Origin of the sequence: Photorhabdus akhurstii, assembly GCF_019090985.1 — a bacterium.
Classification (GTDB): Bacteria; Pseudomonadota; Gammaproteobacteria; order Enterobacterales; family Enterobacteriaceae; genus Photorhabdus; species Photorhabdus akhurstii.
Genome location: NZ_CP020335.1, coordinates 3,686,197 through 3,801,539, shown reverse-complemented (window position 1 = coordinate 3,801,539; position 115,343 = coordinate 3,686,197). Strand labels below are relative to the sequence as shown.

The following is a 115,343-nucleotide window of genomic DNA, read 5'->3' as shown; positions in this document are numbered from 1 at the left end:
ATGATGATAGAACCACTTATATTACTTCCAAATTTTTCTCCACCTTCAGATTCAGTAGGAGAAACAGCTACATCAGTTAAACGATGGCAATACATGGAAATGAGGAAGAACTCAGAAAGAGCATCCGATAGCTTAATTACTCTTGAAACAATCATATCACCATATAACATTACCCCAAAAAGTGCACCTGTTGATAATCCAGAGTCGAAATAGATTGCGCCAGTGGTTAATATAAAAACCCCTGATAACCCTTGAAGAAGAATTCCTAGTGTATTGGTAAATAAGTCCATTTTGAATGTTCTATTTGCTGAGCGAGTGGAATTAACAACATAATTAACCCACTCCCGACGGCGTAACACATCGAGATTCAACATTTTTATTGCTGTTATTGCACGGATAGACTCAATAAAATGTGATTGTTGAATGGATTCATGGATAATTGTTTCATTTTTTAATGTCTTGAATTTGTTGAATAAACCAATCCTTATCGCTGCGTAAAATAATGAAAAAAAAACAGGAGGGATTGCTAAAATTGGAGAGTAGTTAATGATAACAACTATAGATATAAATACAACAATAGCGTCTAGAGCTGATGATATCATATTTGAATCAAAGGATTCCTGGATTGCACAAAGAGCTTGAAATCTTGATGAAATATCACCAATATGTCTTTTTATAAAAAAAGGGAGCTTAAGACTAACGACTCTATTGAAAAACATTTCCGCCCACTTAACCCCTAACGAATATCTAAGATTCATTAGTGTTATAGCTCTAATCACTGAAAAAAATGATTTAGCTAGCAATGCCGAGATAACAACAATCGATAAAGAATATATACCTTGAATATCATTTGAACGAATTAATGTATCGATGGTAAATTGCGTCGCTGCTGGAACTGAGATAGATAGGAGTTCAATGATAATGGAAATGGCGAGCACGCTAGAAAGGATTTTCCCTAATCCACTTATACCTTTGAATAAGTCTTTCACATTGACGTTAATTTCCAGAGGTTCTTTATTAAACGTTTCTATAGGCCATGCTTCCAATATAACTCCGGTAAATTTATCTGAAAGTTCCCTAAGAGATATAAAACGTTGACCTATAGCTGGATCGTGAATTACGGCACCCTTACGATTGACTCTAATCAAAACAACATAATGATTAAAAGACCAGTGAAGGATGACAGGTCGTGTTATAGTATGTAAATCCTCTATTTCAACACGAGAGGCACGGGAAGTCATCCCTACTTGTTCAAATGCATTGACGAGATTGCGAAGCGTCATTCCATCCATAGTGACTTCATGAATCGAACGGGCTGCTGCCAGATCGATTCGTTTCCCAAAATACCCTGCGAGCATAACCAAACAGGCTAACCCACATTCGCTAATTTCGGATTGTAAAATTACCGGTATTTTTTTTCGCCTAAAAAACATATCTATCCCTCAGATCCGACTCTTATAATACTTCGTTTGATTGGAGAGAAAATCCATTCCCAAAGCGGTCGCCGGGTGGTTAAAATGTCGGCTTCAACTTCTACTCCTGTTGGTAATTTTCGTCCGTTTGCATCAGGGATAACTACAACTCGAAAACGTCTGTTTTTACCCGATAGGGAATCAGGACTGCTACTAATTGATGTAATTTTTCCGGGTACTTTACCGAACCACTCCCAAGGTAAAGAGGCAACACGCATCATAACTGTTTGCCCCACTTTTACATCAGGTAAAGCATTAGGCGGTATTAATATTTCAACGAAAGGTTTAGCTCCGCTAGGAACAATTACAGCTGCAATTCCTCCGGTGTTAACCCGCTCTCCTTCAAATATTTTCATTGAAGATATAATACCCTCTATTGGTGCTATGATTCGCGATTCAACTATCGCAGAAGAATTAATTACTTGCTGTTCTAATCTCATTATTTCTTGTTGAATAGATATAATCTCCTCTTTCTCTATGGTTTGTGAACGTGCAAGTTCGTCAACTAATTGAAGTTCTTCACCTATTGTGCGCTCTATGTTAATATTAAGTGTATTTATCTGAGAAATGGAGTTATGGTAATCGTTTTCTCTTTCTATTTTTTCAGACTCTACGGCTATCCCTTGATTACGTAAATCTTGATAGAAAACTAACCTTTTTTTTAGGTTTTCATTCCTTTTTATTTCAGAGGAAAGAGCTTTTTTAATTGCCGATAGTTCCTGTTTCTTTATACTAATTCTATCCATCAAACGTAATCTTTCATTATCATATTCTTTTCCTTTTTCTTCCTTACGTTTTTTTAGTGATTTTATCTGTTTTTCTGCATTTTCTTGTAATGTTATATTAACGCCCCCGCCTTCGTACACCACATCATGATATACCGTCGCAATCAGCTCCCCTTTTTTAACAAAATCTCCTTGTTGTACTTTTATCTTTGAAATAACTCCATCTTGATTAAAAACAGATTCAGCAGCAGCCGGAAAGTATAAAACTTGTCCAATGGCAGGGACTCTCTGAGAATAATTGGTTAATAAAATTACAATTGTAATAACCAGAACTCCCATCGAGATCCATAGTGCTACTGGAAGTATTGAAGGAACTGAAATGGAAAAATCCCCTAACCACGAATTTTCTTTATAGCTGAGGGCTTCTTCACGAAAAATTGATTCTTTCTCGCTCATTTCTTATCTACTTAAATAAAGTTTTTCATTAGGCATATCTAAAATAACCTTATGGCCTCGTAAAAAATCCATTCCTAATAATCCATCAAAATCGATATCTTTTGGCATATTCTGATTGATGACTATAGATATAATACTTTTTTTATCTCGTTTGGAATCATTTAAATCAACGGAAACAGTATTACAATCTAGATTTGACGCTGTTTTATCGATCAACTTGCAGCTTCTGAATTTAGTACCATCTGGAATGCGATTATAAAATATAATTGAATGTGTTGCAGCAGTATCAAGAATAATATTTAACGGAATTTCGTTTATTTCCGCACGTAAAGAAATTCCTGATGGCGTTAAATTAAAGTGATAAGAATACCATGAAGTTATGTCATAATGTTGATTTGTAAGAATCTGCAATTTATTATCTTTAAAATCTAAGAGTACCATTTGTTCTTTGAAAGCACCTAGTCCGATTACTTCGGACTCAGGATCTTTTCTTGTATCACCTAGTGATAGCCCCCACGGGATAAGGTTAACTAACTCTATGTTCTTAAATAGAATGTTTGAAATTAATAATTCTGAAATCATCCATCTTGAAACAGTAAAAGTCCTTCCAGATAGATCACCTAGTTTTATATTGGCTTGTTTTTTCATTGATTTTAAATCAGATTCAGAAAGTAATTTTTCTATTTCATAACTATATAAATGCAATCCTTTGCTACTTCCTGTATCCAACATTAACGTATGATAACGGTTTGAGATTGTTGCATCAACAATTGGAAGCCCATTATCATCATATCGGATATTTAATATCGGTAATTTCTCATATGCATAAGAGAATGATGAAAAAAACAAAACAACAAAAATAGCCTTTATCATTAGTTAACACCCCAGGTTTTTAGCAATGAAATCTTCATTTATGCCAGATGAAATTAAATGTGATGCGATTCTGCTTAATATTTTTTTAACGGATGGGCAGAATACAGTACGTCTATTAAAACCATCCTTTTTAGAATATCTTTGGATATGATTCCCTCCTCCGCAAATGTTTTTCCAAACGCATTCATTACACTCCTCAGGTAAATCATTACCAATTTCAAAGTATTTTTGCATCTGCCACGATGAAATTACGTTATTTAGACTTAATTCATTGACGTTTCCAATTGCCGTAAATATATCATCGTTAGATGACCGTAAAATATCATCTACATGAATATTGCCTTCAGATCCCATTGTAAAAGCGACAATATCATTATTCATTTTTCCCATTCCTGCAACATGGAATATTCCTGGATTTAACATCCCTTGAATGGTTGCATAGAAATATCTTACAATGATTTTTTTATCTGCATCAGAAAAAAATTCATCCACGGCTGAGCAAAAGAAATCAGATATACCATAAGGATTTTTGCAATTATCATGACTTTCATCAGGGATAAGAAAATCAAAACTCTTGCAATTTAAAACATCTACAAAATGGCGATAAACTTCTGCTCCATTGGAGTTTGGGTTAGCTACGCATAAAACACCTGGAGCGCTGGGTAATTTTCCATCCTTCCATGCCGACTGTAGCTTAAAAAGCCCAGAAACAGTTGCATCATAGGTACCTTTTCCTTTATTATCAATACGATTCTTATCGTTAATGTGTTTTGGGCCATCAATGGATACGCTGACACTGATATTATATTTTGAAAAAATATCTATCCATTCATCGTCAATTAACGTTGCATTAGTTTGGCATGCAATTGAAAATTTAGCACCTTTGTAATCCCCTGACATTAATTCTTCACACATACGTGAAAATCTTTCTCTATTTAACATTAGTGGTTCACCGCCATGTAAATCCACCTGAATGCTTTCTATATTATACTCAGTTAAAGAACGCTCTAAAAAACGTTTTAGATTTGAAACGGTTTTAAGAGAAATTACAGGTTTGGAATTGATCGCAAGGTCATTACCCATATTAAAAACATAACAATATGTGCAATTTATATTGCACCTTTCACTAACCTTTGCAATTATTTCCAAGTGTTTTATTTTTTTCATAAGATAACCGGATGTTTTAATCTAAATAAGAAACTGGATTATATAATCTATTTGTGAATATATTACGCAATACTACTAAAATCGAGCTATTTTGTTTAAGAAAATCATTTCTCAAAAAATCTTTTTGCGGATATCCTTGCCCTCTGTTCCACATAGTAGGAACAGAGGGCAAGGCTTCAAAAAACTTAATCAGCTTCACGTTTATCAGGAACTGACTGAAAGTTGCTTACTTTAGTGATTCTTAATCCATTTCAACCAACGATCGCCACCACCACAAACATTGTCGAGCAGTGATTGTGCCATTGCCTTCTGATCAGCACTCTTTTTTGTTTTTTGTGGTTACAGTAGCTTTATTTTCTTTGATTTCTTTAGCTAACTTAGACATGTATTTGAATCCTTCTTTTCGCTGTATCGGAATTGATACCTTAATAAAGGTCACACGAAGAATAAACATTTGCAAATATTTTTTTACAAAAAAATACAAATTGAGCAATTTATAAGTAGTGAACGCCATCATTGCTGCGCAGATCTACAATACATGAGCGCAGTTTTTCCGATGTAAGCACCTTATTGTAGGGCATTCCTAATGGGATAATTTTTTAGAGCATCATATCAGAAATAGCTAAATCTAAGCAGTTCCCCTCGCAGGCAGAGTAATAGGTATCTACACAATTTTCGTCAAAAGTGGTATTAATATCCAGTATACATTCAACTTTTCTATCGCCGGGCTCGATGCCCGGCTCAACCGTCGATATCAATCTTTGGGTAAACAACATATGACTCCTGCCATTCCCCTTGCGCTGGTGATTTAAAGATATCACCAGTACCCAGGACCACCTTTGCTACCACTCAGGTCGTCTGGCATTTTCTTAACAATGACCGTATTTCATTTAGCCAGCTTAATCAGACGATGATTGAACTGGCCCGATATAGCATCATTCACAGTTTCCATGCTTATGCGTTGTTGGTTGTTCGTAATAGGTCTCGTTTACAGTTTGTCTCACATCCGCATAAAGCCCATTGGCTTCAGATGACGTATGCCCGGGATATCGGTTATGAACTGCAAACCCAGCCTGTTGGTTGATGTTACTTCCGGTCTGCCAATCGTCCGTTAGTGCAGTCACTGACGGACAAGGGGGACAATTTACGGCCTTTCAGTAGTTTTCTGATCCAAAAACGGTTTGGATGAAGAGCTGCCAATGTTTCATTATCCAGTGGTAATGGCTCATCAAAGATCTGCCCGGCAAGAATTTCTGCACTGAGTGGCGCAGAGCATAATCCACGAGAACCTAATGCCCCGATAACAAACAGATTGGAATAGCAGGGTGCATCTGTAATGAGGCTCCCTGTGCGGATTTTTTCTGGCAAATCTTGATAATCTGTCATTATTTTATTGAGATCCGGCACATTTCCCACCATTGGCATATGATCACGGATAACGCAGCGAATACCTTGACGGGATTGTTTAGCAGAAACATCAACCTGATTTACCCATTCGGCATTAGGTAAACATTTCAGCAATCGATCACGGTTTTCCTGCTGTTCTGTTTCAGAATATTCATTATCAAACCGATGACGCTGATAACTGGCGCCGATACAGTGGTGTTGATTGGCTGGATTAGCCGGTGTCATATAACCATCGTAGCAAAGCACATTTTGCAATTGGCTCAGATCAGTTGTGGTTGGGATGTGACTGACTTGACCACGCACAGCAGTTACCGGCAGTTTCTCGGTTTGTTCAAATTTGGGGAGATGATGACCGTTGGCAATCACCACCGTTTTATGCTGTGCGTTTAATGGTTGTCCTTGATGCATGAGATGCAGTTGCCAGCCATGCTGGTTGTAATTGAGCGCGGTAACTTGATGATTGAAGCGACAGAGCATTCCTTGCTGTTGTGCCAATTCTGTTGCTGCTTTAGTGAGTTCAGCCGGGCATAGCCATCCGCCCTGTGGATAGTGAATGCCGTGGTGATGAATATCCAGCCCACATTTTTCACTCAACTGGTGACAATTCATGCCGATGGCGAGTTCATTCGGCCATTTTGTCGCCAGCATTTTCTCAATTTTCTTACTACTTTTTTCATCATAGGCAAGCTGGCTGACGCCACACCATTGATGGTTGAAATCAACTCCTTGCGCTGATAACTGTTCATATTGGCGGCGAGCGAAGGTAAATGCAGAGATAAAGAATTTTTCGAGTCCGTTATTACTACCGTTCAGTAGCGGATAAAGCGCTCCCTGGCGATTACCGGACGCACCTTGTGCTGGGGCTGCATCCTGACAATAAAGAGTCACCTGTGCTCCACGGCGCAGTAGAGCAAGTGCGGTGAGAATACCGGCAATCCCTCCGCCGATAATCGCGATATCATCGGTGTGGCTTGCTGTCGGCCGGGCAAACCAAGGTGCTGGTAATGGCTGATACTTCTGAGTTGCCAGAACCCCGGTCAGCATTTCTCTTTTTCGACCGAATCCTTTGATTTTACTGACATTAAAACCAGCCTGTTGTAAACCGCGACGGACGATGCCCGCGGAAGTAAAGGTTGCAAAGGTGCCTTCTGGATGGGCAAATTGTGCCATTGCGGCAAACAACTGTTCACTCCACATTTGCGGGTTTTTGGCAGGAGCAAAGCCGTCTAAAAACCAGGCATCTATTTTACCGTGAAGAGTGGAATCCATTGTGGGCAACAGATCATTGACGTCACCGAACCATAAATCCAATGTGACAGCGCCATTTGCCATAATCAGTCGGTGGCAGCCTGCCAGAGGTTGAGGCCATTGCTGGCAAAGTTGCTGTGAAAAAATTCCAAGTTCAGGCCAGCGTTGATGAGCGGCTTTTAAGTCATTGGTTTTCAGCGGATACTTCTCAAAACTGATGAAATGTAGACGTTTCAATGGCGCATCAGGATTCTGCTGTCGAAATGCATCAAATGATTGCCAGAGCGTCAGAAAATTTAATCCTGTTCCGAAGCCGGTTTCCGCGATTACACAATTAGAACGGGAATGAGTGCTGAATCGTTGGGGAAAGCGGTTACCATTAAGAAATACATAACGGGTTTCTTCCAGCCCATCCTGATTTGAGAAGTAAACATCATCAAACTGTGTTGAAACCGGGGTACCTTGATCATTCCAACTTAGGGTTGCGGTACAGATAGCAGAATTTTTCACGGTAATGCCTGCAATATTACTGATAATAATGCGATTTTAGCGAGGTTGAGATTGATGTACCACCTGACAGAAGAAAAGAGTGAAAAAGTGCTGATTTGAACAGCAGCCAGCGCCTGTATTTGGACAAGTGCTGGACATTATTGGGCATTATATCAACAATCATTCTGTTCAGCTCTTCGCCAGGTACCCGGCGGCCAAACACAAAAGCCCTGCGGCAATGCCTTCAACCCAGCGACGGCGACGATCGCTGAATGAACCTTTTTGCCCCATGCTAGCTATGGTGACACCGATTAATCCGTAAATGAGAGCGCAGGTAGTGATGAAAATTGCTGAGAGAATAATGGATTGGAGCGTATAGTTGCTGTCCGCAGTGATGAAGTTTGGCAGAATAGCAAAGTAAACCAGCAACCCCTTAGGGTTCAGAAAGCTGGTTAGGAAACCTTTGGTCAGCGAGGTCTTGGCTGATGAGGACGAGAAAATAATTTTGCCGGGACGCATGGCTGAACGGAACATCTGAACCGCTAAATAGGCTAAGTAGACAACGCCAACCCAACGCATCACCTCGAACAGAATTGGTGAGGTTGCCACAATAGCAGTAACACCCAGAGCGCCAAGAATGCTATGTAGACAATAACCGGAGATGACTCCTGCATTGGCGCGTAGGGCTGCGCTTTTTCCTGCTGACAGACCTTGAGATGCTACAAACATGATATCGGGTCCGGGAGTACAGATTAACGGCAGTACAGTTGCAGCGAAAATTAAAAAGTTCTCTAACTGCATGATTTTTCCTCCATAAATGTTTAAGAGTAAGTTGGCAGGCTAGACGCTATAATCAATCTATAAAAGATAATTTTTGGTATTTTAAGCTAATTATTATGATATTTTGTGTCTATTTTTTCATTTTTTATATTAATATTGCAATCAGATTAATTTATTTTTAGTTTTAATGGAATCGAATGCTAATGAAATTAGATAATATTGATAAACGTATTCTTCGTGCCTTACAACGTAACGGCCGACTCCAGAATATCGAATTAGCTAAAGAGGTTGGTTTATCACCATCGCCTTGCTTGCGGCGTGTACGGTTATTGGAAGAAGCAGGGGTCATCAAGCGTTATGTTGCCGTTCTTGATGGTTCGAAGATCGGCGCTAATCTTTCATTGTTTGCCCGAATTTGGCTCAAGGCTCAGGATGCAGAGACGATCCAGCGTTTCACTGATGCTATCCAAGAAATGCCTGAAATTGTGGAATGTCACTTAATGGCAGGAGAATGTGATGCGCTTCTGAGAATCGTTACTGAGGATCTCCATTCTTATCGTCGTTTCCATGCCGAACATCTAACTCGGATCGACAGTATTCAAAGCGTGAAGACGGAGGTACCGATGGAAACGGCGAAACTTACCCATATGTTACCAATATGAATAAGTTCTCCTTATAATAAAGCCGGGATGCCCAAGGAAATAATGCCCCGCCAGCGAAGCGGGGTTTATATTTATAAATCAATGTGAAATTCACATAATTTTTTAAATTCTTTTGATTGCCTCTCTTTTAAATGTGAGGAAATAGTATTAATCATTGATATCACTTTACGCTTGGCCGCTTCCTATTAGCTCGTTTTAAGTAATCTGAGTTTTGCATAGGTGTAGGTATGAATACATCTTTTGAATTGAATTCGGCAATCTCCTTAATATTACTTCTGTATATAGACTCTAATAATCTCTGATTCCTACTGGATATAATCATAATTAGCCCATAAAGTGTAATGAATGCGCCAATTAGGATATGATTTTGTTGTAAAATAATTGGCTCCATATTGTTAAATTTGTTGCCATATTGTGATAATATGTTTATATCCATATTAAAAGCCACTAAAATCCATATGATACCAACGCTTAGCAGAAGGTAACCAAGTCCTCTCATTATTAACCCCCATTAGGATTATTGGGTAAAGTTATTTAGGTCTTACAATGAACCGACCATTTGCATATGACATAGCATAATTACCATCACTTTTTGTGTGAATAATGGCTTTATCGGTTGATAAAGTCGGAAAATTTTCTGTTCTAAAACATTTGTTGCTGTAAGTTTAAGTATTTTACCTAATTCAGTCAGTAATATAACATAGGGATTGATTCATTTCATAAAAATTTTATTCACCCTTATTATTCCCAGTTATTAAATTTATTTCCAATTAGCAATAAACTTAATAAAAATAACAAGTATATCAACTTATATATAAATATAAGCCTGCTAATCATTATTCGAATGCTTGATAAATTTATATATATTTCATTGATATTATTATCCTTAGTCTAAATTTTTGATGGAAATTAAAAGTATTTTATGATTTTATTGTTCACCAAAATAATTCCTATCTGAAATTTATTTTTGTCTATTAAAGCCCGAATGTTTTTTACTGTATTCTATGAAAATTAACAGTTATTTTAACGAGAAAACATATTGGGGTTTTTAGAGAGATGAATTTTTCTTCGTAATTTTATCCTGATCGGACTTGTTCAGCGTACAAGTGTACGCTAAAGTGCTACATAGCATAGATAGAAATCCCGCGGATAAACACATTTAATGAGGTATTTGATGAAGCGTGTAGTGATCACTGGCTTGGGTATTGTTTCCAGCATTGGTAATAATCAGAAAGAAGTACTGGCATCTCTGAAAGAAGGTCGCTCCGGGATAACTTTTTCTGAGAAATTCAAAGAGATAGGAATGAGAAGCCATGTCTGGGGGAATGTAAAACTGGATACCACCGGGTTAATAGACCGAAAAATTCAGCGTTTCATGAGCGATGCCTCTGTTTATGCTTATCTGGCGATGGATGAAGCAATTAAAGATTCTGGCCTGACTGATGATCAGGTTTCCAATATTCGTAGCGGATTGGTAGTGGGTTCTGGTGGTGGTTCTCCATATAACCAGGTTGCGAGTGCTGATGGTATGCGCGCTCGTGGTTTACGCGGTGTGGGGCCTTATATGGTAACCCGCGCAATGGCTTCCGGTGTGTCAGCTTGCCTTGCAACTCCTTTTAAAATCAAAGGGGTAAATTATTCTATCAGTTCTGCCTGTTCTACTTCTGCTCATTGCATTGGTCATGCGGCTGAACTTATTCAGTTAGGAAAACAGGATATTGTTTTTGCCGGTGGTGGTGAAGAGCTGTGCTGGGAAATGAGCTGTGAATTTGATGCAATGGGCGCACTTTCAACCAAATACAACGAAACGCCAGAAAAATCGTCCCGCACTTATGATAAAAACCGTGATGGTTTTGTTATTGCTGGCGGCGGCGGTATTGTTGTTGTGGAAGAATTAGAGCATGCACTGGCACGTGGCGCACACATATACGCTGAAATTGTTGGTTATGGTGCAACATCGGATGGCGCAGATATGGTTGTTCCATCTGGCGAAGGTGCGGTTCGTTGTATGAATATGGCATTGCAAGGTATGAAAGGTTCCATCGATTATGTGAATACGCACGGTACTTCTACTCCTGCGGGTGATTTGAAAGAGTTGGAAGCGATCAGGAAAGTCTTTGGTGATACAACACCGGCAATTTCTGCAACAAAAGCGATGACTGGTCATTCACTGGGTGCTGCCGGTGTACACGAAGCGATTTATAGCCTACTGATGTTAGAGCATGATTTTATTGCACCGAGTATTAACATTGAAGATCTTGATGATAAAGCGGCGGGCATGAATATCATCACTAAACCTACTGAGCAAAAGTTGAATACGGTGATGTCCAATAGTTTTGGTTTCGGTGGCACTAATGCTTCTTTGGTGATGAGCAAGTATTTAGGTTGATATCCCCCATCACAGATTATTTCGGACCAAAAATGGTTATTATTTGATACATCTTAGGTGACCGCGTATAGCGGGTCACCTTTGTGTATAGTCCCGTTTCTGCGTGTTGTTTGTATCTTGTTTATACCCGTCATCTTTCAAGTTGCCTCTTTGTTGGCTGCGCTCGCTCACCCCGGTAACATAGTTTGCTATGCTCCCGGGGATTCACTCCCTTGCCGTCGCGATGCACCTTGAAATCCATAAGGTATATTCGTTTATATAAAGTAAATTCAAACCTATTTTGCTTAGTGTTGATTTTGTCTGAAATATAATGTGAATACGGAAATATATTCTTGTTGTGATAGAAAAGCCCATAATATCTTTATGATAATTATGATTTTTTAATATTATGGGCTTTTTATTAATTATGATTTATTTTCAGTAGCTACTTGCTGAATACGGCGCTTACGGACAATTCGTAATATTGGTGGAATAACCAAAACCAGAGTTGCCAGTATCAATAAACTCTGAGCAATTGCACTACTCCACAGAATGCCAAATTCTCCGTTGCTAATAGAAAGTGCGCGACGTAAGTTTTGTTCCAGCATTTCTCCTAATACAAAACCGAGGATTAATGGCGACATCGGGAAATTCATTTTCCTCAGAATATAACCGAAAACGCCCAACCCTACCATCAATAGAAGATCAAACGTCGTGCTATGTATGGCATATACACCAACCGCTGAAACAGTAGCAATAGCTGGAACAAGAAACCAGAGTGGAATAGTGAGCATCCGTGTAAACAGACCTATCATTGGGATATTCATAATCAGCAGAATAACATTGGCAATTAATAAAGCCGCAATTAACCCCCAGACAATATCCGGTTGCTCAGTAAACATTCCCGGCCCAGGCGTAATGTTATAGAGCGTTAATGCCCCCATCATGACGGCAGTGGTACCTGAACCTGGCACTCCTAATGTTAGCATTGGAATAAAGGAGCCGCAGGCCGAGGCATTATTAGCTGCTTCTGGTGCTGCTACGCCGCGAATATCACCTTTACCAAATGAATCGCTATTCCCACTGAGCTTCTTTTCAGTCATATAGGTAATTGCGCTGGCAATTGTCGCTCCTGCGCCAGGCAAAATACCGACAAAGAAACCGATAAAGGATGATCTAAGCGTTGGTATGGCGCATTCAGCCGCTTCCTTGCGATTGAACAGCAGGCGGCCTGTTTTGCGAATAATGGTTTTGCCGGTTGAGGTGTTCTCTAACATCAGCAGAATTTCGCTGACAGAAAACAGACCTATTACCACAACAATAAACTGTATACCATCTGATAGATGAACACTGTCGAAAGTAAAACGATAAACCCCGGTGTTGGCGTCTACTCCGACAGTTGCCAGACTCAATCCTATTAATGCTGCTAATAGTGATTTCAGCGGATTCTGGCTCATCATGCTACCCAGACAAGCAATAGCAAAAACCATAAGTGCAAAATATTCAGCAGGGCCGAAAGCTAGTGACCACTGCGCCAGTAATGGAGCAAATAAAATAATGCCGAAAATTGCCAGCAAAGAACCACAAAAAGAACTCACCGCGGAAATAGACAGCGCCACACCCGCACGACCCTGTTTGGCCATCGGATAACCGTCTAGTGCGGTCATAATGGCAGCGGCGTCACCAGGAACATTCAGCAGAATCGATGATATACGCCCACCATACTCACAACCGATATAAACGGTTGCCAATAAAATCAGGGCAGATTCAGCAGGCAGCTTTAAAGCGAAAGCCAGTGGCAGTAGAATCGCAACACCATTAATCGGCCCAAGCCCCGGCAACAACCCAACAATCGTGCCGACAAAACAGCCAATTAAAGCAATAATCAGGTTTTGCGGCACCATTGCAACTTCAAAACCTTGGCTAAGATACATCCACGTTTCCATAAGTTCTCCGTCAGTTGAGCCAGCTACCGAGAGGCAGGGTTACGTCAAGTAAGCGGTCAAAGGCGAAATAGAGCGTGACGCCAAGGAACACCCCGGAAATGATTGCGGCAGGCAATGTTGCGTTAAACAACAGTGCGACACTGAATGTCAGCAGCGCTGTAGCGAGAGGGAACCCCAGCCACTCAAATGCCCAGCCATAGATAACCAAAGAGATAATCAACAACATTAGGCGACGGATAACGGGGGCGCTAGGCCAATTGCTCTGTTCTGGTTTTTTGAAAAGCAGTAGTAAGGCACAGAGCGCCATCAGAGACAGAATGATCATTGGGAAAGGTCTAGGTCCCAAAGGTTCATAAGTGTATTCGCTCTGAATGCCCCAACCAATAACCATCCCAATGGCACAGAGCACTAGCCAGATAGCAGCAAAGATACGATCGCTCATAATGATGACTCTGTTATTTGGCTAAGCCAAAAGCTCTGGCTTGTTCACGATATTGTTCAACCTGTTTTTTCACATAGTTGTCCAACTCTTTGCCGGTCATGTTGAATTCGAACAACCCACGGATATCACGCTGTTTTTTAAAAGCATCTGTTTGTTGTAGTTTATTAAAAGTATCAACCCACCATTGGTACTCTTCGTCAGAAACTTTTGGGCCCATGTAAAATCCGCGAATAATCGGCCATACCAAGTCATAGCCTTGCTCTTTGGCCGTAGGAATATTGGCTAAATCGCCATCTAGTCGTTTATCTGCATAAACAGCTAAGACCCGGATTTTGTCTCCATTCAGGTAAGGGACCATCTCGCTCAGATCACCAGAAACCGCCTGAATATGATTACCCAGCAGAGCGGTGACAGGTTCACCACCCCCTTCAAAGGCGACATAACGCATCTTGTGAGGATCAATACCAACTTCTTTTGCCAGCAGTGCGGTTTTCATCCAGTCCTGACTGCCAATGGAGGCTCCGGCGCCAAATACAATGTTATTAGGATTATCCTTGAAAGCATTCATCAGATCGTTCAGGGTACGGTAAGGTGAATCGGCACGGACAGCGATCATTCCATAATCAGTACCAACACTTGCCAGCCAACGCACATCATTAACGTTATAGCGACCAAATTTCCCCTGAGATAAATTGAGCAGAGAGCCGCCGGAGAAGGCGACAATGGTTCCCGCTTCAGCAGGTCGTTGTGCGACGATAGCATTGTAAGCGACAGCGCCAACACCACCGGGCATAAAGGTGACGCGCATAGGTTTGCTGATCTCTTTCGTATCCAGTAATGAAACTTGGATCAGTTTGCAGGTCAGGTCAAACCCGCCACCCGGTTTTGCAGGGGCAATGCATTCGGTCCTGCCAGGCGCACTGGCGGCAAAAACACTGCTTGTGCCAAATAGTAAAGCGGTTGCCGCTAATATCTTGATCGTTATAGCTTTCATTTGTTTACTCTCATCAATACCCGTGTAAGATATACCACTACAACCAAACTTGGTTGACCCAATTAGTAATAACAAAACCTTTCATTTACCTTTCATTAACAAGAAAAGTTGTTGATATGTGATTTTAATCTCTTAAATTTGCGTAGTGTTTCGCATTAATGAGCTAACAAATAGCTACAGGCTTTCTTTTTTGTTTTGGTTTGTTGTAAGTTTCTCGTAGTTTTGAGGTTGTACTGTTTTGTTTGCGAGAATTTTACATTCGTCTAAGAGGGGATCATGTAAACGGTAATTCTTTATTTGTGCAATCTGTTAAATTAAACGGAGAATTTATTGAATATAATCAGGCTTTATCTTGCGGAAATCTGAATTGAGGAAATGATGAAAAAATTGATTCTTTGTAGTGTTATGGCTAGTGTTATGGCTCTTGCTTTGACAGGATGTAAAACAGAACTTGACACCTCGGTATCCGTTAACCAGCTATTATCTGAACAGGTTAAAATGGTAACATCTGACTTGTTGGTTGAAGTCAGTGCATGTGGTGATTATAAAGATTCCAGACAGCCATCAAAATCTCTGTTAGAGGCTCAGGAAAAAGTACCGGCTATTTTTGCCGGCGTGGAATATGTGGAATGTTTTAGAAAAAATATGGATTCACTTGCTCACTTTAAAGTTCCCATCACTGTAGGGAATTCAAGTGTGGCTGGTTCTACTCAGGGTATTCACCTTTACGGTAATGGCGCAGATATCTTAGCGATAAGCATACCAAAAGAGATGAAGAAGAAAATTAACCAGCTAAATAATTCAATAGCATCAAAAATCAAAATCTCAATTAATATTAAGAATGACACAGATAAGATTTTAAAAATGAAGGGTTTATCTGTGTTTCTTAATGATAAGGAGCCGATTGTGATATCGAATTTTAGTTTAAAAGTAGGCAGTGAAATAAAACTCACTTTGTCTAATGTCTCTGTGGCGTCTGCATTGGATGAACGTTTTGATTTTACCCCTGTGCTTATGGCAATATCTGAGTAAATGGAAGCGGTAATAGAAATCTATTACTTGATTCGGTATGACAGAATATCCTGTTATTGATAGCGCGATATTTTGGCGCTCAAATGGAGTTGAGTCAGTGTCTGACTATTTTTCAGAAAGATAGGTGTGGCGATATAAACTGAAAATATAGTTATGCTTGTAATTATATTTATATTGGTCGATTAGATATTTAAAATATGCGCTTACTTTTGGTGGAAGACCACCCTGAATTATTGCACTGGCTGCAAAAAGCCCTGAGTAGTGCGGGGTTTGCTGTAGATGTTGCGAGTGATGGCATCATCGCTGATCAATTATTGCAGACAGAAAACTATGCGTTGTTGATTTTAGATGTTTCTTTGCCGAGGCTGGATGGCCTTTCATTATTGGTTCGTTTGCGTAAACGTGGACAAAATTTGCCGGTATTATTATTAACGGCAAAGGCTGATGTTTCTGAGCGAGTGAAAGGGCTTAATTCTGGTGCTGATGATTATCTAACGAAACCTTTTGATTTACAGGAATTGGAGGCACGTATCCGGGCATTACTTCGGCGTAGTGCAAATGTGCTACAGGAGACGCTGACATTCGGTTCCCTTGTTTATCAGGATGATGGTTACTTTATTCTGAACGATGAGCCATTGGCTTTGACGCCACGGGAACTTTCGGTTTTGACAACATTGTTCCATCGTCGAGGGAGACCTGTTTCTAAACAACAGCTGTTTGAACAGGTATTTGCACTGTTAGATGAAGCAAACCCACAAAGTATTGAACTTTATGTACACCGGATTCGGAAAAAATTGTCAGGCAGTAATGTGGGAATAAGTACATTACGGGGATTAGGTTATCGTCTGGAGTGCCAGAAAGATGAGATGGTTTAAAGTACCGAACTCATTGTTTCACCAATTACTCTTGTTTTTTGGCGTTCCGCTATTTTTGTTGGGTTGTTTATCGGTTTGCACCCATTATTGTAGCGCAGAGAATGCGGCTACGTTGGCTTATGACCGGACCTTATTGGCATCTGCTCGAACTGTCGCAGAACGGCTGGCTGTTCAGAATAATCAATTGATTGTCGATGTACCTTATGTCGTTTTGGATAGTTTTGAGCGAAATATGAATGATAGATTGTTCTATCAAGTATTATCTCCTGAAGGGAAAACCATTTCTGGTTATGATGATTTGCCTTTAATACCTAAAGATACGCTTCGCTCCAATTTATACACCGCTTTGGTTTATTTCTATGATGCTGAATATCACGGCCATCCTATTAGGGTTGCCGCCCTTTATCAGCCGATTAATGAAGGAGGGATGATGGGAATGGCGTTGATACTGGTTGCCGAAACAGTGGCTTCCCGCCATTATCTTGCGCAACAATTATTAATATCATCTTTGATGAGTCAAGGAACAGTGGTTGGGTTGACTCTGATTCTGGCTTACTTTCTGTTGAAACAGTTACTTAAACCATTGCATAAACTTTCTGGCGTCATGGTCCGTCGTCCCGCTAATGATCTCACTCCATTACCGGATATGTTGCCTTGGTCAGAACTTTCCCTGTTATTATATGCATTTAATCGTTATATAGAGCGACTGAAACTGATGGTGAACCGACAGGAGAGGTTCAGCGCGGATGCTTCTCATCAACTTAGAACACCATTAACGGTATTAAAAACTCAAGTAGCGGTAGCGCTTGCCAGCGAAGATCCCATGCAATGGAAAGAAAGCTTACAGGCCATTAATAGTACATTGGATAACACTATCTCTCTGACGGATCGTTTATTACAGCTCTCTCGTTTGAAAGCGCATGAAAAGGAAGCTGTTCGGGATTATAGGCCGGTCAATTTAGTTGAATTGTTGCAACAGGCGTGTTTTTCTCGTTTGCAACAGGCTGAAAGTAAGCATATTGATTTGGGTTATGAAGGAGAAAATGCTCAATGGATTAAGGGGGAACCTGTATTACTGACAGAAATGTGTGCGAACTTATTGGACAATGCGATTAAATATACGCCGGAAGGTGGCATTGTTACGGCTAGAGTGATTCTCAGCGCTTGTAAGGCATACTGTTATTTGGAAGTGGATGATAGTGGGCCGGGGATTGCTAAAGAAGAAGTTAATTTGTCTCTAATGGCTTTTAATCGTCTTGATAATGCAGCGGGGCATGAAGGGGCAGGGCTGGGATTAGCCCTGGTCAAAGACATCAGTATTTATCATGGCGCTCACCCCCAATTATTGCCTAGCGAAATGCTAGGAGGCTTATTGGTAAGAATCCCTTTTAAGCTTTCTGATGATTAACATCCTGAGATTTTCCTGTCTTACGTCCAATAAGAGGAGTACGTAGTTGCTGTGCCAGCATAACGCCCAATAACGTTATACCGCCGCCAATCAAATGGTAACTGTGCATCTCTTCATGTAGAACCAGAATAGCGATAATTGCGGTAAATACCGGGGCCAGATTCATAAATATGGAAGCAGTATTAGCGCCAAGCTTTATAACACCTTGTATCCATAAGTAGGGAGCGAGAATTGAGGCCGGAATGCCAGCGAATAGGACTAACGAAATATTGTTGGTGTTTAGTTGAACATCTTTTGTTAACAAAAAATTGGGCAGTAATAACAGGACGCCAAAAGCGATTTGTACATACAGGGATTGCCAGTTGGGTAATGGAATAGACCAACGTTTGGTTAATACGCCATAGAGTGCATAGGAGATGGAAGCAATCAACATCATCAATTCTCCGTGACCTAAACCGTGTTGCAGCAATGACATAGGATCACCGGCGCTAACCAACCAGATTAAACCAAACAGGGATAAAACAGTACCGAGAGCAATACCGACAGTGGGGATAACACGTAAAACAAATATACTGATAACGACAGTTAAAAGAGGAATAAGTGAATTAAGAATTCCCATAAATGTTGCGCTGACGCTGTGTGCCGCGTAATAAGCCAGGCTTTGATAAAGCACCATACCAAGTGAGCTAAGTATTAAAAGTTTCCACCAGTGTTGGCAGATTGTTTTCCATTGGCGAATGACAGGTAATACAACAAAGGGGGTTAATGTGAGAAAAGCAAGGAACCAGCGGTAAAAAGAGATTGCCGCCGGATCAATAACGGTGGCAGAGGCTTTACTCACAACAGCATTAATTGACCAAATCAAGACTGCCAGAAGTGGAAAAATCATATTCATATAAGTAAATCGCATTGAGATAAAAATGAAGGTTCAGTCTAAAGGTGTCTGGTTTATTATATATAACGATAATCAGACAATAGATAAGGCAATTAAGACAATATGACAGAAAAGCTGAATGAACCTGTAGATGTCATGGCTATTCCTGCGAGTATCTCTTTTCGTAACGAATTATTCAGTGCGAATACAGAATGTTTACGTCATGTCCATTCATTTGGGCAGCTTATTTATGTCGTTTGTGGCGTAATGGCAATGAATGTTGGGGAACAACATTTTTTGGCTCCACCACAATTTTGTGTCTGGATACCGGAAGGAATAGAACATTCGGGTTATAGCAAAAAGGCCATGCGATTTAGGGCAATAGATATCTCTCCTCAGTGGGGAAAATTATTACCAGAGCAACCTTGTATTATCCGGCTGAGTCCGATATCCAATATCATTATGGCTGATTGTTTTGAACGTGGCTTGAAGGTACCGGAAACAGAGCAGGATTTGCGGTTAGCTCAGGTGCTGATTGATCAATTGGTCCAATCTCCTGTGCAATATACCTATCTGCCTTCATCTAAAGATAAACTTTTGGCGCCGATATTACAGGAACTTGAACATAATCCGGCTGATAATAGATCATTAGCACAATGGGCAAAACGGTGTTATACCTCGGAACGTACGTTGTCACGGCGTTGCCAACAAGAATTGGGAATGTCATTTCGTGAGTGGCGGCAACGGTTACGGTTTTTGCATGCTATTTCCTTATTGGAACAAGGGAAAACAGTGAATGAAGTCGCTTTTGATGTGGGTTATAGCTCATCTTCTGCTTTTATCGCGGTGTTTCAGCAATTGGCGGGTACGACACCGGACCGTTTCAGGAAAAGTTAATAATAAAAGAAACCGTTATTATGGGTTTTGTTATGATTAAATGGCAGAATAGTTAGCTACGTCCGTTTTACGCCACAGGATGGAATTAAGTGAAGATTCTGGTTGATGAAAATATGCCTTATGCTGAACAACTATTTCAGCCATTGGGGGATGTGCAAGCTATTCCGGGGCGTCCGGTGCCGAAAGGTATACTAGATAATGCGGACGCATTTATGGTTCGCTCGGTGACTAAGATTGATGAAGAACTGCTGAAAGGCAGCACGATAAAATTTATCGGTACGGCTACCGCAGGGACTGACCATGTGGATCAGTCGTGGTTATCGCAGGCAGGAATTGGGTTTTCAGCGGCGCCGGGATGTAATGCCATTGCTGTGGTTGAATACGTTTTCTCTGCATTAATGTTGCTGGCTGAACGTGATAGTTTTGAGCTTAAAGATAAAGTTGTCGGAATTATTGGTGTCGGTAATGTCGGCAGTAGACTGGCGGAACGGTTAGCTGTTCTTGGTGTGCGGACACTTTTATGTGATCCACCAAGAGCTGCCAGAGGGGATGTTGGTGGCTTTTGGCCGTTGGAGAAACTGGTTAAAGAGGCAGATATTCTGACATTCCACACGCCATTGAATACATCGGGTCCATATAAAACCCACCATTTAGTGGATGCTGAATTATTGTCAGCTTTGCCAGATAATCGCATATTGATTAACGCCAGCCGCGGTGAGGTTGTTGATAATCAGGCTCTGCTTGGCGTGTTGGAACATGGCAAGAAACTTCGTGTTGTTCTGGATGTTTGGGAGCCGGAGCCTGACTTATCCCTGCCATTATTGGAATTAGTTGATATTGGTACACCACATATCGCAGGTTATACCCTCGAAGGTAAAGCGCGTGGTACTACACAGGTATTTGAAGCTTACTGCGGATTCCTCGGCCACCCTCGCAAAGTGGCTTTATCTGATCTATTGCCGGAACCGGATTTCAGCCGGGTTACCCTGCATGGCAATGTGACTCAAAGCACACTGAAGCGGTTGATGCATTTAGTGTATGATGTGCGCCGCGATGATATGCCATTACGGCAAGTGGCCGGTCAAAAAGGGCAATTTGATTATCTGCGCAAAAACTATTTAGAACGCCGGGAATGGTCATCCCTGACTGTATGTTGTGATAACAGAGAGAGTGCTGAATTGTTAGCCGCTCTTGGTTTCAGCACAGAACTGATTTAATTCGTGCAGAAATATATCTGCATGTCAGAAATATAGATGGAGAAAACCAACATGTCAGAAGGTTGGAATATTGCCCTGTTGGGTGCGACAGGGGCAGTAGGTGAAGCGATATTGGCGTTATTACAAGAGCGTCAGTTTCCCGTTGGTGAATTGTATCCTCTCGCCAGTGAGCGCAGTGCCGGTGAAAGCCTGCGTTTTAATGGTAAAAATTTTGTTGTTGGTGATGCTGCTGATTTTGACTGGTCACAGGTACAACTCGCTTTTTTCGTTGCTGGATTAGAAGCCACAGCACGATATGTTGAAAAAGCGACAGAAGAAGGTTGTCTGGTGATTGATAGCAGTGGGTTGTTTGCTATGGAACCGGATGTACCTTTAGTTGTTCCGGGTGTTAACCCTCATGCATTGGCGGATTATCGCAACCGTAATATTATCGCTTTGGCGGATAATATGACCAGTCAGGTACTGACAGCTATTAAACCGCTGGTGGATGCTGCTGGAATTGCACGTTTGCATTTGACTAATCTGTTCTCTGTTTCTGTTCATGGCAAAGCGGCGGTTGATGAATTAGCCGGGCAGAGCGCACGTTTACTTAACGGCATCCCACCGGAGCCAGGCCGTTTCAGTAAACAACTGGCATTTAATCTTTTACCGTTGCCAACAGATGTTGAGGGTTCTGTGAGTGAAGAGCGTCGTCTTGTGGATCAAATACGCAAAGTTTTACAGGATGAGGGATTACCCATTTCAGTGAGTTGCGTTCAGTCTTCTGTTTTTTATGGTAATGCTCAGGTCGTTCATTTGGAAACCTTGCGTCCGGTCGGAGTGGAAGAAGCTCGAGAAGAATTGGAGCGGATGGTTGATATTAACGTTGCAGATGAAGGCGATTATCCGACGCCGGTGACAGAAGCATCAGGTAATGATGCGCTGAGTATTGGTTGTCTGCGCCATGATTATGGTATGCCGGAAGTATTACAATTCTGGTCTGTGGCCGACAACATCCGATTTGGTGGTGCATTAATGGCTGTTGAGACAGCGGAAAAACTGATTCAGGAGCAATTTTACTGATGTTTGGTACAGAACAAACAGAATCTGTGCCAGGTTCAAAAATGAAAATTGCATTGGGCATTGAGTACGATGGCAGCCGATATTATGGTTGGCAACGTCAGCAAGAAGTGAAAAGTGTTCAAGGATGCCTTGAAGAAGCATTATCAAAAGTCGCCGATGAACCTGTATCGGTATTTTGTGCTGGTCGGACCGATGCTGGGGTACATGCAACAGGGCAAGTTGTGCATTTTGAAACGGCTGTTCAGCGCAAGGATGCCGCATGGACAATGGGTGTCAACGTACACTTACCGCCGGATATTGCTGTTCGTTGGGTAAAAACCGTGGATGAGAGTTTCCATGCCCGTTTTAGCGCAACTGCCCGGCGATATCGTTACATTATTTTTAATCATCGTTATCGCCCGGCAGTGTTGGCTAATGGCGTGACTCATTTTCACTATTCATTGGATGAAAAGCGAATGCATCAGGCAGCGCAATGTTTGTTAGGGGAAAATGATTTTACCTCTTTCCGTGCAGTGCAATGCCAATCTAAAACACCTTGGCGTAATGTGATGCATATTAATGTCAGCCGTTATGGGCATTATGTCGTTATAGATATTAAAGCCAATGCTTTTGTACATCATATGGTGCGTAATATTGCCGGTAGCCTGATGGAAATTGGTTGTGGGAATCAGGATATTAACTGGATGGCCCAGTTGCTTGTTTTAAAAGACCGGACGAAAGCCGCTGCGACGGCAAAAGCGGCAGGGTTGTATTTGGTTGCTGTTGATTATCCGGCGCAATTTGATTTGCCTGGCGCTGCTATGGGGCCTCTGTTTTTGGCAGATGATCTGATTTAACATTTGTTAGTTGCCGACACGGATGTTTTGGCATAGCGGGGAATATGATGGAATTTCTGACTCATTTTGTTGATTTTGCTAAATTTATTATTGATTTCATTCTCCATATTGACATTCATTTAGCCGAACTGGTCGCACGATATGGTCATTGGGTGTATGGCATTCTGTTTCTGATTTTATTTTGTGAAACAGGATTAGTGATTACGCCGTTTCTGCCGGGAGATTCACTGTTATTTGTCGCCGGTGCTTTAGCGGCTTTGGACTCAAATGATCTGAATGTACATCTCATGGTGGTATTGATGATTATTGCGGCTGTTATTGGCGATGCTGTGAACTATGCTATTGGTCGCATTTTTGGCGAAAGGTTATTTATTAATCCAAATTCAAAAATTTTCCGCCGCAGTTATTTAGATAAAACACATGAGTTTTATGAAAAACATGGTGGGAAGGCAATTATTTTGGCGCGATTTGTGCCGATTATCAGAACATTTGCACCATTTGTTGCAGGTATGGGGAAAATGTCTTATCGTCGTTTTGCTGCTTATAACGTGATTGGCGCACTAGTTTGGGTACTGTTATTCACCTATTCTGGTTATATATTCGGTGATATGCCAATGGTACAACAGAATTTGAAACTGTTGATTGTCGCTATCATCTTTATCTCAATCCTGCCCGGAGTGATTGAAATTTGGCGTCATCGTCGTGCGGTGATGAAGCAGAATAGTGATAACCGGTAACAGGTTTGAGCAGTTTTTTATCCACACTGTAATAGCATTGTGGTTTAATGGCACACAAATAACAAAACTGGCATAAGCCAGATTCAGACGGAAAGATCATTCAATGAGCTGGATTGAAAAAATTCTTAATAAAAGCAACATTACCCAAACTCGTAAAGCGAACATCCCAGAAGGGGTTTGGACTAAATGTGATAGTTGCAGTCAGGTGCTCTACCGTGCTGAGTTAGAGCGCAATCTTGAGGTTTGCCCTAAATGTGATCATCACATGCGTATTTCGGCGCGTACCCGATTGGCTACATTCCTTGATGAAGGAGCAACGACGGAATTAGGGGGGGAATTAGAGCCAAAAGATATTCTTAAATTCCGCGATTCCAAAAAGTATAAAGATCGTATATCAGCGGCGCAGAAACAAACCCAAGAGAAAGATGCCCTGATCGTGATGAAAGGCACTCTGAGTGGTATGCCGGTTGTTGCTGCTGCTTTTGAATTTGCATTTATGGGTGGTTCTATGGCTTCGGTTGTTGGAGCCCGTTTTGTCCGTGCCGTAGAACAAGCGTTGGCAGACAATTGTCCTCTGATTTGTTTTTCTGCCAGTGGCGGCGCTCGTATGCAAGAGGCATTGATGTCATTGATGCAGATGGCGAAAACTAGTGCTGCTTTAGCAAAAATGCAAGAACGTGGTTTGCCTTATATTTCTGTCATGACCGATCCGACAATGGGCGGTGTTTCAGCAAGTCTGGCGATGTTGGGTGATATCAATATTGCTGAACCAAAGGCATTGATTGGTTTTGCCGGGCCACGAGTTATTGAGCAGACGGTTCGTGAAAAATTACCGTCTGGTTTCCAGCGTAGTGAGTTTTTGCTGGAAAAGGGGGCGATTGACATGATTGTTCGTCGTCCTGAAATGCGTGACACACTTGCCAGTTTACTTTCTAAACTCACTCATCAGTCGCAGCCAGGTACTAAGCCAATTGTTGCTGAATTTGTGGCAGAACCCGCTGATGTCGAGGCGGATATTCAAATAAACACCAATAAAGAAGATGTCTGACACTTTACAAATTCCTCAAGCCACGTCGCCATTGATGACGTGGCTTTCCTATCTTGGGAACCTGCACGCTAAGGCCATTGATATGGGGCTTGAGCGTGTGGGGAAGCTTGCCCAAACGTTAGAATTGGTTAATCCTGCGCCTAAGGTGATAACTGTATCCGGGACTAATGGCAAAGGAACCACCTGTTGCACGATAGAATCTATTTTGTTGGCGTCCGGGCTGAGAGTGGGTGTTTACAGCTCTCCGCATCTTGTACGTTATACCGAAAGAGTGCGTATTCAGGGGAAAGAGTTACCTGAACAGGAATTCTGCCGTGTATTTGCGGATATTGAATCTCGTCGCGGCGATATTTCACTAACTTATTTTGAATATGGCACATTGGCGGCTTTGCAACTGTTTAAACAAGCTTGTCTGGATGTGGTCATCTTAGAAGTAGGCTTAGGTGGGCGGTTGGATGCGACAAATATTGTAGATGCCGATATTGCCGCTATTACCAGCATTGCAATTGATCATATTGATTGGTTGGGGTCGGACCGCGAGCATATTGGTCGTGAAAAAGCGGGGATTTTCCGTAAAGATCATTTTGCCGTAGTGGGTGAGCCGGATATGCCATCTTCTGTTGCGGAAGTTGCGGACGAATTAGGCGCCAAGTTGTTCCGCTGTGGCGTTGATTGGCGTTTCTCTCAACAGGATAAAAACTGGCGCTGGCAATCTGATGATAAGCTATTTAGCAATCTACCTTTGCCAAATATTCCTCTGATGAATGCCGCAACGGCAATGGGAGTTATTTGTTGCCTGTTACGACAAGATGATAAAGTCAGCCGGGCTATTAATGAGAGCGCCATCCATCAAGGGTTGCAAAATGCACAGTTGCCGGGGCGTTTTCAGGTAGTTCGTGAAAATCCACTGTTGATCTTGGACGTGGCGCATAATCCCCATGCGGCGGCTTATCTGGTACAGAAACTGGCTCAATTGCCTCGTCAACCGGGTAGCAAAATCCTTGGTGTCGTGGGTATGTTAGGTGATAAAGACATTGCTGGTACACTGACTTGCCTGTCACAGCAAATAAATGAGTGGTATTGCGCTCCGTTGACTGAATTTCGTGGTGCCGATGCACAGACATTGGCGCAGTATCTTGAACAGCCACGGCTATTTACTGATGTGGAAAGTGCCTGGCATCAGGCGATGGCTGATGCTGATGAGCAAGATATTGTTGTCGTTTGTGGTTCATTCCACACAGTAGCGCATGTCATGGAGGCTCTGGACAGGGAGAAGGGAAGTGGCAAGTAGATTTCAGAATCGTTTGGTTGGAACAATTGTCTTGGTAGCATTGGGTGTCATTGTGCTGCCTGCGTTGCTAGACGGCAACAAGAAATATAACGAAGATAAATTTGCATCAATTCCCCTGGTTCCAAAGCCAGGGGACGAGCAGGAAATTGAATCTATACCTCCTCTTAATCCACCAATATTATCAGTGCCTCTGGAAGATGAGACAGAGGCATTGCAGCCAGAAACACTGGAGCAGCCGGAAATCCCATCGGTTACTATTCCTCAACCCACGCCGATAGTCCCTCCTGCTGTTCAGCCAGAAGTGAAGCCTCAACCACAGATTAAGTTTGAACCAAAACCAGAGACTAAGCCGCCAGCCCCGGCGCTTAAACCTAAACCAGACATTAAGCCAGAGCCGAAACCTGAAGTTAAACCGGTTGAAACCGCCCCGCAAGGGCAGGCTTATATCGTACAACTGGGTGCTTTAAAAAATGCCGGAAAGGTAGATGAAATTGTTGCCAGACTACGTTTGTCTGGTTATCAGGTTTATACGGTTCCTTCATCTCCGGTTCAGGGTCAATTAACCAGAATATATGTTGGTCCGAATGCCTCTAAGCAACAACTTGACTCGGCATTATCAGAATTGAAAAGTTTGACTGGATTACAAGGGCAGGTAAGGAGTTACCGGCCGTAATGGTTATAGATTGTAATAGTTGCAAACTGTAATAAAAGTGAGTGATGCCTATGTGAAGAATAGGGCAACTATCATGAAGAAGTAAGTGTTCATGAAGAAGTAAATCTTAAGTGATTGCGGTGATGATTATTCAAATTCGCCGCCCAATTATTTTCAGTGGGATAGGAAATCTTGCTACGCAAACGTTTTCGTTTTCTGTTAGAATGCACTTGAAACGGATGCCGAGGTGTCTATTTTGGAATTAAAACATGGTTTGGATTGATTACGTTATTATCGCCATTATTGGCTTCTCGGCATTAGTTAGCCTGATTCGTGGGTTTATTCGTGAGGCATTATCGCTGGTTACTTGGGGATGTGCTTTCTTTGTGGCAAGCCATTTTTATACTTACTTAGCGGTCTATTTCACCCGTTTTGAAGATGAATTGGTGCGTAACGGGATCGCTATTGCGCTGCTGTTTATTGCTACTTTGATTGTCGGTTCTATGGTGAACTATGTGATAGGTTCTCTTGTGCAACGGACTGGATTGTCAGGTACTGATCGAGTACTGGGGGTCTGCTTTGGGGCATTGCGTGGTGTACTGATTGTCGCGGCTATTCTGTTTTTTCTGGATACATTTACACCATTGGCTCGAAGTGAAGATTGGAAACAGTCACAATTGATCCCACAGTTCAGTCATATCATTAGGTGGTTCTTTGACTACCTGCAAAATGCGTCAAGTTTCTTGCCGGAGAAATATACCTCTCCGTTTGGCTGATGAGGAAAAACTACATGTGCGGTATTGTTGGTATCGTCGGTTTTACACCGGTTAACCAGTCGATTTATGATGCGTTGACGGTGCTTCAGCACCGTGGGCAAGATGCTGCGGGCATTGCCACTATTGATGGTAACAATGGGTTTCGTTTACGCAAGGCCAATGGCTTAGTGAGAGACGTGTTTGAAGCCCGGCATATGCTGCGTTTACAGGGAACAATTGGGATTGGTCATGTTCGCTACCCGACAGCGGGCAGTTCCAGTGCATCGGAAGCTCAACCGTTTTATGTGAACTCTCCATTTGGTATTACACTGACACACAATGGTAATTTGACAAATGCTCATGAGTTGAAGAAAAAGCTGTTTGAGAATGCCCGTCGTCATGTGAATACCACGTCAGATTCTGAGATTTTGCTTAATGTTTTTGCTAGTGAACTGGATTGCTTCCAGCATTATCCATTGGAGCCTGATAATATTTTTGCGGCGGTAGCGGCACTGCATAAACAGGTGAGTGGCGCTTATGCCTGCATTGCGATGATTATTGGTCATGGATTAGTGGCTTTCCGTGATCCGCATGGTATTCGTCCGTTGGTTTTAGGCAAGCGTACCTTGGATGATGGCCGTAATGAATATATGGTTGCTTCTGAAAGCGTTGCATTGGATACGCTAGGCTTTGAATTCCTGCGGGATGTCGCATCAGGTGAAGCAGTTTATATTACTGAACAAGGTCAGCTATTTACTCGTCAATGTGCTGAAAATCCTTCTCTGACTCCTTGTTTATTCGAATTTGTCTATTTAGCTCGCCCAGATTCTTTTATTGATAAAATTTCGGTTTATAACTCCCGCATACGGATGGGACATAAACTGGGGGCGAAAATTGCCCGTGAATGGGAAGATTTGCATATTGATGTGGTGATTCCAATCCCCGAAACATCTTGTGATGTCGCGCTAGAAATTGCCCGCATACTCGGTAAGCCCTATCGTCAGGGATTTGTGAAAAACCGTTATGTTGGCCGAACATTTATCATGCCTGGGCAACAGGAACGCCGGAAATCAGTCCGCCGTAAACTGAATGCCAATCGCGCGGAATTCCGTGATAAGAATGTGCTATTGGTGGATGATTCTATCGTACGTGGTACAACGTCAGAACAGATTGTTGATATGGCTCGTGAAGCGGGCGCGAAGAGAGTTTATCTTGCTTCGGCAGCACCGGAAGTGCGTTTCCCGAATGTCTATGGCATTGATATGCCCAATGCAAATGAACTGATTGCTCATGGGCGTGAAGTGGATGAAATTCGTCAGCTTATTGGTGCAGATGCATTGATATTTCAGGATTTAACCGATCTGATCGACGCTGTTCGTGAAGAAAACCCGGATGTTGATGGGTTTGAGTGTTCAGTATTCAATGGTGTTTATGTTACCAAAGACGTTGATCAGACTTATCTCTATTATCTGGAGAATTTGCGTAAAGATGATGAAGTAAAGCTGAATAATCAGAATGAAATCGAAAACCTGGATATCTATAATGAAGGTTGATGGCCTTCGGGTTTAAATAGCTGTTCGGTGTTTGATGAGGAAAAAATGAAAAGATTGATAGTAGGGCTTACAGGAGCAAGCGGGGCTATTTATGGCGTAAGGCTACTGCAAGTTTTACAACCAGTTGAAGGAATAGAGACACATCTGGTTATCAGTCGTTCCGCCCGCCAGACACTGGCGCTTGAAACAGATTATAGTTTACGAGATGTGCAGGCGCTGGCTGATGTTGTGTATGACAACAGAGATATTGCCGCTGCCATCTCTTCAGGTTCATTCAAAACTTCGGGCATGGTCATTCTGCCATGCTCAATAAAAACCCTTTCAGGTATTGTTCACAGCTATACTGATGGATTAGTGACCAGAGCGGCAGATGTTGTATTAAAAGAAAGTCGTAAGTTAGTGCTTGGGGTGAGAGAAACGCCGTTACATTTGGGGCATCTCAGGCTGATGACTCAAGCGGCGGAAATTGGCGCGGTGATTATGCCGCCTGTGCCTGCATTTTATCATCAGCCTCAACAGATTCAGGATATTATTGACCAGACAGTTAACCGAGTGCTTGATCAGTTTGATATCGAGTTGCCTCATGATCTATTTACCCGCTGGCAAGGGGCTAAAAGCGTTGAGATTTAGCATTTAGTAAGTCTTCAAATGCCTCTTTTAGCTGAAAATAGCGGAAGCCAAAACCTGCTTGTTCCAAGTTATGCGGTATGGCCTGTTGCCCGCCTAGTACCAGCGCTGAAGCTTCTCCCATCAGTAATTTCAGCACAAAAGCAGGTGTTCGAATAATGGCAGGGCGGTGCAATACTTCTCCCAGTGTTGCAGCAAATTGATCATTATGTACTGGATAAGGGGCGGTCATATTAAAAGGACCGCTCAAATCAGGCGTCATTAACAGGTAATAGATGCCATTCACCATATCGTCAATATGAATCCAGGGCAGATACTGTTTCCCGCTCCCCATAGGGCCGCCAAGCCCAAGACGGAACAGGGGAAGCATTTTTTTCAGTGCTCCGCCGTTTTTTGCCAGTACAACACCAGTACGTAAAAGACAAACCCGAGTTTTATCACTGGCTGCCTGTAATGCAAGTTGTTCCCACTGCTTACATAGCTGATGAGTAAATTCATCATGAGGCGGCTCATGCTCTGTGACAACTGTTTGATTCTGATCCCCGTAATAGCCTACCGCAGAGCCGGAAATAAAGACTTCCGGTGGTGTCTGGCTGGCATTAATCAGCTTGCTGAGTTGCTCTGTTAATGTCCAGCGACTCTGGCACAGCTTCTCTTTTTGCGTTGAAGTCCATAGCTTGTTTGCTATGGGTTCGCCAGCAAGATTGATTACGGCATCAAAATCGTTGAGATCGGTTTTATCTTTCAGGCTGGTCCAGCATTCAGCTTGATTGCTGAATAGAGAATAAACTTTTTGAGGTGAGCGGCTTAGAATAGTAATGGAATGGGATAGAGAAAGAAGTTGGCAAACCAGACGGCTACCAATCAAACCTGTTCCGCCAGTGATTAAAATACGCATAACCACTCCTATAACCTAAATTGTTGATATAAGAACTGTTGTTGATATAAAAACTATAGCATATAGCAGAGATATAAGGGCTGGTGGTTAAAGATATAGCTATCTGTCAGCCGGATCAAGTTTTGCGGGGAAATAGTTACCCCGCAGACAGGTATTAGGCTTTGCTATAGGCAATTTGAGTGGCGGGGCGTTGGCTGATAACGTCAAACCATTTTTTCACTGCCGGATAATCGTTCAGATCAATATTCTGACGTTCATAGGCACGAACCCACGGATAAGTTGAGATATCAGCAATACTGTATTCCTGACCGCCCAGATAGAGTGTTTTTTCCAATTGAGTATTTAGGACTTGATACAAGCGCTTTGTCTCTTCCTGATAACGATTAATCGCGTAAGGGACTTTCTCCGGCGCGAAGTGACTAAAATGGTGATTTTGTCCTAGCATTGGGCCAAAGCCGCCGACCTGCCAAAACAGCCATTGCAGGCTTTGAATACGCTCACGCATATCTTTGCTGAGTAACTTACCCGTTTTTTCTGCCAGATAAGTAAGAATGGCGCCAGATTCGAAAATGGCGATAGGTTTACCCCCATCGACGGGTTGCTGATCAACGATGGCGGGAATCTTATTATTCGGCGAAATGGCAAGAAATTCAGGTTTGAATTGATCCCCGGCGCCAATATCAATTCGGTGAATATGATAGGGAAGACCAGCTTCTTCCAGGAAGAGGGTGATTTTATGGCCGTTTGGCGTTGGAGCATAATACAGATCGATCATGGAACCTCCAGTGGAACACGTAATTGCGTCACACATTACCATTAATTTATGCAGCGTGTAAGGTATGTTGATATCCTTCCTAGCGTGACTGCTGGGCGAGGCTTCCCACTTCCTAGGCCGCAACCGTCTGTATGACGGATTTACGCTGGCCTCCATGGGCAGATTGCACGACGAGTCCCGCCGCACATAATTCCAGTATGCCCTTGCGTTCGATGTTGATTGCCGCGTTGATATCGCGGTCATGTTCAACTCCGCATTCTGGACATTGCCAGATTCGCTTATTTAACGGCATTTCCGGCATTTTGTGACCACAACAGTGACAGGTTTTTGAACTGGCAAACCATTGATCCAGTTTCACCAGATGCACACCTTTCTCTGCGGCCTTGTATTCCAGTTTTGTGATGAACCCAGACCATCCGGCATCGCCGATAGCACGTGCCAGATGGTGATTTTTCATCATATTTGCTGCTTTCAGTGTCTCCACAATTACCGCTTGGCTTTCGTCAATAATTTTGCGGGAGAGTTTATGCTGGAAATCAGCACGGGTATTGGCTACCCGTTCATGCACACCCGCAAGCTGTATACGGGCTTTACGACGGTTCGCACTACCCTTTTTCTTACGGGACAACGCTTTCTGTTTACGTCGCAGGTTGCGGCTGGCATTGATGAGATGGCGGGGATTCGGGGTTTTGTCACCATTCGATTTAATGGCGTAGTGCGATAGTCCCATATCAAGACCCGTAACATTTGATATCAATGTTGGTTTCGCTGGCGCTTCTGTCCCGTCATCGCAGAGTATTGAAGCATAATATTTCCCCGTTGCGCTGCGGCTCAGCGTGATACTTTTCAATGTGCCCGTAATTTCACGATGTAAACGCGCTTCAATCGGTGAAACTTTCGGGATCTTGATCGCGCTATCAAGCACTTTAACCCCAACGCAATGATAGCTTGATTGCTTTCCATGCTTACTTTTAAATGCCGGAAAACGCGCTTTCAGTTTCGGATTAAAAAAATTGGAAAAAGCCACATCAAGATTAATGACCGCCTGCTGTAATGCGATGGAATCATACTCTTTGAGCCATGCATATTTACGGGATTTTTTCGCGACTGCCAACAGCGGTTTCAGATCTTTACGGGGGCTTAAACTGACACCGTGGCGCTGGTAAGCTTGTTTTTTGATGTGCAGAGCTTTGTTGTACGCAAAACGAACTGCACCGAACTGGGCATTGAGAAACTCAGCCTGTTCCGGTGTCGGATAAATGCGTACTTTCGTGGCTCTTAACATAGTCAGCGCTCATTGATATAATACTTTTATTTTAACAGGTTAGTGGAATATATCAATTGAGTAATCACGATGATTTACTGGAGGGGTTTCTCCGTAAACGGCATAGTGTCAGCAAACTTGTTGTGCATCTGATTTTTACGACAAAATACCGCCGTAGACTGTTTGATGGACGCATGATAGAACAGTTGCGGCATGCTTTTGCTTCTGCTGCCGCAAAACTCGAATGTGAAATTATTGAGATGGACGGAGAACCAGACCATGTGCATCTGCTGGTTGCCTATCCGCCAAAACTTGCTGTCAGTGTGATGGTCAACAATCTGAAATCCGTGTCGTCGCGTCTGCTGCGCCAGCAAAACACGCATTTACGGATGCAGAGTAAAACGGGGCTTTTATGGTCAAGATCATACTTTGTCTGTAGCACCGGAGGAGCAACGATTGAAACGCTCAGAGCCTATGTTCAAAGCCAGACAACGCCTGATTGATCTTTAAAGCCCTACGGGCTTTTCGCCTTATATCCCCGCCCGCATTGAGGGTGTCGCAAAAGGCCGGCATTGACAATAAACCCACAGAGATTTATTGCCTGTTATTGGGACTGACAACCCGTGACAGGCTAAAAATAACCCATAATATCAGGGCAACGGCCCTTGATAAGTTATACGCTATGGCGTGCAAGGTAAATTCCACTCTGACTGCCGATAAACCTCTGCGCCGAAAACGCTCCAACCCCGGGATACCTCGTAAGGCAGAAAATACCGGTTCTACCATGACCTTTCGTTGACTCAATATCCGTTTTGACTCCGGTTTGGTCATACGTGAACGCAGTTTATCCCGCGCGTTATCTTCCGGGTAACGTTTAATTTTTCTGCCCTTTTTCGCCTGCGTACATTTTTCTTTTTTCAGGCAATTGGCACAATTTGCTCCCGTATAAACCCGATGCCCACGGCTCTTTTCAGACGGTTTTACTGTACTCACAAGACGTAACTTGTCATTGGCCGGGCAGAGATAAAGGTCTTTCTCTGCATGATAAATAAACCGCGATTTTGGGTAGATTTTTCTTTGGCTCTGGCGCTCATTGCCGTCAGGACAGAACAACAGAATTTGATGTTTTTGAGTCTCAGCAATCACCTCGTCATGAAAATAACCCGCATCCAGTAAGAGGGTTTTGGGGTGACACCCAGATAGCTGATAATGTTGAGCCAATAAATCCGCGATAACCCGTGTTTCACTGGCAGGATCGACTGTCTGAGCAACAATGATACGGGCCTCATTGACCAAAACGGAAGGTTTATACGCACTGGAAAATCCCCGTCTCCGCTTGAGCCGCTGGATCATCGCTTCTGGCTCTATCGGGTTGATACGTCACTGGCTGGCGTCTTTACCGTTTTTTTCACGATTTTCTTGTCGGATTTGTAAGACGGCGGCAGACTGTTCCAGTCGCCTGATTTTATCTGCTTTTTGGGGATTGGCGGGGGCGGTAGTTAACGCTTTTTTTTCTCGCAAAATCGCTTCCTGAGTCAGGAGATGATAGTGAGAACACGCCGCTTCTATCACGGTTCCATCCCCCGCCAGACATGAAACACCGGATTGACTGTGATGTAATACGGATGAAGCTCCCCCGTCAAAAAACGAGCCCGTCAGCGTGGATTGATGTTGATAGATGAAACGTCCAAGGCTGGCGTGATCAGGAGTAATGCCATGACTCACAAAGAGACATCCCAAATCCAGACGTGCCAGCCGTTCAAGTCCTCTGAGATAACTGATCCCTTTCATGATCCCATAAAGCAGAATGCCCATCATGGAACGTGGGGAATACGGCGCTCTACCGGATGAGGCGTAATCGCGTTCGAAAGGGGCCCAATCCTGCTCATCAAGGATATCGGAGACAATAAATGCCGTGCGTTCCCCCACTTGCTTCAAATAGTCATGGAGGGAAAGAGTTCCTTCCAGTACAGTTAGGTGCTGAGCGGTGACAAACTGACGCCCGGTATGAACGGAAGGTGTCAGTTGCCGTAGGAATTGAGTCATAGAAGGTCTCGTTTGGAATATTAACCCAGAGCTTAACTGATAAGGGTTAACTTTTGCGACACCCTCGCATTGGGCGAGGGTTTACGGCGGATTTTGCTAAGACCAACGTGATCTTCCTGAGCAGTACGACAGGAAGATCATGAATAAAGAAATGATCAGTTTTTCTTCTGGAGAAAAGCGTACTTATTTGGAGCTTGTTTTTATGCTGCCATCCGCGTTAACTGTTGCCCGACTTCCGCCGTACAGATCTTTCCTGAAAGTAGAGTAATCTGTGTGGACATCATCACGGCCTTCTAATTCTGCCAATACTTCCTGGCTGGATACGCTAAACCCTTTGGCATGGATAGGAGAAGAAAAGGGTTCTGTATAGAGATTCAATCCCCACTGAGGCGCTAAACCGTGGTTAGCCGCGCCTAAATTAACTTCAATCATAGAGTGATGATTATCATCAACCAGATAACCCGTTGCCAGCCATCGAGTCAGTTCTTTCATTTCCCGATCCCCACGTTGAATGGATTGCTCTGGTGATTCGCCGTTAGTAGGCGTACCTAAAGCAAGATCATTTTTCAGACCGGCGCCCAACAACCTGGCCGCAGTAATAAAGCGATCCGTAGTACCCGAAGGCGCAGCGACAGTTGGCAAATTGTGCAAAGCGGCATCCTGAGAAAAGCCTGTATTTTCTTTCACATTCCAGACAGAAAAACCGTTACCACGTTGTACGATAATGTTTTCCTTAGCTAACTCTTGATGTGCTTTGATAGGTTCTGAACGACCAAATTGATAGTCAGTTCTGTCCAGCCGGTTGCGAGGATTTAAACTGGCAAACGCCAGCTCTCGGTTGGTCAGACGATTATCGGCCTCAAGTGAAGCGGCGGTTGCCCAGACACTATCCTTATCAGGCGCTGCTGTTCTGAAATCTCTCTGGACTTCTGTAAGGCTATTGCCGGCCAGAGCCGGGTTACTGATAACTTCTTTCCCGTCTTTCTGTTTAGTCACCTGATATAATTCGGGATTTTCAGAGGCATTAAGTTTATTTTCATTTTTAAAAGTGTAGAGATTCAATTGATCAGGTAAGGGCTTTTCCTTAGTGGAACCGCGGGCAGGTGCAAAGTTTTTACTTTCCAAGTAACCAATATCAATTATATCCTTGAATTCTGATTTCAATTCAGGTGATGAATAAATTTTCTCCAGAGTGTCCCGGAAATAAGCTGAGTTAGTGAGATCATAATAAGCTGTGGCTTTCTCCCTTAATGTTAGCGGTTCTGTATTTGCCCTATCAGGTCTCACACCATTTTGCCGTGCTTCGCTAATGATTCGAGTAAATCCACCTGCGCCAAGTTGACCGACAATACTAAAACCGGGCTTATCTCCGGTATAGGCATTAAGCATTTTAGTAACTGCTGTTAACTCATTACCCTCCGCCCGAACAAAAAGTTTGACCAGATTGGACAAGAGAGAATCAACTGTTTTATGGGCGGCAGTGCTTTCGCTGGCTAAACGAGAAATATTAGTTTCAATTTGCTTGTTAGTTACGACGGATTTTTCATTCCAACGTGTGATAACCGAGGTTGGCGCTGTCAGTGGGTTATCAATGGTATTATTTAGCAATGGTTCGCAGCAATGGCTAGTTTTATCTGTTGCAGTTGGTTGATGCAATTCAGTTTGATGAATATCGATTCTGGTGTTAGCTCTCTGTATTGAAAAATCTGGCATATTTTTTCTCCATTATTTTATTTTCTGCTGTGAACCATTTAGCCTGAGAAAACAGGTCAAACAAAAATATCGTGGGCTGAAGCGGAAGTGGTGAGTTTAGTTTCTGGAAAAGGAAGTTCGGCTCTTATTTTTTGCAGGTTTCCCAGAATATTAGCCAAGTCAGTAGCATCGATTCGTTCTATATCTTGTAATAAACAGAGACGAATAGTTTGCGTTGGCTGATGTAATGCAAGCCATGCTCCTCCAAGCATATTTATATTACTGTTTAATGAGAGCCAAAATTCTGCATCACTATTCACAAACGAGGCCACCGTATGATGAAAAGTCAGTGTTGTTCTTGTTGAATCCACTTCTAACCACCAGGGGCCATAATCACCAATGTTCAATTGCACTGCGCCGGTGGAAAGATTCAACATAATGTTGGTCTGAGCGGCAAAATCTGCGCATAATTTTTCTAATTTGGACATCAATAAATCTCATCAAAAAAATTAACAGTAAAATATTGCCACAAATTATGTGGCAGGAGCGTGGGATCGTCTATCAAAAACAGGCAATAATATTGTAAGAATTAATCAGATGAATGGATTCTTGGGGGGTAACGAAATAATATCGTCAACGTATAGTGACGGTTGGTTTCTATGAAGAATTTGGTGCTAAATCTAGTGGGATAAGGTGAATAGCCAATTTCAATACTATTTTCAATACTAACTCTTCGGTGATGGTTTCTGAGTCCTTGTAGACTGAGGGGAATAGGCTGAACATGTTGCGTGATGACTAATGAAAATGTGCTATCAATGATAAATTATTAATTAATTTCTTATTTCTGTTTTGATTGAGCATAGAGGGAATTTTTTCATTATTTAATTCATTGAAAATAAAATTTAATGATTAATCATGACAATTAGTATGGGTAATTTTTTTTCCTATGTAAATCAAAATATTATTTTTCAATTTTGTGGTGATAATAACTCCATATCAGGATAATAAGTTTTTGGTTTTTATTTTTTGTGGATTTAGTATTTGTGAAATTAAATAAATCAATGATCTGCATTGTTATTTGGCTGCCATTTTTTACCTTATGTTTTTCATAATGATATTCGTTTTGCATTTATTGAATTTTATTACAATTACAGACTTGAGTGAATGAATTTTCTCTCCCACTATTATTGATGTATCGACCTAATAATAAGTGTCGAATTAATATTCCAGAATAAAAAGAGGGAGATAATAATTATGAGCGAATTATGCCCAGGTGACATTATTGATAGCCAAAAAACTACAGAAAATTGGGTGGAGTTCCAATTAGTTGATGAACAAGGTAATCCATTAGTGAATATGCCTTATCGTCTGATAAGTAGCGGGAGGTTCCGAGATGAACGCAAAGGTGTGACTAATAATCAAGGATTGATTAGGGAAGAAAACTTATCACCTGATGCGGTGACGTTATATATCAGCGCTCAACCATTAGCTGATGAAATGGAACAACGTCCATTACGGGAAAAACGCAGTATTAGGGCATCAGTTGTCAAACCCAAAGCAGAAACGGAAGGTCATCAACACCATTATGTGACGATTGGACAGATAAGTGATGGCTTGCCTGTCATTGATAAATGGATAGAAGAGAAACCGCCACGCTATCATTTCCCGGATTCGGTACCGAAAGGTTTTCGTGTTCTCTCAACAAACTGCCGGTATGTTTTGGAAGTATGTCCGTTTCGTGCGTGGGTACTATTGTTACATCATCAGAAAGATTATTCCCTGGTGAATGCTTATAATTTGGCACTAATGGGATTACTGTCATATTTTGATGATAATGTCGATATAGCTGGTTCTATTACTCATTTTTTTAACCGACAGATGCTGGATATATCTCAATTGCCTGGTAAGGTGGAAAAAATAGCGCGTACTCCCATTGTTTATGATGTGCCATTTAGTGAACGTTACACTGATGTTGTATTTATTGATTCAAAAGCAGGTGAAAGCGGGATAGGAGATACGGAATTATTTTATGCAGCTAACCAACAGGATATTATTATCAGTTGGAGGGGGACGGCGAGTGTTGATGACGCCATTACTGATATTATGTATCAACCATTGAAATTGGGGTGTGAACCAGATGGGGTATGCAGTGGTTTTATTAATAATGGTAAAGTTCATAGGGGATTTTGGGAGGCATTTAATCTTATTGGTCAGTTAAAAGTTCCCGGTTCTGATGAAAATATGTTTGATAAAATTATTAATTTAGCTAAAAACCGAAACGTATTTGTTTGTGGACATAGTTTAGGTGGTGCTTTAGGGTTATTGCATAGCGCCCAACTGAAAGAATATCATCCTTGCTTATATAGCTATGGGATGCCTCGGACATTAACCCGCAGCGCGGTACAAGAATTGGAAAATATGACACATTACCGTCATGTGAATGAAAATGATTTGGTTCCCTCTATGCCCCCGGAAAAAGATTTGGATAACTGGCTTTATAATTATTGGGGACCATTGGGTTATCTATTTAGTGCTATTGAATTGTTGGGTTTGACGAAAGGTCAGGAGGTTTTTTTACATCATGGAGAAATAGTTCATTTTTATAAGGCTGATCTTATTATTGAGACTTTAAAACAGGATGATTCAAACAACTTTATACGGCTTACAGAGGTATTGCCTGTCATGGCAAAATTGTATTTGATTCCGTCACTGAATCATGAAACTGAAGATAATATGAAGATGGCATCGGAGATTCAAAAGGAATTTTTTAAACATATAAGTAGTGCTGATAGGGATAAGTGGTTCCCACGTAATGCAAATCCGACCTTAAAATATGCTTTAGGTGTCCCTGATCACCGTATGCTAAACTATATTCATTACATTGGTGATAGAATTGCAGAATTGTTTTCTCCCGATAAATATTATTTTTATCAAGAACAGAAACAATTATTTGAAAAAACAATGAATGAAAGGAATGATATTATTCCTGATATTCGGCAACGCAATACGCTGTTTTTGAATATGGATAACCAATTAGAGCTAGCACTTATTGATACTCTGCAAGATAAACGCGATATTTTGGCCTTAACACGTTATACCAATATTGCTACGCGGATTGAGAAAGAATTATGATGAAACAGAGGTCAATAAATTAAATATTAAGATTAATGAATTGAAATTTATAACCAAATAAATAGAACGCCAGAAAATAATGCCGCCATAATGAGGAATATGGACGGACGACGGTTTGAATTTCTCTTTTCTAATTTTCAGGGTTGATAAGATGAAGCTGTCAACCCTGTTATCATTACCAGTAAAAACCTTATCAGACTACAGTTTCTTTACAGTTCTATTTCAAGTTTAGCGAAAAGGTTGCATGAGCCGTCTGAAACGAATAACTTCGTAGGGTCCCTATCGATTTGGTTGTTTTGAGTAGAATAAACATTTTGTAGATTTACAAGTTCTTGCTAATAAAAAAGGTTTTTGAAGATGGAACAAGAGAATGTAGTGAGTGTTGAGTGGATCGATATCGTTAATGAAAATAATGAAGTCATTGCTCAGGCTACGCGTCGACAAATGCGTGCCCAACGTTTACGACACCGTGCGACTTATATCGTTGTTCACAACGGCATGGGAAAGATTTTGGTTCAACATCGTACAATAACTAAAGATTTTTATCCGGGAAAGCTGGACGCGACCGCAGGCGGTGTTGTGATGGCGGGTGAAAATATGTTGGATTCTGCCCGGCGTGAAGCAGAAGAAGAGTTAGGTATTGCCGGTGTACCTTTTGCAGAACATGGTAGTTTTTATTATGAAGCAGAAGATTGCCGTATTTGTGGCGCATTATTCAGTTGCATCAGTCATGGTCCGTTTGCTTTACAGGAAGCGGAAATTGATGATGTGTGCTGGTTGACGCCGGAGGAGATAACCGCTCGCTGTGATGAATTCACCCCTGATTCGCTGAAAGCGCTTTCTCTGTGGCTGACACGTAATAATGATTTTGATGCAATTATTGTCAATAGAAAAAAATGAGAATAGCCTAAAAAGAATTATCTAATTAATCTGAGTAAAAATTAATGAGGTTGTACGTTCTTATTGATGAAATGCGGGAGGATGGCTGGCGGCCATCCTCCAATACGACCGTACCGTTCTTTCGAGATTTTGGGCAAACTGTTAATAACGTGCTGTAAAATATGTGCCTGCAACACAAGCGCCACTCTATTTAAGCGGTAAGTAAATATCCGTCAGTAATTCATGTGTAGCGACTTCATGCACAAAATTAAAATAATGAAAGTACAGTGGGAAATCGCGTAGCTCTTCTCCGCTGGCAGGTAGCCAGTCGCGATACAAATATCGCGCACTCTCTGATAAAGAATCATGTGAGCCATAATGGCGAGCTACGGCGCAACGTCCACCGGGTATGACGCCGTTAGCCACTCCGAACAGATTATCCTCTTGGATTGGCGCCTCGACTGTGCCGCAAATATCAAAGCGGAAATCTTCTCCTTTTATCGTTGCCGGATCGTGTGGAGCGATACCGTAGGTTTGACTGCTGGTAACAGGTGACAGTCCTGTGGTTTTGCGCCATTCGATAAAACGTGCGGCGGTTGCATTGACCAACTCGGGTTGACCGTGATGGGACAATATAGCAACGAGTGTTTCTGGAAAATTAACAATTTTTACATTCATGGTTTGTCTCCTGATATGTTTTTGTTCAGGCATACGCTGGTGCCAATTTATCCAAGCCGGTTGTTTACGGAACTGGCTTGGTGTCAGACCAAATGACTGTTTGAAGGCCCTGCTGAACGATTCTGGATTCTGAAAACCTGCGTCCAACGCAATATCGATGATTTTTTCTAACGGATTGAATGCCAGACGGTAAGAAGCACGCTTTAACCTCATTAATTGGATATAGCGTCCTACAGGTATACCGCAGTAATTGGCAAACTGCCTATGAAAGTGATGACGCGAAAAATTCGCTACCTCACTCAGTTGTTCCAATGTGAGCGGCTCATCCAAATGGCGCTCAATATAATTAAATACCTGATTGAATCGTTTGACGTAGGCGTCAGTTTTATCATTGTGCATTGAATCCTCCAATTAGAGAGCACTATGCCTGAACATAAGAGACATTGCCTGACTGATATTGCTGACTTTTGCGTTAAGCCGGTGTGGAAAACGTTATTTCAAATGAAATTCTAATCGTGTAAGTAAGGAAATAACAGCACATAGCAGGGCAATGAATTTAAAGCGTATTAGGTAGTAAAAGAGTATGAAGATTTTAAGCCTCTTGATTTTGTTAATGAAAATAACCGGGTTCTTTAGGGATGAGAAACTCTATGGGGATATAATTGTTATTATTGAAGAATAGATAGCGTTTAAAAATTAGGTTTGAATAATGGTTAGTATTTAGAAGATAGGATATCTGGGGAAGAAAAGACTATTTATTGTTCTATTATTGTGATTTAATGGATTTGGTTTCATAGAAGTAGTGAAAGATATTGTATGACCCAGATAATCTGGGTATCCGCTATGGAAAAGAAAAGCATTTCTAGATATTGGAGTGCCTTAATAGGTATTGTCAGGAATTAGGATCATGTGGGACCAAATCATAGCTATCTGATTCAGCCGTGGATGAGGACCTTTTTATATAACGGTTATCCATTGGAGTTTAGAATCAGCATTCTAAGGTTAAGGGCTTACAATGTTCTTTTGGACAGGATCATGGAATGGTTATCACATTGTTTGGGGATCGCATGAGTCAAAATTAACGAGTTATAGAGGTTTAACATGGCGTTTTCATCAAGACAGAGTTTGCATTATTTAGAGCTCAAAATTAAAGAATTACATGAGATATCATCCAAGCTTAATTTTAGATATCTTTCTGATGCTAGAAGCGGGTGTCGTTTCCTTTTTGAAATAAATGAACTCATCAGAACGGTTAATCATGAGATAGGTACAAATTGCTTATCTGTTGATGGTGGTATTGCAATCCTGCAAGATGAAATAGATAACCTAAAGAGACAGGAATTTGACCTGTTAATGAATGATAGCCAGATATATATGATTGTTCAAAAAGAAAAAAAAGAAGAAGAGGATGAAGAAACCAATTTAACTTTGAAACAGATTGGTTTTGTTAGCGGTGGTTCTCAAATCTTTGCTGGTCTTGGCGTATGCGTGGCCTCTCTTGGCGCCGCTTGTGCGGGTTTTGGTGTACCTCTACTGATACAGGGAGGAAATAATGTTTATGAGAATGGGTATTACCTGTTATTAAGAAAAGAGGTTTCAGGTCCGGTAAGAGATGTTTATCGTGATGCAGCTAAAACCCTTGGTTATAGTGGAGCTGATGGTGATAGAATTTACGGCTATGTAGATCTGGCGTTGTCTGGGTACGGAATGGCAAGATCTGTTGTGAGGCCCGGAACGTTTCGTTTATTTCGGTATATAAAAACTGATTACATCAGAGGATGGCAGGTGATGGGGAGGATACCTTTGCTTGCTGAGATTACTGGTGATCTTGTGACTAGTTTCGGTATTTATTCGATTTCTAAAGGTGAGAAAAATGAATGATGATGTGACGTTATCCTATTACAATGTTTTTTTTGTAATTATTTATTACGCAATGTCTATTCTCGTGCTTATTGTACTTTTTAAGTTGAGGGGGTACGTAAAAATTTATATTCAAGCGGTTATTTTTACTGTTATTCTTTTGGTTTTTACTGTTATTCAATATAATATTTTATTAAATGGCGGTGTTCTGATATATATATATCCACATTATTTTAGTATTTATGATTATAGCTCAATTCGGTTTGGTGCTCTGTTTTTCTTTATTGTATATTGCTGTCTGATGCCTGTGAGCAAATTTGATCGTGAGGAAAAAGAAAAGCAAAGTGGAAATAATGGTGAAAAAAATGAATGATGATGTGACATTATCCTATTACAATGTCTTTTTTGTAATTATTTATTACGTAATGTCTATTTTGGTGCTTATTGTACTGTTTAAGCTGAGTGAATATGTCAGGGGCTATATTAGAGAGGTGATTTTTACTGTTATTATTGTGGTTATTGGTGCTATTCAATATGGTATTTTTGTAAATGGTGGTGTGCTGGTATATATATTCCCACATTATTTTAGCATTGACGATTATGATTCAATTAGATATGGTGCGAATTTTCTTTTATTTTATATCCTTGTCTTCTTATTATGGATAGACCCTATAGTAAAGAAAAGGAAAGCAGAGATAATGGTGAAAAAGATGAGTGATGGTATAACGTTATCCAATGATAATATCTTTTTTGTAATTATTTATTACGCAATGTCTATTTTGGTGCTTATTGTACTGTTTAAGTTGAGGGAATATGTAAGGGGTCATATTCGAACGGTGCTTTTTACTGTTATCTTTGTGATTGTTAATACTGTACAGCATAACATTGCTGTAAATGGCGGTGTGCTGGTATATATATTTCCACATTATTTTAGTATTTATGATTATAGATCAATCCGGTTTGGTGCTTTGTTTTTTGCAATTGCATATTCTTGTCTTCTTACTATGAATAAACCTGATAGTGAAGAAAAAGAAAAAGAAAAAGAAAAAGAAAAGAATTGATATTTATTCAATGGATTACAGAGTGAAGTTTATTTTGAAGTTTATCTAAATACCTCCCGTTTGGGAGGTGGTATTTTATTGAGAGTTAATATACCGTATCTTCCCATATACTATAACCGCCGGTTCCTGCGATAATATGGTTCCACGTTATACTTTTATATATTAACGATAGTGTTTCTTGAGGTTGCTGGTCATTATTTTCTAAAGAGTTGGGATGGAGTACACTGTATTCCAATATTTGAGCTCCGATTAGCTTTAAATTAAAATATAATTCTAATCCTCCATTTAAACTTGTCCTATAATGGTTAATAAAACAATCCATTACTTCATTATTGGAAATTGCAACACCTAACAGAGGCGTTGATTTATCAACGGGTTTTCTAATTATCACCGGTTGATGTTTAACGTTTTTCTTACGTAACATTGAGTGGCTCAAACCGTAAACCAGAATTTCATCTTGATGGTTAACTTGGTATTTATTACCAATCGAGTCAATTGATGAACAACCTGCGGAGATGAGTCCCTGATCTTGCCCTTTTATCGTTAAATAAATTAACGGCCTATCCCAATAAGGCTATTTTATTTGCCCTTCTTTACCATAAAGAGCGAACCTGGGCAGTGCTCAAAATCCTCACGTACTACGTGTACGCTCCGGTTTTTCCGCGCTGTCCGTGTTCAAACTGCCTGCAACAATTACGCCTATTGGGATTGGCACTAAGTCAGCCAAAATATATTTACTCCTATGTCATTGGTATGAATGATGTAGATAAGAAAGTAGTTTGGTTTTCAGACTCATCTCTCTTTCTTCTAACTTTCGTCATGCTGCCAAGAAGGTAAAACATAAGTATGCTTGCCTGTTTAGAAAGCATATTTAAAAATATTCCAAGTTAGTATCAAAGAGGAGAATGCTAATCAAGGTTCTTTCCATATCCTCAAAAATAGCGCAATTCGATCAAAAGTCAACCTTTTTGGTTGGTTTTAAAACAATTGTTTGTTGGCGATATCGGTATTATTAACACGACATTCAGTAATGCAGATTGTGACTTTGAGAGATTCTGTTGGGAATTATTGTTGGTTGATTTTATTAATAGACAGGAAGAATGCAGCGTTATTCTTGGAAGATAAAGTTTGTTGTAAGCATTCTGTAAGTCAATAAATTCATTTTGCAAACGGCAATATATGGCTGCTTTATAATGATTCATCAGGACTAATAACTGCACTATAGGCGAGTGTTTAATTAATATGTATGTATATTCAGAGTAAACGGTAACTAAAAAGTGTAGGAGCGGATTGCTCGCTAGACGCTGATAGGTTGTTGTCTACAACCAACAAAATGTTGGTTGTCTCCAAATATAGATCTATACTTAGAGCTGAATTTGGAACTATATATGGCAGTGTTAAGTGGAGGTATTTTATATGTTACAGAAGGTTATGTGTGGTTACACCATACCGATAAGCAAGTTCAAAGCCAATCCTAGCGCAGCTTTGGCGGAAGCCCAAGGAGATGCTGTTGCTGTCTCATCAAACAATCAGATCCAGTTTTATGCTGTGCCTGCACATATGTATGAAGAGATTATTAATTTTGTTGAGTTTGCTCAACGGGGGACAACTGAGTTAAAAAACATTCCTGCTAATTTTACTGGTGAAGGTTTGGATATGAATCAGGTTGCTACTGAGATGGCAACGAAACTCAAACATGGTTCCACTGGAGACTACGAAGAATGATTGTAATTCTCTGAAAGCACTTTTTCTGTGGTTGACACGTAATAATGATTTTGATGAAGCCATTTTTAATAAAAAAATTGATTAATTTTGCTCTCTGTTTTAGTTGAATAGCTAACTTCAAAAAGGTAGAGCTTATTGTTTTTGTTCTTAAATTTTTTTCTTATAACAGCAGTGAATATTCCTCTTTTGAATAAAAATCTTGTCAGTACACAAGGGTTACAATGTAACAACAATATTTATTATTGGCGCTATGGTGACTAGCCATGATATATCCTATATATTGAATATATCCATATGCTGCTATGATGAGAAGGTATACTATGACAACTAGAATGCATTCGTCCACTAAGGTGAAGAAATCAGTGGAAATAGAAACATTGAGTGGATCTGAGCTCATCGAACGTAAAATTGATAAAAATGCTGAATATTTAATTATCAAACTGGATCGTAACATAGCTAGTACTACTGAATACTGTAAAGCCTTATATGTTGCAGTAAGCACCGCAGTTGCAACGGTGAATTCTATTGCTACTTATGATAATGATGCTCATCCAACTTCATGCTTTGTTAGTTCAAAAACAGATGATGTTCCCTCTGTACTTAAGACCAGTAAGAAAGTGAGGCAGAAAGCAGAACCTGAGATTCAACCCAAAAAGAAAGAGTTCAATAAGATAAAGGCAGATAATTCTGTCACGAAACTATCATCTGAACATAAGCAAGATCGTGATGCTCGCTTTTCAGCACGTCGAAAGGCTTTAAAGGAATCAATCCTATCAGATTCAATCTGGTTAACCTCAATGGCTGTTTCAGAGGGGTACGGGTTTAAATCCAGTAATAAGAGCGCAGGGCCAAACAGATGGAAAAACAGTAATAAGATTTTTGCGATTACGATTGATGGTAAAGATTATTTTCCTCAATATGCTTTGAATGAAGATTTCAAACCTATTGATATTGTTAAGAAAATAATCACGTTATTTGGTAATAAAAAGACCTCTTGGGGATTGGCTGTTTGGTTTGGTTCGCATAATAGTTGGTTAGGTAATAAAAAACCCAAAGAAGTCTTGAGAGCAATGCCAGAGCAAGTACTTATTGCTGCTAGGGAAGAACTGGAAAGGGGTGTTCATGGTTAAGAAAAAAGACCAAGAATTACAAGGAGATTCGGAATTCCCAGAAAGGCTGAATATAAGTAATTATTATATTTGGAAAGCAGGAAAGCCTATTTATCGTCTTCACCATGAGGCATTTTCTGCTATTCAATTTAATCCTGGTTATGGTTCAGGGCGGTTTAATCCGATAAAAGCGACGGGAACATTGTATGGTGCAGAAAATTTTAGCACAGTTGCGCTGGAAACACTTTTTCACGATGTTGGATCGCCTTCAGAGGGGCTGCCATTTGATTGTGGGAGCCTTAATCAAAAAGTATACTCAGTTATTGAACCAGTCACAGATTTAGTGTTAGTTGAATTAAATGCCAGAACATTAAGACGATGGGGAGTTACCAAATCACAGGTGATTAATTCAACAGCAGATAAATACCCTTTTACGCAACGGTTAGCAGCTAAAATCCATAACCAACATTTAGAGGCTCAGGGTTTACAGTGGTCTTCTAAGCAGGGTGATGGAATGGCTATCATGTTGTTCGAGGATCGTGTAAACAAAAATAGCTTATCCGTTATTGTCGAGTCAAAATCTGTTTCTGCATCAGAAACTGCTATGGAAGACATTGAAACTATTATCGATGATCTCGGTATGGTACCAATGAGTATAGGTGGTGGTGATCCTGATGATTAGTTAACTCGTTGTATTAGTGCTAAATGTTAGGTTTAAGTCATCTTCTCATATCGAATAAAACTATCTGATATATATACCCTATGGATTTCAAGATGGATCGCGACGGCAAGGGAGCGAATCCCCGGGAGCATAGATAACTATGTGACCGGGGTGAGTGAGTGCAGCCAACAAAGAGACAGCTTGAAAGATGACGGGTATATTTATTTTATTTCCGGCATCACACCAACAAACGATCTCTTCTTCCTGGGTTCAGACATCAGAGATTCGAGTTGTTCAACACATTTCAGATAATGAGGGGTTTGCTTGTGTATGTTAGCCGCTTTTTCATCAACATAGGCTTCATAAATATAAAAGCGGGTAGGGATATTTTCATCCCGTAATACATCAAAACGTAAATTGCCTGCTTCTTTAATTGACCCCAGATGATTAAGGCGAAAAACTTCAATAAATTCGTCTAATTTGTCCTGCTTAACATTAATTTCAACCAAAGTTACGTGCATCTTATATTCTCCTTATTGTTTTTCACTTAAAAATAACTCGTAAGCTTTGCTGGCATTCTCATTCTGGTGTACGACTGCTTGAACCGCTTTTAACATGGCAACCGGTGCTTCGGATTGGAATATATTACGGCCCATATCAACACCGGCAGCCCCTTGATCAATGGCCTGGTAACACATCTCCAGAGCCTCTTTTTCTGGTAACTTTTTACCACCGGCAATGACAATAGGAACTGGGCATCCGCTGGCAATACGCTCAAAGCCTGTATCGACATAGTAAGTTTTAATGATTTGTGCGCCCATTTCGGCGGCAATACGCGTCGCCAGAGAAAAATAACGCTGATCCCGAACCATATCTTTACCAACGCCGGTGACTGCCATTGTTGGCATACCGTAACGCATTCCCTGATCGACTAATTTGATAATGTTCTTAATTGATTGATGCTCATATTCAGAGCCGATATAGACCTGAGCGGCTACGGCACAGACATTCAGGCGTAAAGCATCTTCCATCGCAACCGCGACCGCTTCATTGGACAGCTCCGTCAGAATCGAGTTGGCGCCGGAGGCACGCAAGACCACGGGTTTGTTGGTCGCGGGTGGAACCTGACTACGCAGAATACCGCGGGTACACATTAAGACATCGGTGTGGGGAAACAGCGGAGCAATATTGATATCGATGCGTTCAAGCCCGGTTGTTGGCCCTTGAAAATAACCGTGGTCGAAAGCCAACATAACTGTTCGGTTGGTTTTGGGATTAAAAATGCGTGAAAGTCGTGATTGCATTCCCCAATCCAGTGCGCCACAGCCTTTCAGTTCAAACAGGCTGTTCTTCTGCGGGATATCAATACCAAAATCTTTACCATCTTTAATATCATCTAAATCTGCCATTTTTCTTCTCCTAACTCACTTACATTGGACCAGCAACCATGCATGGCAGAGATTGCTGGACAGTAGCATTAGAAATCGTATTGATTGATATTGTCTTTGGTGAAAATGACTCGTTCAGGCAGAACAACAATACCGTTTCCTTTGGCCTCATAGCGATAACCCTGAACGCGGTTTGGTACAATTTCAACAATGCCAATATCGGGAATATCTAGTTTATCGCCGACATTTAAATCACCCTTCTTGAGTAATTCATTGGCGACATGAATTGATATTTTGCCTTGATTGACCACATCCCAAAGCCCGAATTGCTTGACGGTTCCGCGTTCGACATAAGGACGCATGACATTGGGGGTGCTGAAACCGACGATCGCAACATCTTGTCGTTTCAGATTTTCTGCCGCTTGTGCCGCAGCAGGCAGGGCGTTGGCATCCGGGGCAATAATGGCGTCCAGATCACTCCAGGCTTTTAAGATCCCTTCTGCGGTTTGTAAGGATTTGGTTGCATCGTTATAACCAAATTGGGTGGTGACAATTTCCCAACCTGGGTGTTCTGCGGCAATTTTATCTTTGGCTTCTTTTACCCATTGGTTTTGATCAGTTACCGTTGGGCTGGAGTAGAAAAACGCGACTTTGGCTTGCTTTTTTTGCACCTGATTGGCAGCCATGTCCACCAGCATTCCGCCCAGTTGGTTTGGCGTTCCCTGATTGATATAGATAGAACGGCATTCCGGCGAGGTGTCTGAATCCCAGGTTAGAATTTTCACCCCCCGTTGCATGGCTCGTTTCAACGCGGGGCATAGGCCATCCGGTGAAACTGCCGAGACCACAATAGCGTCATAGCCTTGGTTCACGAAGTTGTTGATAAGCTGAACTTGCCCGGCAACACTGGGTTCTGTCGGTCCATCATAGGTAACATTGACACCCAGGGCTTTCCCGGCGGCTACCGCGCCTTGGCCGCCACTGGTAAAAAAGCCGACACCGACCAGTTTAGGGATGAAAGCGATTCTTTCGACGGCGTGTACCCAAGAGGCGCAAGCCAGACTTAATAGGCTAATTAGAGCCAGTTTTTTCAGGATTAATGTTTTCATTACTCTCTCCATATTGTTGGGTTTCAGAGGGACTGTAATGTCATAAAATTCAACCTGTCGATTTAGGAAGACAACCTCTGATTTCGCCATCGCTGTATCCAGTCACGAATTTGGTGGTGGTGCAGGCTGATGGAACGTCCTACCACGGCAATGATCAACAGGGCGCCGGCGAGGGCGCTGGATACCTGATTGGGAACGCCTGCCATCTGTAATCCCTGTTGTAAATAACCAATTAATAATATAGCCAGCGCAGTGCCGATGATTGAACCTGAACCACCGTAAATATTGGCTCCGCCCAATACTACCGCGGTGATTGCCGGCATCAGAAAGGATGCGCCAAGGTCAGAGCGCGCTGATCCAAAATAGGAAACTAATACAATGGCGGCGATAGCGGAAGCGATGCCGGTCAGGGTATAGAGAAGATATAGTGTTTGGGCAATGGGAATTGCCGCGTAACGGGCAACTTTACTGCTTTGCCCAATTAGAAAAATATTGCGTCCACTGTGGGTACGATGCATGAATAGCCAAAAAATAAGGAGACAGAGTAAAAACAGCACTAATGGCATGGGTAGGCCAAGCACCGTCAAATTAGCGAAGTCAGTCAATGCTGGTGGGAAGCCGCCAATGCCTTCATAACCGGTTGCGCCGGAGATGCCGGAAAGCAGCAGAGCGCTGCCGCCGAACAGATATAGGGTACCGAGTGTGATAACCAGCGGGTTAATGCCGGTATATAAAATCAGCGCGGCATTGATTATTCCACATATTGCACCGACCAGTAGCGTCAAAGGAATGGCGGCGGCCATTGGAATACCGACCTGATTCATCACTCCGAGCGATATCGCGCACAAACCAATAGTTGAACCGAATGAAATATCGATACCGCCACTCACAATGACCATAGTCAGCGGCAAGGCCACAATACCGATGCAAATAAAATCACTGGTACTCAGCAACAATATATTAATATCCAGCATGCGTGAATTTGCTATGCCAAACAGCAGAATTTCAATAATCAGTAATGCGGCTAGGGCGAATTCCCAACCATAACGTTGACCGATACTCATTATGTCACCTGATTACTTTTGTCATTTTTGAGGAAACGGGCATATTTTTGTTGGCGGATATTTTTTTCGATGGCACAACGAAGGCGTCCATCAAAAATTAATACCGCCAGCAGAACAAATCCGGCAATAAAATCATTCCACCAGGCAGGGAGTTTTAGCAGTACTAATCCGCTGTTTATCTGCGTCAGGAAAAATGCGCCTAAAATAGCGCCGATTACTGTACCGGTGCCGCCAAGCAGACTGATGCCGCCTAGCACACAAGCTGCGATAGCTCTCATTTCCAACCCATTACCGGTCTGATTTGGGATAAAGCCAATCTGGGAGGCAAAAATAATCCCGGCCAGTGCGGCCATCACGCCATTCACGGCGAAAGCGATAATTTGAATGCTATCTGTACGAACGCCCAATTGACGAGCGCCTTGCAGGTTGTCTCCGGTGGCGTAAAAGCTCCGGCCAAATGGGGTTTTTGCTAGTATCCACGCCATTGCTAATATCAAGATCATTAACAGCCAGCCGATAGGTGAGATATTGAGCCATAAAGGTGCGGAAAGGCGCTTTAATTCGTCCGGTAAGCCTTCAATCCATTTGCCGTCAGTCAGCAATAACATCAGGCCACGGTAAAGCCCCAGCGTGCCGAGAGTGGCAACAATCGCGGGAATTTTCAGCCAGGCGACCAGTACGCCATTAATGAACCCAGCACCCATACCGAGTAGAAGAGTCAACAGGCAGGAAACGGGCAGGCTAAAACCGGCATTCAATGACATTCCCATCATGACCGCGCATAAGCCGACAATGGAGCCGACAGAGACATCAATATTGCGAGTCAGCATGACCAATGTCGCCCCCATTGCAAGCAAGATAAGGATCTGCGCACTACTGAAAACGAGGGTGACAGTTTGTAAGTTAAAGTACTGGTGGTCGATGAGACTAAGTAAGCCAAATAGACAGAGAATGGCAATTAATGCGGTAATTTCGCGGTTATTCTGGATAAGTTTCAACATGATGCCGCCTGTTGTGATTTATGTTCGCCGAAAGCGATATGCATAATGGTATCAATATCCATTTGTTGCTTAGTTAATTCGCCATTGATTTTCCCTTGATGCATGACTAACACCCGATCAGCCATCTGAACCACCTCATCCAGATCCGATGAAATAAAAATAATCGCCACTTGTTGTTGGGCGATATGGCGAATCAGTTGGTAAATATCATTGCGTGCCGTGACATCCACACCACGTGTAGGTTCATCAATAATAAGGACAGCGGGGTGAGCTTCCAGACATTTAGCAATCAGCACTTTCTGTTGATTACCGCCGGACAGCGTTTTGATCGGCTGGTTGATATGGCTGAATTTGATATTCAGGATTTGGCAATAGCGCTCAAGTACTGCGGTGTCATAGGCGGGGCGTATCCAGAATGTATCGCGATTGTGGGTTAGTGAACAGATATTCCAGCCGAGTGATGAATCCAGAAATAGTCCTGATGACTGCCGATCTTCCGGCAAATAAACCAAACCCTGAGCCAGACGTTGAGCGGTTGTTAGCTTATTAATAGCGTGTTGTTTTAACTTGATTTCACCGGATATCGCAGGGCGCAGGCCATAAAGGGTTTCAGCCAGTTCGGTACGACCTGCGCCGACAACGCCGGCCAAGCCAAGAATCTCGCCAGGTTTCACTGAGAATGTGATATTGCTGAAACCCTCGCCACTCAGTTTTGTGACTGTCAGTATTGGTCGATCTGGCGCTGTCTGGTGCCGGTTATTGTTGAGATCCAGGCTCAATTTTGGGGCGCCGTTTAATGTCTGATTTTTCGCGGCCGGTGTAATGGCCTGAATAATATCATCTGTTGTGTAATCGCGGATTTTGCCACTTAAAGCAATACTACCGTCACGCATGACACTGACCTGATCCGCTAATTGGTAAATTTCAGGGATTTTGTGAGAAATAAAAATGATGCCGACGCCTTGCTGTTGTAACTCGCGGAGCTGGGCAAATAGGCGTTCGGTTTCTGCTGGCGTCAGGGAGGCGGTAGGTTCATCAAGGATTAAGATTTTCGAATTACGCATCAGGCCGCGCATAATTTCTACCAATTGCTGATCGGCGACATTAAGGCTGCTAGCGCTGACATGCAGATCTAATTGACAGCCAAGTAATGCCAGTCGCTGTTTCATTTTAGACTTATCTACCTGATGCTTTGGCAAACGAAACAGAATGTTTTCTTGTACAGACAAATTCGGAAATAGCAATGGTTCTTGTGGTATCAGATAAATACCGAGTTGATGGGCTTTAGTGGGATTAAGGTGGCTAACATGATCACCGCTAATCTTGAGAGTGCCTTTATCTGGCTGTTCGATACCGGCAATAATCTTCATCAGTGTTGATTTGCCTGCGCCATTACCCCCTAACAGAGCATGTATCTGCCCTGGAAGCAGAGTAAAATCAATATGTTTCAGTACCATTACGCCGGAAAACTGCTTACTGATGCTACTGACTTCTAATAGTGGTGGTACTGCGGTGTTGTTATGTAACATCGCGGCATCCTCTTAACATACAGGTGCGGAGGCAGACAAAATGAACATTTATATATTTAAAAAACAATTGTTCAACATGGTAGCTGTTAAATTATGATATTGGCAATATTTAGATCACATTTTGTGAAAAATTTGCATATTAATTGAATTATGTTCAAATTTTGCAGTAAGACTCTGGCGTGTTATACGTTTTAATGGTTATCTGTTGAGTGCGGATAAAAAGAAAGTGGTTATGTCGATAAAATCAGTGAAAGAAAAGTCAGCTAAAGAGAAAAATGAGGACACCTATCCGGGTAATAGCATGAGTGAAGAAGAGCTGCTTGCGCGTATTGCATGGTTTTACTATCACGATGGCCTGACACAAGGCGACATCGGCGATTTGCTTGGTTTGAGCCGGTTAAAAGTCTCCAGATTACTGGAGAAAGGGCGGCAATCAGGTGTCATTCGGGTACAAATTAACTCTCGTTATGAGGGGTGTTTGGAGCTGGAAGATACCCTGCAAAAACATTTCTCTTTGAAACAGGTGCGCGTTTTACCTGCGCTGGCGAATATGAATCTTAATGCCAGATTGGGGGTCGGCGCGGCACATTTGCTGATGGCATTGATTGAACCGCAGCAATTATTAGCAGTGGGATTTGGTGAAACCACCATGTGCACATTGCAACATTTAAGTGGCTTTATCTCATCACAACAAATCAGGTTAGTCACACTATCCGGTGGCGTCGGTCCTTATATGACCGGTATTGGTCAACTGGATGCAGCTTGTTCAATCAGTATTATCCCCGCCCCATTGCGTGCTTCCACGGCTCAGGTTGCTGAAACATTCCGTCAGGAAAGCAGTGTCCGAGATGTATTGCTGGCGGCTTGCGCGGCTGATATTGCTATCGTTGGCATTGGCGCAGTTAATCAGAAACAGCAGGCGACAATTATGCGTTCTGGTTATATCAGTGGCGGTGAACAACTAATGTTTGGCCGGAAAGGCGCTGTGGGCGATATCCTTGGCTATTTTATGCGTGCTGATGGTGAACTGGTGGAGGATATGCAGATTCATCAGGAACTGATAGGTATCTCCATGCCAGAACTAAAAACCATCCCGACAGTGATTGGCGTCGCGGGAGGGGAAGAGAAAGCGGAAGCCATTATTGCTGCGTTGCATGGTTAATATATCAATGGACTGGTGACGGAAGAACAGACTGCCAAAGCAATGCTGAATTTGCTGCGTTGAACCCTGTATTGACTCTATCCGTGAAATAAGCAGAAAAAATTTGAGGTAAAGCTATAAGTTTAAAAAGTAATAGTTCAAAAAGTAATTAAACTGAGGATAGCATCATGAATCAACGCCGTAGTGCTAATCCATCGGGAAAATATCTGATGGCGCTTGATGCAGGAACAGGGAGTGTTCGTGCAGTGATATTTGATCTTGAAGGGAATCAGATCGCCGCAGGACAGGCTGAATGGATACATCAGCCTGTACCTGATGTACCGGGTTCAATGGAGTTTGATTTAGCGACGAACTGGCGACTTGCATGCCAATGTATTCGTCAGGCGCTGAAAACCGCGGAATTGCCCGCCAGTGCTATTCAGGGGGTGGCATCCTGTTCCATGCGGGAAGGCATTGTGCTTTATAACCGCAATGGCGAGCCGATTTGGGCTTGCGCGAATGTGGACGCGCGTTCCAGCCATGAAGTGAGTGAATTGAAGGCGCTGTATGACAGCACTTTTGAATATGATGTTTATCAGTGTTCAGGGCAAACATTAGCCTTGGGTGCAATGCCTCGTCTGTTATGGTTGGCTCATCATCGTCCTGATATCTATCGTCAGGCAGCGGCTTTAACCATGATTAGCGACTGGCTGGCAAATATGCTCAGTGGCGAGTTGGCTGTCGATCCCTCCAATGCCGGTACGACAGGCATGCTGGATCTGGCAAGCCGTGACTGGCGGCCCGATCTGCTTGAGATGGCAGGATTGCGCTCTGATATTCTTTCGCCGGTAAAAGAGACCGGAACCTTGTTAGGTTACGTCACTGAGAAAGCCGCTGTTCAATGTGGATTGAATGTTGGCACACCGGTCATTATGGGCGGTGGCGATGTACAGCTCGGCTGTCTTGGCTTAGGTGTTGTCAAACCTGCCCAGACCGCCGTTATCGGTGGCACTTTCTGGCAGCAGGTTGTCAATCTGCCGGCGCCGGTCACTGACCCGAATATGAATACACGGATAAATCCTCATGTTATACCTGGCATGGTTCAGGCGGAGTCCATTAGTTTCTTTACTGGCTTAACCATGCGTTGGTTTAGGGACGCATTTTGCGCGGAAGAAAAGCTGTTGGCGGAGCGTCTTGGTGTTGATACTTATAGCTTACTGGAAGATATGGCGGCCAGAGTCCCGGCAGGCGCTTACGGTATCATGCCAATTTTCTCTGATGTGATGCGATTTAAAGCCTGGTATCACGCCGCGCCTTCCTTTATTAACCTTTCCATTGATCCTGAGAAATGCAATAAAGCGACCCTATTTCGTGCGTTGGAAGAGAACGCGGCGATTGTCTCGGCCTGTAACTTGGATCTGATTTCTGCTTTTTCCGCAGTGAAACCGGATTCACTGGTATTCGCTGGTGGTGGTTCAAAAGGAAAATTATGGAGCCAGATTTTATCTGATGTGACAGGATTGCCGGTTCGGGTGCCGATGGTTAAAGAATCAACCGCTTTGGGATGTGCCATTGCCGCCGGAGTGGGAGTGGGGCTTTATGATGCAATGGGGACGACAGGGGAAAAACTGGTGCGTTGGCAACATGAATATCAGCCAAATCCTGAACATTATGAAGTGTATCAAAAGGCTAAACAGGACTGGCAGGCGATATATGCTGATCAATTAACGTTAGTCGATCATGGTTTGACAACTTCATTATGGAAAGCGCCGGGATTATAGCTTGCAATGGATTGATCCACCGTATTGCTAGGTGCGCTTGTGCTGATAGGCGACTTGTGCACCAAGTATTTTCTTAATGCCTGAAAATATATAATGTCGTAGTAATGGATTGAGATAACCGTTAATTTACCGGTATTCATGGTCTGTCTCGCCTCAATAATACTGTAATGTTGGTCTGGAATTGAAAGGCACCGACTGTATTTCTTAATATGGGAGTAAATTTAAAAAGAAGAACTTCCGAAAATCTTGGAATAAGCATATCATTCTTAATGGACCGTTTTTGATTAAGATTCTTGTTGCTTACGACTATAACTTATTAAAACATGTAGCTTGATTCGATGCATGATTTATGGACTTGATATACTTATAGAGTAAATTTATATGGACGCAAGAACTGACTATTTTATTCAGTCCGCATTAGAAGTTTTTGGAGAGAATCTCCTTGGTATTGTGGAAACTGATTCATATCTCCGCCAACCCGATTATTCTTCTCGGTGTGTGAGGCATTTCTACGTGATTTTACCTGATAATTTCGTCACAGGTTGCATTACATCACTAAGATACCTTCAGGCGGAGTTTTTTGAGTTTACCCTAAATTATCTTACGATTAGTGAGTTGTCATATTATCCGCCTCATTGTATGTGGCAATTTACTAAGAATCCTTGGCTCTTACGGTCGGAAAAAATAAGTGATGTGGTACTCCCTAGTATCAAAGGAAATCTTGATATATATAGACAAGCAGTTTTTAGCGTTGCTCATATTGCACGTCTTTACTACCTCAGAAACTTGACGCCAAAGACTCACGTTTGGGGAGTACGCCAGCTTGGTTGGGCAATGCGTTACGCCGAATTGGGGCTATATCGTTTGCTCGAATCGGAGGGACTATCCTGTATTCACAAAGATAGTGCGTATGTTTTGAAAGCACCAACAGAAGACCTTAATTGGCTGATCACTTGCAATATATCTTGGCAAAAATTCGAAGAAGAGCTTTTGTCCGATATTAATGTTTTCCGTGATGCAGCGGCACGGTTAAGTAAAATTGCGGAGTACTATTCGACATTATTACAGCACTTGTACCCGGAGACACGAATTGTTCCAGCACAGGGTAAAGTAGATGATCTTCTTTCATTACAACCGCTTATTGATCAAGTGATTATTCTTTTAAAGCAATTTATTGGAGATAGATTATTAGCCTTTTATCTCCACGGTAGTGCTGCCCGGGGTGATATGCGAAGTGGTTCAGATATAGACTCTATTGTTATCGTGGATAAAGTCGATACAGTTATCCTTGAAGCAATTCGCTCAACACAATCCAAGTTCAAGGATTTATCCATCTCCGTATATAGTGAATCGAATGTTCACCAGTATCCTAGTTTCAGAGCATATGCGCTCATTAATGGAACTAAGCGTGTCTATGGTAATCTTGCTTTAGAAATGAAACCGTCATTGAAAAACGATATATATGGCATTATTAATAACTTATTTACTATAAGGCAAATAGCTCGTTCTTATCTGATTTCTGGTACATATGGACATCGGGCACATTATATGCTTGGACTGATGATGAAACTCACCGATCATGGTTGCTTACGTCCTTTGCAAATCCTAAAGAGTGGTTTCTACCCAACAAAGAAAACTCAGGTTTTGGAATACTACAGAGACAACGAAATTCTCACCAACATTATTAAATATACGCAAAACCTAAAGGAATGTGAGAATACGCTAAAGCAGAAATTGCTTATTGGAAGTCGAGCGGAATTAGAAAACTTATTCTATTCATTACTTGACGCATGTGAAATAGTGGCAGAGAAATTAAATATGGTACAGGTCGAGAAGTCAATTTTATAGACGGAATGACGCTAGTTCTTTTAGCTAAACATATTACGATGAGTAAGGTATTGATTCGTATCTAAACATCGTCATTAGCTAGTGCAATAATTTAATTATTGTATACCCTATGGATTTCAAAATGGATCGCGGTGGCAAGGGAGTGAATCCCCGGGAGCATAGCAAACTATGTGACCGGGGTGAGCGAGTGCAGCCAACAAAGAGGCAACTTGAAAGATGACGGGTATAATCCTATTTAAATCAATGTGTCAGTTTAATGCACATAATATTATTAAGAGGAATAAAGTATGACGTCCAAAATCTTACAAAAATCAATTAACGAATTTTTTGAAGTGCAACAATTATCAGACCAAACTATTCTCAAGCCAAATCGAAAAGTAAAGATGAAGATCCTCGATGAGGGTTTAATGCAAACAGCCATCTGTAGAAGTAATGTAGGACGAATCGATGAAAAAGAGTTGAAGCTTGAATACCGAGGCCATAATGTCAGAGATCTGGCAAATAACTATTATTTTAGTGATGTTGTGTATCTTCTGATTACAGGAAAACTAAATTCAGAAGGAAGTGAAGAGTTTTTGGATATGCTCCATAACAATTACCTGTCAGCACTCAAGCATATTGAAAAATTATCACCAGTAATATTCGATACTACTCCCACTGATTTCCTTGCAATTGCAGTTCTATCTTCGCAGAATAAATGGCTTTCTGACCATTCTATAAAAACAAAGGACGAACGTTTGATAATTACTGCATCTATTTTGGCAACAATAGCTGCCGCAATTGCTATATATGTTCAGAAATATGCTACATCCGAACCTATATTTAAAACTTTTTTCGATACTAAACATCGATTCTTTGCAAGCTTTTTAGCAACATGTTTTGGCCAACAATGTGACGATGTAGCAGAAGAAATGTTAAACAAGTTTTTAATTCTTCATGCAGAACATGGACTGAATTGCTCAACTGCAACCGTTAGAGCTGTAGCAAGTTCCGGTGCAGATCCATTTAATGCTGTAGCTGCGGGTATTTGTGCATTCAGCGGCCCTCTTCATGGCGGAGCGAGTGAGGAAGTTGGTTTAATGATCGATGATATACATGACAATTCTAAAAATATTAGTACTTTTATTGATGAACTAGTAGAAAGAAAGCAACGTCTTATGGGATTTGGTCATCGAATTTATAAACAACCAGACCCTCGAGCTTCTTACATGAGCGATATTCTTGTCAAACAGAAGGCAAAATTCGATGTTATTTCTTCCTATGTAAATATTTCGCAAGAACTTGCATCAGAAGTATCGAAAAGGCAGCATTTTTCGCAACGGGGATTATATCCAAATCCGGATTTATTTAATGGGGTGCTACTTCGTAGGGCTGGTTTCAAGTCGCACATGAATACTGCTCTCCTTTGCTTTAGCCGTGCTGCTGGTTGGTTGGCCCATTACTATGACAGTATTGACAGTAAAGCGCCAATTCTGCGACCACAGGAGCTATATTTATGAAAACAAAGCATAAACTAGTACGGAAACTAATCGTATTTGGATGTGGTCCTCATTTTTTAAATAGATATTTAGATGTTATATTGGAGTACCGCGATACCATTGAGGTTATGCTTATAGTTGACTTGAAATGCCGAGAAATGAAAATTCGTTGTGCATTAAATGAGAAAGGATTAAAACCCAGAGCATACTTGTTTCTTGATGAACAATACAGAAATTATCCGGATTCAGATGAAATCTCTAGGTTACTTTCTGCAATTCCAGAAGCTCATCAAGCTGATGCTGTTATAGTGAGTACTGAACCAAAAGCTCATAAAGTATATGCTCTATGGGCAGCCGAAAATGGATTGAATGTGTTCATGGATAAACCAATAACCGCCCCTTATTCATCAAACGCAGAAAATTTAATGATAGATTTCACAGAACTATTGACTGCTTCGAAAAAAACCGACAGTAGATTTGTAGTCAGTTGTGAACGTCGAATGCAATTTGGATATAGATATGTGGAAAAGTTTCTAACTGAATTCATGGGCTTATTCCAAATACCTATCACATCAATGCATGTTCATTTTGGTGGTGGATGGTGGGTTATTCCATCGGAAATGCTTAATTTGGAAAACCATCCACTTAAATACGGTTATGGAGTATTATTTTATTCTGGGTATCATTATTTAGATCTGGTCGCTCGCTTTGCATTCTACAATAAAAAAATACAGGATATAGACCTCCTGAAACCACATGTCAAAACAATGGTAGTACGCCCAAATGCGTTGGCGGAAGCTCTACCATTTACGACTTATTCACATATCCTTAAGAAAGAGGATAAAAGCCAAGATCAAATTGCACATCAATTATCGGACTATGGTGAATTAGACTTCTCAGTAATAGGGAATTATGCCAAAGGTATTCAACATCGAATGTTCTTTAGCATGGATCTGATAGAAACAACCTTAACCGGCAGGATAATGCCGAATAGTATTCCAAGCGATGGACGAATACGACAGGAAATCGTAAATATTCATCTAGGGCACTTCTGCTCAATTAGCATCGTATCGAATTCTTTCCGGAAACTGACGGAAGGTAACACGATACCGGAAGATTTCAACATAACTATTGCTACCCATCCAATGTTTACCCGGAAAGGGGAACAAACTGTGTTACGAATCAACCGCAAAGATCTATCGCAGTTAAATCCAAGCCTCCCTCTATGCGCGGGCTTGAATGTCCATGCAAGAAAAGAGCAGCTTCGCGATTTTTTAAATGGTGGAGATGCGAACTCAGAGTTATCAACTCACGAAAATTCGGTTGCATTGCTTGCTGCGGTTTATGAACAGGTTTCTAAGACAAACACAGTTCCTCAATCGCTCAAGTAGAGTAGAGGCCGAATTATGAATGGAAAATTAGATCTGCTACCTTTTACTACATTTGTTCGAGGTTTCCTTTTTTGGGCCGCAGCTACTGCGGCCGTGGGTTATATACCTTTGCTTGTAGAAACGACGGGTTTTTCCACAACACAAGCAGCCGTCTTCCTATCGGGAACTGCTATTGGAAGAATGGTATTCCAGCCTATCATGGGGCAATTTATCTCGCCTAAAAACTGTTTACAGGTATATACCGGTGCATTAATTGGACTTATGTTTTGTAGCTTCTGTCTATTCCTTTTTAGCAACCCTGTTAGTTTACTATTGTGTTCCAAGCTGCTGGAAGGGGCTTTTTTTTCAGGATTCATTATCTCTTGGCGAACACAGCTTAATAGATTTTCCCAATCTCCGAATTTTGAGTCGGTGAATGATAGCTATGTTATTTCCCAAAATGCCGGGCGTTTAGCAGGTCCAATGGCAGGTGGGATTATCGTTGCGAAATTTGACCTTTATAGTGTTTTCTTATTCTCAGCAATTCTGTATTCCTTGTGTCTGATAATATTGCCCCAAAAAACTGCAATTACATCTACTGACAATCATAGTCGTGAACATATTCGGATAACGTACGCTCAGCTCTTTAGTCGTAATTGGAGACTACTTCTAGTTCACCATCTGGAATTTGTGTGTCTTGGTTTATGGTTAGCCTCATGGCCTATCTTTGCTGTATACGCTAGTGGATTCAATCCAACAGAGGTTGGTTATTCGTTTGCTGTTGCGGCTGCGGGAGGTTTTTTGGTTTTACCACTGCGTAAGTTGTTACGAAAAACAGCTTTAAAGGCACGATTCGTCATCTCTCTTATGCTTTTGTTTTTACAACCGAGCGGCGCTCTTTTGGTATCAGCTCACTTAGGTCTTTGGATAATGTTACTATTGGGTGGTCTTGGTAGTACCATTTATTTCACTGCCTTTCATCAGTTTATATCGAAGATTTATCCTGTTGAGCAAATACCTGCAATTTATGGATTCTTAGGCACAAGTACTTTTTTAGCTCAAGCGGTCGGCCAAGCTGTAACACCATATGCTCAGCAATTTGGTGGAGTCGATGCACCAATTATTATCGACGCTATATTGCTTCTTATCATGATATCAATCGCTTTTAGCATATATAAAAAAGGGAGTGAGAAATATGACTGATTCTAATTTCTTCTTAAGTGAATATGATGGTGTCGCACTTTCGCCTATTTCATTTCTAAGACGAGCAGTATTGAGTAACGGAGATGATATTGCGGTAATAGATGGAGAATGTCATTGGACTTGGAGCCAATATGCATCTCGGTGCGAAAGGCTTGCAATAGCTCTGAAAAAAATTGGCGTTTGTAAAGAAACAGTTGTGTCCGCGCTTCTACCCAATATACACGAACTTCTTGAATTACATTTTGCGGTTCCAATGGCAGGCGGTATATTGAATGCGCTCAGTACCCGAACAGACTCAAATACTTTAAATTTTATATTTAAAAAACTTAATCCTAAGGTATTGTTCATTGATAGAACCTTTATTTCACTGTTGGATGATGTTTCCCTAGACAAACAAGTAAAGATCATCGTTGTTGATGTGGATGGTGTAGTCATTTCAGAATCAATTTCTGACCGAGAATTTATTCAATATGAATCGCTGATAACTACGTATAAATCGGGGGAGTTGTCTTTTTCTCTACGAGATGAACAAGAGGCGATCAGCATAAATGTAACTTCAGGAACAAGTGGACAACCTAAACTTATTGTCTATTCTCACCGTGGCGTATTTCTTAATGCCATTTCTAATGTTCTGGATTGGGATATACCAAAACGACCGACATTCCTATGGACGTTACCAATGTTTCACTGTAATGGGTGGTGTTTTCCGTGGGCTATCACTGCTCGGGGAGGTACACACATCTGTATGCGCAAGTTTGACGCAGAAGAAGCGGTACTGCTAATGCAGAAGCATAAGGTAACACACTATTGTGGAGCGCCTATTGTCCATTGCGCATTAGGTACTATTGCGCGGAAACAAGGGCTGCATTTTAAGGAGAAAATTCATGGATTAGTCGCAGGCGCGCCGCCTACAGAGATGATGTTTTCTCTATTAGATTCCATTGGAATAGCAGTAACGCAAGTCTATGGTATGACTGAGACATATGGGCCGGTCGTTGTGTGTGAAGAGAAGAGTGATTGGGAGAAGCTCTCTAAATCCGCAAGAATATCCAAGAGGATGCGTCAAGGCATTGTCTCAAATTTACAAGGTCAAGTTTGTGTTCTTGAGGAAAATACGGGACTACAGGTGCCTTTTGATGGCAAGACTGTTGGTGAACTTGTAATTCGTGGAAATATGGTTGCATCTTATGATCCAGATCGGCATGTGACTTTTGATACAGCAAGTCAATGGCTTTTTACGGGGGATTTGGCTGTCGTTGAAGATGATGGCTATGTCAGAATTATAGATAGAAAGAAAGATATCATTATTTCTGGCGGTGAAAATATTTCTAGTCTGGAATTGGAAAATATACTGTCAAACTATCCCGGTGTTTTAGCTGCCGCCGTTGTAGCAAAGCCAGATTCACATTGGGGTGAAGTACCGTATGCATTTATAGAACTCGAAGAAACTTCATCAGTTACAGAGTATGAACTGAATAATTATGTTTGTACGGTAATAGCACGGTATAAGCGCCCTAAAGGATATACTTTTTTAACTTTGCCCAGAAACGCAAGTGGAAAAATCATAAAAGAGCAATTAAAACAATTGATTAGGAATTCATGAATTCTCAAAAGTGGGATAGGTTATTAGATGTTTTCGTCATTATTAATGTGAATTCAGAGGACAGAGGACAGAGGGCAGAGGGCAGAGGGCAGAGGGCAGAGGGCAGAGGGCAGAGGGCAGAGGGCAGAAATTTTAAATTAGAGATGTGACCATCAGTCAATAAAAATATTTCAGGAAAATGTTATAAATTGAAAATAATAACGTCAATTATGTTTTTCATGATGATAATATGGATGTTAATAAAATTAACGCAGGAAATATTGAAAATAAATTTTCTTTACCTCTATTATTAAACCAGATAATTTATCTTTATAATTAAGAATAATGAGTTTTTTAATATTGGTGATTTAAGATGGATAGCACTAAAACAGTCAGTATTCAACATGTTATTAATAATCAAAGATTCTCTAAAGTTCAATGGCAAGTATTAATTTTATGTTTCTTAATTGTTGTTATTGATGGTTTTGATACGGTATTAATGGGGTATATTGCGCCAGCCGTGGTCAATGATTTTAAAGTAGAAGGCGCCGCTCTTGGGCCGGCTATGAGCGCCGCTCTTGTTGGGTTATCGTTGGGGTCGATTTTTGCCGGTCCACTTGCCGATCGGTTTGGTCGAAGGTCAGTGCTGACAATATCCGTCACGGTTTTTGGCCTATTGAGTCTTGCTACCGCTGTCGCAGATTCAATACAGACATTAACTATTTTGCGTTTTTTGACTGGGTTAGGTCTTGGTGCGGCGATGTCAAATGCAATAACCTTAATATCTGAATATGCACCAGAGAATCGGCGATCTTTGTTAATAAATATCGTTTTTTGTGGTTTTCCTCTCGGTGCTGCGGTAGGTGGGGTAATTTCCGCATGGATTATTCCACATTTTGGCTGGCAGGGAGTTTTGATTTTAGGGGGTATTCTGCCGTTATTTCTATCGCTATTTCTCTTTTTTCTATTACCTGAATCACTTAGATATTTGGCTTTGAAAGGTGGTTCAAAGGATAATAATATAAGACGAATTCTGTCTAAAATGACCGGCGATACTTTAAGTGATATAAACAAATTTACTTTTGATGGAGAAGAAGTTATATATAAGTCGTCAATTAAAACGGTTTTATCTAATCGATTCTTAGTTGGGACGACAATGTTATGGATAACCTATTGCATGGGAGCATTGGTTTTTTATGTTCTGACAAGTTGGATGCCGTTTTTAATGAATGATGTTGGTTTCAGTATTAGCATGGCGGCAACACTGACAGGATTATTTCCTTTGGGAGGTGTAATTAGTACGGTCTTTTCCGGTTGGTTAATGGATCGAATTAATCCTCATAAAGTGGTTGCAACTAATTATGCCCTGGCTGGTGTGTTGGTCTTTTTTATTGGTCAGGAAGAGAATGTATTATTATTGAGTATTTTTATATTTCTTGCCGGGATAACGATGAATGGCGCTCAGGCGTCGATGGGTGCAATCTCTGCACAATTTTATCCTACTCATTGTAGGGCAACAGGTGTTGCCTGGATGTTAGGGTTTGGAAGATTCGGTGGGATTTTCGGTATCTTATTTGGCGCAGAACTGATCAAGCTTGAATTAAGTCATGGCACTATTTTTGCCATTTTATCCATTCCAGCTATTATAGCTGCTTTATCATTAACATTTAAGGATGTGAGTTATAGAAGACATAAATAGATAATTTTATAAAAATAACAATTGATTAATATATTAAAGATAATTGGTGTTAATATCCATGCTATTTTAAAATAGAATTAATCATAAAATTCAAATTAATGTTTAGTTATAAATGTATGTAGTGAAAAAGTTATTTTATTATATTTGAAATTTGAATGAGATATAGAGTGCCTTAAAGTTAAAGTATTTAAATGGGAGAGTGTTTGATTTGTGCGATAGTAAATATTATTGAGTAGTATATAGATTGCGTTGTGTATTATTGTAAAGCAATGAAAAATTAAGTTATTTTAATTTGAAATTGTTTATTATTGGTTGTTGATATAATAACATTTGTGTTTTTTTTATGTTCTAATTATTACGGAATATATGTAATTAAGTTAAATATAATTTTTATTTGTCCATTTGTGGTATTGTCTTATTGTTGAAAAATAATTTTTTATGAATTATTTTTAGCTTGGCGTTATATTTTGATATAGTTGAATGCACAGGATTATTTTATGCCTATTGAATAACTGCATTTGAAATTAGTATATCTTTTTATTATTGTAATTGAGACTGTTTTATAGGTGATTGTCAAAGTAATACTTTGATAATTAAATGTGAGTTGATCTGTTTTGTCTTTAAAAATACTTGGTTTGTTTTTGAAATGGTTTTAATTTGGCATTAATGGAAAACGGATAAAATATAAAGGTTATTGGGTAGTTATGGATAATAAATATAGTTAATGATTAAGTTTTTAATTATGTAATATCAGCGTCCGTCAACGAAAATTACAGTCAATTAATCGATCTGTAGCATCCGGTATCTGAGTCTCTTGGATGGATAGCCGATGTGTTTATTTTTATTTTTGGGCAAGAAGTAGGAGAGAAACATTAGTGATGACTGTCGGGAATGACGGTTTTCAAATTTCTAACAGATTCATTGAGGTAGTAGATGAAAAATAACATTGCTAAAGTGGGAAGTGCGTTTAAAACTCAGACGTCAGAAAATATGACCGACGCAAATGACGTTTCACAACAGACTCGAAATACAAAGAATATCCTTGAGAGACTCACACCCAGTGAATTATTTTGGTATGAGCGTCTTGCTGCTTTGCAACCCCTCCAGTTACCTTTCGAAACCGCCGGAGAACAAACAGAACCCAGATGGACAATGAGCGCTTGGCAGTTCCCTCTACCCAAAAATGGTGAAGAGGAGCCATTGCGAACGTTGTTGCAGACTTTTGTCATTTACCTTGCGCGCCTGACTCAACAGACCTCATTCCAAATCGGTTGGCGTGTGGATGAGGTAAAAGATGAGTCGGCAAATCTGGCGACGGTGGTGCCTATGGCCGTTGAGGTAGCGCTTGATAAGCCTTGGCGTGAGGTAGCTGGCTGGGTTGATGATGAGCTGTCCCGGTTGGAGCAATACGGTACATTTAGTTGTGATCTCTTCTCTTGTTCTCCTTCGTTGCAGGCTATTCCGGCGTTGGCAACCAGTCGGCCGTGGCGAATCACCGTCTCGTTGATAAAGGATGATAAGCCACGTGATCAGAAGATATCTGGCGAATTGTTGACCTTCCAGATAAATGAGCAGGGCGGTTTTCGCTGGATCTATGATGAAAACCGTCTGAGCACGGAAGTTGTTTTACGGATGAGTGAGCACTTACAGGTGCTGGCAGCGTCGAACAGGATGGGGGATGAAGTTCCCGTCGGGCAGCTTAATTTGTTGCCTGAGTCTGAACGTACATTATTGCTGGAAACTTGGAACACGACTGAAATCCCTTATCCTGACCCGTTATGTATTCATCAGTTATTTGAGCAACAGGCAGAACAAGCTCCAGAGGCCACGGCGTTAGAGTATCAAGGGCAAAGACTCAGTTATGCTGAATTAAATGCTGGCGCTAACCGGCTGGCGCACCAGTTGATTGCATTGGGCGTCGTACCGGACCAGCGAGTAGCGATCTGTGTAGCACGCTCCCCGGCGATGGTGGTGGCGCTGTTGGCAGTGCTGAAAGCTGGCGGGGCCTATGTGCCGCTGGATTCAACCTACCCGGCGGAACGTCTGGCGTATATCCTAAATGATACTGCCCCGTCAGTGGTGTTGGCTGATGCGGCTGGTCGGGAAGCGTTGGGTGAAGCCGCGCTGACTGGGTTAACAGTGCTTGATCCGAATATCCTCCCCGACCAACCGGACAGCAATCCATTGGTGACTGCGTTAACGCCACAGCATCTGGCCTATGTGATTTACACCTCCGGTTCAACCGGGCAGCCGAAAGGGGTGATGATAGAACATCAGGCGATTTATCAACGTCTTCTGGGCGTTAATGACACCTATGCCGTCACTGTGCAAGATCGGGTGTTGCAATTTGCCGCGTTTGCGTTTGATGTTTCAGTAGAAGAATTTTTCTCGACATTATGCAATGGGGCCGCACTGGTGATCCGGGATGATAGCTGGCTGGCTTCGGTACAGGAATTTATTGCTTTAACCCGGCAACATCGTATTACGATTGTTTCTCTGCCGACTCTATTCTGGTCTGAACTGGCGGCTAGAGAGCCTGGGTTATCGTTACCGGATTGCCTTCGACTCGTCATGATTGGTGGTGAGGCGGTAAAAAAGAACGCCGTTCAGGATTGGTTTAAGCAGGAAGGCCACCGGCCCCGGTTGTTGAACGGTTATGGTCCGACGGAAAATACCGTGACGGTGACTTATAAGGAGCTATTATCCCCGGAAGATGCCCGTTCTATCGGTCGGCCAACTAAAAATTCCCGCATATATCTGTTGGATAGAGAAGGTCAACCGGTTCCATTGGGTGGCATTGGAGAAATGTACATTGGCGGTGTGGGTGTGGCGCGAGGTTATCTCAACCGACCTGCATTGAGCGCGGAACGTTTTCTGCCGGACCCCTTTAGCCCGGAATCCGACGCGCGGATGTATCGCTCCGGGGATTTGGCCCGCTTTCTGCCGGACGGTGATCTGGAATTCTTGGGCCGTAACGATGAACAAGTTAAAATCCGTGGCTTCCGGGTTGAGTTGGGGGAAATTGAAACCCGTTTGGTGGAACACCCAGCGGTACAAGAGGCGGCGGTGCTGGCACTGGATGATGGGCGGCACAAACGGCTGGTCGCCTATGTGGCGGCGGAAGCACACGAGAAATTGGCTGCTGATTTACGTGAATACTTGAGTACGACTTTACCTGACTATATGGTTCCGGTCGCTTTTGTGCGTCTGGATACCTTCCCGCAAACTCCGAGCGGCAAACTGGATCGTCGGGCATTACCGGCGCCAAGAGAGGAAGATTTTGCCCGTCAGATTTATGAGGCGCCGCAAGGGGAGGCTGAGATCGCCCTGGCAGCTATCTGGCGTGAATTATTGGGCATTGAGCAGATAAGTCGGCATGACAGTTTCTTTGCGTTAGGCGGCCATTCACTGCTTGCTGTACGCATGATTGAACGTCTGCGTCACTTGGGATTGACACTAACGGCGCGTGATCTTTTCCAGTCACCGGCGCTGTCAGCGTTGGCCCAAGCGTTGGGACAGCATCAGACCGTGATAATACCGCCTAACGTCATCACTCCCACTACCACGGCGCTGACGCCGGAGATGTTGCCATTGATTGATCTGACCCAAAATGAGATTGATCACATCGTTGAACTGGCGCCGGGCGGGATGACTAATATTCAGGATATCTATGCGTTGTCGCCGTTGCAGGACGGTATTCTGTTCCACCATCTGTTGGAACAGGAAGGCGACCCGTATCTGTTGCTCTACCCGGTGGTCTTTGCTAACCGAGCTTTGTTGGATCGTTATCTGGCGGCAGTGCAACAGGCGATTGATCGTCATGACACCCTGCGGACAGCTTTTATTTGGCAAGGATTGTCAGCCCCGGCACAAGTGGTCTTGCGCCGGGCTCAGTTGCCTGTGACGGAGCTGACGCTAGACCCGGCTGACGGTTCGGTGATTGACCAGTTAACCCAGCGTTTTGATCCGAGTCAATATCGTCTTGATCTGGGGCAGGCTCCGTTATTGCATTTTGTTATCGCTCAGGAAACGGATGGTCGTTGGTTCTTGCTGGAAGTGCAGCATCACTTGATTGGCGATCATGAAACGATGGAAGTGATGCATCGTGAAGTGCGGGCCTATTTTGCCGGGCAGCAAGAGCGCCTACCTACGCCGGCTCCTTTCCGCAATCTGGTAGCTCAGTCTCGGTTGGGGGTGAGTCAGGCAGCGCATACCCGTTTCTTTACCAACATGTTGGCGGCGGTGGATGAGCCAACATTGCCATTCGGACTGGCGGAGGTGCATCGTGACGGATCTCGCATGACGGAATCCTACCGGATGCTAACCGCCACGTTAAATGATCGCCTACGCAGTCAGGCCCGGCGTTTGGGCATCAGTCTGGCGGCGTTGTGTCATCTGGCCTGGGCGCAAGTGTTGTCGCGTATCAGCGGGCAAGAGAAAGTGGTGTTTGGCACCGTGCTGTTTGGGCGTATGGCGGCGGGGGAAGGGGCAGATAATGGCATGGGGTTGTTTATGAATACCTTGCCGTTGCGATTGGATATCGATGATACCCCGGTACAGGATAGCGTGATGGCGGTTCAGTTACGATTGGCTGAATTACTGGAGCATGAGCATGCTTCACTGGCGCTGGCCCAGCGGTGCAGTGGGGTTCAGGGTGAGAGTCCACTCTTTAGCGCCCTGTTCAACTATCGCCATAATGAGCAACTGCCGGCGCTGGATGAGGCGATGGCCGGGATTGAATTCCTGGGGGAACAGGAACGGACCAACTATCCATTTGGCCTGTCGGTGGAGGATGGTGGTTCTACGTTAGGATTGACCGCTCAGGTGGTACAACCGTTTGAGCCGGATCGACTATGCGGTTATATGCAGCAGGCGTTGGAAAGTCTGGTGGAAGCCCTTGAACAGGCCCCGGAGACGCCGATACGGGTGCTAAATGTCCTGCCCGAAACGGAACGGACACTGTTACTGGAAACCTTGAATGCCACAGAAATCCCTTATCCTGACCCATTATGTATTCACCAACTGTTTGAACAACAGGTAGAGAAAACCCCGGAAGCGATCGCGTTAGTATATGAAGAGCAAACGCTCAGTTATGCCGAATTAAATGCTCGCGCCAACCGCCTTGCCCACCAACTGATTGCATTGGGCGTGATACCGGATCAGCGGGTGGCAATTTGCATGGCACGCTCACCGGCGGTAGTGGCGGCTTTGTTGGCGGTGCTGAAAGCGGGTGGGGCTTATGTGCCGCTGGACCCGACTTATCCGGGAGAACGCTTGGCGTATATCCTGAATGATACGGCTCCGTCAGTGGTATTAGCTGATGAAGCTGGTCGTGCGGCGCTTGGCGAACAGGCACTGGCCGGGATGACGGTATTTGACCCGAATATTCTGCCGGACCAGCTGGACAGTAACCCACAGGTAGCCGAATTGACGCCGCAACATCTGGCTTATGTCATCTATACCTCCGGTTCAACCGGGTTGCCGAAAGGGGTGCTGATAGAACATCAGGCGCTGTATCAACGTCATCAGGGCTTTAATGACACCTATGCCGTCACTGCGCAAGACCGGTTATTACAATTTGCCTCTTTTGCGTTTGATGTTTCAGTAGAGGAGTGCTGCTTGTCATTGTGTAATGGCGCCACGTTAGTGATGCGTGATGAGCGTTGGCTAACTTCTATGCAGGAATTTATTACCTTAGCCCGGCAAAACCGTATCACTGTGATGTCTCTGCCGGCGTTATTTTGGTCCGAATTGGTCGCCAGAGATAATGGATTACCGTTACCGGATTGCCTCAGACTCATCATCATTGGGGGTGAGGCAGTGAAAAAGAGTGCCGTTCAGGATTGGTTTACGCAAGAAATCCATCGACCTCGACTATTGAACGCCTATGGCCCGACGGAAAATACCGTGACGGCGACCTGTAAGGAGATATTATTCCCGACAGACGATCGTTCTATCGGTCGGCCGGTTAAAAATACCCGTATTTACCTGCTGGACAAATACGGTCAGCCCGTCCCATTAGGCTGCGTTGGTGAAATGTATATTGGCGGCGTAGGCGTAGCACGGAGTTATCTTAACCAGCCGGAATTGAGTGCGGAACGTTTTATAGCCGATCCCTTTAGTCCGGTATCCGGTGCGCGAATGTATCGCACCGGCGATTTGGCCCGCTACCTGCCGGATGGCGAGCTGGAGTTCCTGGGGCGTAACGACGAGCAGGTAAAAATTCGGGGCTTCCGGATCGAACTAGGGGAGATTGAAGCCCGGTTGATAGAGCACCCGGCGGTACGAGAGGCGGCGGTGCTGGCATTGGACGACGGGCAACACAAACGGCTGGTCGCCTATGTGGCAGCGGAAGCGCATGAGAGATTAGCTGCTGATTTACGTGAATACTTAAGTGCGATTTTACCTGACTATATGGTTCCGGTGGCCTTTGTACGTATGGATGCTTTCCCGCAGACGCCGAACGGCAAGTTAGATCGCCGGGCATTACCGGCGCCGCGGGAAGAGGATTTTGCCCGTCAGGTCTATGAAGCGCCGCAAGGGGAAGCAGAGATCGCCCTGGCTGCCATCTGGAGTGAGTTATTGGGTATTGAGCAGATTAGCCGACATGACAGCTTCTTTGTGTTGGGCGGCCATTCATTGCTCGCTGTACGCATGATTGAACGCTTGCGTCACTTGGGGTTGACTCTGACGGCGCGGGCTCTGTTCCAATTTCCGGTGTTGTCAGACTTGGCCCAAACATTGGGACAACATCAGGCTGTCGTGGTGCCGCCTAATGTCATCACCCCGGCCACTACGACGCTGACGCCGGCGATGTTGCCGCTGATTGATCTCACTCAGACTGATATTGATCGCATCGTCGGGCAGGTACCGGGTGGAGTGGCTAATATTCAGGATATCTATGCGTTGTCGCCGTTGCAGGACGGTATCCTGTTTCACCACTTGTTGGAACAGAAAGGCGACCCGTATCTGTTGCTCTATCCGGTAATCTTTGAGAATCGCTCGCTATTGGACCGTTATCTGGCGGCGGTACAACAGGCGATTGATCGCCATGACATCTTGCGTACGGCTTTTATCTGGCAAGGATTATCAGTTCCGGCGCAAGTGGTCTGGCGTCAGGCACGGTTGCCTGTGACGGAACTGACGTTAGATCCGGCTGACGGCCCAGTTATTGACCAGTTAACCCGGCGTTTTGATCCGGGGCACTATCGTCTTAATTTGAGTCAGGCGCCGTTACTGCATTTTGTCATCACTCAGGAAACTGATGGCCGCTGGTTCTTACTGGAATTGCAGCATCACTTGATTGGCGACCATGAAACGTTGGAAGTGATGCACCGTGAAGTGCGGGCCTATTTTACCGGGCAGGGGGATAGCTTGCCGGCGCCGGTTCCTTTCCGCAATCTGGTGGCTCAGACTCGGTTGAAGGGGGATCAGGCAGCACATACCCGTTTCTTTACCGACATGTTGGCGGAGGTGGATGAACCAACATTCCCATTCGGGCTGGCGGAAGTACATCGTGACGGCTCTCAAATGAGGGAATTTCATCGGATGCTGGCGCCTGAGCTGAATGACCGTTTGCGTGGCTTGGCTCGGCGTTTCGGTGTCAGTTTGGCGGCGTTGTGTCATCTGGCTTGGGCACAGGTACTGTCGCATACCAGCGGACAAGAGAAAGTGGTGTTTGGCACAGTTCTGTTTGGGCGCATGGAAGCGGGAGAGGGGGCAGACAATGGCATGGGGCTGTTTATGAATACCCTGCCATTGCGATTGGATATTGATGATACCCCGATACAGGATAGCGTGCGTGCGGTACATTTGCGCCTGGCCGGGTTGCTGGAGCATGAGCATGCTTCACTGGCGCTGGCCCAGCGGTGCAGTGGTATTGCCAGCGGCACGCCGCTCTTTAGCGCTCTGTTCAACTATCGACATAATGCTTTATCGGCAATGTCAGATGACATCATCGCAGGCGTTGAATTTCTGGACGGACAGGAGCGGACTAACTACCCATTTGGGCTGTCGGTGGAGGATGGTGGTTCCTCGTTGGGGCTAACCGCTCTGGTGGTGCAGCCGTTTGCGCCAGAGAGACTATGCGATTATATGCAGCAGGCGCTGGAAAGTCTGGTGGAAGCGCTTGAACAGGCGCCAGAGACGCCGGTACGCGCATTGAACATCCTGCCTGAAACGGAACGTGCATTGTTGCTGGAGACCTGGAATACCACGGAAAACCCGTATCCTGACCCATTATGTGTTCACCAACTGTTTGAGCGACAGGTAGAGAAAACCCCGGAGGCGACTGCGTTAGTATATGAAGAGCAAAGTTTCAGCTATGCCGAATTAAATGCTCGCGCCAACCGCCTTGCCCATCAATTGATGACATTAGGCGTCGTCCCAGATCAAAGAGTAGCGATTTGCATGGCACGTTCCCCGGCGATAGTGGAGGCGTTGTTGGCGGTGCTGAAAGCTGGCGGGGCTTATGTACCGCTGGACCCGGCTTATCCGGGAGAACGTCTGGCGTATATTTTGGATGATACGGCCCCGTCAGTGGTACTGATTGATGAAGCTGGCCGGACGGCGCTTGGCGAACAGGTACTAGCCGGGCTGACGGTACTTGATTCGAACACCCTGCCAGACCAGCCGGACAATAACCCACAGGTAATCGGATTGACGCCACAACATCTGGCTTATGTTATCTATACCTCCGGTTCAACCGGGCAGCCGAAAGGGGTGATGATAGAACATCAGGCGGTGTATCAACGTCATCTGGGTTTTAACGAAACCTATGCGGTTACTGCGCAAGACCGGCTGTTACAATTCGCCTCTTTTGCGTTTGACGTTTCAGTAGAAGAGTGCTGCTTGTCATTGTGTAATGGCGCCACATTAGTCATGCGTGATGATCGCTGGCTGACTTCGATGCAGGAGTTTATTGCCTTGGCCTGGCAGAACCGTATCACAGTGATGTCACTGCCGGCGTTATTTTGGTCTGAACTGATTGCCAGAGACAACCCATTACCGCTACCGGATTGCCTCAGATTCATCATTATTGGTGGTGAAGCGGTTAAAAAGAGCGCTATTCAGGACTGGTTTGCGCGGGAAACCCACCGACCTCGACTGCTGAACGCCTATGGTCCGACGGAAAATACCGTAACGGCGACCTGTAAGGAGATATTATCCCTGGCTGATGATAGTTCTATCGGCCGGCCGCTTAAAAATACCTGCGTCTACCTACTGGACAGATATGGTCAACCGGTCCCATTAGGCTGCGTTGGCGAAATGTATATTGGCGGCGTCGGGGTTGCACGGGGTTATCTTAACCAGCCGGAATTAAGTGCGGAACGTTTTATAGCCGATCCTTTTAGTCCGGTATCCGGTGCTCGGATGTATCGCACAGGGGATTTGGCCCGTTACTTACTGGACGGTAATCTAGAATTTCTGGGCCGTAATGACGAGCAGGTAAAAATTCGGGGCTTCCGAATTGAGTTAGGGGAGATTGAAATCCGGTTGTTGGAACACCCGGCGGTGCAAGAGGCGGCGGTGTCGGTGTGGGAGGATGGTCGAGACAAACATTTGGTCGCCTATGTGGTAGCGGGAGCGAATGAAGAGCTAACGTCCAGTTTGCGTGCTCATCTGAGCGCCATTTTGCCAGATTATATGGTGCCGTCAGCGTTTGTGCGTCTGGATACCTTCCCGCAAACCCCGAACGGCAAGCTAGATCGCCGGGCATTACCGGCACCGCAGGAGGAAGATTTTTCCCGTCAGATCTATGAAGCGCCGCAAGGGGAAACTGAGACAACTCTGGCGGCTATTTGGGGTGAGTTACTGGGTATTGAGCGGGTCAGCCGCCATGACAACTTCTTCGCATTGGGCGGCCATTCATTGCTCGCTATGCGAATGATAAATATTGCCGCTGGTCGGGGAATGATTTGCACATTGAATACCTTGTTCCAATTCCCGGTGCTGGCTGAACTGGCCGCAAAAATCACCTCAGATTTACTGTCTCAGCCGCAAAATAGTGCTATATCGGTACGACTTGATGGAACAGAGCTGCCACTGTTCTTTGTGCCCAGCGGCATGGGTGACTACTCCTATGCTTTCGGGCTGGCTCAGCATATTCCGTCGGACTACCCGATTTATGCGCTGCCCTGGTCTTCCATCAGTGAAGAACCGATGTCAACGATGGAAGAGCAGGCTGCCAGAATGATCACCTTGATGAAAGCCGTTCAACCGGCAGGCCCATATCGGATAAGTGGTTACTCTTCTGGCGGAATATTGGCTTATGCCATTGCCCAACAGCTTTTGAGTGCTGGCGAGCGAGTTAATTTCCTGGGGCTGATTGACACGCTTGCTCCTCATTGCTTTTGTGAGCAGATAGAGCAACCAAAACATCAATTCTTTGCTGAATTGGTCAGGCAATTAGGGGAAGAACAGGCCGAAGAGATTGCTGAGTTGCATCAGCGAATCGATGAGTTGAATTTGGTGCAATTTATTGCAGCGGCGCAGGAACTAGCGTTATATCCCGTCAATCTGAGTGCTGACTTAATGGCAAAACGTTGGGAACAGATAGAGCATTATGATCAAATAGTTAAAGGTTATGAGCCGCAAGCATTAGCGGTAACGTTGCATCAGTTTTATGCGATGGAACCTTACCCGTCTATTTCTTTTGTGACGGATAAAAAGTCAGAGCCTTTAAATATCGATCCATCGCTAGGTTGGGCGCAGATAATAGCTGATACTTCGCTTAAACTGATTGCGATACCGGGTGACCATTTTAGTTTATTGGAAGATGATGAGAATAAAATTGCTTTAGCTCAGGCTTTAAATAGGGCGTTGGAAATCAGTTGTGATGAGGAGACATCGTAATACTGATATAGTCAGGCGTTTTAAATAATTTAACCTTGATATGATAATCCGGTATATATTGTTTATACTGGATTATTTTTATTTTAAAACAAAATAAAGTAAGTGATAATTCTTATATGATTTATTGAGTCAATATTCTGTTGTTGTTATTATTTTATTTAAATCTGATGTGGTTTTACATAATAATTTCAACATAATGTACGGCAATCAATATATTGAATACATTAAATGTTATATTAATTCAGTAAATAGTGTTTTGAAGGGCAGTTGAAACAGGTTAATAAGGAAAAGTAGGAAGTATTATTATTTATGATATATTTTATGAATTTCGAGATGCATCGCAACGGCAAGGGAGTGAATCCCCGGGAGCATAAAACTATGTGACCGGAGTGAGCGAGTGCAGCCAATAAAGAGGCAATTTGAAAGATAACAATGGGTGCAAAGGAAAAGTCTTTTATTTTCAATGAGTTTTTTCATGGTTCTGAAAGCCTCTAACGAGGCTTTTTAGTAAATTTTATTATCCTCTTCTTTCATATAAAGCGGCATATTTCCCGCAATATAATTTGAATGAACCTTTAAAATACCATTTAACCCCATTCTTAGTATATATATTGGCAAAATTGTTAATATCTTTAAGAAGATAAATATAATGTATATAAACGTTATCACTATTTCTTCTGTAAATCTTTTCATCCGTCTCACTTTTATCACATCCAGTGGGAGGCTCAGGTATTCCTGCCGATGCAGTCCTAATTCCTCCGATTAATGCTGTTGCTAATGCTCCAACGATTAATAACTTTTTGAACATGAAAACTCTCCTTTGATATTTTTATAATTTGCATGGTTTTATAGCTTGGATATTAATTGTATCGTTTTTATGAAATTTGTCAAAATATTGAAGTTATAAAAATATTTATTTTAATCTTGGTAATATTAGGGTTTGTTTTATGAAGTAGGAAAATATTTTCTGAGGAATATAAATTTATATGTAATAATGCATTCTAAATTATCACATTGATTATATTGCAATTTCAAAATATTTTTGTATTTTAATTTTAGATTAGAATTTTAACTTATTCTTTGCAAGAACTCCTCCGAAAATATTAAGAACTCCTGTCGATTAGACAGCTTCCAAAAGATACAATTAAACAACCTGAATTTCATATTTGTATGAATTCAGATTGTGTACTTTCTTTTGAAACCTTTAGTGATTATATTGACCGAATGTATATTAAAAAAATTGTCTCAAACTACGCGAAATCTTCGTGAAAATAACTCCAAGCCCGTGCGCGCTAGCTTTTAAAAAACTGGCATTAATGGGAGACCTAATTTTTAAATCCTCAGCTGAATTAATTACCGATAAAAAATCGTTTGCTATCGTTAACAACAGAAAATATAAAGTAAAAAGAGAAAGTTAACCATGTTAAAAGGGATGGCGTCGGTAAAACAACCATCATTCTGAAGTGAACCCCGAAAGTTGGATACCCAACGATTAGGGGTTTTCCTGTTTTTTAAAGCAAAAGCGGGTTTCCATTACGTAGTTTTTATTAACCTAATGTTTTTTCGTTTCCTGGTACGTAGTTAAATAAGATTCCAAAATAGCGCTACATATTATACTACTCATAATTCTATGTATAACAATGGGTTGAAGAAGGTCATGTGTAACAGAATTATGAAACGTTATTTAACGTCCCCATTTTCATTAAACTGATGTTGAGGTTTTCTCTTTTCCCTGTATTTCACTCTTCAACATTAAAACCCGAGCAGATAACCGAGAGGCTAATAATATTTAAGCTCAATGCCTGATTATTTCGTCATGTTTAATACGGCTAATCTAATCAATCTAAAAACTTATTTATTTTCTTTAATGATTGTCTCTGCTTTTCATCAACGCCTTACAGCCCATGCAACACCACTTATTTAAGCACATTAGCTTAATTTGGTTAAATATTTTCACTCTTATTATTGGATTAACGCGGTCACTTGGTTAATCAATTCAAGACCGGTTTTTCCTGATGTTTTCATCAATATAGCAGCGAATTTTTTACCCGGTTTTAAAAAGTCTTAATCACCTATTTTTACCGTTAATGGTTAAATTTTTCAGCTGTTTTTTCATAACACACTGACTACTTTTTCCCGAGGTTAAAACGACACGGGCAAACCATAACCGGCTTTTTAACAACGGTTTTATCATATCCAGATAAAGCATATCTCATTTTACCTGAATCAGTGAAAACTTCTGACACGTCTTGCTTTCAAACACGATGAAAAACGACACCCCAAATGATTTAATCTCAACATGGCGAAGTCAATAAAAAACGCTAAAACGAAAAAGTAAAGACAGTAAAAACAACGTTAAAACTCTGCCGGTGGTAGTAAAATGCGATAAAAAAGAATTTAATGCCCATGTCAGGTTGCTGCGCTTGGCTTTTTTAGGATTACTTGTGGGCAGCCTCAGGTTTTATCATTGCTTCCATTGAATAAAATTCGGATGTTGGGTGAACGTAGCGGGTTAAAGGATTTGCGATTTATGTCACATTTATTAAGTTAATCAACTATTCATCAGACAAACAGACGGGACAACCTGAATTTTTTGTTATATGTTCCTGACTGGATATTAAACACATAAAACGACTGATGAGCTATCTTCACGATACTCTCAAGCCGCAATGGAATATCCCCGACGTTGCCTGTTCATACAGGTTATCAATAAGACTATCAGCGACAAACTGCCGGCGCCTTTATCGCTTTATAGATAGTTCTGACGTAACTTGCCAATGATAAGGGAGCGTGATGCCATTCCAAAAAAACCAATGCTGGCGATTGAGCGCCGGACAAATTGCTGACCGCCTGAGTGCGCAAAGCGCCAGCGGTCTAATCTGCCACATGCCCCCAACCCAGCCAAAGCCGCTGCTCACCATCATGACCACGTTTCAGCTTCGCCTGAGTCATGAGCCATAACGTCCGGGAGGGGTCATGAGTGTCTTGATGATGGCCTGGCTGGGGGCTGGCGCCGCGCAGCGTACACCCCAAACAAAGACGGCCGCCGCGGATAATGCTCCGCCGCCGACCGAAGGCAGCTCTTCTGCCGATACGGTGCTGAATTATCTGGAAAGTGAGGATTTTCAGCGTCATTCGCTGGCGGCGGCGATGACGTATACCGTAGCCGTGGGCGGCGCCCCCGCCGTCCTTCCGCTGGTCGCCGGGGTGGCCGCCGGGAAGCTGGGGGCGCAGATAGGCAGTGATATCGGCGAAAGCCTCACGCATGGCATGATGTCGCTTTGGGGCCAGCGCACCATCGCCACCGAAGGCCAGGCCCCGGCCCGGCTCGGGGATGCGATTGCCCACCAGAACAAAAGCGCCGGGTTATGGGGGGCGCTGGGCGGCGTGTTGCTTGGCGCGCTGGCGGCGGTGGCCGTCAGCGGGCTAGTTGTGGCGACCGGCGGCCTGGCGATGGCCGTGGTGGCCGGGGCGGCGGTCGGCCTGGCGGGCGGTTTTGTCGGCGGACTGGTCTCGTCCGTGGGCGCGGCGCTCGGGCAGTACGGGGCGAACAAGGGCCAGATTGTCGAAGGGTCGCCGGATGTCTTTTTTGAAGGCCGGCCGGTGGCCCGACAGGGGGACAAAATTGTGTGCGGCGACCACCCCGGCCCGGTGGTGATTGCCGAAGGCGCCAAAACCGTGTTTGCCAACGGCAGGCCGATTGCCCGGCTGGGCCACCGCACCGCCTGTGACGCCAATATCAACAGCGCCGCCGCCTCGATTGCCATCACTACACAAACCGGTGACGCCCTGACTATCCTGACCGCCAGCAACAAAGACCTGCGCTGGCTGGTGGCGATTGCCGGCGTGCTCCCGCTGCCACGGGGCCGGAAAGACAACGGCGGCAAAGTCAAATCCGGGGCGGAACCCACCCCGTCGGTGAAAAAAACCGGCTGTGACAGTCAGCTCTGTAGCAAAGCCGGCGAGCCGGTAGACGTGGCGACCGGCGACTTCCTCCAGGTCTGGCCGGTGCTGGCCCTGCCGGGAGTGTTGCCGCTGACCCTGAACCGGACTTACCGCTCCACCGCCGCCCTGTCCGGGCTGTTCGGCCCCAAATGGGCCGACGACTGGTCGCAGCACCTGCGCCGCGACGGCGAGGAAACCCATTTCACTGATGGCGAAGGGGTGATTTACACCTTCCATACCCCGACGGAAAACGTCTTCTCGGTCAACCTCCATGCCGGGCATTACCTGCTGTACGGCCGGCGCGACGGCGAGCTGCGCCTGTTCAACCGCCGCGCCCAGCAAATACTGAGCTTTGCCGAGGTCCAGGGCGATAAACGCCGCCTGTCCATGATAGAGGACCGCAACGGCAACCAGACCGTTTTTCATTACGATAAACACCACCGCCTGACCCGCCTGGTCCATGCCGACACGACGACCCTGGCGCTGCACTACGAGCGCCAGCGGCTCACGGCCATTGACTGGCTGCACGCGGAACAGCGCCAGCGGCTGGTGACCTGCCGCTATGATAATCCCGGGTATCTGGCGGAATGTGACGCCTTTCAGTTTCACCACCTGTGGCACGAATACAGTCCGCAGGGGAATATGACCCGCTGGCACGACACCGATAAAACCGATGTCACCGTGCATTATGACAACACGGGCCGGGTGACGGCCACCACCACCCCGCAGGGGTACTGGCAGGACCGTTTTGAATACGATGACGAACACCGCGTCACCACCTACTTCGATGCCGAAGGCGGCTGTACCCGCTACCACTATAACGCCGACGGCCTGGTGACCCGCCTGGTCGACCCGCTCGGCCATGAAACCCGGACCGAATGGGATTTCAGTTGCAAAGTCGCCGAAACCGACCCGCTGGGCCGGACCACCGCGTATGAGTACAGCCCTTACGGCGAGCTGACCGGCCTGCTGTCATCCACCGGTGACCTCACCGCTTACGATTACAATGAATACGGCCAGCTTACCCAGGTCACTCAGCCTGATGGGGCACGCTGGCGACTGCATTACAACGAACGGGGCAACCTGGCCTCCGTTATCGACCCCAGGGGCGGGTGGAAGAGACCCGTTACGGGCCGCGCGGGGAAATCCTGCGCCAGGTCCTGCCCGACGGCCGCGCCTGGCGCTACGGCTATGAGCGGCAGCAGCTCAGTGAAATTCGGGCCCCGGACGGCGCCCTGACCCGGTTTGACACCGACGGACTGGGCCGGCTGCTGCGGGTCACTGACGCGTTACATCAGCAGACCGACTACCACCACAGCCCGTTTCATGCCAGCCCGGCGGGCAGCGTCAGCGAGATACAGCTACCGGATGGCATCCGGCAGACCATTGACTACGACAGCGAGCGCCGGGTCTCGGCGGCGACTGACGGAGAAGGCCGGACCACCCGCTATACCTATGACGCCTTTGACCGGCTCAGCCGCCTCACCCGCCCGGATGGCGCGGCCCTGACCTTTGGCTACGACCGGCTGACCCGCCTGCAAACCGTGACCAACGAAACCGGTGAAACTTACCACTACACCCGTGACCCGGCCGGCCGGGTTATCAGCGAAACCGATTTTACCGGCCGGACGATTCATTATCAGTATGATGCCGCCGGACGCCGCCTCACTGCCCGTTACCCCAATCACCAGCTGCTGCGCTGGTGCTATACCGACGACGACCGCCTGACCCGCCAGGAAGCGTGGCAGGAAGAGGATGACCGGTGTACCTTACACGCCGTCACCACCTACGACCACGACGCGCAGGGACGGCTGGTCCGGGCCACTAACCCGGACGCGGTGGTGGCGTTTGAATACGATGAAGCCGGCCGCCTGACCCGGGAGACAATTAACGGACGCGCCGTCAGCCATCAGTGGGACCCGATGAGCGGCCTGCCCGCCGGATACCAGGCGGACACCCAGCCCGCGGTCAGCTGGTACTACGGCCTCAACGGCCGGCTGATGCAGTGGCAGCTGGACGGCCATGCCCCGTTGCAGATGCAGCATGACGGGCTGGGCCGGGAAATCGCGCGGGAAAGCGCCGCCGGCTTTATCCAGTCACACGCTTACACCCCGGTGGGGCTGCTGGCCCATCAGACCGCCGGGCGCAGCTCCGACTGGTTCAAGCAGACCCTGTACGAGGCCGACCCGCATTTCCCGCCGCGGGGCAGCGCGGTGACCCGTCACTGGCATTACACCCCGGCCTACAACGTGGCCTGCATGGAAGACACCCGCTGGGACGAGACGCGCTACGGCTACAATGTGAATGACCAGGTGGTGACCGCCCAGTTTGGCGGCCCGCGGGCCTGTGACGAGCAGTTTGTGTACGATGCCGGCCAGCACCTGCATTACCAAAAACGGGTGCCGGAACGGCTCAGTCAAGACCTGCGCCAGAGCTACCACACCCAGCAGGCGGGGCGGGTGATTCAGCACGGCGCCTGCGCTTATCGCTACGATGAAAACGGGCGGCGGACAGAGAAAACCGAGCAGCGACGGGGCTACCGGCCGCGGACCTGGCGCTACCGCTGGGACGCGCACGACCGGCTGACCGGGTTTATCAGCCCGGAAGGAACACGCTGGCGCTATGGTTATGACGCTTTCGGGCGACGGATTAGCAAGCGGAAGGAGACAGACGACACCGGACAACCGGTGAAACCGACCGCGATAATCGGCTATGATTACCTGTGGAGCGGGGAGCAGCTGATTGAAGAGACGCCGGTATATGCGGATGGCACTGTCGGGTATGAACAGAGCATTCACTGGCTGTATGAGCCGGGCGCCCTGACCCCATCGGCCCGATTTGAAAAAGGCCAGCTATACTATGTGGTGAGCGATCACCAGGGGACGGTGCGGGAAATTCTGACCGAGGACGGGGAACTGATATGAGCCGGCCGGCTGCTCACCTGGGGCGAGCCGGAACGCTGGCCGGTGCTGACGCTCAATGACCCGCGGAATCTGACGTGTCATCTCCGATTCTGTGGGCAGTATGAGGATGAGGAAAGCGGGCTGTTTTATAACCGGCACCGTTATTACGACAGGGAAACGGGACAGTACTTATCGACAGATCCTCTGAATCTTAGTGGAGGATTTAACCCGTACGGGTATGTCCATGATCCAGTCAATTGGATAGATCCTCTGGGACTAGCAGGGTGTAATGCCCAATTTAACTCCAGAAAAGATGCGCTCAGAGCAGCAAAAAGAAATGCGGGAATACCGATGAATCAGCACCCAAGTGCTGTTAAAAGAGTCCCACTGACTGATATAAATAATCACCAAATAATGGATGCTAACCACAAACCAATTGTAACGAGAGAATATCATTTCGCTCGTTCAGACGGTTCCAAAATAGTAATACAGGAACATTCAGCAGGGCATATATATGGTCCGCCGGGAACACCTGGAAATCAGGGGCCACACTTTAATGTAAGGCCATTTGATCCTAAAACCGGAAATGGTTCAAGGAATGACAAAGTAGCAGGGACATTTGAGCATTATGAATATTAAGGGAGATCATAATTATGTGGTTTGAACATGCCATGTATAAAGAAAAAATTCATTTCATGTTTAATGGTGAACTTTCAATAAATAATGTTGAATTTGAAGACTTTTTATATCATACAGGTTCTATTTTAAGAATAGGAATTCGTTCTAGAAATATACCTAAAAATATTCCTGAAAAATGGAAAAAAAGGGAGTTTAATGCGTTAGTAATAACTTTGAGTTTTGGTAATGTTACTCAATTTGAGTGTAAAGGAGGAGGCGTTGGTTTTAATTGTTCTCCAGTTATTTCATCAAAACCAGAAGAAATCACATTACTAATAGAAAATAAAGATTTTCATCTCCAGTGTGTGGCCGGTTTTATGATAATTGATGATGTCTCTCCTTATCTGGATGAAAGGTGGGATTAATATTTTAATTTTTTGTTGATAATTTCAATAAATAATAAAAAGCCGAAAATATCCCCGTGATCTTTCGGCTTTGTTATTTCTATGGTAAACGTCCGGTCATCTCACCTTGTTCTTCCTCTCCGGCCCCTGCACGCTACTGCTTCCTTATCTTCACCTGGAGACTGACACCATGAGCCGTAGCCGATATACCCCGGAACAAAAACAGCAACATGTGACCCAATGGCGCCACAGTGACCTGACCCGAAAACAGTATTGCGAACAGCATCAACTGAGTTTTTCCTCTTTCCGCGACTGGATTGCCGACAGTCACAAAATGCGCCAACCTCTCAGCCAGACACTGCCCGCCCTCTTGCCGGTTTCACTCCAGCCTGACGACGCGCCCACCGTCACCCTGCATACCCCAGACGGCTATGCCATCGCCTGTCCCTTGACGCTGTTGCCTGACGTGATGCGGGTACTGGCCCGATGCTGAAACCGCAACAGCTTTTTCTGGTGCGAGAGCCCGTCGACATGCGCCGGGGCATTGATGCCCTGACCCAGCACCTGGAGGGACTAAATTTACGCTGGCAGGACGAAGCCGCTTTTGTCTTCTGCAACAAGGCCCGCTCCCGCCTCAAGGTGTTGCGCTGGGACCGACACGGCGTCTGGCTGTGTACCCGCCGTCTGCATCGGGCCCATTTTGTCTGGCCGAAGCAGGGCGAGCGCAGCTGGGTGATGACGCCCGCCCAGTTTGACTGGCTCATCCGCGGCATTCACTGGCAACAAGTCGAGGGAGATGACCTGTCCGGCTGGCGAAGCTAATTCCGCTATCCCGGTCACACTTTTACCGGATAACGACGGGGAATTATCCGGTACACTGTCGGTATGACGCTCCATGACTTAATCGCGCTGGATGACCCCGGCCAGTTCCGCCTGCGGGCACTGGCGCTGCTTCAGCAACAATGTGATTATATTCGCCAGCTGGAAGAGGCCCTGAAACAGGCGCAACGCTGGCGTTTTGGCGCGCACAGCGAAACCCTGCCTGCCGGTCCCAAACGCAGTCAGTTTGAGGAAGATGCCGATACCGATATCGCGGTGCTGGAAACCCAGCTGTCACGCCTGCATATCAGGGAAAACGCGACCCCGGCCCAGCCTAAACGTCAGCCTTTGCCGGCGACTTTACCCCGTGAAGATATCCGGCTGGCGCCGGAGACGGAGAGCTGCCCGGATTGCGGTCATGCCCTGCGCTTTTTGCGTGATGAAATCAGTGAGCGACTGGAATATCGCCCCGCGACGTTTGTTGTCCGGCGTTATGTCTGTCCGCAGTACAGCTGCGCGGCCTGCCAGCGAATTCATGCCAAAGCCCAGCCCGCCCATCTGATTGAAAAGGGCCTTCCGGAGCCGGGGTTGCTGGCTCAGGTGGTGGTCGCCAAATATCGTGACCACCTGCCGCTCTACCGTCAGCAGCAAATCTATGCCCGCAGCGGCGTGACCCTGGCCCGCAGCACCCTGTCGGACTGGGTGGGGCAGGTGGCTGTGGCGTTGCAACCGCTGGCCGATGCCCTGAAGCAGACGCTGCTGACGTCCCCGGTGCTGCATGCCGATGAGACTCCGTTGCCGATACTGGCCCCGGGAAAAGGCCAGACCCAGCGGGCTTACCTGTGGACGTCTGTCACCGGCCCCGATACCTGGCCCGCAGTCGTGTACTATGAGCTGCATCCCGGCCGCAGTGGCCGTTATGCCCAGAGCCTGCTGAAAGATTGGTCGGGCGGCACGTTGGTGACGGATGATTATGCCGGTTACAACGCGCTGCATGCCCGGTCGGATATCACCGAAGCGGGTTGCTGGGCTCACGCCCGCCGCAAATTCTTTGACCAATACAAAGCGAGCCAAAGTCCGGTAGCGAAACAGGCGCTGGATGGCATTCGTGACCTGTACAAGCTGGAGCGAAAAATCAAACACCGGCCGCCGGATAAACGGCGTCAGTGGCGACAGCGTTATGCCCGGCCGTGGCTGAATGAGTTCCGGTCCTGGTTGCAGACGACGCAGACCCAAACGGCCCCCCACTCTGGGTTACGCAAAGCGATAGATTACACGCTGAAGCGCTGGCCGGCGCTGGTGTGTTATCTGGATGACTGCCGGGTACCGATAGACAACAACCGGGCGGAGAATGCGGTCCGGGGTGTGGCGCTCGGGCGAAAGAACGGGCTTTTTGCGGGTTCCCTGCCTGCGGGACAACGGGCGGCCATGATAATGAGCCTGTTGGAAACCGCTCAGGCCAACGGACATGAGCCCTGGGTCTGGTTACGTGATGTCCTCAGCCGGCTGCCTGTCTGGCCGAACAATCGGTTGAATGAGCTGCTGCCCTGGCCTGAGAATCCCTTCCGTTAACATCCCATTTTGTTGTTATCTGACAACGCAAGGTGAGTCCACCGGAACATTACCCTAGAGGTGCGTGGGTAAGTGAAGGACCTGCCGCCGCACAGGGTTCTGGTTATCCTGGTGGTGGATATCAAGCGGTTGTAACAAACTTACCTAAAACATGGGTTCAAAAAACAACAGGAGTTCCTTGGTGATGACATTAGCAAACTTACTAAATTCTCTACAAACCATCTCTGTGGAATTAATCAAAAGTGGAAAAGGAGAGACTGCTTACTTTTTTATTAAACGTTATGATGAAATCATAAAATTAAATAATGAACAGGATAGCATAAGGCAAATAGTAAAAGAATTATCTACATGTCAAGCTATGGCTCAATATGGTGATTTCTCTCCAATGGAGGAAAAACTTTTAGAAAGTGTAGTAAAAGATGCAATTAATTTTTTAGATCATAGTCTATAAAAAAACGGAAGATCTTCCGGCCTTACTGGTGATCTACCGTGGCGAATGCACTGGCTGTATGAGCCGGGTGCCCTGACGCTTTCGGCTCGATATCAACAGGGTCAGTTATACTATGTGGTGAGTGATCACCAGGGAACGGTGCGGGAAATTCTGACTGAGGAAGGGGAACTGATATGGGCCGGCCGGTTACTCACCTGGGGCGAGCCAGAGTTCTGGCGGGTGCTGACGCTCAATGACCCGCGGAACCTGACGTGTAACCTACTGTTTTGTGGGCAATATGCGGACTCGGAGAGTGGTTTATGCTATAATCGCTTTAGATATTACGATAATGAAACAGGCCAGTACTTATCGACAGATCCTCTGAATCTTAGTGGCGGATTTAACCCGTACGGGTATGTTCATGATCCGGTCAATTGGATTGATCCATTCGGGTTGGCAGGGTGTTCAACCAAACTGGGTAAAAACATGATGGAAGATATGGGGTTACCGCGTTCAACTAAGTGGAGTGGTTATCAAGCTCATCACGTTATTCCCAAACAATATGCTAACCATCCTGCCTTGAAAAAAATCAAGTATGATATCGATAATTCGACAAATGGAATTTTTCTAAGAGAAGTCGATGATGGAGTTAGTGCAATGGCAAGGCATCAAGGTAATCACAATGGTTACTCCAGGGCTATTAAAAATGCACTAGACAAAATAGACTTAAATCAGTCTGTTAATGAGATATCGAAACAAGTTGCTGATATACAAAATTTAGCTAAGAAAGGAATGATGAATGGAACACCAATAAGAGCTAAAGATATATCGAAAGGAAAAACCAAAATAGGCAATCAACGTGCTTTAGAAATGTGGAATAAAATTTTAGGGGTATAATAATGAAAAGCGAAAATAAGAAGTTTATAACTGAACCAATGAGTTTTTTATTTTCAGATAATCTTTTATCAGGGGGGGTAAAAGCACCTTCTGACATTATCCTATTGGAAGATAAAAACAAATCCCTCAGATTGTCATTAAGTCAAGATTTGCCAGATGGATATTTAGTTTGGCAAGATCTTATAGAAAATAGCGTTGGTGAATTTTCTTTAGAAGATAACTATTCTGAAGCTGAAGATTATTTAGAAGATATTGACGAAGAATACAGTGACTTACAAGAGGAAAAGACATTAATTTATAGAAAATCTAAAATAAAAAAAACAAATACAGAATACGATGATTTTTATTTTGAAATTTTAGATGAGGTCTATTATCAACTAAAAATGTTATCTATTCAAAGGTACATACTAGGTTATCAGAAGAAATCGTTATTAGAAAAAATGTTCGAAATATATAAAGAAGGGCTTTATCCATGCGGAATGACGAAGGATGAAAAAATAGTCGCTTTTAATCCAATGATATTAAAAACTAGTTGATATAGTAGATAAATAATTGTGAAAAAGTCGGAAAGATCCCCGTGATCTTTCCGCTTTGTTATTTTTATACTTAAAATAAATATTCCACAGGCTTGGTATTATATATTAAATATATAATTTAAAATCACAAAAATATAAAATAAATAAGAAGATAAAAAAGGAATAATACATAAAAATATAAGATTAATGTTAAATATATACATAGGCTATATTTTAGCTATTTTATTCTGTTTTCTCTCTGAAACAGCAAAAAGCCAGAATCGCTTCCGACTGGCTTCTTTCTTACCGTGGTGAATATTCACGGTAAGTTAGCGCCGACGGGTTAGTGCAATGGCAAGGCATCAAGGTAATCACAATGGTTACTTTAGGGCTATTAAAGATGTACTAGGCAAAATAGATTTAAATCAGTCTGTTAATGAGATATCGAAACAGGTTGCTGATATACAAAGTTTAGCTAAGAAAGGAATGATGAATGGAACACCAATAAGAGCTAAAGATAACTCGAAAGGAAAATCCAAAATAGGCAATCAACGTACTTTAGAAATGTAGAATAAAATTTTAGGGGTATAACAATGAAAAGCGAAAATAAGAAGTTTATAACTGAACCAATGAATTTTCTATTTTCAGATAATCTTTTATCAGGGGAGTAAAAGCACCTTCTGATATTATTCTATTGGAAGATAAAGACAAATCCCTCAGATTATCATTAAGTCAATATTTGCCAGATGGATATTTAGTCTGGCAAGATCTTATAGAAAATAGCGTTGGTAAATTTTCTTTAGAAGATAACTATTCTGAAGCTGAAGATTATTTAGAAGATATTGATGAAGAATACAGTGACTTACAAGAGGAAAAGACATTAATTTATAGAAAATCTAAAATAAAAGAACAAATACAGAATACGATGATTTTTATTTTGAAATTTTTGAAAAGATCTTTGAGATATATAAAGAAGGGTTGTATCCATACGGAATGACTAAGGATAAAAAGATAGTGGCTTTTAATCCAATGATATTAAAAACTAGTTGATATAGAAAACATATTCTCATGAAAAAGCCGGAAAGAATCCCGTAATCTTTCCGGTTTTGTTATTTTTATGCTTAAAATAAATATTCCATAGGCTTGGTCTTATATATTAAATATATAATTTAAAATCACAAAAATATAAAATAAATAAGAAGATAAAAAAAGGAATAATACATAAAAATATAATATTAATGTTAAATATATACATAGGCTATATTTTAGCTATTTTATTCTGTTTTTCCTCTGAAACAGCAAAAAGCCGGAATCGCTTCCGACTGGCTTCTTTCTTACCGTGGTGAATGCCCGTGATACGCCAGTGCCGACTGGAGCCGCCCTATCGCATCCTTAATCTGATACGCTTCCTCGTCATTCACGGCACAGGCGCGTATCTCCGCCCAGTTCAGCCGCTTCACCAGTTGGGCCAAGGCCAGCGCTTCAATGTGGGTTAACTGAATGTCCTGTAAATGTTCAATCACCATTTCAGATTATATAAGGAAGAATGCAGATCTTCGCAGATAACACGAATCTTTTGCGACACCCTCTTTTCAACGAGGTTTGCCAGCAATCTGAGACAGAAGGGACATTTCGCCCCTTCTGTTGTTTCAGGTATTACCTTAGGACAGCGATGACACCAGCACCGACAGTGAAGCCTGACGGATTTGCGGCAAGTGCTCGCGGGCGCCGCCGGTATCAGGGAACGAGGCCATAGCCCCGCTCAGCTTGGCTAGGTTCGGTTTCTCCGCCCCCGGTACTGCGTCAACTGCATGGGTTGTGATGACAGGTTGATTGCTAGCCCAGGACAGTTCCATCAGACCTTCCTTGGTGTAACTCCGTCGGGTAAAGCCCTCGACTAGGTGGTCCACGTTGATCACCGACGAGGAACCTTCCAGCTCGATTTGCAGGTGCCGATGGGCCATAGCCTGACTGCCAAATACCTGACGCACCACCAGAGCCGTTCCGTTGCTGGAATCGGTTAACACCAAGTCGTCATCATGGCGGTTCACTAGGATGCTCTGCGGATCAGCCAATGGTAGGATCAGGCGGTCTAGGGCTTGGCCCCGGTCGTCGTTATCGATGATGACTGTACGGTAATGGGACCACATCGCCTTGTTGAGGCGGTAGGTATCGTCATCGGCTCCGCCATGCAGAACCATACTGTCGACACCGGCAATGATCGGCGGCGTCAGATCATCTTTGCTGCCGCCAACTCCTCCGCCTTGGAGCAGAAGGGAAGAACCGATGCGCTCCACTCCCGTAAACTTGTTGAGCATCTGCGCGCTACCATCCTTGATCTGATACAGCGCCTGAGTCGTCGGGCTGTATACATACGCCGCCTTTTCGCCTGCGGCAATCCCTACGAAGCGCAGATTGTCCGAGACAGGAATGCCATTACCTGAAAATACCTGACCGCTGCCGATATCGAACCAGCCTGGCTCCTTGTTGTCCTGCAAGGTCAGTATCCCTTTGGCCTGCCACTGATCGGCGAGTTTAGTGAGTGCCTGTGACAGTTGGGCCAAGTTATTCTGCTGCCAGCCTTTGTCAACGCCAACTAGCTGCAACTCGCCGTTGTTGGTCCGCAGCAAGATCTCGCCCTTGACTGTGATCAGGCGCATGCCGACGTCGACTTGTTGCGCTGATTTGAGGTGCAACTCAGGCGTCAACTCACTGGCAACGGGAAGTTGCGCCGAGGCGCTAAGCATCTGGCCGGTGCCACCAAAAGCCGCCGCCAACGCATTCGCGGTCATGGCTGGTTGGCGATACAGCTTGCCGCTTTCTGGCTCAAAGAGACGCGCGGAGGTGCCATCCATTTCGAATCCCAAGAACTGCAACGATTTGTCTGACAGTGCTGCCGAAGCCACCACCACCTGGCCGTTGTGGTACCACACCGGTAACAGACTCTTGCCGTCGCTACCTTTGATCCCGAACACTGCCAGAGTGGTGGTGTCGGTGATATTAGCCAGATCTCGCCACCAGTGGGTACGCCCCTTGAGCCAATGTTCGTTGACCGCTTCGTAGTTAAGTTGCCCTTGCGCATCGAGCCGGGCCACACGACCATCCTCGGTGATGGCGAGCAGGCTACCGTTCAGGTTGACCAGATTAGCCAACGCTGGAGTGCTGATGCGTAATGCACTAGGATGGTTGGCGTCGAGAACAGCCTGGCCGGGACCTTCTTGGCGGAACAGGGCCTTCTGCTCCTTGCTGTAGAAGAAGAATACTTCTGTACCCGCAGGGCGGGGAATGCTGCCCGCCAACACGAGATCGGCTGGGATCGGCCAGGCGCTGCGGGTCTGTTCGTGCGCTTCAAAGTGCAAGGTCCAATCCGCCGGTGGTGCCAGATTCGGCTTGATCAGCGTACCGTCGCTGGTGCGTATCCAGTAGCGATGCGCCACGCCAGCCGTATCCACGCCGAATACCGTGACCAGCGCCGCGCTGGTCGGCTGGATCAGTCGTGCGCCTAACATATACGTCGGAGTTTCACGCTGGGTGCTATTGCTCTCATAGCCCTGGAGTATGGTTTTGAGTTCATCACCATGCCGACCGGTACGTGCCGAAAGCTGGAGTAGCGCATCATCACCCACTGCGCTGACCAACTCCATTCGGTCACCGAGGAGCCGATAGCTCAGTTCAGCTTCCTTCCCTTTTAGCTGATAACGGCGAGCCAGATAAACCGCGTCCCCTTCTTGCCATAACCGACTGATCTGGCCCGCACTCTGGTTGAACCAAGGCTCAAACTGCGCGTCGATCTGTCCAGTGGCGATGTCTACCCGCCACGCCGCCGCGTTGTCGGCATCGTAGAAATAGGCATGGTTGCCCATCACCGCACCTAGTTGGGCATGCTTGGTTTGTTCGTGAGTGGTGTCGGTGAACAGCATCCGTTTGTTGGTCACGTCGTAGAACGCTCGACCAACATCATGCCCATTGTGGCTGTAGTTCTCTACCACCACATACTGCCCGTGCAACTGATGTGCCTTGGCTAGATCATTCAGGTGCTGCTCAATTTGTTGGCCGGGCACCTGCCACTTGCTCGCATCTTCGCTTACTACCTGAGTTGTCAGGCTGGCGAAGTCGACTTCGCGCACTTCGCCCTTGCGGTTGACCACCAGCACTTGCTCTTTCCGATCTGAGTCGAGTTCGACCACCACTCCGCCAACTACCAACTGGTTCTTCGATACGCTGATGCTGTCATTGGCGAGCTGGCTGCTATCGATGATCCAGCGCGACGGTGCACTGCCGACCAGATTGTGTGGGGCGTCGCTCGTGAGCTTCACGCTGGTGCCTTCGTTCAGCCCGATCAGGTACTCACCACCTGCGCCTTTGATCTCGTAATGCAGGTAGCCATGTAATTCCTTGGGCAGTTCGGGCACTATCAGTTGCCGGTTGCGTTGGTCGAGCACCACTTCGATTGGTGTCGCGACATACTCCTGATGAATCCTACGAATTGTCACTTCCCCCGGAAAGATGTAGAAGTCGTAGTCGAACCGTTTATCCTCTTCGAGCCTGCGGATCACATCAAAACCGGCATCATGACGCGTAGTCGCGCCGGGGAGCTGCATGTATTCGTAGTTGATGTAGGACTTAGGTGTACCCGGCAAGATCACAACATTGCTGTCGCCATGTTCAAGAGACCGGGAGGCATCCTTGTAACCAATGCCGCTGCGCACCTCGATCGCCTGACTACGGTCATGGACCATCTTTGGAAAGTCGCCGATCCAGAAGAAGTAATTGATTCTCCCTGAGCCGGTAGAGCCAGAATGGGTGCGGTAAATATATTGGCTGTCGAAGTCGATCTGATTCTTGCGCAGATCCAGAGTTTTGATCACAGCCCCGGGCAGGGGTACCAGCACTTTCTTCTCGTTGTCATACCGATAGCCATTGCCTTTGTAGGCATCGTCGAGCGTGTTGAAGTAACGGCCTACTGCCTTGGCATCCTCGGCGACCGCGCCAAAGGCTTGCGCCAGTGCCGTAAAGCCTACCGCAAGCCCGCCAAGGATCACGCCAGCCCCACCGAGTACCGCCCCAGCTGTCGAGGCGCCCATCAACCCGGCGCCCACTCCGGCGGTACCGGTGACGAAGCTGGCCGAGTCGAACGCTAATTGGGTACCGAATACCGCCTTCTGCACATCGTTCTCAGCATGGGCCAGCTCATAGGCATCCAGACCGACCATAGCGCCGCCAAACAGCACCCCTGCGCCTTCGTTAACGGTGTGCCCCAGGATGGAGGTAAAGTCCTTGAGTGAGGTTTCGGCGGCCATCACTTCACCGCGCAGCGCCGTGCGCACCAGCGCGGTAATCTTGGTTACATCCTGTACGCCACCATGAGCCATCTGGACAAAGTTGAGGTAGCTGTGGACCTTGAGCGCGGTGGCCAGGTCAGGCGAAGCGATCCCACGTGCCGCATCGTTGCGGTTCTTGTCGGCAAACCATTGGATCAGCGTCTGTATTGCAAACCCGGCGTTTAACCCATCAACCGGAGCTGCTTCGCTGATACCGCTTTTAGGCCGTATCTGGCCGTGTTCGAAGGTGAAATGTTGGCTTAGGGTGAGCATATGTTCATCGACGAAGCGGCGGAATTCGATAAAGGTGGTATCGCCGCTGCTCACCCAACGGGTCTCCTCGGGTTGGGCGCGATTGATGAACTGGATTTGGTAGCGGCCTTCGCCTTGATCTTCGGTATTACTAATCACCGGCATCCAGCGCTGGTCAAGGTTGTTTTCTTGGGCGAGCCGTGTGCTGGCCTCGGCGAGCTTCGCTCCCCACTGTTCGGCATCGAGGGTCGCCAATGCAGTGTGCAACCGAGCGTCCTTGGCAATCCGTACTTGGGCGTTAACCGCCTGTTCAACCTGCCGCCGTTGCTCTATGACCGTGGTTAGTTCATCGGGGCGGGTCAGGTCGGCCACGTTCAGGTCGTTGCCCACCGGCACCTTTGCCATCTTGCCGGTATCGATCTCCACCAGGTTGAAGATAGGGGTCAACTCGCCGCCAGGCGAACCGTAGTGGGCGGCCAGTTTGCGCCCCACCAAGTGATTCTTCATGGCCCGGAAGAAGCTGACTGCATCGTTGAAGGCAAAAATCCCGACATTCGGGTCATAGAAATAGTAACGACGTCCTTCGAGTCCGATTGTATTTCCCACCATCATTGAGTGATTTGGGGTATTGAGCGCGAACATTGAGGTTTTGGTCGCCCCTTTTAGCAGGGAAACTACTTCGGACAATTTAACCTGCCCCCGCGCCGTTGATGCTTGTACGGCCTCAACGTTATTGGAGTGTAGTCTGATCAGACTGTTTGTCAGTAGCGTGGAACTGCTTGCGTGGGGATCGGCGGCAGCCAGGAAGAGTTTTTCCACCAGACTGTTGATACCCGCTTCGCCGTTGTTAGCCAGCGCCACCGCCATCGCCCTGACCAAGGGGTAGCAACGGCCGCCGGACTTGTCGCCGACCAGTGACAGGTAAAAATCCTGTGGCGCCAGACGGTCGAAGCTACTTCCGGCGCGATGAAAGTCCTCGCTGTACACCGCCGTCCACTTCAATACTTTGTCGATGTACTCTGCCTGGCTGGTTTCAGTGATGTGAACGCTCAAAGCGCCTTGCTGCTCGGGAGTGAGCTGGCCTTTGAGAAACAGGCTCTTCATCTCCAGGGCTGACATTCTGTCGTACAGCCCGGGGATGTTGATATCGCGGAAGTGGCGCTGACCATTGGTAAACGCGGTACCATGCACATTATGTTGGTGAGCTTCGGCGATCGCATAACGTTCGCCCACGCTACTGGTATGCTCCGGTCCGCTGTTCTGCATGGACGTATTGTCGATCCGCACCACGGCGGCCATGCCGTCCCTGGATTTGATCTGCTGCCATAACCAGCTTTGTTCGACGAAGCCAGCTTCACGCAGAACCGTATCGTATTGCGCTTTGTAGTACTCCAGAGTGATATTGATCTGTTTTATCTGTTGGTCAATCAGGTCGTGCCGAGAGCTAGTGCGCCGCTCTTCATAAAGTTTGTCTCGTTTGTCCGCCAACTGCTTGGTATCAGCGTTAATCCTGTCGTAAACTTCGGTGCGCAGCTTGGTCCATGCGGCAATTGCGGGATGATCAGGAGAAAACTCACCCTCTGTGTATACACTGTCGGCGATCCCTTCGACTGATACCCCGAACTGGGCAGCTACTTTTTTTAGTCGTTGGTGAATTTCTTCACGGTAAGTGGCGAATTGAGCTTGGTTGCGTTCAATCACTTGACTGTCTGCGATCTGGATCGAGAGTGGTTCTTCGTCGCCGCGTAATTTTAGCCGAAGCGTCTGGCCGTCTTGCTGATACTCCTGGCGCTGGAGCGCTAACTGCCATTGGTCATTGACGTATTGCATGTACGCCACGGCGAGGTTTTCGGTGGTGGCTGCTGCTTGGTAATCTTTGTAGTCCACTGCCATCACCACGTTATCGTATAGCAGCGAACTGTTGACTCGGCCATCGTGGTAGACCCGGTAGGTATTGGCATCCAGGCTGGTCACAACCACCGAGCCGCCCGATAGCGTTCCGGTAAACAGAAAGCTTCCCGCGATCGCATGTTTAGGAATGTCTACATAGGCTGGTGACGCATTGGCTTGGTCGGTGCTGTCGTAGCCGAGAAAATACGCTGGCATGCTGTTAGCGCCTTCTGCCGCTACATCGTTATTAGCGTTTCGATCGGTGTAGTCTAGCTCGTACAAGCCTGAGCCGATTTTCACTAGCAGGGCGTTCCCTTCTGCCGGGAGGCTTCCCGACCTGATCAGTGTTTCGGCGTTGATGGTGTTGGATTTGGCGAATAACACAGGATTGGCGGCGAACTGATGGATATCGGCGCTGCCCCGACGAGGCTCAGAGCCGCCATTCATGGGCACTAGCTCCCCTTTGAGTTCACTATCCCGTAGTGCTTGTGAGAGCAGCGCCGGGTTGTGTACATCGTACCCGCGCGTCTGCAAGGTATGCGCCAGGGCCTTCTCGATCGGAATATCGGTCAGCAAGGAGTGTGTACCTGCCGCCGCAATCAGTTGCGCTCGGGACTGACCATGACTGCTCGATCCGCCCGCGGCCGTTTCAGAATAGGAAATGCCTTTGCCCACGCGATACATACCAGTCGGAGTGTGTTCGACAAAGGCTGTCGCCGGTAACAGTTCGTTAAGCTTTTTGCCGATGGTTTGGGCATGCTCGATCCCGGCTCTGGAAAGGTAGATAACGGCTTGGTCGGTACGGCTGCCCAGATTTTTCGGCCCCATGATCTTGGCCTGTTCCAGCCAGCCGCGATTGTCATCATTGAACAATTGGGTCAATGCCCGGGCAAGCACGTTGAAATGCACCTTGCTAACGTTGATGGTCAGCCGTGCGCCAAGCTTGCCGCGGGCGCCATAACGTTGCGCAAAATCCTTGGGCAGCATTCGGAAAGCTTCAGCATTGCCCAAGGCGTCATCAGTTTGCGAAGCCAGAGCTGTTTTCTCATTGCCTTGTACCAAGATGTCGACTGTCGTGGCGCGTGTCGCCAGTGCCTTGATATAACCGACAAATGCCTGTTGCTCGCTTTTATCGAGGCTACTGATACCGACCGGCCTGTCATTACTGTAGCGCCGATAAGCGTTGCCCTCTAGCGTCTGTTCCAGCGTTTTCTGTTGCTGGAGAAGCTGAGGACTCCACTTGCGACCGTTTTCACGGAACCCCTTCTTGATCTCTTGAATCAGCATTTGGATCTTCGGTTTGCTCTTCATCTCTTTAAAGGTCGCCTGCGCAGATGCAAGCAGCGACTGGTAGCTGTTACTAGGCATGATGGTTCTCCTTAGGAAAATCCTACTTTGGTATTTACAGGTTACAACGCTTCATGAATGGCTGGATTACGGTGGACACGGTTGGTCGTTTGCGAGCTGAGAATCTTTCATCTGTAAGGTCCACAGCCGGGTATAGAGTCCGTCCAGAGCGAGCAGTTGCTCGTGGCTGCCCTGTTCGACCACTTGACCTTGGTTGATCACCAGAATCCGCTGGGCATGGCGCAGGGTATTAAGACGATGGGCGACGCTGATCACTGTACGGCCTTGAGCAATGCGCTGTAGGTTAGCCATCACCGCCGCTTCCGACTCGTAGTCCAGGGCGCTAGTGGCCTCATCCAGTAGCAGTATCCCCGGATTGGTCAGCAACGCTCGGGCCAGGGCGATGCGTTGGCGTTGCCCGCCGGAGAGCTGGCCGCCACGCTCGCCGACTTGGGTCTCATAGCCCCGGTCCAGCGCTTTGATAAAACTATCGGCTCCGGCCAGAGTCGCTGCTTCATGCACCTCCGCATCGCTGGCTTGGGGTCGGCATAAGCGGATGTTTTCGGCGATGGTGCCGGCAAACAGCACGCTTTCTTGCAGTACTATGCTCATGTTGCGGCGCAATGCTGCCGGATCTGCGATCGCCAAATCGATTCCATCCACCAACACTTGGCCGTGTTGGGGCACATAGAGGCGCTGCAACAACCGGGCTAGGGTGGATTTACCTGAGCCGGACGGACCTGTGATGCCGACGAATTCGCCGGGATGAATTTCGATGTTGAGGTTGCGTAACACCTCCTGACCATCCTTGTCATAGCGAAAGCGCACGCCCTTGAAGCTCACTCCTCCCTGTAACTTGGGTACGGAGGCCAGGCCGCCATTGCCACTTTCCCCCTCCTCATCAAGAATGTCGCCAATCCTGCGCATTGAGATCAGGGTGTGCTGGAAATCCTGACAGATCTGGGCCAGACGCAGAATCGGTTGGGTCACGTGTTCTGAAAGCATGTTGAAAGCCACCAGCTCCCCTGGGCTGAGTTTGCCCTCCATGACCAGAGTAACGCCCCACCACAGCAGCAGGGCGGAGGTTAGCTTCTGGATTAGGTCGATCCCCTGACCGGCCAGAATCCCTACCACTTTGGCGCGGAATGAGGCGCGGACGAAAGCGGATAGCTGCCGCTCCCAGCGGTGTAGGAAGCCGGCTTCGGTGGCGCTGGTTTTGATGGTTTTGATGCCGGTGACCGACTCGGTAAGGAAGGCGGTGTTGTCGGCCCCTAACTCGTATTCCCGTAATACCCGGGTACGCAGTATGGGTCCGATACATAGCCAGAACAGGAAGTAGAGCGCCAGGGAACCGAGTACCAGCCAGGTTAGCTCGGTGGCGTAGAGGAACATCACGGCTACAAACAGGCCAACAAAGGCCAGATCCAGTACCATAGTCAGCGCCGAACCGGTGAGGAATTGACGGATCTGGTTCATCTCGCGCACCCGGGCGATGATCTCTCCGGTCTGACGTTGCTGGAAATAGCCCATAGGCAGGGATGTTAGGTGCTGATAAAGGCGGCTGGAAAGCTCGGAGTTGACCTTGCTGGCGAGGTTGGCGAATAGCCAGGAACGAAGGAAACCATAGACGGGTTCGAACAAAGCCAGGGTCAACATGGCGATTCCTAGCACTTGCAGGCTAGATAGACTACGGCTGACCAGCACCCGATCGATCACGTTTTCGAACAGTATGGGTGTCACCAGGGCGATCACTTGTAGCATCAGAGATACTAGGATCACGCTCCTGAACTGGCTGACATGCTTACGGATGGAAGGCACGAACCAGCCGAAGCCAAATCTCTGCCGTTTCGGCGGTTCTGTCGCTTCCGCCAGCAGCACTGCGCCGCCTCGCCAATGGCTGGCGAGGACGGACCGGGGATAGCGACATCTCTTGCCGGTGCTTGGCTGATATAAGGTAACTAACTCGCTTTCGACTTTTTCTAGCGCCAGCCAGCCCTGTTCCGTATCCAGCAGGATAGGGAGGGGTAGGGTATCGAGACGGCTCATATCTGTGGTGATGGGGCGTGCTCTCAGACCGATCCACTGGGCGCAGCGGCATAGATCTTGGCTGTTCGAGACTCCTTGGGCGCGTCCGAGACGGTGGCTCAGTTGTTCCGGTTCCACCGCCAAGTTGAAATGGTGGGCGGCATGAGCCAGAGCCAGTAGGCCGCCATCCGTTACAGCCTTGGCTTTGTCGACGGTGGTCGGTTCCGACAGAATAGATTCGATGGTTGACATTATCGTTCCCTCAATGCTTCGGACTGGTACTGTTGCAGTGGGCTGAGTAGGTAGTCGATCACCCGTCGATCACCGGTGCGGATTTCCGCGGTGATACTCATGCCTGCCTGTAGCGGTACCTCATGTTCGTCCACTGCGATGGAGGAGCGTTCCATCTGGATCTGTGCGGGGAATACCAAGCCTAGTTGTTCATCCTTGACCGCATCCTTGGAGACGTGGGCGACCTTACCCCGTATAGTGCCATAGCGGGTATAGGGAAATGAGTCGACTTTAATCTCCACCGTCTGGCCTGCGTGCACGAACCCCACATCTTTGTTCAGCACCATCACCTCGGCTTCTAAGGGGGTATCATCGGGCACGATCACCATTAGCTGTTGGGCCGATTGCACTACGCCTCCCAGAGTGTGGATCGCTAACTGTTGCACCACGCCGTCGACCGGCGCCCGCAGGCTCTGTAACCGCTGTTTTTCGCCGGCCTTTATCAATTGCTGTGTCATGACCGCGACGGCGGTTTGAGCTTCGTTCAACTGGTCGTAGTATTCCCGGCGGGTCTTGGTCAGGTAGCGGTTCCGGCTCTCCTCTAGTACCTGATATTGCGCCTTGAGGACGGCCAACTCGGCGTACTGTTGAGAAAGGATACGTTCGATCTCTAGTTTTTCCTTCTCCTGTTCTAGTAGCTCGACTTTTGGCAGTAGCTTGCTGGCGGCCAGGGTACGACGGGCTTCAAGACGCACTTTGATATTGGTTAGCAGTTTCTCCAGCTCAGTGATATCGGCGTTACGCGCACTCTGGTTCGCTTGGTTGACGTTCATCTCTCCGTCCAGACTTTCTAAATTGGCGACCATCTCTTTCCAGACGCTGACCAAGTGCTCTCTAGCTAGCTCAACCTGTGCCTGCGGTATACTTTCCTGTACGGCGAAATGCTCAGTGGGGGTTTCGGTTAGCAGGGCCTGTAATCTAGCTAGCTCCAACCGCTTGAAGTTTAGTTGCTCCTGCCGCTCTTTCAGCTCGGCCTCGACTCCTATGGGGTTGAGTTTGATCAGCACATCTCCGGCCTTAACCTTTTGTCCGTCACGTACATGAATCGCCACAATCTCGCCGGGTTCAAGGGACTGGATCACCTTAGAGTGGCTGGACACCAGCAGCCTGCCAGTGGCGTTGGCATGAATATCTAGGCGACCGACAATGGACCAGAGTAGAACCACCAGCAGAAATAGGGTCAATGCTATCGCTGTGCGCCTTGCCCAAGGAGCGGGAGGGCGTTCAACGATCTCCAGGTAGCCGGGCTGAAATTCGTACTCGTCGCGGGTGCGTTTCATCGCTTTAGGAGCGTTACGCTCCCGACGCCAGGCCAGGAGGACGGTTTTTAGGTGTTTCTTGAACGACATCATGCCGTCTCCTTTCGTAATTCTTGCTGCATTTGCCACAATCTGGCGTAGCAGCCTTCCTTAGCCAGCAACTGGTGATGGTTGCCTGATTCGGTGATAAGGCCCTGCTCCAAAGTGATGATGCGGTCGCAGTGACGCACCGTGGACAGGCGGTGGGCAATGATGATGACGGTGCGCCCTAGAGCGATCTCGGCCATGTTGGCTTGGATCAGCGCTTGGGATTCGTCATCAAGGGCGCTGGTCGCTTCGTCGAAGATCAATATTTTGGGATTAGCCATCAGCGCGCGGGCGATGGCAATGCGCTGGCGCTGTCCTCCCGATAGGGAGCTGCCAGCCTCGGCCAGAACCGTGTCATAACCCAGAGGTAGTTGCAGGATAAAGTCATGTGCGCCTGCCAGTTTAGCGACTGTCATCACCTTCTCCAGCGAGGCGGAAGGATCTTTGAGTGCTATGTTGTGGCGTACGCTACGGTTGAACAGATAGTTCTCCTGTAGTACCACCCCAATCTGGCCGCGTAGGTAGCCGGGATCTAGCTGGTGTAGAGGAATGCCGTCGATTAAGATCTCCCCTTCGTCCGGAGCGTAGAGCTTCTGTAATAAGCAGGTCAGCGTACTCTTACCCGAACCGGAAGGGCCGACTATACCTAAGTTCTCGCCGGATCTGATATGCAGGGTAACACCCTGCAACACTGGGGCTTGATGGGGCTGGTAGCGGAACACTAGGTTGCGTATTTGTAGATCGCCAGAGAGTGGTTGTTGAGGACGGATGTTCCCCTGCTCCTGCTCGACGGGCAGGTTGAGTATGTCGCCGAGCTTATCGACAGCGACCCGGGTTTGGACAAACTGTTGCCACAGGTCGATGAGTTTGGCGATGGGTTGGTTGATGTGGGATACCATCATGTTGAAAGCGATCAGTTGGCCTATGGTGAGTTCCAGAGAGATCACCATGTTGGCGCCCAACCAGATGATCCCGACGCCGGTCGTCTTCTGTAGCAGCATAACCCCGTGGCTGATGAAGCTGTTGAGGGTCTGGGTGCGGAAACCGGCCTCGACCATGTTCGCGGTCTGGGATTCCCAGCGCCGTTGCATCCTAGGTTCTACCGCCAGGCTCTTGATGGTTTCAGCGCCGCTGACGGACTCGTTCAGGAATGAGGTATTGAGGGCTGCCGTTTGGAACTGTTGTTCGATGCTCTGTTGCAGTGGTTTGGAGCTCAGCCAAGCTAGCAGAAAATAGAGTGGCAACACCGCCAGTACCACACAGGTTAGGGACGGCGATAGCCAGGCCATTACCCCGAAGAAGACAAAGGTGGAGGCTAGGTCCACGCACAGGGTTAGCATGGAGCCGGTCAGGAAGTCACGAATGTTGTCGAGCTCTTGCACTCGGGTGATGATAGCGCCTACCTGACGGTGTTTGAAGTAGAGAAGGGGCAGGCCGAGTAGGTGCCGGAACAGCTTGATCCCCAAGGTGATATCGATGCGGTTGGCGGTGTGGGCGAAAAGATATTCGCGTAGTCCCCGGAGCACCACTTCGAACAGCCCAACCACCACCAGCACGATTACCAGTACGTCCAGGGTGGACAGCGCTTTGTGTACCAACACTTTGTCCATCACCACTTGGAAAAACAGGGGGGTGACTAGGGCAAGTAATTGAAGCATTAGGGAAAAAAGCAGCACCTCGCCGAGGAGGCGGCGATGGTGGATAAACGCGGGTATAAACCAAGAGACATCGAACCTGAGGGAAGCTTCCCCTAACCGGATCACCTCCCCGCTCCATCTGGCTTCTAGCTCGTTGATGGAGAGCACTTCGGGTGAAACGGCATAAGGAGACTGGATCAGGGCTTGATCAGTGGAAAGGCGAGCTAATACAACAAATCCCCCTTGTTTGTCGCGAAAGGCCAGGGGCAGTAGCTTCGGAGTTAACTTGGAGAATTTTAAACGGCACAATGCCAGATCAACATCATGTGCCTTACCGTACTCTTTTATTGCAGGTTTCAGTTTGCCGTGAGAGAGCAAAGGCTGTGGTTCCTGAGCCTCACCTTTAGCTAATTGTAATAATAATCGGCAGCAGTTAAGAGCGGATGGTAATGCATCGGCATCGGCGGATATATTTTCCTTATTCATTGTAATTTTCCCTCACGTGATACCGTTCTCACGTTATTGGCATAAAAAAAAATCTCTCCGCAAGATGATGTATTGCAGAGTCAATTAATAATAATCTGTATTAATAGCACGGGCTTTAATTCGACTATATGTCATTTCCATAGGTGGGTGCAAGTTAAAGCTAATGAAAGTTGCGATTAATTAATTGATATTATATTAAAAAATAGGAATGAAAATAAAATATCTCATTTTGGATCATAAGATGAATTATTTATTTCATTGCGGGAAAATCAGTGTCAAAAAAATGTTAATTGTTTGTTGCTGATTTCTGGTTATTAATCTGGCCTATAACATTTAGTATCTGAATATATTGAATTGATATTAAGTATGTCAGTTTTTATTTTTTATGGAGAGCAAGAAGTTAAGAGAGAAATATTGGTGATGGCTGTCAGGAATGACCATTTTCAAATTTCTAACAAATTCGTTGAGGTCGTAAATGCCCCTTTGCCACCAACTGTTTTGCAACTTCCTTAGTTACCTCGTCGAAATAGCCAGAGAGTGAACAGAACTCAGTTGGGTAATGAATTAGCAGATTTGCATACTGATATGGTCACACGCAAAAATTGGAAGTAGACGAGCATCATTCATAACGTTGCATCAGAATCTTCGTTGGGCTGGAAACGGGTAATGCCTGATACTTCTCTTGAGCTGATTGCGATACCCGGTAGCTATTTTAGTTTGTTAGAGAATAATGAGAATAAAACTGTTTTAGTTCAGGCTTTGAATAAGGCGTTAGCAATTAGTTATTCAGTTGTAAAGCGGAAGTGTAATACTGATATTAGTCAGGAATATTGAATAATTTAACCTTGATATGATAATCCAGTACATGTTGTTTATACCGGATTTTTCTTAAAACAGAATAATGAAAGAGATTATTTTAATAATTCTGTTTAACCAGAAAAAGCATCAGGGAAACACCAATGCTGCACCATATTTTTTCCATTCCCAATAATAATTGTCTTTTGAAAACTATCTATTTTATTATTTTTCTGATTAGTCAGATTGTTATTGAGAAAACAACTTATAGAAAATAAGACAAGTCTGAAAATGCGTTTTAATTGTAATGTCAACTTTGTTACTTTGTTGTTAAATACAAACACTTAAGTAATAAAATGAAAGTATATAGTATTATGCTGTAGGTTGAGGCTATTGCATTTGAAGGACATTTGTGAGAGTTTGTTTTTTAATTGATATAGAGGGAGTTTTGAATAATCATTTAAATGCATAACAGTATATTATCTACCTATTCCATATTCATAATAATGACCTGAAATAATACTTATTATGATGGGGCTAATTTGGTTTTAATTTATATTGATCTGTTTTTGGCATTTGCCTTAACAGTTACATCTTTGGTTGTATAATTTAGTATCGTCCAATAAAAATTTCAGAGATTAATTTAATTTATCTAAGGAAATAGGAAAGATTAAATATCTTATTTCAGATAATAAGATGAATTATTTATTCCGTTGTCAGGAAAATTAGCATTGAAGAATTGTTAATTAATAGTAATTAGCCGGGCTATGACATCCAATATATGAGAATTTTGAATTGATGTCAGGCATGCCGGTTTTTATTTCTTGGGAGCAAGAAATAAAAGAAAAACTCTTGCGATAACTGTCATTCAAGACAGTTTCCAAATTCCGAACAGGTTCGTTGAGGTAGTAGTAAATGAAAGATAGCGTTGTTAAACAAGAAAAAATTGTTAAAGCTGAATTCCTCTCTCAGACATTAGAAAACATAACCAGTGCGAATGATATTTCACAACAGACTCAGAACGTGAAGAATATCCCCAAGGCATTGACACCGAGTGAATTATTCTGGTGCGAACGTCTTACTATGTTTGAGCCCCTTCAATTACCTTTTGAAAGCGCCGGGAACCAGACAGAACCCAGATGGGTAATGAGTCCTTGGCAGCCACCACTACTCAAAAACAGTGAAGGGGACGCATGGCGGACCTTATTACAAGCATTTGTCATTTATCTTGCGCGTTTGACTCAGCAGACTGAATTCCAAATTGGTTGGTGTGTGAATGAGACAAAAGATAAACCGGATATGTTGACGGATTTGTCACCGGTGGCGCCGATGGTTGTTGAGGTGGCGTTTGATAAGCCTTGGTGCGCAGTAGCTGACTGGGTTGATAACGAACTTGCCCGGTTGGCGCAGCACCATACATTTAGTTGTGATCTCCTTTCTCACTCTCCCGCACTACGAACTATTCCTGAGTTAACAACAAGTCGACCGTGGCGGATCGCTGTCTCTGTGATACAGGATGACAGCCAGTATGATCAGAAGGTGCGCGGTGAATTGCTGACTCTCCAGATAAATGCTCAGGGCGGTTTTCGCTGGATCTATGATGTAAATCGTCTGAGCGCCGAAATTGTTCAGCGAATGAGCGAACATTTACAGGTGTTGATATCGTCGAAAGTGAAGGGGGATGAAACTCCTATCAGGCAGCTTAATTTGTTGCCTGAGGCTGAACGTACGTTGTTACTGGAAACCTGGAACTCGACGGAAACCGCGTATCCTGACACGTTATGTATTCATCAGTTGTTTGAACAACAGGTAGAGAAAACTCCTGACGCGATAGCGTTAGTGCATGAAGAGCAAACCCTTAGCTATGCTGAGTTAAATGCCCGCGCCAACCGACTGGCTCATCAGTTGATTGCATTGGGTGTCGTACCGGACCAACGGGTGGCGATTTGTGTGTCACGTTCACCGGCAATGGTGGTGGCATTGTTGGCGGTGCTGAAAGCGGGTGGAGCTTATGTGCCGCTGGACCCGGTTTATACGGGTGAGCGTCTGGCACATATTCTGACTGATGCTACTCCGGCTATTTTACTGGCGGATGACACCGGATGTGATGTACTGGGAGAGGCGGTGTTGGCAGGCTTGACGGTACTTGATCCGAATATCCTGCCTGATAGACCGGACAGTAACCCACAAGTACCGGGATTGACCGCACAGCATTTGGCCTATGTGATTTACACCTCCGGCTCAACCGGCACGCCGAAAGGGGTGATGGTGGAACATCGTAATATCCAGCGTTTATTTGACGCGACTGAATCCTGGTATCACTTTAACCGGCAAGATGTTTGGTGCCTGTTCCATTCCATTGCGTTTGACTTCTCGGTGTGGGAATTATGGGGAGCTTTACGCTACGGCGCTAAACTGGTTTTGGTACCGCACGCGATTGCCCGTTCACCTCAAGAACTGCATCAATTCGTGTGTCAGCACGGTATCACGGTGTTGAATCAGACTCCTAGTGCTTTCAAAGCTTTTATTGCTAGTTATGTCGCCAATCCATTACCGGACTGCTTGCGTTATATCATCTTTGGCGGGGAAGCCCTCGATCCCAGTATTCTGAAGCCGTGGTATGCCCTGCGTGAAGAGAAATCACCTCAGTTGGTGAATATGTACGGCATCACGGAGACCACAGTTCACGTCACTTACCGGGAATTGGATCACCATGATGTCGCGCGGGTAGTAAGTCCTGTTGGCACCCGTATTCCCGATTTAACACTCTATTTGTTAGATAAATATGGTCAGCCGGTGCCGTTGGGGGCGGAGGGGGAGTTATATGTTGGTGGTGCTGGTGTGGCCCGTGGTTACCTTAATCGCCCTGAATTGACCGCTGAACGTTTCCTTATCAATCCGTTTAGTGATAAACCCGATACACGCATGTACCGCACTGGGGATTTGGCTCGTTATCTGCCGGATGGCGATTTGGAATTTATTGGTCGCAATGACCAGCAAGTGAAAATTCGTGGCTTCCGTATTGAACCAGGGGAAATTGAAGCCCGATTGATGGAATATCCTGCGGTAAGTGAATCTGTAGTACTGGCGATGGGAGACGGGCAGGACAAGCGTTTGGTTGCTTATGTGGTAGCGCGGGCTGATGATGAGTTGGTCAATAGTTTGCGTGAACATTTGCGTGTTCGGTTGCCTGACTACATGGTACCGTCGGCTTTTGTACGTCTGGATGCTTTTCCGTTGACCCCGAACGGTAAGTTGGATCGCAGGGCATTACCGGTGCCGGGAGTGGAAGCTTTTGCTCGTCAGGTTTATGAGGCGCCACAAGGTGAGATGGAAATTACGCTGGCTGCTATCTGGCGTGAGTTGCTGGGGATCGAGCAAATAAGTCGCCATGACAGTTTCTTTGCGTTAGGTGGTCATTCACTGCTTGGTGTGCAGATGATTGAACGTTTGTGTAGTTTGGGATTAACACTGGCCGCGCGTGACCTATTCCAATTCCCTGTACTATCAGAATTGACCCAAACATTAGGACAGCATCAGGCCGTGGTGGTGCCGTCGAACGTTATTACTCCGGCGGCGACGGAACTCACACCGGCGATGTTGCCGTTGATTGATCTGACTCAGACTGACATTGACCATATTGTTGAACAAGTACCGGGCGGGATCGCCAATATTCAGGATATCTATGCTCTGTCGCCGTTGCAGGACGGCATTTTGTTTCATCATCTGCTGGCAAAGGAAGGCGACCCCTATCAGTTGGCTTATCCGATGATTTTTGCTGACCGGGAATTGCTGGACCGCTATCTGGCCGCGGTACAACAAGTCATTGATCGCCATGATATCCTGCGGACCGCGTTTATCTGGCAGGGATTATCCGCACCGGTTCAGGTGGTTTGGCGTCAAGCGCCTTTATCAGTTACTGAACTGACATTGAACCCGGCTGATGGCCCAGCCGGTGAGCAATTGGCTCAACGTTTTGACCCGCGTCGGTATCGCTTTGAACTGAGTCAGGCCCCGTTGTTGCGGTTTGCGGTGGCGCAGGAAACCGATGGTCGCTGGCATGTACTGCAATTACAGCATCATTTGATTGGTGACCATACCACGATGGAAGTGATGAAGCGGGAAATTCAAGCGTATCTTGCCGGACAGGGGGATGACCTACCTGTTCCCGCACCTTTCCGCAATCTGGTGGCTCAGGCTCGGTTGGGAGTGAGTCAGCAAGAGCATATTCATTTCTTTACTGACATGCTGGCTGAGGTAGATGAACCGACGTTACCTTTCGGGTTGACGGAGGTACATCGTGATGGTTCGTTGGTGATGGAGTCGCACCGGATGCTGACGCCTGAACTGAATGACCGTTTGCGTCGTCAGGCGAGACGTTTGGAGGTGAGTCTGGCGGCGTTGTGTCATCTGGCTTGGGCGCAGGTGTTGTCGCGTGCTAGTGGTCAAAAGAAAGTGGTGTTTGGTACCGTACTATTTGGACGGATGCAAGCGGGGGAAGGTGTTGACAGTGGAATGGGGCTATTTATCAATACCTTGCCATTGCTGCTAGATATCGATGATACCCCTGTATGGGACAGTGTACGGACAGCACATAGCCGGTTGGCCGGGTTATTGGATCATGAACACGCTTCATTGGCACTGGCTCAACGGTGTAGTGGTGTACAAAATGGCGTTCCACTTTTTAGTTCTCTACTCAACTACCGGCATAACACATTACCCGTGGTTTCGGGTGAAATCATCAGTGGCATCGAATTCCTTGGGGAACAGGAGAGGACTAACTATCCGTTAGCGCTATCGATAGAGGATTTTGGTGACGCACTGGGGCTGACCGCTCAGGTAGTTCAATCGTTTAGTCCAGAAAGAATATGTGGTTATATGCAACAGGCGTTGGAAAGTTTGGTGGAAGCCCTTGAGCAGGCTCCGGAGACACAGGTACGGACCCTGAACATCTTGCCGGAAACGGAGCGCACACTGTTACTGGAAACCTGGAATGCCACGGAATCCACCTATCCTGATACGTTATGTATTCATCAGTTATTTGAACAACAGGCGGAGAAAAACCCGGATGCCACCGCATTGGTGTATGAAAATCAAACTCTTAGTTATGCGGAGCTGAATGCTTGTGCTAACCGACTGGCTCATCAACTGATTGCACTAGGGGTAGAGCCGGATCAGCGAGTGGCGATTTGCGTGTCTCGTTCACCGGCGATGGTGGTGGGATTGTTGGCGGTACTAAAAGCCGGTGGAGCCTATGTTCCGCTGGACCCGGCTTATCCGGGCGAGCGCCTGGCGCATATTCTGACGGATGCCGCCCCGACTATTTTGCTGGCGGATGATACTGGGCGTATAGCGTTGGGTGAGAAAGCACTGGCAGAACGAACTGTGCTCGATCCAAATACCCTGTTTGATCGGCTGGACAGTAACCCACAGATACCGACATTAACTTCACAGCATTTGGCGTATGTGATTTACACCTCCGGTTCGACCGGTACGCCGAAAGGGGTGATGATCGAGCATCGTGGTGTGGTTAATCTGGCTTTGGCACAGGTGACTCGGCTTGATGTTCGGGTAACCAGCCGGATGTTGCAGTTTGCCTCATTTGGCTTTGATGCCAGTGTCTGGGAAATCATGATAACGCTGAGCAGTGGAGCCGGTTTGATTATCCCTACTGACTCGGTTCGTCAGGACCCTCATCGTCTCTGGCGTTACTTGGAAGAACAAGCGGTGACGCACGCTTGCCTGACACCGGCCCTGCTTCGTGATGGTACGGATTTGCCGACGATAACAACCATGCCGACATTGGTACTGGCGGGTGAAGCACTCAGTGCGGCGTTGTTCCAGACTCTGCGTGGTCGGGTAAACTTGTTCAATGCGTATGGACCGACAGAGATGACGGTTTGTGCCACAACTTGGCATTGTCCGTCAGACTATACGGATACAGAGGTGCCTATCGGGCGCCCAACGGCCAACACGCGGGTTTATCTGCTGGATGCTTGTGGGCAGCCAGTACCATTGGGAGGTGTGGGTGAGCTGTATATTGGCGGAGTAGGTATTGCCCGCGGCTATCTGAACCGACCTGAACTGACTGCTGAGCGTTTCCTTACCGATCCATTTAGTGATGCGTTGGATGCGCGGATGTACCGTACCGGAGACTTGGCTCGTTACTTGCCAGACGGCAATCTGGCGTTCTTGGGCCGTAATGATCAGCAGATTAAAATCCGGGGTTTCCGGATCGAGCCGGGGGAAATTGAGACGCGTCTGGCAGAGCATCCGGCGGTGCGTGAGGTTACTGTGTTGGCGCTGGGGGAAGGGCAAGATAAACGGCTGGTGGCTTATGTGGTGGCGGAAGCGGCTGACGGGCTGGTGAACAGCCTGCGTACTCATCTGAGTGGAATGTTGCCTGACTATATGGTACCGGCGGCTTTTGTGCGTCTCGATGCGTTCCCACTGACCCCGAACGGTAAGCTAGATCGTCGTGCGCTACCGGCACCGGACAATAAAGCTTTTGCCCGTCAAGTTTACGCCGCGCCCCAGGGAGAAATGGAAATAGCACTGGCGGCCATTTGGCGTGAATTACTGGGGATTGAACAGGTCAGCCGGTATGACAGCTTTTTTGCCTTGGGTGGTCATTCACTGATGGCGATACGAATGGTTGAACGCCTGCGTCATCTTGGGTTGACGTTAGCGGTGCGTGATCTATTCCAGTCACCGGTGCTGTCTGAACTGGCGCAAACCCTGGGGCAGCATCAGGCTGTCGTGGCGCCAACGAATATGATTACACCAGAGGCAACGCAAATCACGCCGGCGATGTTGCCGCTGATTAATCTGACCCAGCCTGAAATTGATCTGATTGTCGAACAGGTACCGGGTGGTCTCGCTAATATTCAGGATATCTACGCCTTGTCGCCGTTGCAGGATGGTATTTTGTTTCATCACCTGTTGGCAAATGAAGGTGACCCGTATCTGTTGATAGGTCAGATGGCTTTTGCTGACCGGGCTCTGTTGGATCGTTATCTGACAGCGGTGCAACAGGTGGTTGATCGGCACGATATCTTACGGACGGCTTTTATCTGGCAGGGATTATCCGTACCCGCTCAGGTGGTTTTGCGTCAAGCCGCCTTATCCGTGACGGAACTGACATTAAACCCGGCTGACGGTCCGGTCAGTCAGCAGTTAACCCGGCGTTTTGATCCGCGTCAACATCGTCTCGATCTGAGTGAAGCGCCGTTATTGCGTTTTGTGGCGGCACAGGAAACCGATGGTCGTTGGTTCCTGCTGCAACTGCTGCATCACCTGATTGGCGACCATACCACGCTAGATGTGATGAACCATGAAGTACGGGCATACCTTGCCGACCAAGGAAACCGCCTGCCAGCGCCAGTCCCTTTCCGTAATCTGGTGGCTCAGGTCCGGTTGGGTATCAGTCAGGAAGCACATACTCGTTTCTTTACTGATATGTTAGCGGAGGTAGATGAACCGACCTTACCGTTTGGCTTGGCGGAAGTGCATCGTGATGGCTCACAGGTGACGGAATCGCACCGGATGCTGACGGCAGCCTTGAATGACCGTCTGCGTAATCAGGCAAGACATTTGGGGGTCAGCCTGGCGGCGTTGTGTCATTTGGCTTGGGCGCAGGTGTTATCACGTACCAGTGGTCAGGAAAAAGTGGTGTTCGGCACCGTGCTGTTTGGGCGGATGCAAGCGGGAGAGGGGGCAGACAATGGCATGGGACTGTTTATTAATACCTTGCCGTTACGGTTGGATATCAATGATACGCCAGTACGTGACAGTGTACAGGCAGCGCACACCCGACTCGCCGGACTACTAGCACATGAACATGCCTCACTGGCGCTGGCTCAGCGTTGTAGTGATGTGAAGGGTGAGATCCCCCTTTTTAATAGCTTGTTGAACTATCGGCATAATACCTTACCGGCAATGTTGGATGACAGCATCAGCGGTATTGAATTTCTGGGTGGACAGGAGCGGACTAACTATCCGTTTATGCTGTCGGTGGAGGATTTTGGTGACGCACTGGGGCTGACTGCTCAGGTGGTACAACCGTTTGATCCGGAAAGGTTATGCGGTTATATGCAACAGGCGTTGGAGAGTCTGGCGGAGGCCCTTGAGCAAGCACCGGACATGCCTGTTCGGGCGTTGGAAATCCTGCCAAAAGTGGAGCGCACGCTGTTACTGGAAACTTGGAACGCCACGGAAACAGTCTATCCTGAGGTGTTATGTATTCATCAGTTGTTTGAACAACAGGTGGAGGCAAACCCGGATGCGACAGCATTGATGTATGAAAACCAGACTTTCAGCTATGCGGAATTAAATGCCCGCGCTAACCGACTGGCCCACCAATTGATTGCTCTGGGTGTTGTACCGGACCAACAGGTGGCGATTTGCGTGTCTCGTTCACCGGCAATGGTGGTGGCGTTGTTAGCGGTGTTGAAAGCGGGTGGAGCCTATGTACCGTTGGACCCAGCCTATACGGGGGAACGTCTGGCGCATATCCTGCGTGATGCTGCTCCGACTGTTGTACTGGCGGATAATGTCGGACGTACGACATTGGGTGAGAAGGCATTGGCAGAACGAGTTGTGCTTGACCCGAATGCCCTACCTAGCCAGCCGGATAGCAACCCGCAGATTCCTGGGTTGACCTCCCGTCATTTAGCGTATGTGATTTACACCTCCGGCTCTACGGGTGTACCTAAAGGGGTGATGATTGAGCACCGCAATACAGTTAACTTCCTGCACTGGGCACAACAGGCTTTTGTGGTCGAAGAAAGCCGAGAAACGCTTTTTTCAACGTCGATAAATTTCGATCTGTCCGTTTTTGAATGTTTTATGCCGTTATCTCGTGGTACGGCAATTCATTTGGTCGATAATGCCTTGTCATTGATACGGCATGTTTTGCCGATAACATTGTTCAACTCAGTACCGTCTGCGATGAAGCCTTTATTGCAGGCTCAGGCGCTGATAGCGTCGGTTCATACCGTCAATCTGGCAGGTGAACTGCTTAAAAGCGCCTTAATTGAACAGATCTTCGAAGAAACTCAAGTACAGCGGTTATGTAATCTCTACGGGCCTTCCGAAACGACAACGTACTCTACTTGGTTGCCAATATGGCGGGGTGACAGGGTTGTTGAAAGTATTGGGCGTCCGATAGCCAACACCTGCCTTTACTTGCTCGATAGGCATGGTCAACCTGTGCCATTGGGCGTGGTAGGTGAAATTTATATCGGGGGCGCGGGAGTGGCGCGCGGCTACCTCAATCGCCCTGACTTGACGGCTGAACGTTTCCTTATCGATCCGTTTAGTGATGTACCGGATGCCCGCATGTACCGCACTGGCGATTTGGCCCGCTATCTGCCGGATGGCAACCTGGAATTTCTGGGGCGTAATGACCAGCAGGTTAAAATCCGCGGTTTCCGTATTGAACTGGGTGAAATTGAGGCTCGGTTGGTGGAACATCCCGCAGTGAGTGAATCTGTGGTGTTGGTACAAAATGAAGGGCAGGATAAGCGGCTGGTTGCCTATGTGGTGGCAGAAGCTCATGACGGGCTGGTAAATAGCCTACGTACTCACCTGAAAGCCACTTTACCTGACTATATGGTGCCAACGGCTTTTGTGCGTCTGGATGTCTTTCCGTTAACCCCGAACGGTAAATTGGATCGTCTGGCGCTGCCGACACCGAACAACGAGGCTTTTGCCCGTCAGGTTTATGTAGCGCCGCAAGGAGAAATGGAAACTACATTGGCGGCTATCTGGCGAGAGATACTGGGGATTGAACAGATCGGCCGATACGATAGCTTCTTTGCACTGGGTGGTCATTCTCTACTGGTGGTACGAATGATTGAAAGCTTGCGTAAATTGGGATTGACGCTGGCGGTGCGTGACTTATTCCAGTCTCCGGTACTGTCTGAACTGGCGCAAACACTGGGGCGGCATCAGGTCGTAGTGGTACCACCGAATGTCATTACGCCAGCGGCAACGAAAATCACGCCGACAATGTTGCCACTGATCAATCTGACCCAGCCTGAAATTGATCTTATCGTCGGGCAGGTGCCACGCGGTATCGCCAATATTCAGGATATCTATGCGTTGTCGCCGTTGCAGGATGGTATTTTGTTTCATCACTTGTTAACGAAGAAAGGTGATCCGTATCTGTTGATGGGTCAGATGGCCTTTGCTGATCGGTCTCTGTTGGATCGTTATTTGGAGGCTGTTCAACAGGTGGTTGATCGGCACGATATCTTACGTACCGCCTTTATCTGGCAAGGATTGTCAGTCCCGGTACAGGTGGTTTTACGCCAGGCCACCTTGTCGGTGACTGAACTGACATTAAACCCGGCTGACGGTCCGGTCAGTGACCAGTTAACCCGGCGCTTTGATCCACGTCAGCATCGTCTCGACTTGGGGGAAGCGCCGTTATTGCGCTTCGTGGTGGCGCAGGAAACCGATGGTCGTTGGCTCCTGTTGCAACTACTGCATCACCTGATTGGCGACCATACCACGCTGGACATAATGAATCGTGAAGTGCGGGTCTATCTTGCCGGACAAGGGAATCGCCTGCCGGCGCCAGTCCCTTTCCGTAATCTGGTGGCTCAGGTCCAGTTGGGTATCAGCCAGGAAGAACACGCTCGTTTCTTTACGGGCATGTTAGCGGAGGTAGATGAACCGACTTTACCGTTTGGTTTGACGGAGGTGCGTCGTGATGGCTCGCAGGTGACGGAATCGCACCGGATGCTAACGGTTGCCTTGAATGACCGTCTGCGCAGTCAGGCCCGGTGTTTGGGTGTTAGTGTGGCGGCGTTGTGCCATTTGGCTTGGGCGCAGGTGTTAGCGCGTACCAGCGGTCGGGAAAAAGTGGTATTCGGCACCGTGCTGTTTGGGCGGATGCAGGCAGGTGAAGGGGCAGACAATGGTATGGGGCTGTTTATTAATACCTTGCCGTTGCGGCTGGATATCAATGATACGTCGGTACGGGATAGCGTAAGAGCAGCCCATAGCCGGTTGGCGGGATTGTTGGTGCATGAGCACGCGTCACTGGCGCTGGCCCAGCGTTGCAGTGGTGTGCAAGGGGAGATCCCTCTCTTTAGTAGCTTGTTGAATTATCGACATAATGCA

At 45.5% G+C, this 115,343-nt stretch carries 81 protein-coding genes and 1 pseudogene (2 of these 82 only partly in view); 49 read left to right on the top strand and 33 right to left on the bottom strand.

Going from position 1 to position 115,343, the window contains the following annotated elements:
- The 5 genes from B0X70_RS16275 to B0X70_RS16255 all read right to left on the bottom strand — a co-directional run.
- Nucleotides 1-1,433: the 5' portion of a peptidase domain-containing ABC transporter gene (locus tag B0X70_RS16275; protein ID WP_105399084.1), read on the bottom strand. The gene continues 661 nt to the left of window position 1, outside the view; 1,433 of the gene's 2,094 nt are visible here — the first part of the coding sequence; the start codon lies at nt 1,431-1,433; its stop codon lies beyond the left edge, outside the window.
- Between the two features lie 2 nt (nt 1,434-1,435).
- Nucleotides 1,436-2,653 (bottom strand): HlyD family secretion protein, encoded by a 1,218-nt coding sequence (locus tag B0X70_RS16270; protein WP_046396550.1) that lies wholly within the window; start codon nt 2,651-2,653, stop codon nt 1,436-1,438.
- Nucleotides 2,654-2,656: 3 nt separating this feature from the next.
- Nucleotides 2,657-3,526, bottom strand: a complete 870-nt coding sequence (locus B0X70_RS16265; RefSeq protein WP_105399086.1) for a pepsin/retropepsin-like aspartic protease family protein — start codon at nt 3,524-3,526, stop codon at nt 2,657-2,659.
- A gap of 3 nt (nt 3,527-3,529) precedes the next feature.
- Entirely contained in the window at nt 3,530-4,693 is a 1,164-nt protein-coding gene (gene xyeB / locus B0X70_RS16260) for a cyclophane-forming radical SAM/SPASM peptide maturase XyeB (protein WP_105396429.1), read from the bottom strand.
- 599 nt (nt 4,694-5,292) lie between these two features.
- The gene (locus B0X70_RS16255) at nt 5,293-5,469 is read right to left on the bottom strand and encodes a hypothetical protein (RefSeq protein WP_160297023.1); all 177 of its coding nucleotides are present in this window, start codon (nt 5,467-5,469) and stop codon (nt 5,293-5,295) included.
- A 134-nt stretch (nt 5,470-5,603) separates the two neighbouring features.
- Here B0X70_RS16255 and B0X70_RS16250 point away from each other — a divergent pair, with 134 nt between their 5' ends.
- The gene (locus B0X70_RS16250) at nt 5,604-5,777 is read left to right on the top strand and encodes a hypothetical protein (RefSeq protein ID WP_160297024.1); all 174 of its coding nucleotides are present in this window, start codon (nt 5,604-5,606) and stop codon (nt 5,775-5,777) included.
- Nucleotides 5,778-5,779: 2 nt separating this feature from the next.
- Here B0X70_RS16250 and mnmC read toward each other — a convergent pair whose 3' ends face one another.
- Nucleotides 5,780-7,858: a bifunctional tRNA (5-methylaminomethyl-2-thiouridine)(34)-methyltransferase MnmC2/FAD-dependent 5-carboxymethylaminomethyl-2-thiouridine(34) oxidoreductase MnmC1 gene (gene mnmC / locus B0X70_RS16245; protein ID WP_217469819.1), complete on the bottom strand. Its 2,079-nt coding sequence runs from the start codon at nt 7,856-7,858 to the stop codon at nt 5,780-5,782.
- A 168-nt stretch (nt 7,859-8,026) separates the two neighbouring features.
- On the bottom strand, nt 8,027-8,638 hold the full coding sequence (locus B0X70_RS16240; protein ID WP_036814010.1) for a LysE family translocator: 612 nt from the start codon (nt 8,636-8,638) through the stop codon (nt 8,027-8,029).
- A 176-nt stretch (nt 8,639-8,814) separates the two neighbouring features.
- Here B0X70_RS16240 and B0X70_RS16235 point away from each other — a divergent pair, with 176 nt between their 5' ends.
- Both B0X70_RS16235 and fabB read left to right on the top strand, forming a co-directional pair.
- A complete protein-coding gene (locus B0X70_RS16235; RefSeq protein ID WP_036814005.1) occupies nt 8,815-9,279 on the top strand; it encodes an Lrp/AsnC family transcriptional regulator in 465 nt (154 codons plus the stop codon).
- Nucleotides 9,280-10,453: 1,174 nt separating this feature from the next.
- Entirely contained in the window at nt 10,454-11,668 is a 1,215-nt protein-coding gene (fabB, locus tag B0X70_RS16230; RefSeq protein ID WP_217469818.1) for a beta-ketoacyl-ACP synthase I, read from the top strand.
- Between the two features lie 404 nt (nt 11,669-12,072).
- On the opposite strand, the gene B0X70_RS16225 is transcribed toward fabB, so the two are convergent.
- Genes B0X70_RS16225 through B0X70_RS16215 form a run of 3 tightly spaced genes read right to left on the bottom strand, consistent with a single transcriptional unit; the run spans nt 12,073 to nt 15,029 of the window.
- A complete protein-coding gene (locus B0X70_RS16225) occupies nt 12,073-13,593 on the bottom strand; it encodes a tripartite tricarboxylate transporter permease (protein WP_040149683.1) in 1,521 nt (506 codons plus the stop codon).
- Between the two features lie 10 nt (nt 13,594-13,603).
- Nucleotides 13,604-14,035 (bottom strand): tripartite tricarboxylate transporter TctB family protein, encoded by a 432-nt coding sequence (locus B0X70_RS16220; RefSeq protein WP_036778752.1) that lies wholly within the window; start codon nt 14,033-14,035, stop codon nt 13,604-13,606.
- A gap of 13 nt (nt 14,036-14,048) precedes the next feature.
- The gene (locus B0X70_RS16215) at nt 14,049-15,029 is read right to left on the bottom strand and encodes a Bug family tripartite tricarboxylate transporter substrate binding protein (protein ID WP_217469817.1); all 981 of its coding nucleotides are present in this window, start codon (nt 15,027-15,029) and stop codon (nt 14,049-14,051) included.
- Nucleotides 15,030-15,404: 375 nt separating this feature from the next.
- On the opposite strand from B0X70_RS16215, the gene B0X70_RS16210 reads away from it, so the two are divergent.
- The 3 genes from B0X70_RS16210 (at nt 15,405) to B0X70_RS16200 (ending at nt 18,344) form a co-directional block, all read left to right on the top strand.
- A complete protein-coding gene (locus B0X70_RS16210) occupies nt 15,405-16,061 on the top strand; it encodes a DUF7424 family protein (RefSeq protein WP_036813995.1) in 657 nt (218 codons plus the stop codon).
- 197 nt (nt 16,062-16,258) lie between these two features.
- Nucleotides 16,259-16,936 (top strand): transcriptional regulator TctD, encoded by a 678-nt coding sequence (tctD, locus tag B0X70_RS16205; protein ID WP_036813992.1) that lies wholly within the window; start codon nt 16,259-16,261, stop codon nt 16,934-16,936.
- On the top strand, nt 16,923-18,344 hold the full coding sequence (locus B0X70_RS16200; protein ID WP_217469816.1) for a sensor histidine kinase: 1,422 nt from the start codon (nt 16,923-16,925) through the stop codon (nt 18,342-18,344). Before tctD ends, B0X70_RS16200 begins: the two co-directional genes overlap by 14 nt.
- Here B0X70_RS16200 and B0X70_RS16195 read toward each other — a convergent pair.
- Nucleotides 18,325-19,239, bottom strand: coding sequence for a DMT family transporter (locus B0X70_RS16195; RefSeq protein WP_217469815.1), 915 nt, complete (start codon nt 19,237-19,239; stop codon nt 18,325-18,327). The genes B0X70_RS16200 and B0X70_RS16195 overlap by 20 nt on opposite strands.
- Nucleotides 19,240-19,341: 102 nt before the next feature.
- Between B0X70_RS16195 and B0X70_RS16190 the strand changes: the two genes are divergently transcribed.
- The 11 genes from B0X70_RS16190 (at nt 19,342) to B0X70_RS16140 (ending at nt 29,896) form a co-directional block, all read left to right on the top strand.
- The gene (locus B0X70_RS16190) at nt 19,342-20,115 is read left to right on the top strand and encodes a helix-turn-helix domain-containing protein (protein WP_217469814.1); all 774 of its coding nucleotides are present in this window, start codon (nt 19,342-19,344) and stop codon (nt 20,113-20,115) included.
- Between the two features lie 89 nt (nt 20,116-20,204).
- Nucleotides 20,205-21,332: a 4-phosphoerythronate dehydrogenase PdxB gene (pdxB, locus tag B0X70_RS16185; RefSeq protein WP_217469813.1), complete on the top strand. Its 1,128-nt coding sequence runs from the start codon at nt 20,205-20,207 to the stop codon at nt 21,330-21,332.
- Between the two features lie 51 nt (nt 21,333-21,383).
- Nucleotides 21,384-22,394: an aspartate-semialdehyde dehydrogenase gene (locus B0X70_RS16180; protein ID WP_036813979.1), complete on the top strand. Its 1,011-nt coding sequence runs from the start codon at nt 21,384-21,386 to the stop codon at nt 22,392-22,394.
- A 41-nt stretch (nt 22,395-22,435) separates the two neighbouring features.
- Nucleotides 22,436-23,230, top strand: coding sequence for a tRNA pseudouridine(38-40) synthase TruA (gene truA / locus B0X70_RS16175; protein WP_181147867.1), 795 nt, complete (start codon nt 22,436-22,438; stop codon nt 23,228-23,230).
- A 47-nt stretch (nt 23,231-23,277) separates the two neighbouring features.
- Entirely contained in the window at nt 23,278-23,967 is a 690-nt protein-coding gene (locus B0X70_RS16170; RefSeq protein ID WP_065390338.1) for a DedA family protein, read from the top strand.
- A 103-nt stretch (nt 23,968-24,070) separates the two neighbouring features.
- Nucleotides 24,071-25,015, top strand: a complete 945-nt coding sequence (gene accD / locus B0X70_RS16165) for an acetyl-CoA carboxylase, carboxyltransferase subunit beta (protein WP_036778776.1) — start codon at nt 24,071-24,073, stop codon at nt 25,013-25,015.
- Complete coding sequence (folC, locus tag B0X70_RS16160; RefSeq protein ID WP_217469812.1) at nt 25,008-26,306, top strand: bifunctional tetrahydrofolate synthase/dihydrofolate synthase; 1,299 nt, start codon at nt 25,008-25,010, stop codon at nt 26,304-26,306. The genes accD and folC overlap by 8 nt, the downstream gene beginning before the upstream one ends.
- Nucleotides 26,296-26,979, top strand: a complete 684-nt coding sequence (gene dedD / locus B0X70_RS16155; RefSeq protein ID WP_217469811.1) for a cell division protein DedD — start codon at nt 26,296-26,298, stop codon at nt 26,977-26,979. Before folC ends, dedD begins: the two co-directional genes overlap by 11 nt.
- A 248-nt stretch (nt 26,980-27,227) precedes the next feature.
- The gene (cvpA, locus tag B0X70_RS16150) at nt 27,228-27,734 is read left to right on the top strand and encodes a colicin V production protein (protein WP_036813971.1); all 507 of its coding nucleotides are present in this window, start codon (nt 27,228-27,230) and stop codon (nt 27,732-27,734) included.
- Between the two features lie 14 nt (nt 27,735-27,748).
- Entirely contained in the window at nt 27,749-29,266 is a 1,518-nt protein-coding gene (purF, locus tag B0X70_RS16145; protein WP_036778785.1) for an amidophosphoribosyltransferase, read from the top strand.
- A gap of 45 nt (nt 29,267-29,311) precedes the next feature.
- Complete coding sequence (locus tag B0X70_RS16140) at nt 29,312-29,896, top strand: UbiX family flavin prenyltransferase (protein ID WP_046396071.1); 585 nt, start codon at nt 29,312-29,314, stop codon at nt 29,894-29,896.
- Here the strand turns inward: B0X70_RS16140 and B0X70_RS16135 are convergent.
- From B0X70_RS16135 to B0X70_RS16125, 3 genes are all read right to left on the bottom strand, one after another.
- Complete coding sequence (locus tag B0X70_RS16135; RefSeq protein ID WP_036813968.1) at nt 29,877-30,791, bottom strand: TIGR01777 family oxidoreductase; 915 nt, start codon at nt 30,789-30,791, stop codon at nt 29,877-29,879. The two genes, B0X70_RS16140 and B0X70_RS16135, sit on opposite strands and share 20 nt — an antisense overlap.
- Nucleotides 30,792-30,945: 154 nt before the next feature.
- Nucleotides 30,946-31,566: a GSH-dependent disulfide bond oxidoreductase gene (gene yfcG / locus B0X70_RS16130; protein ID WP_217469810.1), complete on the bottom strand. Its 621-nt coding sequence runs from the start codon at nt 31,564-31,566 to the stop codon at nt 30,946-30,948.
- A gap of 112 nt (nt 31,567-31,678) precedes the next feature.
- Entirely contained in the window at nt 31,679-32,851 is a 1,173-nt protein-coding gene (locus tag B0X70_RS16125; RefSeq protein ID WP_217469809.1) for an RNA-guided endonuclease InsQ/TnpB family protein, read from the bottom strand.
- 56 nt (nt 32,852-32,907) lie between these two features.
- On the opposite strand from B0X70_RS16125, the gene tnpA (B0X70_RS16120) reads away from it, so the two are divergent.
- Nucleotides 32,908-33,333 carry an IS200/IS605 family transposase gene (gene tnpA / locus B0X70_RS16120; protein WP_036813960.1) on the top strand — a complete coding sequence of 142 codons (426 nt, stop codon included), beginning with the start codon at nt 32,908-32,910 and terminating at the stop codon, nt 33,331-33,333.
- 91 nt (nt 33,334-33,424) lie between these two features.
- On the opposite strand, the gene B0X70_RS16115 is transcribed toward tnpA (B0X70_RS16120), so the two are convergent.
- The 4 genes from B0X70_RS16115 to B0X70_RS16100 all read right to left on the bottom strand — a co-directional run bounded on the left by B0X70_RS16115 (nt 33,425) and on the right by B0X70_RS16100 (nt 37,056).
- Nucleotides 33,425-34,183, bottom strand: a complete 759-nt coding sequence (locus tag B0X70_RS16115; RefSeq protein WP_217469808.1) for a transposase — start codon at nt 34,181-34,183, stop codon at nt 33,425-33,427.
- Nucleotides 34,184-34,210: 27 nt separating this feature from the next.
- Entirely contained in the window at nt 34,211-34,876 is a 666-nt protein-coding gene (locus B0X70_RS25305) for a transposase (RefSeq protein WP_246593321.1), read from the bottom strand.
- Between the two features lie 183 nt (nt 34,877-35,059).
- Nucleotides 35,060-36,589, bottom strand: coding sequence for a hypothetical protein (locus B0X70_RS16105; protein WP_217469807.1), 1,530 nt, complete (start codon nt 36,587-36,589; stop codon nt 35,060-35,062).
- Between the two features lie 56 nt (nt 36,590-36,645).
- Complete coding sequence (locus tag B0X70_RS16100) at nt 36,646-37,056, bottom strand: type III secretion system chaperone (RefSeq protein WP_105396415.1); 411 nt, start codon at nt 37,054-37,056, stop codon at nt 36,646-36,648.
- Between the two features lie 766 nt (nt 37,057-37,822).
- Here B0X70_RS16100 and B0X70_RS16095 point away from each other — a divergent pair.
- A complete protein-coding gene (locus B0X70_RS16095; protein WP_217469806.1) occupies nt 37,823-39,700 on the top strand; it encodes a Tle2 family T6SS lipase effector in 1,878 nt (625 codons plus the stop codon).
- A gap of 357 nt (nt 39,701-40,057) precedes the next feature.
- Nucleotides 40,058-40,600 (top strand): NUDIX hydrolase YfcD, encoded by a 543-nt coding sequence (yfcD, locus tag B0X70_RS16090; protein ID WP_036778799.1) that lies wholly within the window; start codon nt 40,058-40,060, stop codon nt 40,598-40,600.
- Nucleotides 40,601-40,786: 186 nt separating this feature from the next.
- Here the strand turns inward: yfcD and B0X70_RS16085 are convergent, their stop codons facing one another.
- Nucleotides 40,787-41,656, bottom strand: a complete 870-nt coding sequence (locus B0X70_RS16085; protein WP_217469805.1) for an AraC family transcriptional regulator — start codon at nt 41,654-41,656, stop codon at nt 40,787-40,789.
- A gap of 702 nt (nt 41,657-42,358) precedes the next feature.
- On the opposite strand from B0X70_RS16085, the gene B0X70_RS16080 reads away from it, so the two are divergent.
- The 3 genes from B0X70_RS16080 to B0X70_RS16070 are packed head-to-tail and all read left to right on the top strand — an operon-like array spanning nt 42,359 to nt 44,178.
- Complete coding sequence (locus B0X70_RS16080; RefSeq protein ID WP_217469804.1) at nt 42,359-43,138, top strand: DUF4225 domain-containing protein; 780 nt, start codon at nt 42,359-42,361, stop codon at nt 43,136-43,138.
- Nucleotides 43,131-43,490 carry a hypothetical protein gene (locus B0X70_RS16075; protein WP_105399568.1) on the top strand — a complete coding sequence of 120 codons (360 nt, stop codon included), beginning with the start codon at nt 43,131-43,133 and terminating at the stop codon, nt 43,488-43,490. Before B0X70_RS16080 ends, B0X70_RS16075 begins: the two co-directional genes overlap by 8 nt.
- Nucleotides 43,483-44,178, top strand: a complete 696-nt coding sequence (locus tag B0X70_RS16070; RefSeq protein ID WP_217469803.1) for a hypothetical protein — start codon at nt 43,483-43,485, stop codon at nt 44,176-44,178. The genes B0X70_RS16075 and B0X70_RS16070 overlap by 8 nt, the downstream gene beginning before the upstream one ends.
- 85 nt (nt 44,179-44,263) lie before the next feature.
- Here the strand turns inward: B0X70_RS16070 and B0X70_RS16065 are convergent, their stop codons facing one another.
- Complete coding sequence (locus B0X70_RS16065; protein WP_214040406.1) at nt 44,264-44,731, bottom strand: Hcp family type VI secretion system effector; 468 nt, start codon at nt 44,729-44,731, stop codon at nt 44,264-44,266.
- An 863-nt stretch (nt 44,732-45,594) separates the two neighbouring features.
- Between B0X70_RS16065 and B0X70_RS16060 the strand changes: the two genes are divergently transcribed.
- From B0X70_RS16060 to B0X70_RS16050, 3 genes are all read left to right on the top strand, one after another.
- A complete protein-coding gene (locus B0X70_RS16060) occupies nt 45,595-45,903 on the top strand; it encodes an antitoxin of toxin-antitoxin stability system (RefSeq protein ID WP_217469802.1) in 309 nt (102 codons plus the stop codon).
- A 362-nt stretch (nt 45,904-46,265) separates the two neighbouring features.
- Entirely contained in the window at nt 46,266-47,033 is a 768-nt protein-coding gene (locus B0X70_RS16055; RefSeq protein ID WP_217469801.1) for an integrase, read from the top strand.
- On the top strand, nt 47,026-47,694 hold the full coding sequence (locus B0X70_RS16050) for an RES family NAD+ phosphorylase (RefSeq protein WP_052739542.1): 669 nt from the start codon (nt 47,026-47,028) through the stop codon (nt 47,692-47,694). The genes B0X70_RS16055 and B0X70_RS16050 overlap by 8 nt, the downstream gene beginning before the upstream one ends.
- Before the next feature lie 200 nt (nt 47,695-47,894).
- Here B0X70_RS16050 and lsrG read toward each other — a convergent pair whose 3' ends face one another.
- The 6 genes from lsrG to lsrA all read right to left on the bottom strand — a co-directional run bounded on the left by lsrG (nt 47,895) and on the right by lsrA (nt 53,764).
- Nucleotides 47,895-48,194, bottom strand: coding sequence for a (4S)-4-hydroxy-5-phosphonooxypentane-2,3-dione isomerase (gene lsrG, locus B0X70_RS16045; RefSeq protein WP_036778811.1), 300 nt, complete (start codon nt 48,192-48,194; stop codon nt 47,895-47,897).
- A 12-nt stretch (nt 48,195-48,206) separates the two neighbouring features.
- The gene (gene lsrF / locus B0X70_RS16040) at nt 48,207-49,082 is read right to left on the bottom strand and encodes a 3-hydroxy-5-phosphonooxypentane-2,4-dione thiolase (RefSeq protein ID WP_011147358.1); all 876 of its coding nucleotides are present in this window, start codon (nt 49,080-49,082) and stop codon (nt 48,207-48,209) included.
- A 68-nt stretch (nt 49,083-49,150) separates the two neighbouring features.
- Nucleotides 49,151-50,170 carry an autoinducer 2 ABC transporter substrate-binding protein LsrB gene (gene lsrB, locus B0X70_RS16035; protein ID WP_217469800.1) on the bottom strand — a complete coding sequence of 340 codons (1,020 nt, stop codon included), beginning with the start codon at nt 50,168-50,170 and terminating at the stop codon, nt 49,151-49,153.
- A 62-nt stretch (nt 50,171-50,232) separates the two neighbouring features.
- On the bottom strand, nt 50,233-51,234 hold the full coding sequence (gene lsrD / locus B0X70_RS16030) for an autoinducer 2 ABC transporter permease LsrD (protein WP_214040401.1): 1,002 nt from the start codon (nt 51,232-51,234) through the stop codon (nt 50,233-50,235).
- Nucleotides 51,234-52,235, bottom strand: coding sequence for an autoinducer 2 ABC transporter permease LsrC (gene lsrC, locus B0X70_RS16025; RefSeq protein ID WP_217469799.1), 1,002 nt, complete (start codon nt 52,233-52,235; stop codon nt 51,234-51,236). Before lsrC ends, lsrD begins: the two co-directional genes overlap by 1 nt.
- Nucleotides 52,229-53,764, bottom strand: coding sequence for an autoinducer 2 ABC transporter ATP-binding protein LsrA (gene lsrA, locus B0X70_RS16020; RefSeq protein ID WP_217469798.1), 1,536 nt, complete (start codon nt 53,762-53,764; stop codon nt 52,229-52,231). The genes lsrC and lsrA overlap by 7 nt, the downstream gene beginning before the upstream one ends.
- 232 nt (nt 53,765-53,996) lie before the next feature.
- Between lsrA and lsrR the strand changes: the two genes are divergently transcribed.
- The 9 genes from lsrR (at nt 53,997) to B0X70_RS15975 (ending at nt 76,720) form a co-directional block, all read left to right on the top strand.
- On the top strand, nt 53,997-54,926 hold the full coding sequence (gene lsrR, locus B0X70_RS16015; protein WP_217469797.1) for a transcriptional regulator LsrR: 930 nt from the start codon (nt 53,997-53,999) through the stop codon (nt 54,924-54,926).
- A 167-nt stretch (nt 54,927-55,093) separates the two neighbouring features.
- Nucleotides 55,094-56,686, top strand: coding sequence for an autoinducer-2 kinase (gene lsrK, locus B0X70_RS16010; RefSeq protein ID WP_217469796.1), 1,593 nt, complete (start codon nt 55,094-55,096; stop codon nt 56,684-56,686).
- Nucleotides 56,687-57,067: 381 nt separating this feature from the next.
- Nucleotides 57,068-58,534, top strand: a complete 1,467-nt coding sequence (locus B0X70_RS16005) for a nucleotidyltransferase domain-containing protein (RefSeq protein WP_217469795.1) — start codon at nt 57,068-57,070, stop codon at nt 58,532-58,534.
- 287 nt (nt 58,535-58,821) lie between these two features.
- Complete coding sequence (locus B0X70_RS16000; RefSeq protein WP_217469794.1) at nt 58,822-60,033, top strand: citrate/2-methylcitrate synthase; 1,212 nt, start codon at nt 58,822-58,824, stop codon at nt 60,031-60,033.
- Complete coding sequence (locus B0X70_RS15995; RefSeq protein ID WP_217469793.1) at nt 60,030-61,403, top strand: Gfo/Idh/MocA family oxidoreductase; 1,374 nt, start codon at nt 60,030-60,032, stop codon at nt 61,401-61,403. Before B0X70_RS16000 ends, B0X70_RS15995 begins: the two co-directional genes overlap by 4 nt.
- 15 nt (nt 61,404-61,418) lie before the next feature.
- Nucleotides 61,419-62,585 carry an MFS transporter gene (locus B0X70_RS15990; protein WP_217469792.1) on the top strand — a complete coding sequence of 389 codons (1,167 nt, stop codon included), beginning with the start codon at nt 61,419-61,421 and terminating at the stop codon, nt 62,583-62,585.
- Nucleotides 62,578-64,188 carry an AMP-binding protein gene (locus B0X70_RS15985; protein WP_036813908.1) on the top strand — a complete coding sequence of 537 codons (1,611 nt, stop codon included), beginning with the start codon at nt 62,578-62,580 and terminating at the stop codon, nt 64,186-64,188. The genes B0X70_RS15990 and B0X70_RS15985 overlap by 8 nt, the downstream gene beginning before the upstream one ends.
- A gap of 352 nt (nt 64,189-64,540) precedes the next feature.
- Nucleotides 64,541-65,866 carry an MFS transporter gene (locus B0X70_RS15980; RefSeq protein WP_217469791.1) on the top strand — a complete coding sequence of 442 codons (1,326 nt, stop codon included), beginning with the start codon at nt 64,541-64,543 and terminating at the stop codon, nt 65,864-65,866.
- A 933-nt stretch (nt 65,867-66,799) separates the two neighbouring features.
- Nucleotides 66,800-76,720 carry a non-ribosomal peptide synthetase gene (locus B0X70_RS15975; protein ID WP_217469790.1) on the top strand — a complete coding sequence of 3,307 codons (9,921 nt, stop codon included), beginning with the start codon at nt 66,800-66,802 and terminating at the stop codon, nt 76,718-76,720.
- 517 nt (nt 76,721-77,237) lie between these two features.
- On the opposite strand, the gene B0X70_RS15970 is transcribed toward B0X70_RS15975, so the two are convergent.
- Nucleotides 77,238-77,528: an LCI fold-containing protein gene (locus B0X70_RS15970; protein WP_036813898.1), complete on the bottom strand. Its 291-nt coding sequence runs from the start codon at nt 77,526-77,528 to the stop codon at nt 77,238-77,240.
- A gap of 1,933 nt (nt 77,529-79,461) precedes the next feature.
- Nucleotides 79,462-79,644, bottom strand: a complete 183-nt coding sequence (locus B0X70_RS15965; RefSeq protein ID WP_146110715.1) for a hypothetical protein — start codon at nt 79,642-79,644, stop codon at nt 79,462-79,464.
- Nucleotides 79,645-79,696: 52 nt separating this feature from the next.
- On the opposite strand from B0X70_RS15965, the gene B0X70_RS25300 reads away from it, so the two are divergent.
- The 12 genes and pseudogenes from B0X70_RS25300 (at nt 79,697) to B0X70_RS15910 (ending at nt 89,820) form a co-directional block, all read left to right on the top strand.
- Nucleotides 79,697-81,904: a PAAR domain-containing protein gene (locus tag B0X70_RS25300; protein WP_246593320.1), complete on the top strand. Its 2,208-nt coding sequence runs from the start codon at nt 79,697-79,699 to the stop codon at nt 81,902-81,904.
- Nucleotides 81,811-83,589: an RHS repeat domain-containing protein gene (locus tag B0X70_RS26100; protein WP_246593538.1), complete on the top strand. Its 1,779-nt coding sequence runs from the start codon at nt 81,811-81,813 to the stop codon at nt 83,587-83,589. The genes B0X70_RS25300 and B0X70_RS26100 overlap by 94 nt, the downstream gene beginning before the upstream one ends.
- Nucleotides 83,590-83,631: 42 nt before the next feature.
- Nucleotides 83,632-84,207: an HNH/endonuclease VII fold putative polymorphic toxin gene (locus tag B0X70_RS25685; protein ID WP_269468747.1), complete on the top strand. Its 576-nt coding sequence runs from the start codon at nt 83,632-83,634 to the stop codon at nt 84,205-84,207.
- A 14-nt stretch (nt 84,208-84,221) separates the two neighbouring features.
- The gene (locus tag B0X70_RS15950) at nt 84,222-84,611 is read left to right on the top strand and encodes an Imm50 family immunity protein (protein ID WP_217469789.1); all 390 of its coding nucleotides are present in this window, start codon (nt 84,222-84,224) and stop codon (nt 84,609-84,611) included.
- A gap of 169 nt (nt 84,612-84,780) precedes the next feature.
- Nucleotides 84,781-85,083, top strand: coding sequence for an IS66 family insertion sequence element accessory protein TnpA (gene tnpA, locus B0X70_RS15945; protein ID WP_105398610.1), 303 nt, complete (start codon nt 84,781-84,783; stop codon nt 85,081-85,083).
- Nucleotides 85,077-85,412, top strand: a complete 336-nt coding sequence (gene tnpB / locus B0X70_RS15940; RefSeq protein WP_071881012.1) for an IS66 family insertion sequence element accessory protein TnpB — start codon at nt 85,077-85,079, stop codon at nt 85,410-85,412. Before tnpA (B0X70_RS15945) ends, tnpB begins: the two co-directional genes overlap by 7 nt.
- Before the next feature lie 63 nt (nt 85,413-85,475).
- Complete coding sequence (gene tnpC, locus B0X70_RS15935; RefSeq protein WP_217469787.1) at nt 85,476-86,981, top strand: IS66 family transposase; 1,506 nt, start codon at nt 85,476-85,478, stop codon at nt 86,979-86,981.
- A 181-nt stretch (nt 86,982-87,162) separates the two neighbouring features.
- Nucleotides 87,163-87,432, top strand: coding sequence for a hypothetical protein (locus B0X70_RS15930; protein WP_146747489.1), 270 nt, complete (start codon nt 87,163-87,165; stop codon nt 87,430-87,432).
- A 45-nt stretch (nt 87,433-87,477) separates the two neighbouring features.
- Nucleotides 87,478-88,308, top strand: a pseudogene (locus B0X70_RS15925) (AHH domain-containing protein); the annotation flags it as partial.
- Nucleotides 88,309-88,310: 2 nt separating this feature from the next.
- Nucleotides 88,311-88,844, top strand: coding sequence for a hypothetical protein (locus tag B0X70_RS15920; RefSeq protein ID WP_036812017.1), 534 nt, complete (start codon nt 88,311-88,313; stop codon nt 88,842-88,844).
- Between the two features lie 330 nt (nt 88,845-89,174).
- Entirely contained in the window at nt 89,175-89,393 is a 219-nt protein-coding gene (locus B0X70_RS15915) for an AHH domain-containing protein (RefSeq protein ID WP_036812015.1), read from the top strand.
- 124 nt (nt 89,394-89,517) lie between these two features.
- Nucleotides 89,518-89,820 (top strand): hypothetical protein, encoded by a 303-nt coding sequence (locus B0X70_RS15910; RefSeq protein WP_036812013.1) that lies wholly within the window; start codon nt 89,518-89,520, stop codon nt 89,818-89,820.
- Nucleotides 89,821-90,157: 337 nt separating this feature from the next.
- Here B0X70_RS15910 and B0X70_RS15905 read toward each other — a convergent pair whose 3' ends face one another.
- The 5 genes from B0X70_RS15905 to B0X70_RS15885 form a co-directional block, all read right to left on the bottom strand.
- Nucleotides 90,158-90,349 carry a DUF7706 family protein gene (locus B0X70_RS15905; protein ID WP_036812011.1) on the bottom strand — a complete coding sequence of 64 codons (192 nt, stop codon included), beginning with the start codon at nt 90,347-90,349 and terminating at the stop codon, nt 90,158-90,160.
- A gap of 135 nt (nt 90,350-90,484) precedes the next feature.
- Nucleotides 90,485-97,654 (bottom strand): TcdA/TcdB pore-forming domain-containing protein, encoded by a 7,170-nt coding sequence (locus tag B0X70_RS15900; protein WP_217469786.1) that lies wholly within the window; start codon nt 97,652-97,654, stop codon nt 90,485-90,487.
- 66 nt (nt 97,655-97,720) lie between these two features.
- Nucleotides 97,721-99,910 carry a type I secretion system permease/ATPase gene (locus B0X70_RS15895; protein ID WP_246593319.1) on the bottom strand — a complete coding sequence of 730 codons (2,190 nt, stop codon included), beginning with the start codon at nt 99,908-99,910 and terminating at the stop codon, nt 97,721-97,723.
- Nucleotides 99,910-101,298: an HlyD family type I secretion periplasmic adaptor subunit gene (locus B0X70_RS15890; RefSeq protein ID WP_217471755.1), complete on the bottom strand. Its 1,389-nt coding sequence runs from the start codon at nt 101,296-101,298 to the stop codon at nt 99,910-99,912. The genes B0X70_RS15895 and B0X70_RS15890 overlap by 1 nt, the downstream gene beginning before the upstream one ends.
- Entirely contained in the window at nt 101,298-103,418 is a 2,121-nt protein-coding gene (locus B0X70_RS15885; RefSeq protein ID WP_217469785.1) for a type I secretion system permease/ATPase, read from the bottom strand. Before B0X70_RS15885 ends, B0X70_RS15890 begins: the two co-directional genes overlap by 1 nt.
- A 666-nt stretch (nt 103,419-104,084) precedes the next feature.
- Here B0X70_RS15885 and B0X70_RS15880 point away from each other — a divergent pair.
- Nucleotides 104,085-104,252 (top strand): hypothetical protein, encoded by a 168-nt coding sequence (locus tag B0X70_RS15880; protein ID WP_157297547.1) that lies wholly within the window; start codon nt 104,085-104,087, stop codon nt 104,250-104,252.
- Between the two features lie 876 nt (nt 104,253-105,128).
- A protein-coding gene (locus tag B0X70_RS15875) for a non-ribosomal peptide synthase/polyketide synthase (RefSeq protein ID WP_217469784.1) crosses the window boundary here: on the top strand, nt 105,129-115,343 show its beginning. It continues 12,561 nt past the right edge of the window; 10,215 of the gene's 22,776 nt are visible here — the first part of the coding sequence; it begins with the start codon at nt 105,129-105,131; its stop codon lies beyond the right edge, outside the window.

What these genes read in the sequence shown, in the direction of transcription:
- B0X70_RS16215 (WP_217469817.1), bottom strand. Translation starts at nt 15,029, where the DNA reads ATGAAAGCTATAACGATCAAGATATTAGCGGCAACCGCTTTACTATTT.
- tnpB (WP_071881012.1), top strand. Translation starts at nt 85,077, where the DNA reads ATGCTGAAACCGCAACAGCTTTTTCTGGTGCGAGAGCCCGTCGACATG.
- B0X70_RS15880 (WP_157297547.1), top strand. Translation starts at nt 104,085, where the DNA reads ATGCCTGATACTTCTCTTGAGCTGATTGCGATACCCGGTAGCTATTTT.
- B0X70_RS16225 (WP_040149683.1), bottom strand. Translation starts at nt 13,593, where the DNA reads ATGGAAACGTGGATGTATCTTAGCCAAGGTTTTGAAGTTGCAATGGTG.
- tnpC (WP_217469787.1), top strand. Translation starts at nt 85,476, where the DNA reads ATGACGCTCCATGACTTAATCGCGCTGGATGACCCCGGCCAGTTCCGC.
- accD (WP_036778776.1), top strand. Translation starts at nt 24,071, where the DNA reads ATGAGCTGGATTGAAAAAATTCTTAATAAAAGCAACATTACCCAAACT.
- tctD (WP_036813992.1), top strand. Translation starts at nt 16,259, where the DNA reads ATGCGCTTACTTTTGGTGGAAGACCACCCTGAATTATTGCACTGGCTG.
- B0X70_RS15920 (WP_036812017.1), top strand. Translation starts at nt 88,311, where the DNA reads ATGAAAAGCGAAAATAAGAAGTTTATAACTGAACCAATGAGTTTTTTA.
- B0X70_RS16135 (WP_036813968.1), bottom strand. Translation starts at nt 30,791, where the DNA reads ATGCGTATTTTAATCACTGGCGGAACAGGTTTGATTGGTAGCCGTCTG.
- B0X70_RS16170 (WP_065390338.1), top strand. Translation starts at nt 23,278, where the DNA reads ATGGAATTTCTGACTCATTTTGTTGATTTTGCTAAATTTATTATTGAT.
- B0X70_RS16085 (WP_217469805.1), bottom strand. Translation starts at nt 41,656, where the DNA reads ATGCACAATGATAAAACTGACGCCTACGTCAAACGATTCAATCAGGTA.
- lsrC (WP_217469799.1), bottom strand. Translation starts at nt 52,235, where the DNA reads ATGTTGAAACTTATCCAGAATAACCGCGAAATTACCGCATTAATTGCC.
- B0X70_RS16240 (WP_036814010.1), bottom strand. Translation starts at nt 8,638, where the DNA reads ATGCAGTTAGAGAACTTTTTAATTTTCGCTGCAACTGTACTGCCGTTA.
- B0X70_RS15975 (WP_217469790.1), top strand. Translation starts at nt 66,800, where the DNA reads ATGAAAAATAACATTGCTAAAGTGGGAAGTGCGTTTAAAACTCAGACG.
- yfcD (WP_036778799.1), top strand. Translation starts at nt 40,058, where the DNA reads ATGGAACAAGAGAATGTAGTGAGTGTTGAGTGGATCGATATCGTTAAT.
- B0X70_RS15890 (WP_217471755.1), bottom strand. Translation starts at nt 101,298, where the DNA reads ATGTCGTTCAAGAAACACCTAAAAACCGTCCTCCTGGCCTGGCGTCGG.
- B0X70_RS16195 (WP_217469815.1), bottom strand. Translation starts at nt 19,239, where the DNA reads ATGAATATGATTTTTCCACTTCTGGCAGTCTTGATTTGGTCAATTAAT.
- lsrA (WP_217469798.1), bottom strand. Translation starts at nt 53,764, where the DNA reads ATGTTACATAACAACACCGCAGTACCACCACTATTAGAAGTCAGTAGC.
- B0X70_RS16095 (WP_217469806.1), top strand. Translation starts at nt 37,823, where the DNA reads ATGAGCGAATTATGCCCAGGTGACATTATTGATAGCCAAAAAACTACA.
- lsrB (WP_217469800.1), bottom strand. Translation starts at nt 50,170, where the DNA reads ATGAAAACATTAATCCTGAAAAAACTGGCTCTAATTAGCCTATTAAGT.
- lsrG (WP_036778811.1), bottom strand. Translation starts at nt 48,194, where the DNA reads ATGCACGTAACTTTGGTTGAAATTAATGTTAAGCAGGACAAATTAGAC.
- folC (WP_217469812.1), top strand. Translation starts at nt 25,008, where the DNA reads ATGTCTGACACTTTACAAATTCCTCAAGCCACGTCGCCATTGATGACG.
- purF (WP_036778785.1), top strand. Translation starts at nt 27,749, where the DNA reads ATGTGCGGTATTGTTGGTATCGTCGGTTTTACACCGGTTAACCAGTCG.
- yfcG (WP_217469810.1), bottom strand. Translation starts at nt 31,566, where the DNA reads ATGATCGATCTGTATTATGCTCCAACGCCAAACGGCCATAAAATCACC.
- B0X70_RS16070 (WP_217469803.1), top strand. Translation starts at nt 43,483, where the DNA reads ATGAATGATGATGTGACATTATCCTATTACAATGTCTTTTTTGTAATT.
- B0X70_RS15970 (WP_036813898.1), bottom strand. Translation starts at nt 77,528, where the DNA reads ATGTTCAAAAAGTTATTAATCGTTGGAGCATTAGCAACAGCATTAATC.
- B0X70_RS15995 (WP_217469793.1), top strand. Translation starts at nt 60,030, where the DNA reads ATGAAAACAAAGCATAAACTAGTACGGAAACTAATCGTATTTGGATGT.
- B0X70_RS16235 (WP_036814005.1), top strand. Translation starts at nt 8,815, where the DNA reads ATGCTAATGAAATTAGATAATATTGATAAACGTATTCTTCGTGCCTTA.
- B0X70_RS16115 (WP_217469808.1), bottom strand. Translation starts at nt 34,183, where the DNA reads ATGATCCAGCGGCTCAAGCGGAGACGGGGATTTTCCAGTGCGTATAAA.
- B0X70_RS16060 (WP_217469802.1), top strand. Translation starts at nt 45,595, where the DNA reads ATGTTACAGAAGGTTATGTGTGGTTACACCATACCGATAAGCAAGTTC.
- B0X70_RS16075 (WP_105399568.1), top strand. Translation starts at nt 43,131, where the DNA reads ATGAATGATGATGTGACGTTATCCTATTACAATGTTTTTTTTGTAATT.
- lsrF (WP_011147358.1), bottom strand. Translation starts at nt 49,082, where the DNA reads ATGGCAGATTTAGATGATATTAAAGATGGTAAAGATTTTGGTATTGAT.
- B0X70_RS16265 (WP_105399086.1), bottom strand. Translation starts at nt 3,526, where the DNA reads ATGATAAAGGCTATTTTTGTTGTTTTGTTTTTTTCATCATTCTCTTAT.
- lsrR (WP_217469797.1), top strand. Translation starts at nt 53,997, where the DNA reads ATGTCGATAAAATCAGTGAAAGAAAAGTCAGCTAAAGAGAAAAATGAG.
- B0X70_RS16250 (WP_160297024.1), top strand. Translation starts at nt 5,604, where the DNA reads ATGATTGAACTGGCCCGATATAGCATCATTCACAGTTTCCATGCTTAT.
- B0X70_RS16200 (WP_217469816.1), top strand. Translation starts at nt 16,923, where the DNA reads ATGAGATGGTTTAAAGTACCGAACTCATTGTTTCACCAATTACTCTTG.
- B0X70_RS16255 (WP_160297023.1), bottom strand. Translation starts at nt 5,469, where the DNA reads ATGTTGTTTACCCAAAGATTGATATCGACGGTTGAGCCGGGCATCGAG.
- cvpA (WP_036813971.1), top strand. Translation starts at nt 27,228, where the DNA reads ATGGTTTGGATTGATTACGTTATTATCGCCATTATTGGCTTCTCGGCA.
- truA (WP_181147867.1), top strand. Translation starts at nt 22,436, where the DNA reads ATGAAAATTGCATTGGGCATTGAGTACGATGGCAGCCGATATTATGGT.
- B0X70_RS25305 (WP_246593321.1), bottom strand. Translation starts at nt 34,876, where the DNA reads ATGACTCAATTCCTACGGCAACTGACACCTTCCGTTCATACCGGGCGT.
- B0X70_RS15985 (WP_036813908.1), top strand. Translation starts at nt 62,578, where the DNA reads ATGACTGATTCTAATTTCTTCTTAAGTGAATATGATGGTGTCGCACTT.
- B0X70_RS15885 (WP_217469785.1), bottom strand. Translation starts at nt 103,418, where the DNA reads ATGAATAAGGAAAATATATCCGCCGATGCCGATGCATTACCATCCGCT.
- B0X70_RS16190 (WP_217469814.1), top strand. Translation starts at nt 19,342, where the DNA reads ATGACAGAAAAGCTGAATGAACCTGTAGATGTCATGGCTATTCCTGCG.
- B0X70_RS15905 (WP_036812011.1), bottom strand. Translation starts at nt 90,349, where the DNA reads ATGGTGATTGAACATTTACAGGACATTCAGTTAACCCACATTGAAGCG.
- B0X70_RS15950 (WP_217469789.1), top strand. Translation starts at nt 84,222, where the DNA reads ATGTGGTTTGAACATGCCATGTATAAAGAAAAAATTCATTTCATGTTT.
- lsrK (WP_217469796.1), top strand. Translation starts at nt 55,094, where the DNA reads ATGAATCAACGCCGTAGTGCTAATCCATCGGGAAAATATCTGATGGCG.
- B0X70_RS15900 (WP_217469786.1), bottom strand. Translation starts at nt 97,654, where the DNA reads ATGCCTAGTAACAGCTACCAGTCGCTGCTTGCATCTGCGCAGGCGACC.
- B0X70_RS16210 (WP_036813995.1), top strand. Translation starts at nt 15,405, where the DNA reads ATGATGAAAAAATTGATTCTTTGTAGTGTTATGGCTAGTGTTATGGCT.
- B0X70_RS15895 (WP_246593319.1), bottom strand. Translation starts at nt 99,910, where the DNA reads ATGTCAACCATCGAATCTATTCTGTCGGAACCGACCACCGTCGACAAA.
- xyeB (WP_105396429.1), bottom strand. Translation starts at nt 4,693, where the DNA reads ATGAAAAAAATAAAACACTTGGAAATAATTGCAAAGGTTAGTGAAAGG.
- fabB (WP_217469818.1), top strand. Translation starts at nt 10,454, where the DNA reads ATGAAGCGTGTAGTGATCACTGGCTTGGGTATTGTTTCCAGCATTGGT.
- B0X70_RS16220 (WP_036778752.1), bottom strand. Translation starts at nt 14,035, where the DNA reads ATGAGCGATCGTATCTTTGCTGCTATCTGGCTAGTGCTCTGTGCCATT.
- B0X70_RS16125 (WP_217469809.1), bottom strand. Translation starts at nt 32,851, where the DNA reads ATGTTAAGAGCCACGAAAGTACGCATTTATCCGACACCGGAACAGGCT.
- B0X70_RS16100 (WP_105396415.1), bottom strand. Translation starts at nt 37,056, where the DNA reads ATGTCCAAATTAGAAAAATTATGCGCAGATTTTGCCGCTCAGACCAAC.
- B0X70_RS15965 (WP_146110715.1), bottom strand. Translation starts at nt 79,644, where the DNA reads ATGATGGTGAGCAGCGGCTTTGGCTGGGTTGGGGGCATGTGGCAGATT.
- B0X70_RS16105 (WP_217469807.1), bottom strand. Translation starts at nt 36,589, where the DNA reads ATGCCAGATTTTTCAATACAGAGAGCTAACACCAGAATCGATATTCAT.
- B0X70_RS16080 (WP_217469804.1), top strand. Translation starts at nt 42,359, where the DNA reads ATGGCGTTTTCATCAAGACAGAGTTTGCATTATTTAGAGCTCAAAATT.
- lsrD (WP_214040401.1), bottom strand. Translation starts at nt 51,234, where the DNA reads ATGAGTATCGGTCAACGTTATGGTTGGGAATTCGCCCTAGCCGCATTA.
- B0X70_RS16000 (WP_217469794.1), top strand. Translation starts at nt 58,822, where the DNA reads ATGACGTCCAAAATCTTACAAAAATCAATTAACGAATTTTTTGAAGTG.
- B0X70_RS15915 (WP_036812015.1), top strand. Translation starts at nt 89,175, where the DNA reads ATGGCAAGGCATCAAGGTAATCACAATGGTTACTTTAGGGCTATTAAA.
- B0X70_RS15980 (WP_217469791.1), top strand. Translation starts at nt 64,541, where the DNA reads ATGGATAGCACTAAAACAGTCAGTATTCAACATGTTATTAATAATCAA.
- B0X70_RS16050 (WP_052739542.1), top strand. Translation starts at nt 47,026, where the DNA reads ATGGTTAAGAAAAAAGACCAAGAATTACAAGGAGATTCGGAATTCCCA.
- B0X70_RS16270 (WP_046396550.1), bottom strand. Translation starts at nt 2,653, where the DNA reads ATGAGCGAGAAAGAATCAATTTTTCGTGAAGAAGCCCTCAGCTATAAA.
- B0X70_RS16140 (WP_046396071.1), top strand. Translation starts at nt 29,312, where the DNA reads ATGAAAAGATTGATAGTAGGGCTTACAGGAGCAAGCGGGGCTATTTAT.
- B0X70_RS16180 (WP_036813979.1), top strand. Translation starts at nt 21,384, where the DNA reads ATGTCAGAAGGTTGGAATATTGCCCTGTTGGGTGCGACAGGGGCAGTA.
- B0X70_RS15990 (WP_217469792.1), top strand. Translation starts at nt 61,419, where the DNA reads ATGAATGGAAAATTAGATCTGCTACCTTTTACTACATTTGTTCGAGGT.
- tnpA (WP_105398610.1), top strand. Translation starts at nt 84,781, where the DNA reads ATGAGCCGTAGCCGATATACCCCGGAACAAAAACAGCAACATGTGACC.
- B0X70_RS25300 (WP_246593320.1), top strand. Translation starts at nt 79,697, where the DNA reads ATGAGTGTCTTGATGATGGCCTGGCTGGGGGCTGGCGCCGCGCAGCGT.
- B0X70_RS16005 (WP_217469795.1), top strand. Translation starts at nt 57,068, where the DNA reads ATGGACGCAAGAACTGACTATTTTATTCAGTCCGCATTAGAAGTTTTT.